The organism is Shinella zoogloeoides, from assembly GCF_033705735.1.
GTDB lineage: Bacteria > Pseudomonadota > Alphaproteobacteria > Rhizobiales > Rhizobiaceae > Shinella > Shinella zoogloeoides_A.
In genome coordinates, this window is the sequence record NZ_CP131132.1 from 1 (window position 1) to 111,284 (window position 111,284).

Here is a 111,284-nt window from a genome sequence, read left to right on the forward strand (position 1 = left end):
CAGGTTACAAAGATTTATAGTGACGGCAATATAAATTCGAACTCAGAATCGTAAGATCAGTCTTCGTGAAGATCGAATCCACGAATGAAATGACGAAAAGAAACGAAGGTGGCAAACATTGGATAATGAGATTCTGGCGCGCCCCTATCCGTTAAGACGGAACTATAACCTGTTCGTACTACCGATTTTCTTCCTGACGATTTCCGGCCTACTTATTGCCGTCTCAAACGCTCTGTCTGTTAGTGTCGAACGTGCCTATAGTGCACAAACGGCTTCGCTCCATGCCGCGCTGTTCGCGCCGATCTTGGGGAAAGCCAGACACTCGGAGATCGGAAGTGGAGGAAAAGTCAGCGACGCTGACCAGACAAGACAGGCTATCGAAACGGAAGCGAAGGAGCTTGACTTGCTCTGCGCAGTTGCTTTTACCGAAGACGGCAAGGTACTGGCGGCAACCAACGACACATCGTGCATGGCCTCAACGATAAGTCGCATCCCCGAAATATCTGACGGACAGACAGTCTTTCTCGAAGAAGATGGGCCCCCTGTGCATTGGACCGTGCTCAGCAGGGCGCCAGGTATGACAGGGTCTATGTCGGTCTACATCGCCACTTCCGAAAAGGCATCCGCCCGCGAAAAACTTCTCGACAACGATACGATTATTTGGATCGTTATCCTTGGCGTGCCTCTAATAGGAGCACTTTGCCTCTCCACGTATTTCGTCTCACGGGCACAAAATGAAATCGACACACGCACAAACGCCCTGAATGAGGCGCGAAAGTCGCTCGCACATTTTGTTTCCGACAGCACTGAGAAGCGCGTTAGTTCCGGGCGCTCGAGCGCCGAGCGCCTGGCTGCGTCCATCCTGGTCCTCGATATCAGAGACTTCTCCAGTTTTGTCGAACAGGCGAGCGCCGAAGAAGCCGCTGCCCTTGTGTCTGAGGTTGCAAGCCACAGCTTCGCGGCCATCCTCGAACACGGCGGCGATATTGATCGCCTCGTGGGTGACGGGCTTGTCGCCTGGTTCGAAGGATCAGAAAGAAAGACAAACGCCCTCAGGGCGTCGGAGGCAATTCTGACAAGTGTCTCACGGGCGAATTTGCCCAGAGGGATCGGCATAGGACTGCACGACGGCACTGTGATAGAGGCCGTGATCGGAACCGAAATTCGCAAGGATGCAACGATCCTCGGTTCGCCCGTCAACGTTACCGCGCGACTGTGTGCTGCGGCACTACCAGGTGAAATCGTGGCCTCCAGTGAATTTTTCGAGGTGGCGGCAGGGCACGAGTTCAACGTTTCGGCTAGAGGCTCACTTCTGCTGAAGGGTATCGCCAATCCTATCGAGACGATTCGGCTTTCGCTGATGAACCGACGCGTGCTTGTCTAACCCGGCAGTGGCTCAAGTTCGGTTCCGTCATCTTCAACGCCCAGTTTTTCCCGCAGTTCAGGCGTTTCATTCGGGCCTATTTGCTCCTCGCTATTCGAGTCGCTGACGAATGTTAGGGGGAGCATCGCATGCTTGCCTTGTCAACGGCGACCGTATTGACCACCAACGTCCTCAGACGCTCGCAATCGCCTGTTCAAGCAAAGACCGCACGTGCGCCGCGACCGTCTTCAGTTGCTGGTTTTCGATAGCCTGCATCGAGGCCACGGGGTCGATGGCGCTGACCATGATGGCGCCCCCCTCCAGCGATCGTACGATCACGTTGCAAGGCAGCATCGCGCCGACCTTCGGCTCGATCTTCATCGCCTCGAGGGCCATCTTCGGGTTGCACGCACCCAGGATGAGATAGTCCGGTATATCGACGTCGAGTTTCTTATTCATGGTCGCTCGTACGTCGATTTCAGTGAGGACACCGAACCCGTTGCTCGCGAGAGCCGCCTTCGTGGCTGCGACCACCTGATCAAATGGTATTCCGTTGGTCGTCTTATCGAGAGTGTAGGTCATGTTCTTCCTCCATATAAATCGGCTCCTGCCGATTAATCCGCCGGTGTGAGGACCACACAGTAACACTTGATCAATATTCCGCACACCTAGACGGCTGTTCCCACCAAGGCGCCTATGCCTGCTGTCAGCGCCATCGCAAAGGCGCCCCAGAAGGTTACGCGTACCGTGGCCCTCAGCACATTTGCACCGCCTGCCTTGGCACCAATCGCGCCGAGCAGGGCGAGGAACATAAGCGAGGCTACAGAGACCAGCATCACCAGTTGGTTCGGTGGCGCCACCCATACCATTGCGAGTGGCATTATCGCGCCAACCGCGAACGTCAGAGCCGACGTCAGCGCGGCAACGATCGGTCGGGCGGTAGTGATTTCGGAGATGCCAAGTTCTTCGCGGGCATGCGCCTCAAGCGCATCCTTCTGCATTAGTTGCACTGCTACCTGTCGGGCCAGATCAATCTCGACGCCGCGCCTGGTGTAAAGCTGTGCGAGTTCCTCGCGCTCAAGATCGGGCTGGCCGTCAAGCTCAAGCCGTTCGCGGGCGAGATCAGCCTGTTCGGTATCCGCCTGCGAGCTGACCGAGACATATTCTCCAGCCGCCATCGACATCGCACCAGCCACGAGGCCGGCGACGCCGGCGATCAAGATCTCCGAGCTGCCCGCCGCGGAGGCTGCAACGCCGACGATTAAGCTCGCAGTGGATACGATACCGTCATTTGCACCGAGAACGGCGGCTCGCAGCCACCCGATCCGGGAAACGAGATGCGTTTCGCGATGAAGGCCCCTCATGACTTCCTCCAGATTACACCATCTAAGCGGGCTGCAAGAGGGACGGTGTTGGAGATTGTGCCGTATTTGCGGACATTCTTGTGTAAAAGTTCAAGCCGTTGGTCAGTCTCATCGGTATCGACCACGAGTTGGTACTTGACCGAAACGATAAGCGGCGGATCATCCTGTCGAACGGCGTGAAGGACCACCTCGACACCATCAATAGAGAAAGCGAGGGGAGGAATGACGCGCTCAATGCCCTTGATCATACAGGCAGCGATGGACGCGAGCAGAAGTTCGGCCGGATTGAAGGCATCGGCAGCGCCGGACAGTCCCGTGGCAAGCCTGACCTCGGCAGTCTCGGTGCGTGCCACACTCTCCCTAGGATCTATCCGTTGAGCCGAGACCTTGTATCCGAGCATCACTCGTCCTCCATGGCGCAGCCATGTTTAGGAGACCACAAGCCCCACACTATGCTTTGATCACAAACAAAAATTGATCGACATCAATCGAAAAGATCAATGATGGACGTCCGCGTTCGGCTGGTTTGCGCAATAACCGGCCTTTGTTAGTTGTAAAATTCTACAAGCAAGCGGATGCGGTCGCAGCGCCGTCCTCGCCATCCTTTAATCGCTTCATGCGGCGTTTCAATTCAGTCGACAAATTTGTCCGGTGATAGGGCGACATTTTGCGCCACGCCTTGATTTCATCCGCCGTCCGGCCGCAGCCCAAGCACCATTTATTGCGCGGATCGAAGCGGCACAGATCGGTGCAAGGCGACTTATTATTCATCATGAACCTTATTTGAGATAAGCGCGAATGACATCGATCAGTTCGGCCGCGCCTTCTTCACGCTCTTTCTGACTCAGACTTTCGGCGGCCAAGTGCATGCGGATATGATCTTCGATGACTTCGCCCATTAGACCGTTGATGGCACCACGCGCACCCGCGATCGTTTGCATGACTTCGACGCAACCCTTTTCCTCCTCAAGCATCCGCTCGACACCTTCCATCTGCCCGCGAATACGACGTACGCGGTTGATCAGCTTTTGCTTTTCGCGGATGGTATGGCTCATAGGAATGCTCCTTCGGTATAGACGTTTTTGTCAAGCCGCGCGGGTTTCGACCTCCACCGTCACATGCGACAGATCGTGAATGGCCGCAAGCTTTGCGCGGTAGTAGGACGGCGCATGCGGATCATTGACGACGATAGAAACGATGGCTCCGTGGTGGCCGGGCCCGAGTTGCCAGATGTGGAGATCGACGATTTCCGCGCCTTCCTTGACGAGGATTTCCTGTATTTCCTCGGGGAGGTCTTCGCCTTCAGGAACGTAGTCGAGCAGGACGCCGCCCGTATCTCGGATTAATCCCCAGGACCAGCGAGCGATCACAATAGCGCCGACGATACCAATAGCTGGATCAAGCCAGAGCCAGTCATAGAGGCTTCCGAGAACCAGCGCGCCGATCGCCAGAACGGAGGTCAGCGCATCAGCCAGTACGTGGATGTAGGCGGCGCGAAGGTTCTGATCCTGGCCTGCATTGTGCCCGTGTCCGTGAGCATGGCCATGATCGTTTCCGTGATGGTGATCATCCTTGAGGAGCCATGCGCAGACAAGGTTTACGATCAATCCGACCACCGCCACGATGATGGCTTCCCTGAAATTGATCGCTACAGGCGACTGGAAGCGCAGAAAACTTTCCCAGCCGATAAGCACCGCGATTAGCGCCAGGATCACGGCGCTGGCGAATCCTGCAAGGTCGCCGAGCTTGCCAGTGCCGAATGAGAAGCGGCGGTTGCTGGCGTGCTTGCGAGCATAGAGATAGGCCAATGCCGCGATGAGCATGGCCGCAGCGTGCGTGGACATATGCCAGCCATCTGCCGTCAAAGCCATAGACCCGAACATGTTTCCGGCGACGATCTCCACCACCATCATGGTGGCGGTGATACCAATCACTAGCCACGTGCGGCGTTCGTTCCGCAGGTGGTTGTCGCCAAGGAAGAAATGTTCATGGGCGGCGTTGAGCGCACGACCATGGCTGTGATCGTGCGGATGGGGATGGTCGTGCGCATGCCCTTGAGATGAACTCATAGCCTAAACTCCATTTCATATATTATAGGGGGGTATACTATTTGTAAGACGAATACAAACGTTCTGAAATCGGCGGAGTGTTTGTTCTTACAAAGTAGATGACGTCATCAATGACTGCATGGGCGGAATCCAGACACCGCCGATTCGGCGTTGGGAAGACGCTTGACGCCAACACGCAATTTAGAGAACCGCCGGCAAAAATCCGGAAACCGCGACCGATAGCATCCAGCGCGCGAGTCCGCACTTAAACCATTGATCGCCACACTGCCGCCTTGGGCCGTTAGATTTAAACGCCTTGAAGGGATACGAACCATCGCCCCTATTATCACCAGAGCCTACCGACCATCTCGTCCAAACACTTGGACAAGTCTCGCACCAAATCGGAAGGAGTGCGGGCCTATTGTGGCCGGCCGCCAATTAATCAAAGGAATCCTACACCTGTGCGACGATCTCTGTCTTCAGAATCGTCTCGACCGCCGCATAAAGATCAACCGCGGCACCAGGCGCGCGAATGGTCACGATCAGCGAATAGCGCGCCTTCTCGTTGTATCGGTCCAGATACGGCTTTTCCTTCCACCAACCGCCAACTGGATAAATACCGATGGCGTCACGCTCGGCAAGATCAGCCGCCGTTCCCCGCCAGAAATCCGAATGCAGCGATCCGCTGTCGCGGAATGTACCCAATAACCAGCTTTCGCCGACGTTGACGGGTGTACCTTCTTCCTCGTTTCGGGCAGCCTGGTTGATGCGGGCACGGAACTCGTCGACGGATTCCGTGGCTGTTTTCATCTGGAAGCGCAATCCGTGAGAAGCGTATCTGTGACGCCTAGTCCAGCCTCGCTCGCCGGGGTTCGGCTCGATGAAATAGGACAGCGTGACCCGGACCTCGACAGGCTCAGCGCCCAAGGCCAGCAGATTGTCCTTCGGCCAAGGAAGCAGATGAAGCTTCATATCTCTCATTTTGACTGATCCGCTCCCTTCTCGCTGGAAGGGTCGAATGTCGTCCTCGATCATCAAAGTCAGATCGTTATTGGCGGAAAGCAGCGCTCTGCCGAGATTTGGCACGCCGTAACCGTAGCGGCGCAAAATCGATTGCAATTGCGTTTTGTTGCCGTGGCAGGCCGTGACGCGGGCGGCCATCGCAGGTGTCCATTCGGCAGAATGAACCAATAAAGCACGGACAGTCTCGGGCCAGAGCCCCGGCCGGCTGACCATGATCTCTGCCGCGAGCTTGGCAGCTTGCGCGGTTGCGGAACTGGTGTCGCCAATCGTAGAGAAGTAGCGGTTTTCGGGCCGGAAGTGCGTCGTCAGAATGCGCAGGTCATCAATCGGCTCACCAGGATTGACGCCGTCATGCGCCAGGTTCCCGCCCTCCATGACGATGTCCGGCTTGACCGGCCACTGACGATCCCAGGTGACGGAGGTCCTGCTCGCCGGAGACAGTTCTCCAGCGGGCGCGATCGGGGCGTAGCCGGCAAAAGGCGCATCGATAACGTCAACTTTGTTGGTGAAAGCCCCGACGGTGATTGCGTTCCAAGCTTGCGCTGGATCATCTAGCGGTTCGATATCGTTGCGAACCAGGTGATCCGCAGGGCTTAAGTCAACCCGTATGTTTCCAGCAGCTATCAGGATCAACCGCTGCGCATCCGTCTCGAAGCAGAGTTGGTCGATCGAAGCAGACCAGGATGAGGCTCGCCCCCGCGAAGGAGCCGTGCTTGTTATAGCAGTCGCTACGACCCGACTTCTGTGCGGCGCCTGAATCTCGGCTCGAGCAATCGCCTCACCGGTAATCGCGCCGTAGAGATCAGGTCGGTTTTCATCCGCGTCGCCAGGTGGCAGAATTCTAACACTTTCCAGCCGATATTGCAGTTCGACAGCGTCCTCAGAAGCAAGCGGATCAATCAGATCGTTATAAAGTGCTACTCCGGCCATTCGCGTGCCGTGACCCTGCCAAGCTGGCGTGTCGTCGGCGCCCCAAGCCGGATTGATCGTATGCCAATCATCGATCGACAACACCGGCTCGATCAAAGGATGAGTGCGGCGGACCCCGCTGTCCAAAAGGCATATAGCAACGTCACCGGCAGTCTGCGAGACCTGAACGCGACCAGCGAGATCGTCTGTCCAAGCTCTTTGTTCTGCACCTCCAAGACCTGTGAAAAACGCTGGCGTATCTTTTGCCCGGCGCAACTCAGCGATGGTATCGCTGCGAGCAACGACGCGATCCATGGTCACGGTGCTTGCCAACGCCAAGACGACTTCGCGCTCGGGGAACCGGATGGCGTGCTGGCGCAGCTCTATTTCCAAAGCGGCCGCTATGGCTTCAAACTTCTCACGCCTGCCTTCGCGCAACCAGATTTCCCACCACACCGCGAGTTGCTGGTCGGGTGGAAACAGCGCTGCGTCATCCGTGAAGAGAGAACGCGCGGATGCCAGCTGTGCGGTTTCGATCCTTGAAATTAGAGGCTCATTTCGAGGACGCCCTTTGTCGGTGTCCGTCGATCGATACTGCTCAATCTTGTTTAGGAAGTAGTTTTTTGCACGCTCGGGCACAAATACCGAGGCCTTGACGATACCGCCGTCGCCTTCCGGCTCGCGGACTGCGACAACCTCCATTTTTTGTTGTCTGTTCGCGAGCTGGTCGATTGCGGCCCCCTCGGAGGCAGGAAGATCGAACTCGAGATAGAAACCGCGCGTCTCAAAGGCTGTTACCCCGGTTTCGGCAAGCTGCTGCTCTGCCGCCGCGACAGCTCCTCCGACTGCCAACGCCAGCGCCTGGGCATGAGCCTGCCTATTGCGTTGAGGTAGCGCCGGTGGGTCAATTTTCCGGTTTGGGCGCCGGTATGGCTCTGCCGCGCCGTTATCTCTCAGCAGGAAATGCGGGCGATCGCGTGGTCCGGTTGCCATTATGGCCTGTTGCTCGCATCCATAGCTTGGGCAGCCAAGCGGCGCTCGGCAAGCGCGTCAAATATGCTTGCAGCAGTGACCGTGCCCGAATTATCCAGAATGACGGACTTGGCGGCGTCGTCAGCCACACGAGTAATATCTGCCGGCGAAAGGCCGTGTGCCGCGTTCGCGACATCTACCCACGACAGTTCGGGTGTTGCGAAGCGATCAAGCCTGTTACGAAGGATCGCTTCGATGAGTGACACATCCGGAAGCGTGTATTCGATAACGTCGTCGAAACGACGCAAAAGCGCCCGGTCCAGTAGTTCGGGATGGTTCGTCGCAGCGACGATTAAGGCCTGGCTTTCATCCTGTTCTACGAATTGAAGGAAGGAATTGAGCACACGCCGGATTTCTCCGACGTCCTGCCGGTCTCCCCTCTTCGCTCCGATCGCATCAAACTCATCAAAGAGATACACGCCGCGGGTCGCGGTCATGGCATCGAAAACCAAGCGCAACTTCGACGCGGTCTCGCCCATAAACTTTGTGATGAGGCCGTCCAAGAGAATGGTGAACAAGGGAAGATGCAGTTCTCCCGCCAAGGCGCTCGCCGTCATCGTCTTGCCGGCGCCCGGCGGACCGACGAGCAAGATCTTGCGGCGCGGCTGAAGTCCGTGGCTTTGGAGGCTCGCCTGCTGCCGCTGCTCGGCTAAAATACGATCGAGACGTTGGCGAAGGGGTTGTGCCAGAACCATGTCTGTTAGGCGGATGTCGGGGTAACGGGCACTCAGCAGACCGGCGAGTTCACCCTTCGGCTGCACAAGTACGATCGCCCCGCCCGCCCGGCGCATGCTCGGCTGGCGCGTCTTTGCTGTATCAACGAGATCTTTAACCTCCTGCGCCAGCTTACCATGCCCCTGCCGCGCCTCATGGGCGGCCAACTGGAGAGCCGTCGACAGGAAACGGTCCTCATCGCCGGCGATGTGGCTTTTCAGAAGAGTCACAATGTGGCGAGCGGTGGTCATCGTAATCTGCCGTTTCGTTCTGCTTTTGGACTATCAGCTGCAGCGCAATTTGCAACGCAATTCCCCCAAGGTTAACAACCAATCCCTTACTATACCGTTCCGCGGAACTAAGTGACGGTCTAGCGGCCCCGCCCCGAAGTTAGCATAACCTTTTTATGTCTGCCGGTCAGAACTCATAAAATCCCCCACGCCCGAAACCTTCCCCTGCCCGTCATCTCGCGAAGACCGAGCTCCTGCACGATGCGCCTCGCTCCTTGAGGCGTGACCTCAAGCGTCTTCGCCACCATCCCGGCCGAGATCAACGGCCGCGCCATGACCAACTCGACCAGCTCCGGCAGCCTGGACGACGTTCGCCGTCCCTCCAGCTTGCGCATCATCATCTGCCGCGCCAGCACCAACCGGTCATGCTCCTTGAGCCCCGTCTCGGCGGAGATTGTCAGCGCCCTTGCTATCGCCAGCAACCGCGTCTCACGGTCACGATGCCGGCGCCGCTCGACCGGAATGGCCTTGAGCCCGAGATTGATCGCTGCGTGATGACCGCCAGTGGTAACGCCGCCCTCGCGCAGGACCGAGGCGGCGAGCAAACGCCCGAGCCAAGGCGCATGCTGGAGGACAGCGATCTGGTTCCAGGCATCCAGCGCCACGATTGCCTGCAGGACCGGCGGCAAGTCCTGGGCACGCGCGAGCACGGCCCGCCACTCCTCCAGCCGCTCGTCCTCATCCCAGTCGAGGTCATAAACGAACGGATCCTTTTCCGGAGCGTTTTTGGCGCTCCCCGGCTTCTTCGCCTCTTCGATCGCGACCCCGGATCGGGCGAGTACTGCATCGATCGCTGCAAACGCATCACCCAGACCATCAATCTCGGGATCTTCCGCATCCCCTATCTCGGCCGGAGCGTCGCTCACCTCAACACTGCCATCCCGCACCCCCTCCCTGTCTCCACCCAATGATGCTCCGGCCCACGACCGGCCGCGGAGGGAGGCGAGGCCTTGATCAGAGAGGGCCCAGGCGGGGGGATGGGCGGCGATGCGACGGCGAGTTTTCAGGATGTCGCGGGCAATGGTGAGTTCATGGGTGGGAGCACGGATATCCCGGAGCGCGTCATGCAGGACGAGGTCTTCGAGATGAACGAGTTCACCGTCGACCCAGAGCGAGGCATGCGCGTCGAGGAAATGCGACCGCTCGAGAAAGCCCTCGCCGACGGGGGAGCGGGCAATGCGCTCGTCGAGACGGGCAAGAGCAACAGCGGCCTCGGAGATCGGCCGCAGCAGGCTGTGGATGGGCAATTTGGCGAGATCGTAAGACATTGAATTTATGGTAAATGATTTGTTAAGCGAAAGCTATATCCGCAATAGCGTTCTGTACTCCTCACAGCTATGCCGATGGTCTATGACCTCCGATAAGTAACCCTTATCGATGATAGATTGATCTGACGCCGCAAATCACCAAAAGTGGCCTCCGTCACGGGCCTGAAACACGCCAGAACCGCCCGTTTTTGGAGCCAAAATGCCGCCTGTGCAAAAATCCGCCATCGAACGCCGCACCGAGGAACTCGACACGATTGCAGCCGTCCTGCCGATCGAGCGCCGCGACGAGCTCGCCGAGCTGTTGAGCGATCAGGATGTCGAGACGCTGCGCCATCTCGTCAACCAGGGCATGGGCGACAATACCCTTCGGGCACTGACGTCTGATCTGGCTTATCTCCAAGCCTGGGCGCTGACGGCGACGGGAAAATCGCTGCCCTGGCCGGCGCCCGAAGCCCTCCTCCTGAAATTCGTTGCCCATCACCTGTGGGATCCGCAACGGCGCGAAACCGATCCCGATCACGGCATGCCGGCCGACATCGACGAGGCGTCACGACACGAAAGTGTTGGATCTGTCCGACTTTTGAGAACGTATGGTGATCACGCTGCGAGGATAGATGTTTCGCGCCGCAATGGCCTGAGATCAACGCCGTCTGTTGGGGTCCAGATGTAATCGCCGGTGAGACTGATGTGCTGCCAGCCGAGTGGGGTAATGTGTTTGATGATGTCAAGCGGCGTGGGAATGCCCTCGCGGTTGAGCTCGGCGAACGCCGGTTCGAGATAGAGTGTGTTCCAGTAGACGATGGCGTTGATTAGCAGGTTCAGTCCAGATGCTCGGTAGAACTGGCTCTCGAAAGTCCGGTCGCGCAATTCTCCGAGGCGATTGAAGAACAGTGCGCGGGCCAAGGTGTTCTGGGATTCGCTCTTGTTGAGGCCGGCCGTCGCGTTCCTGCGCATTTCGGGGTTCTGCCACCACTGGGGCAGAAAGATGGACCGATTGATGCGACCGAGATCGCGTAGCGCCAACGCCAGTCCGTTCTGGCGTGGGAATGCGGACAGCTTTGCCAACAGGGTCGAAGGCCGAACCTGCCCGGAACGGATCGTCGTGACCAGCCGCAGGATGTCGTTCCAGTTTGCCTTGATCCGCTCGACGTTGATGTGCTCGCCAACGAGCGGCGCCAGGTTTTCGGGAGGCGCGTCGCCCGGGAAGAGATAGAGCTTGCGATCCTTGAGACCGCGCAGCCGAGGCACAATCTGGAAACCAACGAGATGGCAAAGGGCGAAGCTCATATCGCTTACCCCGCCGGTATCGACATAGTGGGTTTCGATGGCGAGATCGCTGCCATGATAGAGCAGTCCATCGAGGACATAGATGGCTTCGCTCGCATTGGCATTCATGGCGATGATGTAGAAAGCGCCGTACTGGTCAGAGGTGAACCGGTAGAATTTGGCGCCGGGGTTGGGACCATAGCGGCCGTTGAGGTCGCCGATCGCCTCGGCGTGTCCGCCCGCCGGAAAATACTGGCCATCGGAGGATGACGTTGTTCCATCGCCCCACAAGCTTGCCAGAGGCAATTGCCTCTGGGCGTTGACGAGAATGGCGTGCGCGGCCGTGTAACCTTCCTCGCGAATATGCCAGTCGTGCGCCCAGGCGAGTTGGCGCATCGTAATGCCGGGGGAAACGTCCGCCATTCTCGTGAGACCGAGATTGATGCCGTCCGCCAGGATGGCGGTGAGGAGCGCAAGCTTGTTGTCGGCCGTCCGACCGCTGCGCAAATGGGTAAAGGCGTTCGAAAATTCCGTTCGGGCGTCAACCTCGAGCAAAAGGTCAGTGATGCGGATCGCAGGCAGACGGCTTTCCACCTTTAGCTTCAGCGACTTGGCGATATCCGGAAACATAGCCTTGTGCGGCGTGACGCTAAACCCCGCCCCGGTCAGTTCTACATCGTCGAGCTCGCCGGCTGCGGCCAGACGCGAGAGGTCAGCCAGTCCATCGTTCAGCAGCTGGCGCTGTTGGCGAAGATAAGTCTCGACATCGGTATCAACGGCGATTGGAAGCGCTCCTTCCTCACGCATCAGCTCGAATGTCGGCGTGGGAATGAGAAAGCTTTCGAAAGACTGGAAGCGTTTGGCTCCTTCCACCCAGATATCGCCCGCATCGAGCCGGCGCTTCAATTCGCTGAAAAGGCAAAGCTCATAAGCCCTGCGATCAATCTTTCCATCTTTGAGTATGAGAGGCATCCAGCCCTTCGGCGCAAAGGAGATCGGTGCCTTGTCGGGTATGGTCCTTTTGCCCGTACGATATAGACCCGCGACCACGGATAGCGCCCGCAAGAGGTTCGCCGCCACTGCGTGACCGCGGAACACGAGAGTGGAGAGAAACTGTGGCGCCAGTTTCCTGATCGTCGGATAGCGCTGGAGCATTTCGATTTTACCGTCGATAACATCCGGCGCGATCAGCGTATCAACCGCCTGGACACTGGTTGCAAAAGCTGGCCATTGGATGACCAGATCAAGCGCTTTGGCCATGTCCTCACCCTTCTCTCTGGCCTTGATGATCGCATGGCAGACTTTTGAAACGTCCTTCAACGGCGTCTGCACTTCCCGAACGGATCGGGTGACGCGAGCAGCCGCCTGGTTATTGGCTCGCCGCGTCAGGATGCCCATGAGTTTCTTGAACATGTCGATCGCGCAATCGGTGAGATGGCGGGAAAGGTGGAGCACTGTTGCAGCCAGGACAGCATGTCGGCGTTCGGTGTTAAGGTCGCGCAGATGCTGCGCGCTCATTCGCGTCCCCTCTGCAGCAAATTCGTCAAAGACCTTGGCCGGAATTCGATCCATCAACGTCGTCGGCAGGTTCAGAGACCGGAGAAAACGAATGCGCTCGGCAATTCTGTCGAGGTTGACGGCGGCTGGCGACAATGCCGGCGTTCTCGCCCAGGCAAGAATGGTCACGCTTGTCCCCTCACGCGGATCGAGAAGCTTGTCCAGATCGAGCTTTTGGCCTTCTGAGATCCCGCCGGCCAAGGCCCGATGAGCAATACGAATGCCGCGCCTGATTGCCACATGAATGATGGCTTCGAGCGCTGGCCGCGCTGGCAAAAGAATTCTCCTGCGTCGCAGTTCTTCCACGACCATATCCGCCAATACATCGGCCTGGCGCAGGGTTTGCGCGGCAGGTGTCAGCCAGCCTGTGAGTGCCCGCACGTCCGAAGGCACAAACGGACGCATCTGCATTCTGTAGAAAAGCAGGGCCAGATGCTCGCGCCGCGTCTGTGGGCGCTCGAAATAACGTTCGATCTCATGGTGATCGACGCCGATCTGCCGCGCCAGAAATCGTAAGACGCCAGCCGGCAGGACCTCGCCATCCGCAAGCGGTCGGCCAGGGTATCGTAGCGTGGCCAGAACACAGGCGAGGCCCAGTCTGTTCGCGGCCTTGTTCTGTCGCATGATCAGGTCGAGATCCGATCGATCCAGCGTATAATGTTTGGCGATCTCCCTTTCGTTATCCGGGATGATCGTCGCCTGTTGCCACCATGCCTCGCTCAGTAATGCTCTTCGCGCCATTCACTGATCTTCCCGTTTCGCCGCGGAGAGTGCAGCGAAACGGAAAATGCGTGTCCGACAAACGAACGTTTCGCGGCATCCACAGTTCTTGTCCGCAAACCTTGTCATGAAACGGCAAATCGGACAATGTCCGAATTCAACGGAAAAACGGACAAACCACGTCTCATGACCTCTATCGGCTATGCAAGGGTCTCCACCGGCGAGCAGGACACCGCCCTGCAACTCGACGCTTTGCGCAAAGCAGGTTGTGAAAGGCTGTTCGAGGATAAGGCATCCGGCGTGAAGACTGACCGCCCCGGATTGGCTGAGGCGATCCGCTACGTTCGCGACGGCGACACGCTCACAGTCTGGAAGCTCGACCGCCTCGGCCGGTCGATGAAGCACCTCATCGAGATCATCACCGAACTGGAGGCCAAAGGCGTCGGCTTCCGATCCATCACCGAAAACATCGACACCACGACATCCGGCGGTCGCCTGGTCTTCCACCTGTTCGGCGCGCTGGCACAGTTCGAGCGCGATCTGATCCGGGAACGAACACGTGCCGGTCTGCAAGCCGCAGAGGAACGCGGCCGACGCGGTGGCCGACAAGTCGTCGTAACCCCGGACAAACTTGCCAAAGCCCGCCAGCATCTGGCGGCCGGTTTGAACGTCCGGGAAGCCGCGGCCCGCGTGAAAATAGGGAAAACCGCCCTCTACGAAGCTCTCAAGGCCGAAAAAGCAACGACAACCACGGTCAAACCAACCTGAGTTCCGGATACGTTCTTAAAAGTCGGACAGATTCGCCACTTTCGTGTCGTGACGCCTCTTTGGAGGGATTAGCTCCCGCCTCCGAGAGCAACGGACTGCACCCAACCGACGAAGATGCCGACAATGCCGATCACGCCAGCGATACACGCTGCCATGAACGATCCGCCAGCACTGTGACGGCTCTGCTCGTTGTTGACGGCATCCCACCACTTGTAGAGCGAATAGAGCGCAAACATGATGGAGAGCGCACTGCCAGCGTACAGGAACGTCGAGCCAACATTGTTCAAGCCCGATTGGGCATCGTCCGGGTTCAGACGAGAACTGGCTGCGGCCGACTGCGCCTGTTTCTGGAAATCGAGCGGCGCTTTGGGGTCTGCCCCCTGTGCGAACGCCCATGTCGTCAACGCAAAGTAGGATACACTCGCAGTAGCAAGTGCCCCATAATATTTGTCCTTCACAGCCGTCATGGCCGAACTGACTCCGCTCATTCCCATCTCCTTTTCATCCCTGTTTCGGGGGCGAACAATCGATTTCGGTAATACTACAACCCACTGGCATTCACAACATATCAGATAACGTTTTCGTTGTGAAATGCAAAGCTGACATTCTTATTCCGCTGCTTGCTGGTACGAGTATTGTGCATCGTACTGCATGACCTCATCCGCCAGCACCTTTGCGAGTGAACCATTGTTCCGCTTTTTCGAACGTGCGATCTCATTCCATCGCGAAATTGCGGTTCCCTCTGGAAAGCGCCGGGCGAGGATATCGAGTGCCCGATCCAGCGGGACACGACGATAGATTTCATCACGAACGGCTCGATCCTCCGCTTTCGTGGAAAGTGCCCAAAGCATCCGCACTCCGAGAGCATTCTTGAAGATCACCCAACGCTTCTCGTCGTTTCGCAGCTTATACATCACCAGCACGTTCGCGCCCTTCGAAGGGTCCGAAGGATCAGGACCGTTCACATATGTCGTCAACGCCTTATCGATGGCTTCTGTACCGCCAAGCTCTTCAATGATCTTTCTGCGGGCTTCCTGCGAATCCGAGTTCAAAATCATGATTGTGGTGGCCTGCGACGTGAGGCCACGGAAATCGCCTAGCTCCTGACTGACCAAGCAAACTTCAAGATTCCACTTACGACCTGTACGGCAATCATGCCAGACCACCTCGTTAATGGTGTCGATAGTGCCGGTTAGATGGTATTCGTCCATCATCAGGCGCTTCGGGGTCTCGGCGATTGTCTGGAACTGCCGTGTCCAATAATCCTCATAGAGCGTCCGAATGGCCTCATCTTGTGGGAAGGTCATGGCGCGGATGTCATCTTTGTCGCCAGCGATCTTTGCCATGAACAACTGTCGCGTCATGAGGAACATCAGGGTGTTTTTCCGGCTCAACTCATCATTGAGCGAGCCGACCGTCAGAAGGTCTTGAAGATCGACGGCCATGACTCGAGCAGCGCCGGTTTCCATCGTGGTATGGCTGGCGAACATCGGATAGGCGGCTTCCAGCGCTTCCAGATAGCGTTGCAGCTTTTCGAGCATCGCATCGCCGAAGTCTTTCTTCATTTGCGGCTCTGCAATGATGGTCGCAATATCCTTGAAGCGGGGCGCTGCGTAGCGTTGCGCCCTCGAAGCCATCTCAGGCATTCCACGCCGCATAAACTCGTCCACGAGCGTCCAGTAGCGCGTTTTGTCGCTCAAAACGATACCAGCGGCAGTGGCGGCATCATTCAGAACCGGATCAAGGTTCGCCTGCCAACGGTTAGGACGTGAATCGATGCTGAGATCGCTCTTCACCTCGTAAACGCGGGAAATAATGCGCGTCATCAGCTCGGGAAGCAGATCCTCCTTCATCGGGATCGCTGTCAAAAGGAAGTTCTTCAGGTAAACCCTCTCGCGGTCGAGGGGGCTACGTGACCCAAGCGAAATGTCGAAGGGATTAACCGCCCACTCGGCCGTGTTTTTCGGCCGAACATACAAAACCTCATTCTGCCGCTCAGGCGGAAGCAGCTCCTTCAGCAAGTTCATGCAGCCGCTCGATGACACACCCACGTCTGCGATCATCATGAAAGGCAATTCACTGCCTGACCTATAGGCCATCAGATCAAAATTCATCCGGTTGAAAAGGACCGACTTACCCGAACCTGTACCGGCGCTGCCAAGCGTGAGCCATGCTGGCTGCTCAGGGGCGAAAGCCCTGTGAGGCAGAAGGGACCCATCCAAGCCCGTGAAAAGGCTATCCCCGGCTTGGAAAACCGGCGCTGTGCGGTGCAGAGGCATGATGACCGACAAGTCGGAAACCGGCGCAAGCACTCCGCGCCATCCTTTCGATGTGGCATTCATACCGGCGACAGTCTCGGCGAGCACCCGCACCGGATTTGCGGGACTGTCCGAAACCGAACAATCTCCCCAAGACTGGATATCCACCAGAAGACGCGAGGCGCGCGTGGGAAGCAGCTCTTGCCGCTCATGCGGCTCGATCCATGTCGCAGCTTCCAGATTGGCCTTCACAACGGCTTCTGTATCCGAACCTAGCGCCTGCGTTACGAGCTGAAGATTCTGGCCGAGAAGTTTTGTCGTGGAATTGAAGATGCCCAAGAGCTGCGCAGCAACCTGCCGCAGCCCGATAGAGCGCCGATCCGCGTGATTAAGCGATTCCAGATGCAGAGTGACCCGGTACGGCATTTTTTCCGACCGCAGGCGCGAAACAAGTATGTTGAACGGCCGGAGATTCTTCGGGAAGCGATGAACCTGACAAACCGAAAAGGTGCGCGGCCCCCACTTAATTTGACGCATATCTTGGGAAACGACAGGAGCTGACGAGAGAATCTGCTTTGCCAGCGGCTGCGCGAAGAAGTCTGACACATCGCTATCAAACGTTTTTTTGATCGGCGGATATTTCACAGCGCCGGGTTCGTGAGGCAACCAGTCATCTGGCGTCTCATGATAAAAGATGCCCTGCCTGATTGCCGCTATGTCCGGTCGCGATCCATCTTCCTTCGGTCGCATGATCTCGGCCATGACGCCACACCGTCTTAAGGCCGAAAGGACGCTCTGGACATAGGCCATGTGCGGGCCTTCCAGCCCTTTTAGCTCAATGAAGGGGTCCATTGCCGACCGCATCGCCGGCAGCTCGCTACGGGCCTCATCGTTGGCCTTTTTTTGCATCATCATTTCACGCTGCGGCCCTGCTACCGGCCGTGACGTGAGGGCCATTATAACCCGCTCATTGACCGCCCTTTTCAGGATAACATCGCGCGTTTCCCGCAGGATCGTATCGATCCGCAACTGTTTCAGCTCGGCATTATGTCGGGCGCGGTCAAGATGCTCATCAACCACCTTCTCGGCATTGTAGGAGCATTCATATGAAATCGACATGTTATGGCCGGGCGTCTTCATTACCTGCGCCAACTCGGCCGAAAAAATGTCGACCATACGATCCGCAAATTCGACTTCCGATGTGATCGAGCGAATCCCCTTGATCTCGATCAGAGTGATGTCGGAGCCATCATGTGCAAATATGACGGGACGCGGGGTGTCTGGATCGAAGCCGCTCAAATCACAAAACTGGTCAGCATTCCGGTTGAACATGCTCATGTGCGGTCCCTCGGGGTAAAGCGATACAGGAAGCCGCCTAAATCGGCGTCATCAGGTAAATTCTCAAAATCTGTGTTGAACGTGCTGGAAGCGAAACCTTCGGCGATCCGAACTCGATGTTCCAAAGATTCATCAATCGCACTGAGAGCATTAGGAAACTGGTTGCTTGCCGCCAGCCCGCGCACCCGGTCTATCAGTGCTGTCATAGCCTCACTGCCCTGCAACTCGGGCAGAAAGGCAATCTTGGACGGCTCTTTGTTCGTCGCCATGGTCCGTTACTCCATCGATGGCGTTGGCCTCTGGCCAAACGACTGGCGAACCGAATTCTGCTGTCCGAAATCGACCTGGCTACGGTTGGCGCGCTGTAGTTTCTCCTGTGCGTCTTCAATCTGGTTTGCCGCCTGCAGAACCTCTTTTGGAGGCGAGGCGAGGCGCGATCTAACAGCCGCCAGATGCCCTCCCGCGTGCGGTCCACACCGTTCAAGACGTTCAGATAACCCTTTGACAACTTGCGGGCCGGTCTCGTTCTGCAACTTGGCCCATGCGGTTTTCATTGCCTCGCCATAAGCGCCAGCATCGCCCATTGCCCGCATTCGGGCTTCCATGGGTCGAGACGGATCGGAGGCTGCGGCAGCAGCAGCAGACGCCTTATTTCCAAGCTGGATGATCTCATCCATCTGTTTCGTAAGGGCCGTATTGGCCTCACCAGCGGCACGGCGGGCTTCAACCATCGCCTCACCCGGAGCAAGTGCGCGACGGGAATTGGGTCCATGCTCTCGGAGCCGAATTTCATTGTCGATGATGCCATTCACCGCCAGATTACTCTTCATCCGGAGGGACGGCGAAAGCTCTTCCATGCGGCTATAGGCTTTAAGCGTGCGCTCCATCACATCTTTCGCGGCAGCGCGTTCCTCCAAGCCTTTGATTTTCAGGACCGTAGGCTCTGGCACCTTCCGATAAGGCTGGCCGTGCTGATCTACGATCCTCTGCGAGAGTGCTTGCCGCTCGATGAGCGTGAAATTGCGTTCGACCTTTTCGAGCGCTCGCGCATGAGCGGCGGCATAACCCGGCTGCACGATATCTTCCAGCGCTTCCTCTGCCGTCAGCTTGCCGCTCGAAACGGCATTTGCAGCGTTGACGAAGGCTGTCTTCATGCCACCGTCTTCCACCCACTGATCGGCGACGTTCGCAAGACGATGAATGCGGTCTGTGGGAGCAAAAATGTTTTTATCGACCCATATGCGATCAAGATCGACAGTCAGATGATCCGTCAGTCGGCGAAGAGAGCCATCAGAAGCTTGAATCGATAGATCGGCCGGGAGCCTGTGCGCGGCCGGATATGCCTTACTGGCGCGTTTGTCTTGCACCTTTGCGCCGGTCGCAACGAATTTCGAATTCTCTGGTATGATACCAGCAGCCCTTGCGTTCTCGATCAGCACCAGTGCGGCATAGGTCTGCTGCAATCGGCCCTCTGCATGGCGCTCAAGCGCTCCAATTGGAAAACTATCGCCCGTCCGAACCACATCCTGATAAAGCTCGCGGAACATCTCGACTGAATCGGGCTTGGCGTCGTGAATTACCCGGCGTTCCCGCGAAGGTTCGAGGCTTTTGCTGGCCGCATAGGTCTGCTGTAGCTCGATGCTATGGCCGATCTGGATCGGGTTTTCCCAACTGCCCGGAACGGGTTCTGGATTTTTCATGGCATCTCCTTCGACGGTAGATTGGGGTCGGGCCTCGCCGCTCGCCGCGTACCTCAGTTGCTGCTCGATGCTGTGGCCGATCTGGATCGGATTTTCCCAACTGCCGGGCACATTCTGCCGCGCATCTTCCATCGCAGCCTTCCGTTCAACCATGCGAGCGAAAAGCTCCGCATTGCTCTGAGCGGCCTGCTCGACATATCCGTTACCGTCATCGTGAAGTGCCATCAGCCGCTGCCAAGCCGCATCAACTCTACGCTCGATGTCAGCGCGAGCACTCTCCCGCCATCCCTGATCTTCCCCATCAGCATTGTACATGTACGAGCCTGTCTCAGCGTCGTAAGACGGTTCAGGACGCTCGATGTCGGTAGACGACTGATAAAGGGAATCGATTTCTTCCAGAATGCCGTTGACCACGGCTACATTCTGTTCGCCAAAAGCCTCAACGGCCCGCTCATACGCGCGAACCTCACTTTCCTCGTCAAATCCATCGTCAAGGAAACCGTATTCCGTGGGATATCGCTTCGCATGATCGAGCACATAGCGATTGCCGGATCTCGCCTCCGCCTTCGCGGCGACAACGGCGTCGTGAAGCTTAATGACCGCTTCATCCCTCGTGGTTGCGTTGAGCGCCGGTTCTGTGACATGCGACCTTGCCGATGCTAGTTCGGCAAGAACATGCTTTCCTCGTTCGACCTCTTCCCGGTTTTCTGGCTCTAACGCCATGGGCAGACCTCCAAAACGCACAAGTTACCGATAGCCGGAAAGGCTATCCCCACATGCTGGAAAGCGCGTAGGTGACGACAGCAGAAATCCCAAGCAGGGCACCAAAGACAAAGGCAATCACTTGGCCGTACACGGTTTGCTCACCGTGGCCGGTGAAACCGTCATTTTCGCTCTGAACCATCAGCCAGATATTGACGCCGGTTTTCAGGCAAATGACCAAGCTCAGAAGGGCAAAGATCACGGGGATCAAGTTTCCGGCTGATGCCAGAAACTCATAAAACGATTGCCCCATGGTCTCTAGGTTCTGGTTATTTGGGTTCATCTCGGCCCTCCCACGGGTTTATCGCACCCCTTGCGGGATCACCACTGGCGCCAAGAAGACGACGCCCAAGCCCATCCCGGCCGGAGCCGACATCGTAGGGGGGCGGCTGAAATTGCTGGCTGCGGCTTGTGAAAGGTTCTGGCCAAGCGGCTGCAATGCGGCGAGAGCTGCCTGTCCATAGTTCACAGGCTCCCGGCCAGATACGATGACACCATCGCTAACCGCAACGGTCCTGTTATTCTGGACGAGCTGCTGGCCGACCTGACCGACGCCTTGCAGGATAGAAGACAGAAACAGCCCGCTGTATCGCTGCAACGTGTGTTTATCTACGTCTGCTGCAATTCCGGTGCGGGCCTGCGTTTCCGACACGGCAATTGCCGTCACCGGAAATTGAGCACCTGTGTTGGTGACGATCTGATTGAAGGAGATCGCCGCCTGATTGTCGGAGTAGCTGATCTGGCCCACGAGGCGCATGCCCGTCAACGGCCCATTACGCGTGCCTCTAGCCGGGTCGTAGATCACGTCATCGAGCGACACGATAATCGGAGCGCCCGGATCGTCGGAATTGAAAGCCCGATCCAGACGCGCGAAAATAACATCGCCAGTGCGGGCCAGCATCACCATTTTGGGCTGCGGCTTTGCTACTGGCCCTGCCTGTTTCTCTTCCTTGACTTCCGGTGCTTTGTATTTTTGCGTTGCCATCTGAACGCGGGGCGCATTCCCCCCATTCCCGTTGCCACCACGAGCAAGCGCATCGATCTGTGCCTGAATGGCTGCTCTAGCGGCCTGATCCGATACGGGCTGCTGCACCGGAACCTGCGTCACATAGACGGTTCTTTCCGTGGTCTCCTTGATGACGCGCTCTTCCGGCTCGGCCTTCTTCTCTGGCGGAACAACAGGTTCTTCGCCCTTGTCAGCCGGGCCTACCCCGGTAATCACGGTAGGAGCTTGATAATCCCTTCCGCCTTGGCGAGCTTGCTGCGCGTCCTCATTGTTGACGGTAGCGCGCCTGTTGGCCTCGTTTGTATCAACCGGCGTCATTTGATCGTTTCGCGGCACATTTTGGCCATTCGGAAGATTGCTGGCTGTGCCAGCGCCACGGTCAGGTGCCGTTTGCCCCGAAAGCATGAAGGCCCCGGCTCCGATAGCAACGACCAATGCCCCTGCTGCGCCAATAACGAGCTTATTCATGGTCAACCCCTCTTAGTATCGAACCGTTGCGGGGCGCTCCACGCCCGATCTGTCGGAGAAAAGCACGCGATAAGGTAGCCCATTGAACCTATAGGCCGTCTCCCCATCCGGTGTGGGGACCTTTTGCGCGAACTGCGGAGTGAGCATTTCAACATGACCGACGACGACCAGATCACCGTTAGGCGTGGTATAGCCACGTAGATCAGGCGCACCCTCCAAGGCTACTGACCTTGCCCCGGCCGGTATCCTACCGATGATATAGGTTGCCAAGTCGCTCTGCGGCACCGGCCTTCTGGCGACATTCCTGCCGCTCGGCGCATTCCGCCCCTTCAGAGAAACCGGCCTCACTTTTTCAGCGAGCGGAGACCGCCCCTCGATCACGACAGTCAAAGGCATGTCGATACTCACCTTCTGACCGCCCTGCGGCCGGAAGCCGGATTGCGTCAACAACACGATGGGATATGGCCACTTATCAAGCGCCACGTTGATGTTGCCAAACACCTCGAAATAGCAGGGAGTAAGGTTGATCGTGGTAGGCCGCTCACCGGCTTCGCTCGCCTGAGCGCCTGTAGCGTTTCCGCATCCTGCCCCATCCTGCGCCAGCATCTGCGGGTTATACGTTACGTTCGCCACCGGCCACGGATAGCCATCGCTGTCAACGAAGGTGACAGGAGTCGTAAGACCAAAGGCCATCCGCACCGTGGGAGGCGTCTGCATTGGTGTCTTTGCGGCGTTCACAACCCGAGGCAATGCGCTCGGGTATGGATCGGTCGAGTAAGTCGGCCGGACAGCAGCACTCTGAGAACCTAGCGTGGCGTCCCTGATGCGGCCGACCTCGTTGGGCTTGAGGATCATGCCTTCGGTCCGATCCACCATCCCTTGCCTGATTTTGTCCAACTCTTCCCGCGTGAGTTCGCGGGCTGGAAGGTTCGGTTGCTGCGAATAGGTCTGCGTACCTGGCTGCTGCTGATACTGGCCGGGGTCCTGCCGAGGTATCCCTTGCTCACCAACCGGCGCATTGATGTCCTGCTGTTGCTGTTCTTGCGCGACAGCCGCGCCTCCCATCATGACGGAGAGTAGCAGCGCTACCGGAACCCCTTTGGTCTTCATCTTCATGCCCTGCTCCATCAAGACTCGTTCTTGTTGAAATTCTGTGTGGCGCTGATGCTGTCTATCCCGATCCCGTTCGGGTTGGCCTCGGAGGGCCGAAGCGCAACAATCAGCATCGTCAGCAATATGTCCGACCGCCTCGTGTCCACGTTTGACTGCTGAAATTGAACGATAGGGACTTCCACTCGCCAAAAACGGCGTCCCTGCAAAAAGCCGACCTCTTTGATGTTCGGAACGCCGGATCGGTAAGCTGTTTGCGTAACGAAGTTCTCTCTAAAGGCGATAGGGGAGCCGGTACGGTTCACTTCCTGAACATAGGAGTTTTGGCCAGAAGGCGTGAAATACTGCCTCAGAGCCGAACCGATGATCGTCGCCTGATTATAGTAGTCGTATGAATTGACCGCGACTGCGGCATCAGAAGCGAAATCAATAAGCCTCGCTTGACTGATCGCAGCTTCTTTCAGGACCGTCGCGTTGCACGAGCTGCCGGTGCCCTGCTCACGCCAGACAAATTGCGTGACAGGTTTCATCAGATAGGTGTCGGCCGTCATCGCGAAGCTCGCAACGACACCAAGGCCAAAGAGACCGCCAAGACCTATAATCGCAAAGCGGTAGATCTCGACACCTTTCATGGACGCCCCCCTTCTTCGACTGGCTGCGTCGAGACAAGGCGACCAATCGCAATACCCTTTGGATTAAGAGGGGATTTGTGAGTACGAACGATCGTTGCATAGAAATCACGGTTTTCCGACCGACGATCCTGCGAGTTCCGGTAGATCAGCGTCATTGGGACGACGATTTCCCACTCATAGCGAGACGTACCGTCCGGCTGTCGAGTTGGCCCTTGCCTCGATATCACTGCGGGACCGCGTTGGGTTGCGGTAGCGTTCTGATATTTCGCGACGACATCCTTGATGATGCCCCACTCGCTGACCGAAAGACGATAATTGTTGCGGCCTTCAAGCGTCATATAAAGCGACGTGCTGCTGTTGATCTGGTCGCGCCAAGAAGTCCAATCGTAGGTTTGGATCATGCGGATCGCGTTTACCGCAAAGTCGCGAGCGGTCGCGTCTGCCACCATCGGCTCATCAAGGCCGATAGGCGCACACACTGACTGAGCATCAGTCGTGCCCAAGAAGGCAGTTGCCGGGAATTTTACGAACCGCGCATAAAGAATTTGCGCCAGATGAACATAGATCAGAACAACGGCAACTGCCAAAAGCAGCGTGAAAACGCGCATGTTCCGCAAGATCGCGGCCATCGCTGCATTGTCTTCTAAAATAGCCTCTTTCGACTTCACCGCGCCGTATTCCCCTGCAAAATCGGCACCGGGCAACCAAAAACCCCGCCATCGGCGACGTAAGGTTCAGTCACCGCATTTGCCTGTAAAACATATCCGAATAACAGCACTGCGAGCGTCCCCACGATCAGCGCCGTCCATAAGATCGTAAGCTGTTGCTGCTTGGCGATAATCTGTTCACGCGCGATAGAAGGCGCGACCGGATCGGGAAGAGTAGCCAAAGCGAACTTTGGCACCCTTACCTCACTGAATTTCTTCTTCTTATCGAAAAGCCCCATTGGCGACCCTCATTCCTTCAGGAGAGCATCGACAACCGGCATCATGGAATTGTCCCACCCCTTGAGAACGGCGACTTTGCCAGAAGCTTTCGGCACCACGAAAAGCGGTACTGCTGGAGCACGATCAGGCAGATTTGCCGCCAGCGTCAGCCAAACCTCGAAGTTCTGGTTGACCTCTTTGTCGAGGTTGGCATCCGGCGACATGTCGAGACCTTGCGTCTGCTGTGCCATCAGATTGTGAAGCGCCTTGACCTTATCCTGTTGTTTCAGGACACCCCGAATGCCCGGCAACGCATCAAGCTGTGTGGCCTGATCGCCGAGCACGCTCACCGGCACAAAACGGATCGGGTACTTGCCTGACAACGCCTTATGAGCTGCTTGGCAATACGGGCACCGAGGATCGAAGAACATGACAATGGTGTTCTTCTCGCTCGCCTGCTGACCGGCAGGCGTGTCGGAAATGCTCGCCAGTGAGGCTAGGCCGGTCAGCAATTGGTTTGCTACATTCAGGTCGGCAATTTCATACCCGGAATCGACCCCTTGCCGGGTAATGGGTTGCGCCGATGCGATGGCGTTCGGCTGAGCCTGCTGCGTCTGCTGAGTTTGCTGCACCGGTTGCTGCTGTACCGGCTGCTGCTGGTATTGGACCTGCGGAGGCTGGTAAGGCTGCTGCAACGGGAATTGTTGCGCCTGATACTGAGGTTGCTGTGGATACTGACCCGGCTGCGGATAGAAGCCCGGCTGCTGCCCCGGAAACTGCGGATACTGGCCCTGCGATTGCTGCGGATATTGGCCCGGCTGAGGCTGGTAGCCGTTCATCATGGGCGGTGCGCTCTGCGGCGCAAACTGCTTCGGTAAAACAAAGACCCCCAAGCAGGCTACGCCAACGAATGCCGTAGCCCAAATTCCCTGAATGATAATCTTCTGCGTTCCCGAAACGCTTTCCTTCGATGACGTGGTCTCAGCCATGACAATCCCGTTGTTAGAACCCGATAAACCGGTTTTCGCCATCGAGCGAAAGCCATCTACAAATCAACCGTCGCCACCTTAAACGACAACGATTTTAGAATCAATTTTTCTATCAAACATTTCCGGGCAGTTGTAAATGTGTCTCGCTTCACGAGACCTCGCGCCGCTGTCCTACTGGCTGACGACGCGCCAAGCGCCCTCGATCATCCGCAGACTCAAGGCCCGAGTATCCTTCGCGCCCGTTTTGACGCGCTCTAGGGTCACATCGGCAAGATAGGTTGCGTCATCCTGAGACCGGATATTGTCGATTGAAACGATCTTCACAGCCTGAGGCGGGATAACATGCCACTCGGCGGCGGCGGCACCATACGCTTGTACGGCCTCCTGATACTGCTGTGCCATGCGGCTCATCACAGCTCCTTCAATTTCCGCGTGACTCGGCCCCTTATCTCCGCAGCCAGCAAGCAGTCCGCAAATAATCAAAATAGCTATTCGTTTCATTTGCATGTCCTCTCCTGTCCAATGATTCCACCCCAAATAAAAAAGGCACCGGCCTATATGGCAGGTGCCTTCCGTCTCTCGCAAGTTGCAGAATTATTTTATGCGGCGTTCCGAGAGTCATTCGCCAGTCGGGCGGCTCTCATCTCTTCCAGAAGCGCCTTTTGCGTCTCGTGAAGAGCACGGGTTTCCTCCAGCAGATCGACCAGAGTAAGCCTTGCGCATTCGCCTTGGATCAGGAGGTTCGTCAACGTACCTTCTGCCGTTGCATTTCCTTCTACAAGCGTCAGGCCATTAAAGAGGCTTGCATTATAGAGGTCGCGAACATCCGCAGCACGCATCTGGGGCTTTGGTTTTTTTCCGAAGAATTCCAACACCTTAACCTCCTGCAAAAAATTCGACATTAATTTCCGTTTCTAAATATATGTCAAATCCCCAATCATATCAAGGATTTTAGGTCGCTCACGAGTTAAAGTCCTCACTCAGCAGCAGCCAAAAGCGCCCCTGTATTCAAAGTCGCCGCTCGAATGGAATTGTTGCGAAGAGCTGTACGCCTTGCCACACGCAAAGGCTGGTCAATCAAGACACCAAACGCCGCCATTGCCAGCTCGCTATCCGTTGCCGACAACCCTGCGCTGGAAATGCTATCCGCGTAGCGCGCCTTCAGCGCATCCTCCAATTGGTCGATCTCGCGGTTTACCGAGATAGCGCCGCTGCTGCTGTCTAGCGCGGCGAGGCTTTCGACAATTGCAGCATCGAGCTGCCCCTGCGAAACGATGCCGCTTTCCAGCATATTTTTCAGGGTTTCAGCCACAACCTCGATAGGCGTATCAGCCTTTGGCTTGCTCCTTCTAAACCGCTCATCGCGGATCACACTTGAAAGCGTCGTAAGAATATCACGGAGCAGAACCGCAATGCCGTCACGATCCTTATGGTCGAGATATCGCCTCGTCGGATCAGCCTGCGTAAATGACCACTCTTTGATGCCTTCCGCGCTCAGCTCCTCAAGCATCTTCTCTTGGCGATCACGCTTGCGAATTGCTTCTATCGATTCAGGATCACGAGATTTTACCGGCACAAAATGGTTTAGCCGCCATTCTGTGACTTCAGGGACCCCACCGGTATAGAAAGCGGTATAGCGGATCGTCCGGCTCTCACCACGTCGAATCCGACCTTCCCGCGTCTGCGTGCCTACGATCAAATGGAATTGGCCGTCTTGCTGCCCTGCGATGTCGGCATATTTGATCACGTCCTCTTCTTCGTAACTGACCTCATCACTCAAACGGGTGGTCTTGAAGGCAGCGCGCTGATCAACCTTCATCCCTCTCGAAACAGGGGTCATCACTTTGGATCCCCACCCCCGGATCAGCTTAAATGTGTTGCTGTCTTCGCCCCCGACGAAACGGCCAATATGCCTCAACGTGGTATTCTGAAGCGTCTCTTGGGCTTCCTGCGGGGAGGCTTTTTCGAGAGAGTCGGGCGTCTGCATACCGAACGTGCATGAAACCCCAAAAGAGCGGGCTTGCGCAGCGGCGACAGAAAATCCCTCGACAACATAATATCCGTACTCATCGAAAATGAGCGGATAGGGCATGTTCGATTTGCTAGGTGATGCGTCCACAATACTGCGGCGGTCGCCCTCAAGCGGCTTATGGAGCAGGTTGCCGAGAACCTGTTTCACAGCCGCAACCGTGATCTTTCCAAGAGCCGCTGTGCTTGGTGGAGCTTTTTCGAGCGAGGGGATCATTACAAACACTATGCGACGGTTCAGGAAAACGTCGCTCATGTTGATTTCACCGACCTGCGCGTTAAACACATGCCCGAAGGAATAGGTCAGCATCGCAGCGGGTTCCGACAGGCTCATCGTCATGTAACCCCACTGTCGGTACACCTCGGCACGAGAAGTTTCGTTCGCTTGGTTCTGATCGCCGCCGCCCGTGCCTCCCGCGAGCTTTCGATAGCTTTCTATCATTTCTCGGGAGAGCGCTTCGACCTCGTTTTCGCCAGACAGGAGCGCCATCGCAATCTTCGTATCGTTGGCGTCGATCATGGGAGGCGGCTCTTTCGGCATGACCTGGCTATAGCCCGGCAGATCGAGAAGAACCTGCTCCAAGCTCTGGCAAGCCTGCTTCAACCGAAGAAAATCTTCATGCTTGCCTTCATCCGGCAGGCTGACTACGCGGCCGTGCTTGTCCCTGAAGCGGCCAAACCATACGAGGTTTTCAACGTTATTAAGCTGGAAAAACTCTGTCAGCAGTCGCGGATTGTAGTCAACATATCCCCGCTCTTGAAGGAAAGTCAGAGGCCGGGGAAGCGCCTTGTTGAGCTGCATAGCTCGCTGCGCGAACACGCTGTTCGATCCTTCTGCTGGCGGAATGAATGTTTCCATCAGCGTGCTTTTCTGGTCAGATGACCCCATCGAAAAGGGGTTGAAAGTGTTGGTCAACTTGACTTCGGAATGGCCGTAAAAATCCTTCGCGCCCATCATGAAGTTGAGGGTGAGAAAGTCCTCATCCCTACCGAAAAGGCGGGTGATTTTCTTCAGTGAGTTGAGGGTATCGGCCGATGCCTTACCGTCAACCATAATCGCACCGCTGTTCAGGCAAAGGGCATTGAACACAAGTCCAAATATCTCTTCGGACTTACCGGAACCGGTGCCGCCAAGAACCATTCTGTGGGTCTGGATGTCTTTCGCGGCAGACCACACCTCCTGACCAGAGTACGCCCCCCGGCCTACTCCGTGGTAAATGACGCCAGCGCCAACGTCGCCTGTAGACTTGTCTTTGAAGCCCTTTTTGCCGAGGTCCATCGGAACCCGGTAAGGGGCATCCCACAACTTACGGGCATAGCTCCCCTGTGACAGAGCGAGGAATACCGCGCCAATCGCCAGAAGTTCCGGCCAGAATGGTGCCCAAGACAAGAGCAGAGCTATGACAGCCAAGCCAAAATAGGGCTTGAGAACGTCAGCGGGATCGTTGTGGCAATCCTTCACCCATTCGGTGAGGCTTTTCCTCCTTTCGCGCCGGGAGGATAAGCGAACAACGTCTGTATGCTCGACGCCTTCAAACTCTCTCGTGCGCTTCGCCATTCAACTACTTCCCTGTGCCACCAAGGCGACGGGGCGGATTGCTCCCTCCGTTGCCAAGGCCCCCGCGAGGCTGGTTCCGCATCCGGGCAATCTGACTGCCAGTTCCGGCCAACGACCCACGCCCGCCGATGGCAATCTGCGATGCTGCCGCAGCAGCAGGATTTCCAAGCATCCCTTCGCCGCGCTGCGCTTGCGATCCGAGGAACCGGCTCATACCTGCCTCGACGCCATCCATCACGGCATCCCCAACGCCGTCGATCAGGCCGCAGCAGATGGAAACCAGCGCTACCGCCGCCGAGGCGTAGATCATGAACCCGCCGATTGCCAACGCGATATTGCCCAACTGCCCCCCGGCGCTGACCGGTCCAGCATAAGCCATGGCCGCATATGCGTTTCGTGTGAGGATGTTGAGGAAATCCAGCCCCACGCGCATGAGCATCATGCAGAAGATAAGTCCGATGATGATGAGAGCCGGGCGCACCAGCAATGCCAGCAGCACCATCAACGCTCGCGCGATGCTCGTCCCCTGCAAACCACCTTGCCGGTTTGGGTAGAACATTTGCATCAGCCAGAACGGCGCTGTGATGATCGTCTGTACCGCCAAGATCAACCACGAGAGTGCGGCGAGAAAGAAGTAGATCAGCGGCATGTACGGCACGACCACAGCCAGCAGAAAGCCGATGGCGACCAATAGCCAGCCGAGGGGACCCACCATTTCAAGCAGCTTTCCTCCGATATACGCCAGTGGGTTCACCATCCCCACCGCCGATTCCGACGCAATTTCACCAGCTTTGGCAGCAGCGACGAGAGCGCCGCCGGCACCGAGCATCGCACCGCCCGTCGTTTGCAGTTGCGGGATAGGATCGGCCCAACCTTCTCCGTTCAGAGAGTTGCCTTCATTGTTCTGGCCCATCATGCCGAGCACCCAATCGGTCAGACGGCCCCAACCCATACCCGCACCGCGAATAGCCGCGATATCAGACGAGTTCGTCCCCAATCCGCTATCTCGGTTTGCGTTGTTCAAGAATGTGCCCGACATCTGATCGAGGTTGGCCATGTCCGACGAATACTGCTTGAAGAAGACTTCCAGTTCATTTGAACACGTTGATTTCCAGAAGGCCCACGAGCTGGAGACCACGCAGCCCCAAGCTGCCGCCAGATCGCGCGAGGCAGGAGTAGCAGAAACGGATATCCCCTTGCGGATGCCGTCGCGGGCAGAGGTCGCATTCACGAGAATACGCTGGTAGAGGACCGCATAGAACCAGCCGTTTCGATTAGAAGCAGACATTGCCTGCGCAGTTGTCTGGCGCAGCTCCGGTTCAGATTGCTGAAACTGAGTGTTGATGGCTTGCTTAGCCGCCGCCACAACCGTCGAGATAGACTGCCCAATAGCGTCCACTTCTGCCGGGCCGCGCTTCCGCATGCCATCTGCAGGGTACAGTATGTCAGTCAACCTCTGCGCTTCGGTATCGAGCGACGAGAGGATTGCATCGGCACCGGCCTTACCTGTTCGGGCAGCATATTTGCTGATTGTGCTGGCGATCTGGTTCTGGATGGCCATGTTGGAAGGATCAGCGTTCGCGTTCGCCTGAGCGTTCGGCACCGATTTTTCAATGGAATAGGTAGCCGTAACGCCGCCGCAAAGCCCAATGCTGTCATTCAGCGAAGCAGGAGCTTTGAAGTAGATGCTCCGTTGCGCAAATCCTTCTTGGGTGTCTCGTACCTCTGCCCCCGAAACAGGAGTAATCTGGCCGTTCGTCGTTGCCATACTGGCAAGACTTTTATTCAGCGAACGTTTGCAAAGCTCGCCGCCCACCCGCGCCTGCAACGCTTGGGTTATAGCAGTCCGCAGATCAGATTCGGTGCCATCCCCCCCGTCACTCCACCAGCCGCTCTCATTCAGGTTCGTGAACGTCTTGTTGACGGCATTGGCACTTGCCATTTTATCGCCAGCGATGCGCCACATCGAGTCCCCGAGGCCAGACGACCATACGGCCACCTGCATCGTGCCTATTTGCAACGCGCTGTATCCGTTGAAGGCCGGGAAGCAGAGGATCGCGCCCAAACCGGCTAAAACAAGCGTCCAGCTTGGGTTCATTGAACGACCACCGGCCTCGCCATCATTTGCCGTATCTTTAAGGGCCGCGAATATGAGGTAGGTGGCAACGACAGCGATGACAGCCAGCATCGCCCAATTCAATGTTGTGACGAGCTGCGCCAGAATATCGTTGGTGTTATCGCAGCTACCGCCAGACGGAGCCGCTTGACCACCCGGCACCCATAGGTAATCGAACGTGCAGCCAAGAATTCGCCGAAGGAATACGAGGCCCGCACTATAATCTTCGGGAGTGAAAAGCTCTGTAATATCCGGCCGCTCAGCCATTGTGTCCCCCTAAGACGTTAAATACTCATACGTGGTGTGGCCGCATTTCTAGGCTCAGCCGGGCGCGCTCGTGTCTTGCTATCAAGGTCAGACCTACTTGCCTGCACCACGGCCCTCATATTCGACATGAAGGTAGCAAGCTCGTCGCCAGTAGGCGTCAAACTTGGGGAACCGACGCTTGAAAGCGATCCCCCCATCTGTTCCATTGATTGCGTAGCCGCCACGTGGGCCTCAAATGCCCGCGCAAATATCTCTGCTGGTTCGGTCAGGTACGCCGCATACTGCGGAGAGATAAGGCCCTTTTCTTCCAGCGCCGAGACAATCCTTCTGGTGGATTGCGCGAATTTATGGGAGCGAACCTTTTCCAAGATAAAGTCTTTATCGCCAACATTGTGTATCTGGTGACCGATCTCGTGAATCAGGGCACCGGGCCGCGTCGGCACAATGTGAATTGCGTGAAGCTGAATATCTTCGTTGGCTCGATAAAGCGTTGCCGATCCACGGTCCAAGCCACCGGCCCGGCCCATATCAGGGGCAAAGAAAAACTTCACGGTTTCATCGCCGAAAAGGCGATCTCTCGGCATTCCAAAGGCTTTCGCCGCTGCCGACAGCGCTTGAGTAATACGTGCCTTGGCGTCAGTGGCAAGATCGAGCGACAATCCCTGTTGGACGGTAAAGGTGTTCGGGCCGAGATCGGGCGCACCCTTCGGCTGGAATTTCGCTCCATCATAGGCACGATAACTAATCCGTTCGCCCGCAGCCTCCACGAGCCGCCCGCGCAGCGATGAGGCAAGATCAACCTCCGCAAGACCGGTGGCATTGATAACCGAAACCTCGCGCGCAATGGCTTCCACCATTGCCTTGATTGACGTGTCGGCCGCGATCTGCGCCTCGCGCCCACCCGCATCCCATTCCATCAGGCTATCGAGCTTCTCTTGCCATCCATGCCGACCGGTAGAGACAGCTAGCAGAACCGTTCCCCATGTCTCGGCCGCGCGTAAAGGACCAACCTTGGCTACTAAGCGGTCATAAACCCCGAACGCGTCCCCCTCAAATGGCAGTTGCTTGGCGGCAGCGGCTCTTGCACCCATCACCGCATATGCATGCTGGATTGAACGGTTTATATGCTGCAAGAGGGGAACCGGCGCGTCGGCCGCAAAAGCGTTCAGCACCGCATCTGTGACCTCGCGGGAGGATCGAGCGGGAGGCGCAATGTTCGTTGGCGCCCGTGCTGTAACGCTCAGTGCCCCCATAATGCGCCCCTTGTCAAAGAATGCTTCCAGCCGGGTCACGACATCATTTAGCGAGCGCACATCGTTCATATGCTCATAGATCGCTGGGCGGCCATCGTTACCGCTCTGGATCATCGCCCATCTGCCTTCGTATGCCTTCTCAACAGCCGCAGGGCTAGGCTTATGCGCTAGCTCCAATCGGAGAAGATAGCGGCCCCCGCTCTGCCTCAAGGAAAGCGAGATGCCGGGGCCGAAATCGAACCACTTTTTCGCGTTCTGGTCCATCTCTCCTCACCTTTCATCGAAGCTGAACGGGTTGATCCCAAATCCTATGTCGCTAACGCGCCCGACCAATTCCTGCTCGTTTATGACGCCTGCCGGGGCAAACTTCGTTCCATCGTGCTTGACGAGGCAACATTTATCGAACTTCAGCTTCTCGCCGTTCTTGTCCTGTGCCTGCAACAAGGCACACGCCTCCATCTGAATCTCACCGGCCTTTTCTTTGCCGAAGGCCAGAGTGACCCGATAACCTGGCTGCACTGCCCCCTTCGGTTTCGGGGCTATAACGAAAAGCCAGAGTCCCGAATCCGGCCCATCACCTTTGAACCAAAGGACGCTGCGGCCGGGAGGAATAGCGTCACAGCCAATTCGCGCAATATACTCGCCGATTGGCATGCCGCCCGGCTCACCATCGATGAACGCCTCTTTTTCCGCTGCATATGCAGCATTCTTGAGGGTGATGTTCAGTGAGGTAGATTCCTCAACTGACAGCCTTTTCACCTGCGGCGAAGCCTCTTGCTTCGGCGTGGCGGCAACAGAAGGCTGCTCGAACGACGTTTCGCGCTCCGATCGCTCGAATTCCCCGATCTCATCCTCATCCGAGAACCCGACCTGATCTTTCGCCTGCTTCTCGATCATTGCAGCGCTCGGAGCATCGTCGTCATCTTCCACACTCGAATACGCATCAACCGTCATAGTCGCTCTCCGCATGTTTCGATCCGCTCGATGCAAGTCGCTCGTCAGCCAGCCTCTCCACGGCTTCCTGAATCTGCTTGGCGGCATAGAGCATCTTCGGCATTCGGCTGATCCGACCTAACGCCTCATTGATCGCCGCCTTCATCCTGTCTGGATTGAGCTGCACATCAGATTTGCGTCGAGCCTCTTCGTGCTTCGCCGCCGTTGCCAGCTCTGAAACGTAGATGTCCCGTGCAGCCGAGGGGCGCGAGGGATCATCTACCTCATAGGTAATTTCGATGTCGCCATCGCCGACCTCGAAATCCTGATCATCGAAATAGCCGTCGCTATCCGGGACAGCCACATCAACGTCTACTGTCGCTATCTCGTGGCTATCGTTGTGATCTGCGCGTTCGGCTGGCTTATTTCCTGTCAATTCGATCCCTGTGCCTCTGCTGCGAGCATTCCTGCAACGACCGCGGCCTTGCGAGCCTCTGACTCCGAATGGTAGGTGCGGAGGCGCATCGAAAGTGCCCGCAAGCGGTTAAGTTCGATCATCAGGCCACGCTCTGACTGCATCTGAAGAGCATTGGTCCATTTTTGATAGGCGGGACCACCGCCATAGTTGTCTATCAAGGCATCCATGGCCTGAAGGACGCTCCCCGCCCCATCTCCGTCCCCGCTGGCCTTATTCGACATCGCCGCGACCGCAGCCAACGAAACTAGCGCAGGCGAGCGCCAAGCCTCTGCCTCGCGCGCACGCAGCATCGAGAATTCACCTCCAACAGTGCCTGTCTCATTACCCGTGGGCTTCTCCACCGCAAAACCAGCGAGCTGCTGGATTACTTTTCGCTTATCCTCTTCCGAGGCATTTACATCGAGCAACAACGAGGCGTCCGTCGAGCGCGGATCTCGCCGGTCAGCCGCCTGCTGCGCGACACTCGGAACAGATCCCGGCGATACGTCGATCTGCTTGTAAACACGCGAGGTTGAGCTACCGGTGCCATCAATAGCGCCCGTCACCTTCTGCAAAAACGCCACTTGGGCGCATGCATTGGGTCCTTGCCCTGTCTCATACGAGTAGTTTTCCTTGATCGCGACCAAACGCTCGCGCCGCATCTGCTCAGTTACGGTATTTGCGTAAGCCTCTTGGCTCTTCTTGGTGGCCTGCTGCAACCTTTGCCCTTCGCCGGAAGTTTGCCGGTTGAGCACCTTGAGCGCTGCGAGGACCTGTTCCAGCGTCTCGGAGCCAGCTTTGGCGACATCATTTTCCAAAATCTGCGTTTCTTGGATCAGATGCTTTTCGACTTGCTCGTGGGTGGCAATCCATCCAGTGCTAATCGCACACCATGCCGCAGCGGCCGAATTAGCGCCAAGCAGCATGCTACCGCCGAGAACAACTGAACCGAGAACAAAACGCTTATGCTTTTTCATCGGACAGCTCCTATTGAAGACCGGCGCGGCGCTGGCCAGCGCCTACAGAGACAACGCCCTCGTTGCCGTTGAACACAGCTCGGTTAACCCGAGACAGGGCATAGGAAGACAGCGCCAGTTCCGTTCTCGCATTGTCTTTGACCTGAAAAGCCATCAGAGCGATGTTTGCGGCTTCAATCCGAACAGCGTCGAGCAGCGTGGCTCTCAGCGGCTTGTCGGCGCTGGCCTGCGCCCACTTCACCCCACCATCGTCACCTGTCCAATGCTTCATCAGCTCGGCCAGCTTTTCTCTCGGGCCACCCGGCTCATTTTCGGCAGCGATGGACGACAAAACGTTCACCACGACCGAACGACGAACATCGTTCCTGTTCTTTTCGAAGGTCTGCAAATCGCCTGCCACACCGCCACCGGCTTGCTTCTCAATCGGGGGTCCGGCAACGAAATTGATATACTCTGCCGCCGCCGAGCTGTTGCCGCTGAATATAGCTTCGGCATCAAAGTTCGAGCCGCTTTGCGCCAATGACGCCCAATCCTTCGGGGACCCATATTGGCCCGGCTTGAAATAGGTGCCATTACGATAGGACGCGGCTTTCCCGGCCATTGCCATGTTTGCAGCATAGAAAGACTGGCTCTTTGTCTGCAAACCGCAACTGTCATAGCCCGTGACGCCATAGCGCTCTTTCGCATCGGCAATTTGATACGCCTGCCTCTGCGCAACATTTGCGCTTGCTGCCGCTTCAGCAGATTTCTTTACCACGGTAGAGGTTTGCTGACCCGATCCCGATTCCTGTTTCGTCAGGACCTTCAGCGCTGCCAACAGAAGCTGGCGTTGGCGCATCTCTTCCGTGATGAGCAACGTCTTCGATTTCACGATCTGCGTCGTCACAGCAGTATCGAGCTGTAGCGTCCGCTGGATTACATGCGCCTCAACAGCACATGTCACGGCAAACGCAGGGGACGAAATCCCCGCCATCGTAATCGCAGCGAGATAAAACGCCGCCTTTTTCTTCGAAATAACGGTCATTGCATATCGCCTCCCATACCCGACACCGCCACGCCCATCATTGTCGAACGGGACGCTGAAAGCGCCGCGCCGCGCATACGGGCATTCATCAATTCCAGACGATCCCCTACAACTTCAGCATTAGGCTTGATCGTCGGCAGTGGGGCGAGGACATCAATGTAGTCCGCAGCCGTCACGACTTCAGCGCCGCCATAATTTCTATTCACGAGAAACGGCGCTGCATTCGAATCCCCGGCGTTGCGCTCGCTTCGAACGGTCGATTGGCAGTATGTCGGGCCGAGGGCCGCACGCTCCTGATCGGTGCAGTAATGTCCGATCCTCTTAAGAAGCGAGTTCTTGATTGTCGCGGCCGCGTTTCCGCCGCTGCTCAGGTATTTCTGATCAGATGACCGGAAAGCGGTCAGCATCTTCTTTTCGGAATTATCGACACCTGAGAGACCCGACCTTGCATCCACAACAGCGCAGGATGTCTCACCTTGACCAGTTTCATACGAATATCGGTTTTTGATGTCGGCCATACGGAGCGCCTGCTCTTGCGCAAGTTCCGCATTCACCGCCGCCTCTTCCGATTTCTTGATCACGTGCTGTGTTTGGGATGCTGAGCTGGAGACTTGCCGGTCAACCGTTTTCAGGCCAGCCATGAAGCGCTCGAAACTAGTCGCCCATTCCATGATCGTTGCATTGGCAGCGCCCGGCATCGTCGTGCCAGCGAAAGCGATGCCAATCACCAGTGCGGTTGCTGCTTTTCGCATCGGATATCCCCTTTACTGCTGGAAGAGATTTCCGAACGGGTTGCTCGTGTTTCCGGTATTGCCGGTGGGCTGCGTTCCATTACCCACCGTGTTGTTTCCAGCCTGCACGGCAGGCGGGGTCATGATCGGCTGGTCGATGCCGTTGCCGGTGCTCATTGACGCCAGCGTGAAGTCATACTTTCCGATGCCAGGAATACTCGGAAGCTTCAGCTCTGTTACGCTATTCCCTGAACCGCCAAGCAGCTCATTCATCTGTCCTCCCATGACGGAATCGAACTGGTACATATTGTTGTTGATCTTCCCCACCACCTTCTGCAGTTGGTCATTGAGCACTTGGCAAACTTGCTGCTGAGCTTTCTGGATCAAACCATTGATCAACTGATCCGCCGCCCCGCCCAAGAAATCGAAGCTTGTGGGGATCAGGTTCGAGAGATCGAGGGAATCGAGCAGGTTTGAGCCAAGGCAGCTATTGGCCCCGTTAAAAAACTCGGAGCTATCCACTTTCGCTGCATCGAGAAGCGCTATCTGTCTCTGAACCGCTGCATCGGCCGCTTGAGTGATCCCGCATCCACCCGCACCTTGAGCGGAAGCCGGTGAGGCCGCAAAAATCGCCGCCGAAACTGCCAACCCTGCAAACGTCGCCTTCGTTGTGGCACGCATGTCCGTCTCTCTCCTGTTAGCCTCTTTCCCACGCGGCAAGAGCCGCCAAAGCAATTCTCAAATTTCTGACGGACAAAACCGCCGCGAGATGATCGGCACCATATGCCGCCGTCTTCTCGAAACCTTGGCCGGTGCGATCCTCGACCGCGAGCGGCTTGTACAGGTCAACGAGGACGGCACCTTTCAGCGGATTTACCGCCAGTTGAGTTCCGCTATCGGGGTTTGCGTTCTCTGGCACTCGCTCGACCTCTGAATTTCACTGTGAAATCAAAAAAAGATTTACTGCATAATGCGGCAATATCCAACCCCCCGCAGGCCGCATTGAGAGCAATCCCGCAGAGTTGAATAAGAACGGCCTGTCGGCAGGAAAAACGCTAAATACGGAACCTTTGGACGATTTTGATAAACCGCTCTTCGATTTTCGGAGCATCAAGGGGGATATTTTTCTCGGAGCAGAACTTTCGGAAGGCATTCGCCACAATATCTGCATCAGGGGTGACGCCTGTCGAATGCTCCCTAACCAGATCACGCCAATGGCTGAAATAAATCGATCCGCTTGCTGGAAATGCTACGGCTCCAATGGCCCGCCCACCTTCTCTGCGCGGCTCTGTTGTCTTCGATCTTTTATTTAAAAAATAAGATTCTGATTTCTGCCTAGTATTTTGTGTACCCCTTGCAGCGGAAACCGGGCGGTCAGACCGGTCCTTTTTTTGCATTCGCTCAAGTCGAGCGCGGCACCAGTTCACGACCTTGATCAAGCAAGCCTGAGCGGGCCGTATAATCGACGTTACACCCAACGTCTTCCCGCTCTCAACCACGATGAAACCGCTCGATTTCAGATGAGCCAAAGCCTGCTCGACTGATGATCGGCTGCACCCCGCCTTTTTAGCTATTGTCGCAATGGAAGCGTCACATCGCCCGCGCGCGAGGGCGCTAAGCTCGCAGATCGTGTGCAATACCGCTCGAAAACTGGCACGAGGAAGCTTCGCATAGATCTCGGCTACGTTTGCCCCGCTCTTTTCGAGCTTCGCTGAGAACCAACCCGCACTGATGTTACGAGTTCTCGCCTGCGCACGCCGTTCCTCCAAGGTAAGCCTCGAATGGATGGCCAAGGGTGTGCCCCATTTTACCGGTCGCGCTCTCCGGCCCGCCGAGAGTTCCGCCCGACGCTCATTCACCGCGCCGTAGACAGACTCCACAAACTCATCATCCAGTAGCCCGCGAGCGTGCGCACCGATGACAGCCTTGATGCAACTATCCAACGCCGAATGTGACCATGTATTTTTGACGTTAGATAGGATTGTTCGTTCGCTGAGTTGGCACGTCGCCAACGCTGAAGCACTCATCTTTCTCTCTTTCCGGTTAGCCGGAAACGCCGAGAAAAAAAGACAAAAAGACTTGCATTTCGCCCTGAAGGAATCTACCTTCTAGGGAGAACGGCGCTCGGCAAAAGCGTTCTTTTCTATCTTAGTTTTCGACCCCGGACGGGAGACCGTCTGGGGTTCGGCATTTCTGGGGTTAGCTTTCTAGTCCTTGACTGATTCCCTTTCCAAAATTTTTCACAATGAAACCCGACAGAAAAAGTATGTCAAACTTTTTAACGCCGGGTAACTCATTCTACACGGCTGCAACTGCTGGTGACGTGGCTCTCTCTGAGCGCACCGACATAGTAGCCTCCGTTTTTGCTCCCAAATGCTGACTGATCAGCTCACGGGAGAGATTCGCCACAACCTCATTGTACACGACCAGCGCGCCTTTGATGCCGATCATCCCATCAAGGGACTTATCGCTCGCCGCAGCGCATAGAATCGCGGCTACGTCCGACGCCGATGCGATCTCCTTCGCCACTGTCGAGTTGCGCACCACGGCCGTGCCAAGCTTGTTGCTCCAATCTGCGCAAAGCGCATCCTTGGATTTGTCGCAAACATCGTTCTTGGCTTTTACGATTACGCCGAAGGTCTTCCCACCGAAGGCAGCCAGCGCGCCTTTTTCGCTGAGTGACGCGGCGCACCTGGCTATCTCCTTTTGGTCCCAATAGACCCGGAAACCACTGGCCGCGTCAGACGCGCCCTCTCGAATTCGGATCGATGCGCCGGGAGTGAAAAGCTTTTGCGTCGAGTCCCCGAAAGGATCGGTGCCGACAAAAAGACCGGTATTGATCGCCCCTTGCTGCCGTACAGCTTTGACGATTTGCTCATGCATCTCTTGCAGCCGAGGCCGGATCAGATCGCGAACATGATCAATCGTAACCTTGCAGCCACCGTGGACCATCCTTGTGAGCATGTCACAGGCGATGTATTCCGCCCGCGCCTCGTCGTCTGCCTCGCTGATAATCCCCGTCATTCCTAAAAGGAGGCCGGAAACGGAAGCCACGTCAGCTTTCATGAAGCCGACACGGCTTGCCACGCTCGATGTCAATTGCTCGAGCACTTTCTTGTGCCCATCGCGCTTGAGCAAAAAGCAGTGCCGGATCGCGCCGCTTTCGTCCGTATACATTGCCTTTTCGCCCATTCGCTTCCCCGCGAGAGCCGAAACGGCGGCAAAAAGGTTGCCTTCAACAGCATATCGCGTCCGACTGACGCTCCCGCCCTGCACATTCTGGAACAGGGCCATCATCACGCTGTCTTCGGGACTGCCATCTCCCAAGAACGGCTTCCAGTGAAGACGTTCATAACCATTTCCGAAATCGGGGGATTTTCCCTTCGCTTCGGCTTCTTCCAGCGCCTGAGCGAGAGGTTGAGACCACATGGGCGCAATGGACCGGGCGAGGCCAATCCCGTCATCGTCCAGACGCGCACTCTTGAACGCCCATATCTTCGTGACGCCCTTAGCCTCAACTGTCGCTTGGTGTTCTTCGCGTAGGATCGCATAGACAGATGCCATCGGCATATCGATCAGGTGCTCCTCGCCGGGTACTGCGATCCGCACGCTCCACTCGCCAAGATTCAGGGGCTTCTCCTCGTTGAAGCGTACATCGGTGATCACGGCCGGGACACCGATCTCTCTATCGGTGTGATCTGTCCCGTCGATATAATCGACGGCGGCATTGAACAGCGTCGAATCTCGCAGCCTTGAGACCAGCTTGGGGTAAACCGTGACGATAGCGCCGGGTGCGAGTGTTGGTGCTATGTCGAGCAGGAAATCAAGCTTGTGCCCGGCATCGAGCACCATTTTCTCAAGCCCCTTGATTTCCTTTTCAGCATCGCGTGTCCATTGATTATCCCAAAACCCTTGGGCGACCTCCAATGGGTGTTCTGTCGCTCCAAGGCTGCGCAATTCGTCAGAGCGGTTCATCACACGGTCGAAAATCGGATCAGAGAAACGAATTTCCTGACCACTCGGCGCGAGGCTTTCCAGCCGCTCAACAACCGACATCTCGCGGCCAAGGGTTTGATCGATCATCCATCCCTTGCCCCGCGCTACCGCGTCCTCAACAGCCAGCACATCGATTGGCTTGATTGTCTCCTTGTAAGTCAGCTTGTTGAGCGCAAGGGGACGTTCGGACATGCGTGCTGATGCCGCGTTGCCACTTATCAGCGATGCCACTTCTTTCACCTGCGCCCGCCAGTCATATTCTCGCAGCCGCAGAGGATTTTCGCCGAGGGCGTCCAGCAAGGCCACGCGCATCTGAAAAGCGGTGTCCAGCTCGCCCATGATCGTGCGCTGCATGCCGGAAGGCAGCGCGATCATACGGCCCATCAGCTTCTCAGAATATTTCGTCTCGATATCGGATTCCGGGTCGATATCGAGCGTGACGGCAATATCCGGGTTATTCTTGAGATATTCGCGGCTGACAAATTGCCCCACCTCGTTGAGAAGGTCGAGCGTATCCTTAATGTTGGACTCGTTTTCACGGGTGGCCGTAGAAGCCGCTGTAAGCGAACGGTTCTTTCGGTTGAACAACTGCGCCAGACGATCCGAGCTGGCCAGCCCTTGCAGGGGCACCGTATAGAGCGGAGGATGAATTTGCCCGACACGATTGATGCGGCCGTCCATCTGGCGCTCCTGCGTCACATCGCCCTGCATCTGCGCCTTGATCATCTCCCGCTGCCGCACGTCGAAACCATTTGCGGGTGACGCCTGCGCCGACAGGCCCACAGCGGCCGACTGGTTCAGGATCAGAACATCCACACGACCGTTATTGAAGTCCGAAACAACATCGTGCTTAAGCGGCTTGGGCCGGGCGCTAATGACAAATCCGCCCCCATCTTCCGCTGGTCGCGACATAAAGGAACGGCCCGTGATTTCTCCCAATGATAACCCGTGCTTTTCGAGTGCCACGGCTAAGTCGTCGATCACGGTCATCGACAATAGGGAAAAGTCGGCCGCATCCACCCGCGCATTGAAATCAGCCAGCCAATCTTCGTATTCGTGAAGGCGAATTTCTGTGACCGCCCCGAATCCATTGCTTTCCTTAACGGTCAGCAACCGGTCAGCTACACGCTTGATCACATGCCCGAGGTGGGGCTTCTCAGGGAGGACATAGGCTGACCCCTTCATGATGCCCGCATTGTCGGCATCATCGAGGCCATCATTATCCCAATGGCTCGCGATCAGATCGCGCATCAACGTGTCGCCAGTATTGGCGACCGCCACCAGAGGCTTCCTGCCTTCGGCGATTGACTTCAGCACGAGGTCTTCCAAGAAAACCCCATTGATAGCCAGCGTCAGGTAGTTCGACAAATGATGGAACCGGGAGGCTGGTGATTGATAATGCACGCCGACCGAGCCTAGAGCACGGTCCCGTTCCGCACCCTCTGGCATCTGTTCGATGTCCTTTTTCAGCTCCTTTTGCCGATGCTGAGACCAATCTTTGACCTCGCGGCCGAGGGCCAGCAACTCGGACATCTTGTGCGCGAAAAGATCGACCTTTTCGAGTACCTGAGCAAAGCGAACCGGATCGACATCTTGCAGAGAAACAGTTTCGCGAGCGACTTCAGTGTTGTCGAGTTCACGCGCAATAAGCCCTCCCGACCGCGCCATCTCGTAAGAAAGCGCTTCCTGCAAAGCCAGCGGCTCTTTTTCGATCAGCTCCACCAGTCTGTCGGGCGGAATCCCGACATCCGGTAGCGCAGAGCCGTAGACGCGCAAATTCCGCGCACCCTTCAACGCCGTCCCTGACGCATATGCAACGGAACCACCTGCCGCTTTGACGCCCTCAACCAGTGCTGTCATCGAGAGACCGACGTTCGACCCCTCACCGGCTGCTCGATGAGCCTCGTCCATGATCAACAATGGTGGCTTGTCCTGCTTGCCAAGCCACTCCATGATCGCCGCAAGTTTCGCTTCCCTGCCCTGCGCGCCGAGCTGCGAATATGACGACAAGATCATGTTCATCGACGGATCAATCGTCTTTTCACGTTTGGCAGACGATGGCGATGCCCGGAAAACGAAACCCTCTCCACGTCGCCGCTCCCCCTGAAAATCGGGGTCAAGGATCGATGCATCCTTACTGCTGTTGACGATGTAGGGTTTGATAAACTGCGGCAGCTCATTGGCTGGCTTCCGCATTACCGTGGCCAGATCGCGCGCTACAAAATCCGTGAATAACGAGGCATTATCGGTGAAGAACAACACCGGCCGATCCTCTTTGAAGGCCGCACGGGCGAGCGCCGCGAGCTGACGGCCTTTCCCAACGCCCATCAGATCTCCGACAATAATGGATTCTGCCCGCAGCGCTTTATGAAGCGCAAGCCCTACACCATCGACCTGTCCAGCATGCAGCAAGCCTCCCAACTCGCTGACCTCAACGCCAAGGCTGTCTGCAACAAAATTATCTACCGGCCCGCGAACGCGCTCCAGCTCCGTGAGGGCAAGTGCGACCGGTTCTGCCAGCGCTTTTTGAATCTTGAGAACAGGGCCACCAACAAGGGAGGCGGACTCATACGTGACTTGGAACGGATCATTCTCAACAACCAAGTCATCGACCAGCACATCAGGCGAAACCACGAACTCGGCCTCGTCCTCCGACATCTCAAGTTCGTCTTCACTGACCGCCTCGAACACCGGTTCCTCGACACCTGGACCGACCGGGGGAACTGCCGGGACCAGAGCCGCCGGCACATCACCGTTGGGCGTCTCATCTGTCGTGATATCAGCGTCGTCAAAGTCGGGAGCTACGAACGTTCTAGCAACCCGGGTGTCTGGCGCCGAGCGCCGAGCCATAATCTCGTCCATGGCCAAACGTGCAGCATCGCCCCACGCGAATAGCTGATCAGTGGTATGGAGATATGGCAGCTCATCGGGGATTTTTTTCGCTCTCTCAGCGGAGAGCGGGTTTTCAAGCCGGGGGCCAAGGGCATAGACGATCACAGGGAACTCAGCGCCGGATTTCCGATAGAGCCTTCCGTCGAGCATGGCAGCGCCAGCAACCTCGAAGGTCGCATGGAGATAGTTGTTGAAGAAGCGTGTCGCTCCCTCAAGCTTGCCTTCGCCCATCATCTCACCCGGTAGAACTAGGAACGAGCGACCACTGTCCGCTCGCACCTGGTTCAACGCGTCATAGACGATCCGATGGTCAAGGCGTGAGATGGAGAGCGTGCGGCCCTCTCTATCAGCCACATTCTGTGCCTTGATCGCCTCAAAGGGTGGGTTTGCCAGAACGGCGTCAAACGCCATTCCTCCAAATCCACCTTCAGCGTTCACTTCGAAAGCTCGCGGCCTGATATTTACAAACGGTGCGCCCGCATCCTTCAGCACTCTTGTGCCACGTTCTGCGCGTGCCTTGTCCAGCTCAAAGCCTTCTATACGTGCTCCGGCCGCCGCAGCGCCGAGCGCCAGCGTTCCGTTTCCGGCCGTTGGCTCAAGCACCAATTCTCCCTCGCGGATGCGCAATATATCCTGTGCGACAGCCGAGATCGTAAGAGGCGTTGAATATTGCTGCAAACGCAGCCGTTGCGCATTTCGTTCGCCATGAGCGGCAGACCTATCAGTCAGCTCTCTGGCGACTTCACGGAAAGCCCCACCGCTGCGCACGAGGTTTGCAGCTTGGACCGCCAATGCGGCTTCAATTTCCTCCTGAAAGGCGAAAACGCTAAGGAAAGGAGACGCGTCATCGACAACTATATCCTTGTGCAACCGGGCTATCGATCCCCGGTCAAAGCTATCACCTTGCACGATAGCCAGTGCTACACCGGCCGCGCACCCTGCCAGCTCAGTTGTTCGAATCGCGCGTAGGAACCGATCACGATGCTCGCCTTTTTCACGACCGTTGCTGAAGCGGTCGTACTCGTAGTGGGCCTCATTCGCTTTGTTGACTGCTACTCGGCCCCCGATGGTTTCAAATACCTTTGAACCGGCGAGGTTAAGGCCGATCTGGCGCGGAGTGACCATATCACCCATGCCGGTGCCGCTCATGCACTCGTGAAAACGCTTGGACAAGAGCGCGCGGTCGGCAACATCGACGTTGAAATCATCGTCCCAAAGCCGCCTGATCGGAAGGCCGCAAGCAACCCACAAGTCGCTTGGATCGAGATCGCCGGGCGGTCTTACGACGAAAATCGTGGCTTCGCCCCTCGTAACCGTATTGAGAACGGGCACATTGCAATACTTCAGACCGCCCCGCACGCCGGTTGCCCGCACATCATCGGTCGTCGCAATCAAAAGATCGCCTGCATTGCCGTGCATGCGAGAAGCACGCGGTATATACGCGGCTCCGATGCCATCGACAGAAAGAATGGGGAGTGGAACGGAAGGCATACCTTAGCCCCGGCCCTAGAAGTCGCGACCCGGCGAGGCAAAACGCGCGGGCGGGCGACTTTGAAGCGAAGAGGAAGGCTTTTCTCCTCCAGCCGACAGCAACCTTTCATGCGCTCTAATCGCTTCCTTCGCAGGCGTCGGCGTGACCTCTGGCGCGGACTTTGGCAGTGCAGAATAGCTCGTAACTGCATACGCGGCCGGACGCTCTAAAGCCCCGCCGTCTGCACCGCGAATGGCTATTGCTATCGCCCCGGCGAAGGAACCCGAATGAAACAACTCTGGCCGCTTCAGCAGATTATCCATCGACTTCCGTACGATTGGCACCGTAAAGCCCGGTGTAAGGGCAACCGATGCCTCTCCGGACTTCACCACATCATAAATCCGTTGAACCGCTGCGCTGTCCTCGGGAGCGGCTTCGGACATCCGGTCGATGACGATCTGCGCCGAAACGCCAGTCGCCGCCGCAATTGCTGCCGCTGCCGCCGCTGAGTTGCTATCGAGCTGGCTACGTTTCAGCGTGTCACCAAAACCGTTCGACAATTGGAACTGCACGCCATTCCCGAGGTCAGCCTCAAAGCTTGCGCTCCGCATGTAGAACGCCTTGCTCTGCGCCTCGCCTTCTTCATTTTTCTCTGAAATCGTCACGATCACGGTTCGAGCCATAACGCCAGAACCAACCGGCGACCGAACGTCGAAAGCCTCTTTGACAGCGCGTTGAGCCTCATCCTTTGAGGAAGGTGACAGCAACACCGCCTTGTCTGGCTGGTAAACCTGTAGCCGCATCGAGCCATCGGAAAATTTCGAGAGTGACACCGTACCCGACATTGCTGCCTGAAACTCGGGATCGCTAACAAAGCCATATGCTGCTTGCGCGTAATACTGGCGATCACTGAAATCGAGCCGGGTATTGTTGAGCAAGATTACTCCGCCCGGCTTCACGCCTTGATCGTTTGTCCTATCGGCGAACTCGGATAGCTCTCTTCGATTGGCAAAGCGATCTTCCCATAGACGCACCCGCTCACGATCATCAACATCATTGCGGCCCTTCATCATGTTCGCCGCTCGCGCTGGTGACATGAGTTGGACGGTCAGCTCTTCGCCATTTTGAAGTTGAGTGCCCTTAACGGACGTTACACCGTCTTTTGAGGTGTATTCGCTCACACTGAGAGCGACGTTGCCGAGGGTGGCAGGCAATTTTGGACCAGCAAATTTCTTAGCACGTTCGGCCATGCTCTTCTCCAACCAACTAAATCACCGTCTGACAGACTCGCCAGCACTCACTGCGAAATAACAGACAGCAATCAAATTGATTGTCAAGCCGGACTCAAAAACACTGTCGAATCACCGACGAGGACGGACACGCCGAAACCCTACAGAGCAGCTAGTTTCCATGCATTGTCGAGGCCAATTGACAATGCATCTCTGTCGGAAAAAATCTCTCGTGTCGAATGGGCGACCACCTGACCGTAAGCTAAGGCAGTGGCCTTTCGCGCTTCTTCCGTCGCAAAGATCGTGGCTTTTGAAAAACGCACGTCGAACCAGCCACCTCGTTTTAAGTCCACGGAAAATAACGGTCTTTCGGTCGGCAGCATCCCGATTATTTTCCCGACATGTTCTGAGTGCCCCAAGACAATCGGCATTATGAAGCCGTCTTCCAGCCACAAGCCCGATGCAAAATCTGGAAATTCGGGTGCAGCCATCGCTTCACCAAGAAGCGCAGCGGCATCCGATCCGATCTTAGAGGCCGCGCGCTCGATGACGGCTTCATACAGCTCACGTTGCACATCGAACGGGTTGGGACATTTTGCTAATCGGGTAGCCACAACATCCGCAAACGCACCTTCGACAACGAATCGCGTTAGCTGCGAGACTGTGAACTCAGTACGTTGATCTGGTGCGCTCAAACCTTGTACCTACCTTGGAACAGTTTCATGATCACTTGCCGCTCGATCATGTCACGAGGCGTATAACCTTTACGGGACGCATAGGCCGCGAGCGCGATGTAGACGACCCAAAAAATGACGAATGGCCAAAGGAGGGGTAGCTTTGTGAACTGCCACACCATCCCCGTCGCGATCCCCGAGGGGATAAGCAGCATCACTGAACCATGAAGCCCTAAAACCCCATTGATCGGCTCGCCCGTCCAGCGCCACCCATCACCGGAAAAACTTACCCGCTCTTCATCAGCCATTCCGATCTCCTATGAACTGGTTGCATGAATAGGGCCAGCAGCGGATTTGCCCGACATCCAAATGTGTGAAGCGGGAATACACCCCTACACCGCCGCCTTTAAAAGTCATCGCCGCGATAGCCAGTGATCGAGGCGGATATCCCGGCACTTTCAGGTCAGCGGCAAGCCCACCCATATGAAGAGAGTTTCTAGCCGCAGTTTCTATGGCCGCATTATGCCGGGGCGTGCGATAACCGCTTGTGAGGATAAAAGGCAGCATCGAACCATGGATCATCGCCATCGTTGACTGAACCGACGACACGAAGTCGAACAGCGACGGCTCGATCCAGAGCGCCTTATCGTCATCCTTCACATCTCGCCAGAACCACGATAATTCCGCGACCGCGCGACGGTCCAGCTCGCCGTTGAACCGGTATCTAGCCGCGATGCTCTCACCCGTTGCCTCACGGTAGAGCTGTAGTGACCCAAAACCAGAAGTGCGAGGATCTGTTTCGGGCGCAGCCTTCTCGACTTCTTTTGTGAATGCCCGATCCTCGGCATCATCAGCCGACGGCGCGAACGGTATCCTGTCCTTCTTATCGACCGCACCCTCTTCGGCCGCAAAGGCTGTCGCCCCCACGGCCCACGCGCTCGAAAACGCCCCTACGAGGAATGAGCGACGATCCAGCATCTGTCAAAGTATCCGCTCTGAGCTGCTATAGCCGTAGCGCTTGAGCGCCAGTATTGCAGCCTCTTCCGAGATATTGCCGGATTTAAACTGTTCCGCGACAGTCGTCTTCATCGGCTTGCCTGATCCGCCGCGCGACATGAGGTCGTAGAGAAAGGCACGAGAGCCGAGAAAACCAACTTTCGTAAGTTCCTGCCGCGCGTCGTCATTGAGTACCACCCACTCCCGCAGGCAGACACGACCTCCTTTGGTATCTCTCACCAGTACCTGGCTGACGATCATATGAGTTGTCGCCACCGCCATCTCGAATGCTTGGCTCTGCATTTCACGCGGAAATTTGCCAACAATACGCTGGATCGCCAAAGCCGCAGTGTTTGAGTGAACCGTGGTATAGACCGCGTGCCCCGTGTTCGCCGCCTCTTGGGCTGCGGCCATTGTCTGATAGTCGCGCTGCTCGCCAACCACGATCAGTCGCGGCACGCGGCGCATCGCTTCTTCAATCCCCATTTCAAAACTGCTGAAATGCGTCGGGATTTCTGATTGCGCTATTACGCAGCGGTGAGACTGAATTGAATCAAACGTGAACTCAATAGGCTGCTCAAGCGTAACGATGTTGCCTTCAATGGGCGTTTCTTCTTCCATCACTCGCCGAAGAAGCCCTGCAAACGTTGTCGTCTTCCCCGATCCGGTCGGGCCAGACAAAATTACAGACCCCATCTCAGGCGTCGATTCCGCGATAATGTCTTCCTCAAGCTGGATGTCTCGAACGGTGGGCGGATGTTCGGGAATATAGCGCAGCACCATTTGCCCCCCGAGCGAGGCCCCGAAAGCGCAAGCGGTCACGTTCGCTCGAAAACGGTAGACTTTAGGCTCGCCATGCTCATCGCGATCCCCGAAATCACGAGCGTCGATCCGCTTATTGAATGACCGCGCCCCGGCAAGCCGCGTCTCGACATCACCACCCGAGCCGCTGATGTGTTTTGCAGCCCGCATGAAGTCCGTAGTGTCGTATGTCCACTCGGTCAGAGCGATCAGCGAGCCGAGCTTGTTCATCAAGATTGGGGAGCCAGTCTGGAAAATGACATCCTGACAGCCATTTCGCGCAGCGTAGCAGAGGATGCGCATAACATCCTCGCCAGTCTCAGTCATGCGAAAGCTTTGCGACAGATCGCGTTTACCCGACCATAGGCCAATCACCTGCGCATACTGCTGGTCCATCATTTGCCCTTCGCGATTGGCACCGGCACGTTGCGCATCGTCACATCAGCAGACCCCACAGGGAACGCATCCACACCGGCCTTGCCTCGGAATGTCGGCGAGACGACGATCTTGATCGTCTTACTTCCGCGAAGCGCTACGCGGCCGTCACGGCTGATCTGAAGAGCCTTGCTCTTTTGAGAAGCGATAGGCATCGAAATTGCGCCTCGGGATGCCAGATCATGGTAACGGGCCATTCCCTCGTAATCACGCCGCATGCGCCGTTCAGCTTCTTCAAAATAAGACCGAGCCTCGGCAATTCCAATTGACTGGCCTTCCTTGTACCCGCTTTGCCAAGCTGTGCTGTCCTCTTTAGAATGAGGACGCAGGTCGATGCCATTCTCAGGATCGGACTGCATGAACAGGTACGTGCGCCATGAAGGAGCCTGCGCTGTCACTCGCGCAGGAGTGACGATTTCAAACCTTCCAAGCGTTAACTCAAGAATCTGAGGACCATTCTTTTCAACGCGGCTGTTCGTGAGCACGACAACTGGCGGGACAATATGATCGTTGATCATAAGTGAGGGAAAAGGATAGGTGCGGTCCAACCAGCCCGCCATCTTATTGAGGGAGGCGTTAATCCGCTGAGCCTCCTGCGCATAACCGTCTCTGATACCGGCAGTGCGAGCAGTCTTCCTGACCATCTCTTTTCGGGCGGGACCCTGCCCCCCGAGACCGGAACCGGGCGGGACTTGTGGTCCACGTCTATCAGGCGTTTGACCACGCATATAAACTGAAGGATCGACAACCACATTCGACCCTGCTCCTGTAGGTGCTTGCAGCATCTGACCGGACGCAGGATCGCGGATGACGCTCTGGCCAGCCATCCCCGGCTGGTTCAGCATAACGCCCTGTTGCTGGCCCGGATATGCGCCGGGATAACCACCGGGATAAACGCCGGGATAAACGCCGGGATAACCAACTGCCGGATAACCGGGATAACCCATAGGATACATATTAGGATAAGCAACCGGGGGCTGATATCCGCCGGGATAGGCAGTCACCTGATTGGGATACACATTCTGTCGTACCGGCAGAGTGTCCTCTTGCGCATGCGCTAGGGAAACCCCTGTCATCAATATTGCCGCCGCAAAAGCGCCGTTCATGCGAACCATCTGATAGTGCCTCCTAGAAAATCAACCAAGGCAACATTCCCCGGTGGATCGCCCAAGCCTCGCTTGGCAGTTGCAATGCTCTTTTTCTCAAACCCGATTCGAGCAAACCGCGCTATCGCTGCCGCACGTTTCTCAACCGGTAGAGATAGAAGATGAGCGGATAGCTTCTCTTCCAATATCGTCAGGGGGAGCACGATCCCGGCTTCTCCTGATGTCTCATCATCCATTTGTAAATCACCCCTGCTCTCCCCAACGACGAGCGCTTTTGAGCAGCCCCCTTACTATACTAACTTCACATTGCTTCGCAATCTTGAAATCAATGTCCTTTATTCCCGATGAGGCTTCTTTCAGGACCGTTGCATTCCCGCCAGCCCCATAAATCGTTGATGCACCGTGGCGACCGATCTCAGCAATTAGAATTGGCCCAAACTCCCGCCACGCTTCGCGACGAGCTTGCGCAATATGCATAGTGATATCGCGCTTGCCTCGCTTGGCGTAGCAAACGCCGGTTTCGAATATCTCAGCGACCCCATTTACCGAGACGTTCAACCTCGTCTCAATGATCTCGCAGGTGCGCTTTTCAACGAACATGGCCGTCTCGATATCGACCTTACGAAACTCGACCTCATCGCCTTCAGCTCCATCAGAAACCAGTGCGATCCGCCACTCCTTTGAGCCAAAATCTACAACGGCAAAACGTCCCTTTTCCTCTTTGCCCCCACGAGGTGAAATCCCTGCAAATTGATCCAGCGAGAAATCAGCCAACACCGCTTCAGCCGAACCCATTACACCCAACTTTGAGACCAACAACGCGCTACCATTCGACAAGCGGCAGTTCGAAAGAGAAGAACGTAGATATGCCGCTTCATCGCTAGATGGGGCAACACCTGACCCGACCATTAGGACTGATGAGCCAGCTATCCCCAAGCGGTCATAAGCTGCGGCGATCATTACCGCCGATGAGTGAGTATCCGAGAGGGCCTTCGGCAACTCAGATTCAACGAAGCCTGTCCGATCTGAACGGTCCCCTACCCTGACAACCGCATCACCGTAAGTGACAACTTGGGGAGGCTTATCGCGAGGACCCGAGACGCGAGTCCCCAATCCTAGACGTGTTGGAAACTGAACCAGACGTGTCCCACCGGGAACCGTCGCCATAGCCTTGACCCAAACCGAACCAATATCGACGGCGCAATTTCGAGCGGTTACTGCCATGCTAATATTTATGAATTTGGAGCAGCCGCTGTGTTTACGTCAGCAGAGGCCGAGACCCGTGGAGCCATGGTGGTAGCGTTGTTCTCCAGCGTCCGCTTTACATAGGCGTCAGTTGGCTCATTTGATGTTGTCTGGCAACCGGCGAGAGTGGCGGCGACAACAATCACAGCAATTGACTTTCCAAGCATGTTCACAACCTTCTACAAATCAAATTCAATGTCCTTTTATGCCAGCTAGAGGATGAAATGAAAAGCACCAATTCGCTTGATGCCGAGGCCATCGGGAAGCCATCACCTGATAGCACGTGATATCACTTGATGGCAGGGATATGCTGCAATACATCTGATGATATCAGTGGTCCGTAAACGTAGGGGATGTTGTTTTGCCATCATTGAGAACGGAGAAGGCATATCGAAGGGCTGCGACCCGTTGGAATGCAGAACTGGCTCGTTGTGGTTTGGAGCCGACCCCCGAGAATTATGTGGTGGTCGCCACGGCAGATGATCCTTATCTAACTGATGCGAGTTGGCGCTTCATCAGAGCGGCGATAAAGTGGTGGATTACAAGCGAGATTGGTCATGAGGAAGCTGAGCGATTTACGCGCCTTTTTCGTGAGAAAAAGCCAGCCGTAAAGCCGAAGCTAAAGCTGCCAAAAGGCGTTGGGCCACAGTTAGAACAGGATTTGATCCATGTCCTTCGAAATGGAAATCGTGGACGCTTCCAGCTTCTTGCCGCAGATATGATTGAAGCCGGTATCGCAACAGGCTTGAGACCGGTTGAATGGAAGGATGCAAGCCTTGTTGATGATGTCTTGACAGTTCCGAACGCAAAGTATCGGCCGGGCGTTTCCGGTAATGGTGAGAAAAGAGAGCTATTCCTGCTAGATGACGTGATTACGTTCGAGCAGCGTTCGGCCATTGATAGGGTTATTACTGCCTTGAATGGCGTTGAGTGGGATGACATTGGAACGCATGTTCGCCGCGCCCTACGTGGAGCAAAGGCAGAACTAAGAAAGATGAAACTGATCACTCCCAAGGAGATGAAAACGCGAATTTACGACGCCAGACACCAGTTTGCAGCTAACGCGAAAAATACATTGGATTATCAAGGTGGTGAGGTTGCGGCAGCTATGGGACACCGTAGCGCAGTAACTGCACACACATCCTACGGAAACCGTAGGAAAGGGCGTGTTGGTCTCCCGGTTAAACCGTCCGCTGTAAGCGTTGAGAATGTCGATAAAAGGTCTCTTGCTAAGTTGGCCGGTTCAATTGCTAAAGCCGTTAATCAGTCCGTGAATATTGCTCAACCGAAAGCTTCTGATAATGGCGCTTCCAACCAGACTACGAATAATGAAATGAGCACGGCGAAAGTTCGCGCAACACCCTCACAGACATCGGGGTTCAAACCATAAATCAAGCCGTCTCGTATTGCATTATTTGCTGTCTTTGATAACTTCTAGGCTCTATTTTTGTGAGGCTTAGATGACGACAAAACGCGTTAGGTCGGAACGGGATGATAATCTCAGCTACGACGCGAAGAAGGCAAAAGAGATTTTTGCACGCAAGCTTGCTGACGATGCAGGTGGAAGGCGCAGCAATTCACAGATGAAGCGCGATGCTGATTTGATATTGACCCTCCTTCGTGATGGAGAGGTCAAAGGGGCCAGAATGTCTGTTTTCACAGCTACGTTCCAAGACCTCTTCAGCATCTCTCGTGAAAGTGCGGGTGCTCGATGCCGGGCTGCGATCAAATTTTTGAAGGATGAAGGCCGGGTTCATCCCAATGAAGACAAACATCCGGTATATTCTCTCAGCGAGTAGAATGAGGTGTGATGTGCGCGACCTGGCTGAAGTTTCGATGATTGATCATTTTCCGCGTGGCGGCATGGATCGCCGGGGCGCAGCCAACGCCAACGATGGCGCTGTTCATCGTGCGCCTAAGCGCGCCAGCTTCCCTGCCGACCGCCTTACGGTGCCCGCTAAGGGGGTTTTGATCCGTATTCCAGTTTCAATCGATATGTTCGATGACTGTGCTATTCGTGACAAGCATCTACCACAACCGGACCTTGAAGTTTCTATTGCTGTTGACGAGCAGGGCGCGTTCCTTACGGCGCGTCTGAATGGGGCGTCTTTCAGGCGAACAATGAGGCGTGTTCGCGATGATCAACGTGATCATAAGCCGCTTGGTAGACTGTTTATTGTCGGGAGAATTGTCACGCCGGGTGTCATCACCGATCCCGGTTTGCAATACGAGTACATTTGATCTGGTAAGGCTGTGATCCGATTTGGATCGCTCCCGTCACCTACGGCGCAATTTGGGAGCGCGGTTCCCGCTCGCGATCTGCTTCATGAGCGGTTCGGTAAGGTGATTATTTCTCAATTAGCGTCAAGGTTTCATAATCGATGAGCAGCCGAGTGTTTCCATCGGCGGCAATCTTGGCGTTGTCCATCATGAAGATCAGCATTTCGCCGACAGACAAGCGGTGATTTTTCTTGAAGTTTTTCATGCGGTCAGACTGGTCGCGTGGCAGACGCATGGAGGAATTATCTATCGTCGGCCTCACGTCATCGTCTGAATCGAAACGGGCGTAGTCAACGAGGACCCTGTTTGATCCATCTTCGTTGATGCCGGTGATGTTCATCAGGAACACGTAAAGGTCGCCTGTTGGAAGCCGGTGGAGTTTTTTAAAAGTCTCAACTCGTGCCGCCTCTTCTCGGGGAAGGCGCAACGTATGCATGTCAATGATGGGGCGTTCGGCTATCGCCTCGCCCGATCCAGCTTTCGATGCTCTTCGCGGAGCCATTATCTCCCCTTCCCCAACCTATGTCGCCGCATCTGGAGCGGACGCTTAATGTTACAATCAATACCGTGCAATGGAAAGTGATATCCTGCGAATGATTAAGATATGGGATGTCGAAATCTACGACGCATTTCATTAAATCAGATCATTGCGCGCTGTGCATCTATATAATGCTACCAACCGTTAGCACGCGCATGATAGCGATGTAAGGCGATATGAGGTGATAGCACGTGATATCATGCGGTGTACGCCGTGGTAATATGGCGGTCTTGATATCAGTTCACGATTCGATTACTCTGTCCTTGAGCGATAATAGGGAGCGTACACCCATGCCTGACGTTTCAGAAATGGCTTATAAGCCAACGAGCCTGCCCGTCGCTGCATGGGAAGCCTTGCCCTTCGCATTTTCAATGGATGTCGCAGAATCGCTGGCTCACCCTGCAATAAAAAGCCTCTTTAGGCTATGGGGTTCTTCAGACGGTGAAGTCGCTCGGGGCGGCTATACATTCACAGTAGATTCGGGTGATCTTTCTGTATCAACGGAATTCCTTAACGGAGACGGCGATTGGTGCTCTCTTTCCTTGTCCGGTGATGGTCTTGTGCTTGTAATTGGTAACAACGGCGAGCGGTTGAGGCTTACTGTCCCGGCAGATCAGTTGGATCGGGTCGAGTTATTCGAGGAATGGTTCCCGCACATCCAGCTTCAGTGAACCACAACAAGTAGCGAGCTGGTCTAACAATGAAAATCTTCCGACGCCGCAAGGTGGCTCAGACTACCGATGCTGATGATACGCCCCCGGTTGCAGATAAGAGGGGCTTTTTGCGTTGGCCCGGCAGGGTGATCCCCCGCCCTATTAAAGATTCTCACCGCAACGCGTTGAAGATGACGGTCTCGGCCTTCAGCGCTGATCGACCTGATTGTCCTGACTGCAAGCGTGAAGGCCGTAGCGGCGTTCTTGTGCCGATTTCGGGACGGCCCAACGCTAGACGATGCTCCGATCCAGATTGCGGACTGGAGATTACATTACGTGAGCTTGCGGACATCAATGGGCCTGTCGTCCATTATGCTCCCGAGGCTCGTAGAGCCTATTTTATTAGATCGGCGACCATTCTGTTTGTGATTGCTTGCGCGGTTTTGTCAGCCGCAGTGCTTTATAGCGGCTGGGTCGGATCGGGCCTAATGATGTTTGCGGCCTTTCTGCTTTCGATGCCGCTTTTCATGGGCTGCTTCGCTATGCGCTACCGCGCTTGGCAGGTCGCTGAGAACCGATTTTATGAGGAAAAAGCTCCACTTGGGGAGTTCATACAAGCAGAATTAGCAAATATATTTAAAAAACAATCCTAAATGGAACAATAATAAGGTGGGGGTAGAGAAATAATAAAATGCGAAAGGATAACGCTGTACACGAGGGCACCAGCCATTTTATTTAATTGTGACAATCTGACAAATCACTAAGCTTTGATTGTCACGGCATACCTACAGGAGTCTATCCCGACAATGAGAAATGAAGTTCTGCCGCGTGGGGAGGTGTACCAATGACGCGGAAGACGCAGAAGCGCGGTAGCCATCGTCCCACTGAGAGGCGATTGCGAACGCGTTTACGAGCAGTCATCGAGAAGCAGCGTGAGTACATCGGTGAGTTGTCGGAGCTTATGCGTCAGGAGCAGTCATTGATTGCCGAGCTGGACCATACCCCGCCTCGTGCAGATGAACTCCAAAATTTCGATACCGCCGCCCGGCGCAAAGCGCACGACACGCTCACTCAGTACATCGTCAAGCTCACTCAGCTCCGAGATTACACCAAAGATTTTCTCACCGTGATCGATGAACTGGATGACCTCGACAGCCGCCCTCGCCTTCTGCCCGTGAGAGATGTCGATACCGCGACTACCAGCGATCACATCACCAGCTTGCTTGATGGCTCCCAGTTTCAGATCCTGACGCGCAGTCTCGTCGGCTATGAGATTACGGCCGACGATTATCGCAGGCTGTTTGGCCTGCCAGATGAATATTTGCTTTGGACCAAGAAGGTCCAAGACACGCGGCGTGGCGTCGTCCTGAAACATCGGGTGTGGGATAAGAGGCGCGTTAGCAAAGGCCACGACGATGATGAAGGCTGAAAACGGCCACAGAGCTTCGTAGGGAGGCGTTTCGCCCCTCTGACGTTAGTTTCCCCATTGAACCTCGCATTTCGCTCTGTACGGGCAAATGCGGGGTTTGTTTTTTCCTGGCTGTTGGTAGTTTCGCAGCCTTGATAGATCGCTCCCGTCACCTACGGCGCAATGTGGGAGCGCGGTTCCCGCTCGCGATCAGGCTGCGTGCATTAGAACGCAAGTAAACGCAAATGCGTTCATGCACGTGCAAGCAAAAGAACGCGCAAGAACGCAACAGCAAGCGAAAGAACGAGACCGCACGCGAACGCTTGCAAAAGCTGTTTACAGAACGTTAAAGATTGATAATGTATATGAAAGATACCGAACGCATTTGAATGAGTTTGCGTGCGTGCTCACGCTACAATCCAAAAGGAGCGCTTATATGCCCGTTATTGCAGCATTTAATTCGAAAGGTGGATCAACCAAAAGCACGGCCCTGCTCGTGCTGGCGGATTCGTTGGCACGACAGAATGCCTCAGTGACGGTTATCGATACTGACCCTCAGCGATCGATCGCTAACTGGCGTGAGCAGGCGACGACATCGACCATTGAAGTCATTGAGCAGACATCGAGCACCGGCATTCACAAAGCTATCAAAGATGCCTCAGCCAAGAGCGCGTTTGTGTTCGTTGATATGGCGGGTTTCACGTCCGATATGAGAACCCCTGTCGTGAGCAGGGCCGATCTCATGATTATCCCGATGCAGCCTAGTCCAGAAGACGCACGAAAAGCCGCAGACTCCTTCGCATTGATTACGAGCGACGAAGAGACGCTAGGTCGGACGGTCGATAAGCGAATTCTCTGGTCGAGGACCGTACCGAATATGATTTCGCGCGTGGAGCGCAAAATCATGGCTGAAATTCAAGGGAACGATGTGCCTTCCTTCACAACCCACCTCCACGAGCGGTCTGCTTACAAGGCCATGATGCTGGAAGGCGTTCCACTCGCAGAGCTAAATCGCGACGAGTACAACGGTGTCGATAAGGCGATAACAAATGCCGACCTTCTCGCGGCCGAGCTGGTCGAATACATCATCAACAAGCAGGAGAAAGCCGCATGAGCAGCAAACCTCTCGGATTTGGGAACCGTCATATCGATCCAAACCCGGCCGATGTGAGAAACAAGCTTAGCCTTGCTGCCAGCATGAAGCCGACCCCTGTAAGCGACGATCTGCCGACCGCCAAGGAAGTCGAGCGAATTGTAGAAACGCAGGAAGGTACGATCCGACAGCAGCCGCTCAAGATCGCCAGCAAGCGCAAAAGCAAAGGGATCGTTCAGCCTCTGAACATGCGGGTGCGTCTGGCAACCCACAACCGGTTCGTGGAACTTTCCAAGACATTGCGCATGCCCTACGACGAGACGCTTGAATGGGTTCTGGAAAGGGCAGGGGTGGATGAAGATGGGAATCCGCCAGCTCTCTAGTGGCGGATCGACGCGAGGACCGCAGCCTTGCTTGCGGTCCTCGCAACAGACGATTAAGCCCCGGCCATACCGAAAGCCTTGCACATGTTGTCGAGTCCGACTTCAAGGCCGATAGTGTTCGCGATCATTGCAGTGATGCCGTTGACGAAATAGCACATAATTCCCCCGATCAGATAGTAGACCGGTGTGCTCCATGGCACCATCTCGCCATTGGATTTGCGATATGCCGAACGGGCGGCGTTGAAAAGCGCCACCGTGCCGATGATCATCCAGATCAGAGTTACGGAGTATTGGAACTGCTGGCAGTACGTGCCCGTGATCGAGCCAGATTGCGCATAATCGAGAACATTGCTCGTGGTCGCATCTTCGGCGAGTGAAAAGGTGCCAGCCAAGCGGTAGAAAATAACTGCGCCCATCGCCGCTGCGCTGCCGAGGGCTAGCTTCATGATCGCGCCGGTAAACGTCGCCTGACGCGTCGAGAAACGGCTATTGCCGCTGGTGTACTGGTAGCCTTCTAAAAGTCCCATGCCGCCCACGATGACCCCAAAGATCGTGATCGACAGGATCATAATGGAGAGAAGGATTGAGTTGGCTTTGAAGAGATTGATTATGATTTCGGTGAGATCGGTCATCTTTTAATCCGCTTTCCCCAATTCCTTCAGAAGTGTTTCGTTGTACGCTTTTAGCTTCCGGTTCTCCGCCCGAACCTCCATCAATGCGTTCTCCAGCTCGCGGACCTGATCGCGAAGAATATCGACCTCGTTGCCGAACAGATCGGTGTCAGCTCCCGCAGGCGGTGCTTTGTATTGAAGCGTCGGCTGGTCTTCTGGCGCAAATTCATAGCGAGACACGTTGCCTTCGCCGCCCGGCCTAGTAATCACAGGGTCTGGTGCGCGCGCGTCCTGAGCTGCGGCCATCTGCGGTAGCGCTCCGCACAGGATCGGTAGCGTTATCGTGAAGAGAATTCGTGAAAACATACCTTGTCCGTGACCTGTTTCGAGTTTCATTCGACAATGTATCTCGATACGGAAACATTGTCATGTCGCCTTTCTTCTGGCAAAACAGTTTCCAGTCAAGGGCGCTGGAATCTTCGTCTGCGCCTTGTGCGAGTAGGAGTAGCACTCGCGCGCTTGAGCAAGGAGAGGAAAACTCATGCAGTTGAAGCGAACGGCCATAATTACTGCTGTTTCGGTCGCCACGGCGCTCTCGTCTACCGCCACCATGGCGGCACCGTTGACGTTCACAGAGCTTTTTAACCCGGCCGAGATCAACGATCCGAAGAATGTCGTTGCTTCGATTATGAACCGCTTGTGGAAGAACGATATCCAAGAGGTTATGGGCGCGAATTACGAGTTCATGTATGCCTCTTTTGAGGCGAAGGGTAACACTTACCTTGTCTCGATGATGGGATCGCCTCTGTGCGGCGCCAATTCTTGCTCATGGTACGTCCAGCGTGTTTCGCCTGACTTCAAGGTGCTGGCGACAAGTGAGCGCATCAACGCTTGCCAAGACCGGAATACGGTCGATGTGACTGACGACAAGCTTTCGATTTGCGGCAAACAGGTGGAGCTTCCATGATCAGATCCTCGCGCATCCTGTTCACGGCCGCGACGATCTTTCTCGCGGGCACCATGTTTGCCCATGCGGCCAGAAACCCGCAGCCCACCGCAACAAATTGCGGCTCGATGCTCAACAACATACGGCAGAGCGAGGGCAGCGGGAACTATAGCACCAACACCGGGAACGGTTACTATGGTGCTTATCAGATGGGCCGATCCGCTTTGATCGATGTCGGGTATATGCGCGGCGACGGCACTTGGACCGGTAAGAATGGCATCAACTCGCTAGAGGACTATCTGAATACGCCGTCGGCGCAGGACGCCGCATTTCTGGAATACGGAAACCGGAACCTCACCTATCTCGGGAATTACCAGCAGTACATTGGTCAGACGATAAACGGGGTCACTGTCACCCGTGGCGGCTTGATCGCCGGCAGTCACCTTGTCGGAGCGGGGGGCCTCAAAGATTGGCTCACAAGCGGCGGTTCCTGCACTGGCAGAGCAGTGGACGGCAATGGAACGTGCGCGGGCACCTATGTTGCTGAAAATCAGGTCAATGAGACGTGCAGCGGGGATGAGGTCGCGGCAGGTGGGGGCGGCTCCTGCTTGTCAGCCCATCCCGTTCAGAGTCCTGTTGTCTTCAGTGAGTACGGTGCCTGGAATCGCCCCGGCGCGGGTTCTGGTAACGGCTGGCATCGCGGATCGGACATCTATCCGCAGGGAGCGCAGGGCCAAGCTTCCACTAATCAGCCTCTATTTGCTGCCCATGACGGCAAACTGAGCGTCGGTTCGATGGGCGTCAAAGTGACAGGCAGTCAGTTCCGAACGCTCTATCTGCACTCATATTCGCGGCCTGACCCGAAAGACGTGAGCGCCGGGGAAGAAATCGCCAAGATCGGCGACAATCAGTCGGCAGGAAAACCGCACCTCCATTTCGAGGTGCAAGTTCCAGCAAGTGCCGTCAAAGCGAGCAAATGCGTGCCGGGATCGAGCACTGACGATTGCGTGTTTCCCGTAGGCGGCGGCAAACGCGATCCGAACGGCTATGCCACCTCGGATGCATTGTCGTCGGCATCCCCGAATACGTGGTATTATGTGAATCCAGAGCGCTACTTGAAAGAGCGCGTGCCTGTCGTCGGCATGGCTGCTGTTCGCGCCGGTCGCAGCCAGTCGCTCCCCAATACCTGCACGCCGGGCCAAGATGTTGCCGAGACACCGACCAGTTCTGGCGACAGCGACAATTCTGCCGCGATGGCAGGAGGCGAGGGGACTTACATGACCAGCGGAGGCAGCGCGGCGGCAAACGCCGACAAGGATTTGCGCTCGCTGGCGATAAATATGACCCGGCAGAATGCCCTTGAGCTTCGCGCAGCAGCTTCGCTGGCGCAGAACCTTGAAGGTCGAACCGATAGTGCTCTCGCACATATGCTCCTGTTGATGTCGCGAACAGAGATCGGGCAGCAGTGATGATCCGCGGTTTCGTGATCGCGTTAGTTTTCTCGGGGGGCGCGTTGGTCGCGTCTCCCGAAATTGCTTTTGCGGATGGATACGTTGGGCACTGGCTGCGGGTGATAACCGCCGAGGGGGAAGAGCCTGATCCAAAGAACAATGAAGGCTGTGAGGCTTTCTTGCGGTCAGACGAGTACGATCCCGACGAGAGTGCAGCGGCAAATCTGACCATCACGCCCCATCGCATGGAGACAGATGAAGAAGGCTCAGATGTTACCGGGGTCGTTGAATTCGGCCGGACTGAGGGAGGGCGCACGCCTTTTTCGATCAAGGCAGAACACGAGTACAGCGTGGTTGGCCGTAAAGGTTTCATCGAGCAGCACGACAGCAACTACATCTCGATCACCATCCATGATGTCCAGCTTGACGAGCAGGGCAGCGTCGGTGATGTGGTAATGCGTTATTGCCGCCAGCGCTGACGCCCGGCGCTAACGCCGCTCATAGATCGGTCGCAGCATCAGATAGACGGGATGAGCGACAATCGCGATCCTTCCCACCAGCTCATAATCTGAGGTCGAATCCGCAAGCCTCTCCATCTGCGCTGCCGTACCGAAGAGGCCAGCGAGAGCGAGCATGATTCCACCTAGCAGGAAAGTGGAGAGTAGCAGGGTGATTTGCCACGGAAGCACGAGAGATTCCGTGTAGTGCGCGACAAGGAACACGCTCGCGCCGCCACCCAATAGACCGCCGAGTGTTACGAGGTAGCTACGGCAATATGTGCCCCATGAGGCTTGTGATTTATCCGATCTCGTCATCGTAATCCCTACCGATCCGGCACCAGCTCTGGCACTTGTGCGTTGTCGTCGTTCCACATTTCGGACGACTTGATAATCATCTCATCGACCGTGTTGGTCTGGTTTCGTACCTTCGCTACCAGCTCATCAAAATCGCGCATTGTAAGCGCGTCAGGCGACTGTTTTCTGGCTTCTTGGACGATGGCCGTTATCGTGCTTTCCGCAATCTCAGGCCGTGTGCGGCCGGTCTTCAGAACAAGCTCTGTCTGCCAGTGATCGTACATTCCAGCCGCTTCCGGGCAGGGGGTTTGCATGCCGACATAGTTTAGAAAACGCCACATGCTTCTGTCGGCAAACCGCAGCCAGAGGAACGTGTTTGGTGCCATGACCCCGGCAGATCGAGCGGCTTTAAGTGTACCATCCTTGCCGTCAGTAAGCGACGATGCCAAGACGCCAAATACGTATCCGTGCCGCTGCACGATCCTGTCTATCACATCGACCGGGCGCTTCGGATCGATCCCGGTGGCGGGCTTCACGATGATCTTTGCCAGCTCTTCTTTCGCCCGCTTCGTTGTTTTGAAATTGGGGCCGACCTTTGCCAGATGTTCCGACAGGATTATCATGTTGGATGGCTGCTCGATGCCGGTGCCGATATCAGCACCCTTTGCTTTCTTTTTCTTAGGCTTCCCGGCCTTTTTATCGGGATCAGGGTAGTCGTATGGCCCGATCACAAGACTGTCGCCAAGCTTGGTCTTTTCACGGTTGATGTCGCGCCAGACATCTCGAAGGAACTCTTCGCTCGCATCCAAGACACTTGAGAGCTTGATGTCGCTGTCGTGAAGCGCATTCACGCGCACAAGGGCCGAGTACAGGATCACGGTCGCGTACCATGGCAATTCATCTATCGCAGCCCTTACAGCGGCGTCATTACGAAGGTTCACATTTAGAAACGGGTTGTGCGGCCCAAAGGGCTTCTCTAGGGCCTTTCGCAGAGCGCTGCGATTGATTGCCCGTTCACCTGCCTTTCGGTCCTCGTCGGCTTCTTCCGGCTTGGGGGAGGTCTGTTCTTCGTCGTTCTCAGGAACCTTGAATTTATCAGCGACGATAGCGCCGCTGTCGATCAGCAGCTCAAGTGCTGACATCGGCTGAGACGCAGGGCCGGAGCTGGCCGAATATCTGTGCATGGGGAATTTCAGGAAGAACTCGCAATGAGGATAGAACGGCGCGAAGCGCTGCATCAGCTCCTTGTGGCTCATTGCATACTCTGCATCCTTCTTCGGCCGCAGATAGGTAATGATGTGCTTGCTCTCGACCTTCGCTCTCATAAAGAGGCCGACCAGAACTATGATCCCGGCGCACACCACGCCGAAGGGAAGGGACGACAGAAAGATCGACTGGATACTCAGGTCCTTGCCCGGCGTGTAGGCGAAATAGTCGCCCCACGCGGTCAGTTTCCAAAGCGTGCCGGTTTCAGCAGTGCGAGCCGCGCGATAGAGCATTCCTACTGGCGCGCGGAAAATCACCCATACTACAGTTAGGATCGCCAGACAGAAAAACAGCGCCGTGCCGATTTCCAGCCATCCGACGCTCTTCTGATCCCTTGGTGCCATTTTCCCTTTTCCCACTCGATCATTGACAATGATTTCATTAGCGGAAACGTTATCAAATGTTTCAGCGATTTGCTATCAGGAGGGTGCAGTGAAACTCATGATTGTCGAAAGCCCTACCAAGGCTAAGAAAATTGGATCGCTGCTTGGTTCCGATTGGCGAGTAGAGGCCAGCATGGGCCATATTGTAGATCTTCCAACGGACCAGATGGCCGTTGAACCGCAAACATACCAGCTCACCTATGTAGCATCCGAGCGCGGCCGATCTGTCATCAGCCGGTTGAAGCCATTGGTCGCCGAGGCCGATGCCATTTATCTTGCAACGGACCCGGATCGTGAGGGGGAGGCGATTTCCGAGCATCTGAAGCGTTACTTGCGCATCGAGCGGTATCAGCGGGTCACATTCAACGAGATAACCGAGACCGGTATAAAGGCGGCACTCGCCGCGCCTCGCCCGATTGATCGGCGGCTTGTCGCGGCACAGGAGGCACGCAGAGCAGCGGATCGGTTGATCGGCTACCGAGTGTCCTTTCCGATATCGACGGCAGCGGGGCAGTCCCTGACAGCCGGTCGTTGCCAGTCGCCCGCAGTCCGCCTCGTTGTCGAACGGCAGAATGAGATAGACCGCTTCAAGGTGACAGACCATTTTTCGGCGTTAGCGGAGTTTGAGAACGGCTCGTGGACCGCCGAGTGGCAGACCAAATCCTTTCTGCAGGGCGATGACGAATACATCCTCGATCAGAGTTTGGCCGAGCGAGCTGCGGCTTGCCGCCGCTTCACGGTGACGGCAGCGGCCGAGAAGCCCGTTGCCAAGGGACCACCCGCACCGTTTACGACCTCCGCGCTCTTGCAGGCGGCGGGAGCCACCCTTGGATACCCTCCAGCCCTGACACAGAAGCTTGCACAGAGCCTTTTCGAAGCCGGTTTGATTACCTACCACCGGACAGACAATCCGAACCTCTCAGATGACGGGATTGCGGCTATCGGTGCCTATGCTGAGGGGCAGGGATGGCAGCTTTCGGAAAAAAAACGACGCTGGCCGCTGCCTGAAGGAGCACAGGAGGCTCATGAGGCTATTCGACCAACTCATGTTGAGGATCGTGAGGCGGGGGAGGATGACAAGCAAAAAGCGCTATACAAGCTGATTTGGCAGCGCGCCGTTGCCTCGCAGCTCGCAGATGCCGTCTACAAAACAGTGACGCTCGATCTCACGGCCGATGCCGGTGGCGAGCGCTTCCATTTCCGTGCTCGCAGCGCCGAGCTGGTTAAGCAAGGGTGGAGGATCGTTGCTGCGGATGAAAAGAGCGATGACGAAGATGAGGACGAGTCGACCAACGGGCGCGTCCCGATGCTACAGCCAGGTACTTCCGTGACAGCGACGGGAGGCAAGATTTTGCGCAAGGCGACAAAGCCGCCCCGGCGCTACACCGAAACCAGCTTGATCCGCAAACTTGAGCAGATGGGCATCGGTAGGCCATCGACCTTTGCGGCTATCGTATCGAATATCTGCAACAAGAAATATGTTGTGGTGGAAAAACGGTATCTCGTCCCGACACAGAGCGGCCGGGCCATCGTCGGAAACCTCGTCGGCCGTTTTGACTTCGCCGAATACGACTTCACCAAAGACCTCGAAAAACGCCTCGATCTCATAGCGGAAGGCAGAGAACGCTATGTCGATGTGATCGCTGATCTTGATCAGCGCCTCGATGTTGAGCTTGGGAAGCTCGCGAGCGTGAAGCCTGCCCACCCATGTCCTAAGTGCGGCAAGGCGCTGCGACTTGTGACGGGTAAGTCGCGGAGCTTTTTCGGTTGTTCGGGCTATCGCGATGGATGCCCTGTCATTTGTGAAAACGACAACGGCAAGCCGGGAGCAGTCATCGAGCGGTCGGATACGCCTTCTGAGAAGCAGGCAGCGTTTGCAAAGCGGATCGCGGAAGAGAATGGCTTATCTCTGCCGGAAGAGGTTATGGCGTCTGCAAAAGCTCTCTCGGTGTGGATTGATGAGGCCCTTGCCGCCGCGCCGCCTCGACTTGCCAGCGACAAGCAGCGTGAGTTCATCGCGACCTTGATCGAGCAAAATGGGCTACAGCCCCCTGCCGGATGGCCGGATAATGTCACAAGCGATGTGGCGAGCGCCTTCATTTCCAAGAACGGGAAGGCTAAGGGAAAATCGAAGCCCGCGCGCAGGCGTAAAGCTTCATGACATCAGCAGGGGAAACAGATGGGCGTTCATCCTAAACAGCCGAACCAGATTGACATCGATGTGGGCAATAAAATCCGGCTGCGCAGGCGACTTACTGGCATGAGCCAGACGGCTCTAGGAACAGCGCTTGGGATCACATTTCAACAGGTCCAGAAGTACGAGAAGGGCACAAACCGGGTCGGCGCAAGCCGACTGTCGGATATGGCCCGCATTCTAGGGGTGCCGGTTTCGTATTTCTTTGAAGATGGGCAAAGCCATGATGTGGCTGAAAGCTCCGGGGAGTCTGAACTTCTTACTCAGTTCGTTGGCACTTCCGAAGGTCTAGCCTTGAATCGTGCGTTCGCGCAAATACCCGATGGGGGTATCAGACGAAAGGTTCTCTCACTGGTGAAGGCTCTAGCCGACGAAGAGCAATGACCGGATGGCCGTCCTATTCGGCGTTGTTCTTGAGTGCCATAATCGTTCGTGATGCCTGCGGCGCTCCGCTGATCAGGTCAGCTACGATCTGATCGTCCCCTCGCGTACTGATCGATATCGAGCCGAAGCCGAGTATCCGGCCGAGAACGGATTGCGTAAGCTGAACGCCTATGATCTCTCGAACAGAGGTCGTGAACATATCTCGGCTGATGAAACCGGTTCGCCAGAGCACGCGGTTACTGAAAACTCTAAGCTCTGTTGTCATGTACCTGATGAGGCACACGAGCACTTGTGTTGCAAAGCCCATGGCAATGATGGCGGTCGCAATTCGGCAGACAAGGAAGATCGTGGGGTAAAAGCTCTCGTAAAGAGATAACCCGAGCACCATCGGGCCAAGATTGTGCATAAGGTAGAGGTCAGAGGTCCAGACGTACCAGAGAGCCGCTGTTCCGAGGCCAGCAATCAGCACCGGCCCGACGAATATGATTTTCGAGAGACGGTAGATCGTCAGTGGTTCTTGTTCGCCGTCTTCCATCCATCACTTCCGTTGTTTGTTTCACAACGAAGTCATATCATTTTTTGTTGTCGAAGGAAAAGCGGGAAAGGGGCGCATGAGCGCCCCTTCTGGTTTCAAGGTAGCCAGCGTTCGCGCGAGCACCAGTCGTCCAGCCAGTCGGCGGCAACCTTGTAAACGATCCACATGACGAATGCACCGCCGAGACCGATTGATGGAAATCCGGCCATAAAAGCGACAGTGAGGACGATAAGGGCGTGAAAGCTTGCTTCGATAGATGTGCTCATTTTGTATCTCCAAGGTTTGAGCCGCAGGGAGATAACCCCTGCACCTTGATTCTCTCCCGCTTCCTTGCAAGGCACAAAAAGGCCCTCGAATCCGCCGATAGCCGATCAGACAGGGTTGGGTCGGAACCGCTCAGGTTTCCTTGTTTCGGGTTTTGACGAGCCGATACTCCTTGGAGACGACGCCGCTCTCACTGGCTGCACCAACCATGGCAGCTCTTACCCACACGGTCTTTTCAGGTAGACGACGAAGGTGGCCCCGGCGAAGATGAAGACGGGGGCTGGCGTGTGTTCCACTTGCGCTGCCGGTATTACCGGGGGACGGACGATCAGCGGCCAGCGCCAGAACCTTATAAGAAAAGAAAGGCTGCTTCCCCTTGGCAATCCGCGCCTTGTTCAGTTTGGCAGGGGCTTCAATATCCGCCGTCGCTACGTTTTCGCAGTTGAGGACTGCACACGCTTGAACCACGGCCATACCTTCATCCCTCGTGTCGTTCATTATGTTCGAATCCGGTTTCACGGTCGCTTCTCGCAATGACCGCTTCGAAATGCTCCGGCTGAAGAATGAACGGCTCTGCTGCAAACTGCTGCGGCTTTTTGGGCAGCAAACCGGCGCTGTTAAGGGCTTCCATCGCGCGGGCGCTCAAAGGGCTGACTTGAGCCTGATCGACTGCTGCCAAGCTGTTCTCGTAGGGAACGAAAGCCCCGCCGATACCTACATTCCACGTCTCGATGACATCCAGCCATGAAATAGGAAGGATAAAGACGCCTCCCTGCGGAAAGCGATCTAGGATGACGTTGAGATGCGCCAGTTGCGGCGGCGTTGCACCTGGCTCCCAACAAAGGGCAATGCGACGGGTTGACTTGTAGTGATCGAGATAACCCGCGTCCTTTGCATCGGTTTTCTGCCAAGGAGCTTCGAAAGCAACGAGCGGGAAGGGGAGCTTCAGGAGGTCTATGTGCGCTTGCGATACGTGCAGCGGATCAAGCAGCTCTGCGCAGTTGGGCAGGATAAATTTCACTGATCTGCGAAGCATATCGCTGACGATGCGGATCGCGTTGATGGACTGAACAAAATGCGGGGGGAGACGCTGTACGACCTCTTTCATGCTCTCAATCGCATGGGCGCTATAGTTCAGCGCCGTAAAGTTCTCGCCTGTCTCCATTTCTAGTCTCCTTGCCCGTAGATCACTTCCAGAAGACCACGGGCATCCGCGTCTTCAATTGCTTTCAAAGCCGCCGCATGTCCGGCGACATTTTCACGTTCTCGTGCGAAGCGCGCTTCAACATCGCGCTTGAGAGTTTGGATCAGCTCGTGCTTCTCGGCGGTAGGAAAGACGGCATAGTGCTCAGCGGCCGCGAAGGCGACGTGCGGGATCGTAAACTCGTCAAGCGTCGGTTCATCTACATGATCCGAAGGCATGGGATCAGACCTTCACAACATATTCGGGCTTGATGGGAATGCCTGTTTCCATATTGACGCAGCAAGGCGGGATGGGGATCATGCGGCCATCAGCCAGATGGCGAATATGACCTCTTCGCCAGTGTGGTTTGACGGTCCAGCCGCCCTCTCCCTTCCGGTTTTGTGATGCCTGTTGGCTGGCGCGAACATCGATCACGATCATTGGGCCAATAGGCGGCTTTTTCTTCTGCAAGCGCTGCTTGTTCAAGCGCGCCGGGGCAGGCTCTTCCCGGCGGATGGCTTGCGGAGTGGCAAGGGCGCCGATCAGCGCCGCTGACACACCAAAGCCCGTGTCCACGAGCAGTTGCGTCGAATCGTTGTCGGCGTGGCTGACAAGGACGTGCTTGTGATCGCCGCAAACTCTCTGTCCGACTTGATTCAGGAAGACCAAGCCATTGCGGCGATGATTTTCGAACATGACGCGCACGGAAAGCGAGACGAGCTTTCCATCGATAGGGCTCATATTTTTCTCACAGAGAGCCGCCATATGGACGTGCTCATCGAGCACCTTCTGCACCCACGAGACCCAAAAAACATCGTGAGGGATAGGAGCAACTTCCGCGTCCCATAGCTCGTTGGCAAAGTCTATGAATGTTTGGAGGGTATCGTCTTTGGGGTCTGCATCGAGAAAGCTGAAGGTAAATTCGGCGGCGCTGGCGGCGCACGCCTCAACATGCCGGGCCATCTCATCGATCTCATTGGCCTTCCATGGCTCCATTGAGCGGTAGTGGCCGGATTTCAGGTGTTCGAGGGCTGTGTGCAATCGCATTGATGGATCTCCGGTTTACGACTGACACCATTGGTTTCGATCACGGTATCCTCCGCGATAGGCATGGCCGAGGCCGAGCTTGATCATCTGGTCTGCAATGTCTCCATGCTGCGTCATCACCTGCGTCAACACGCGGCCATAGCGATCTTCGCCTTGATCTCGGTATTGGATGCCGGGCGTGCTCATGAGACGCTGAAGCTGTTGGGTAGCGCGATCCGCAAGCGCTCGCTCCTGACCGCAACGAGCGCCTTCGCCAGCTTCTGGTGCGTCATAACCGACGATCCGGTACTTAATGCCGTCCCGCCAGAACGTGTCTCCATCGACGATGCAGGTTATCCGCTTGCCCGTAGTGCAGATCGGCCATTGATCCTGTGCTGTTGCGGGTAATGAGGTGGTGAGTGCTGCGAGAGCAGCGATTCCAGCTCTGATATGCAATTCTTGCTCCCTTCAATTGTCCTCAGCTTCGCGCTCTTCGGCTGCTGCCTCGATCTTTTTCGCCAACTGTTTTTTTACCCGGCGTGTCGCGCCGGCATCTTTTTGATCGGGGAGGTAGTATTTCATGTAGGAAGAGGCCGTTTCGATATCCTTCTCAGTGTGGCCGAGCGCTTCTGCGAAGAATGCGGCTTTCGTCTTCGACTTAGGCCGGAAAAACTGGTCCGCGATTTCCGCGTACAGTGCGCGAACGTTATGCGCCTTGATTTTCTTGGCTTCGATCACGTTCGGCGTGTCTTCGAGCGAGACTTTTGGCCAGAGTTTTTCGAGGATTTCGTCACGGACGGCGGGAAGGATGCACTTGGGGTTCGGAGCGCGCAGCAAGTCTGCTTTGAATTCGTCGCTCGTCATCTCGCGCCATATCTGGCCACTTTCACTGTAGCGGAGCACCATCCAAGCAAAAATGACATCTCGCGCTTTTGTCAGCACGGGGATCGAAACGACTGGTCGAATTGCGTCCCCTCGTTTCCACGAGTCTTTGCCTGTCCGGAGAATAGGACGCGCCACGTCTCGTAGCCACGGCCACGGGTATGTTCTGTGTTCGTGGTCGGGTCTGCCATAATCGGCAGGGGCGAGAAGACGCCTTGGCAGAAGATTTCGAAAGGGCGACGGCCGGTCAGGATACCGAGAGCCACGCCGATCTCGACGGCGCGTGTTCTCGATATATCAGAGGCCGTTTCACGAGCTGCTTGTTCCAAGGCGCTCCAAGAGGCGTCTGTGGCCGGAATAAGCTCCTTTGCGCGATCTAGGATATCCTGCCAGTGTGGCATAGGCACCAAGTCGCGGTGTTGCTCAACAATTGCATCTCGATATTGGATGGATCGGGCCTTTTGGGCATCTTCGGGTGGTCTGACGATGGAAAGCGTTAGTTCATCATCCAGTCCGCGTCTGCGAAGCTCGTTGCGATAGGCGGCGGTTGTCGTCAGAACGGTGTTGCTCTTGAGGGTTTGCAGCATTTCGTCCAGCTCCGACTTCCAGAGCTTCCCGAGGCCGCGCTTATAGACGGCGCTGGCCTGCTTTTCGGTCTTGCCCTCTGCGAGCGAACGATCGTGCTCTTCTTTGAGCGTTTGAGCTGCTGTGCCAAACAGATCAATACTATCGGCGCGGGTCGCCTTGCGCCCGCCAGCGCCGCGAGATTCAACCGTGCGGAGTGGATCGTCAGAGCGGTCGAGGACCTTAACGAAGTGCAGCGCCGGGTGATTGTCACCGTAGGCTTCACGAATTGCATTGCGGTAGCGCGAGGCATAGATGTTGCGCGTCGATACGGACTTGTCCGCAAACGTCTCCCATTCCTTTTCCCAAAGGTCGGCGTAATCATCGGCGTCGGCTGTCAGGTTTGCAACAAATGTTGCAATGGCATCCTTGACCACCGGGCGACGGCCGGTCTTTGCACGCTGCTGTTCGTCGGCGTCGGTCTTCTTCGCGTTCATTGAACTTTCTCATTTCCTTGATGTGCGGTGATCATTGGCGAAGGCTTCATGAAGCCGCTCACTGCGGTTCGCTTTCATCGCTGACTGTGAAAACCACCGTTTCACCTTCGATAGTGTACGGCACCTTTTTGCTAAGGAGCTGATCGGCCGCGATTTCCGGCAGATTGTAGGTTTCCACGATGACCTTGCGCAGTTGGGGCCTGTCGTCTTCGAAATGATATCCATTAATCGCCCATGCGACGATTCCGGGCGTGTGAACGGCGGGGCTTGATCCGAGACGGTAGGTTGCCATTTGCGATCTCCTTGGATGACTATGGAGGCAGAATAAAATAAAAATATATGGTCGGCAACATAAAAAGTAAAAATAACGACTGTTTATTTTATTAAATTGAGGGAGCAAAGCCCGATTATGCCCTTGTAGCGCGTAGCGTCACATGCTACATAGGAGTATGATAATCGGCTTTCGACACAAGGGGCTTGAGACCCTTTACAAAACCGGCTCTGCCCGTGGGGTTCAAGCTGCTCATGCGCCGAAGCTGTCCCGTATCCTTGCTGCCTTAAATGCAGCGGCATCGCCTGCCGAACTGAACCAACCAGCCTACAAGCTACACCCCTTGAAAGGGACGCTGAAGGGGCATTGGTCGATATGGGTAAATGGCAACTGGAGGGTTACTTTCCGGTTTGTCGGAGCTGACGTGGAGTTGGTCGATTACGTGGATTATCATTGAAGGAGACATACAGTGATGAAGAACCATCCCCATCCGGGCGAGCTGCTTCGCGAGGATGTTTTGGTGCCTCTCGGCATTGAGGTGACTGACGCGGCGCAGCGCCTTGGAATTGCCCGGTCTACGCTCTCTCGGATCATCAACGGGAAGGCTGGCATTAGTCCTGATCTGGCGATCCGGCTTGAACGTGCTGGCGTCAGCACCGCACGGTTTTGGATGAATTTGCAGTTGAACTACGAACTGTCCAAGGCCGAAGCGCGGGATCAGCCGGAAGTGAGGCCATTGCAGTCGGCAGCGGCTTGAAAATCGGAATCGTTCGTTCATTGGATTTGGCACGCCCAAACGTTACCAGTCTTTGCAGGATATCGAGGGAACCAAGATGAACGTCGTTTTTGCAGCAATAAGCGCCAGCCTCTTTTTGGCAATGCCTGCGATGGCTCAAAAGAGCGAAGTGAAACGCTCTCAACCATTTCAGGCGCAGGAGCGTTGCGAGACCAGATTGCAGGGACCGGAGCAGGAGCTATGCGAGGTGGCACAAAAGGCGACCCATGCGCCTAGCGGAAACCAAGAGAGCAGCGGAAGACAATAAGGGCACAGCCAGGTCATCGGGGCCTAGCTGCCAAGCGTACCAGCGTCCCGCGCCATCTCTTCTGCTGTACCCCATGCGTCTTCCCGGTCTTGAGTGTAGTATGCGATTGCCTCTGCCCTTTCACGCGAAAGGTTGGGGCGAGAGATGCGATATTCGCCCTCCCGCTTACTGATTGTCAGGCCGAGGGCGCGCACCGCGCCAAACAGGGCCTTGTCGTTTCGTGTGGGAACGTTGAGAGCATCGGCGATAATTTTGGCTACAGTCACCATGTGCATTCGATCTCCGGTTAGAATTCGTATGTTCGAGTGCCGTCCGGCAGCTCGCAGGCGATTTCCACGTGCAAGCTTTCGATCTCGTCCGTCTCGTAGTATTCGTCACGCCACTTGATCGCCGCTCCGTAGCTCTCAGCCGTGTGCACGTCGCATTCGCGCTCGTAGCCTGCGTTTTCCACCACAGTGTATCGCTTCTTCATATCAGCGTCCTTTCGGTGATGCTGCGGGCATCGAGGGGATCGTGCCGTAGGTGTACGTATCCAGCTTCTGGTTGGCGTGCTCGCGCTCGGCCTTGCGGATATCGCGACCATATCTGAGCGGATCAAAGTAGAACTCGATCTCAAGGCCAAGATCGCCATATGTGGCGACGTAGAACCGGGGCATTTCTACCCCGGCGCTGTTTAGGCATTTTGTCATCTCATCGTTTCCTTGTGGCTGATTTGAAGGTGTGTTCGACGGTGATTTTGAGGAAGAGGGGGATGGAGATTTCGAGGGCGATTTTGGTAGAGCCGTTGGGTTTGAGCTTTGCGAGGATACGGGCGAAGGAAGCCTTGAGGCGTCGGCCGGTTGCGCGGCAGAACTGGAACGTCTGGAACATTTGCGGACCTTTCGTTAGGCATCAGCGCCATGTGAAGACTATAGGCTTGAGGCCGCAGGCGGTCAACATAAAAAGTAAAAATAACTGAAAATAATTTTACGAAATAGGCGATTAAGGGGCTTGCGTTTAGTAAAAATATCAGGCATATTGAGACCATGAAGAGCGGGAAAGCGGGTTCCACCATGACGACGACGAGAAAAGTAAAAAAAGCGAGAAAAGTAAAAATAATTGTTGACCTGAGCGCAGAAAACGGCCATAGTAGGATTGGAAAAGGCTCCGATATTGGCTGAACGCGCAAGAAAAGTAAAAAAATCGCGATATGGGCGATAAAAAGTAAAAATAATGCTTGCGATTAGTAAAAATAGCTGGTAATATAGTAAAATTATGCGGGTGAAAGGGACACAGGCGGCGCGTTTAATATAAAACTACACCGGTGTAGTTTTATATTAAACGCGCCGCCGTCCCTTTCACCCGCATAATTTTACTATATTACCAGCTATTTTACTAATCGCAAGCATTATTTTACTTTTTATCGCCCATATCGATTTTTACTTTTTTCTTGCGCGTTCAGCCAATATCGGAGCCTTTTCAATCTACTATGGCCGTTTTCTGCGCTCAATCAACAATTATTTTTACTTTTCTCGCTTTTTTTACTTTTCTCGTCGTCGTGGTGGAACCCGCTTTCCCGCTCTTCATGGTCTCAATATGCCTGATATTTTACTAAACGCAAGCCCTAATCGCCTATTTCGTAAAATTATTTTCAGTTATTTTACTTTTTATGTTGACCGCCTGCGGCCTCAAGCCTATAGTCTTTGGCATGGCGCTGAGGTCCGCAAATGTTCGACGTTCTGCCGCGCGTTCTGCCGCGCGGCCGGCTCCTTCGCCCGTATCCTCGCAAAGCTCAAACGGCAACGGCTCAAAATCGCCCTCGAAATCTCCATCCCCCTCTTCCTCAAAATCACCGTCGAACACACCTTCAAATCAGCCACAAGGAAACGATGAGATGACAAAATGCCTAAACAGCGCCGGGTAGAAATGCCCCGGTTGTCGCCACATATGGCGATCTTGGCCTTGAGATCGAGTTCTACTTTGATCCGCTCAGATATGGTCGCGACCATCCAAGGCCGAGCGCGAGCACGCCAACCAGAAGCTGGATACGTACACCTACGGCACGATCCCCTCGATGCCCGCAGCATCACCGAAAGGACGCTGATATGAAGAAGCGATACACTGTGGTGGAAAACGCAGGCTACGAGCGCGAATGCGACGATGCACACGGCTGAAGCCTACGGAGCGGCGATCAAAGTGGCGTGACGAATACTACGAGACGGACGAGATCGAAAGCTTGCACGTGGAAATCGCCTGCAAGCTGCCGGACGCACTCGAACATACGAATTCTAACCGGAGATCGAATGCGCATGGTGACTGTGGCCAAAATTATCGCCGATGCTCTCAACGTTCCCACACGAAACGACAAGGCCCTGTTTGGCGCGGTGCGCGCCCTCGGCCTGACAATCAGTAAGCGGGAGGGCGAATATCGCATCTCTCGCCCCAACCTTTCGCGTGAAAGGGCAGAGGCAATCGCATACTACACTCCAAGACCGGGAAGACGCATGAAGAGCAGAAGAGATGGCGCGGGACACTGGTACGCTTGGCGGCTAGGCCCCGATGACCTGGCTGTGCCCTTATTGTCTTCCGCTGCTCTCTTGGTTTCCGCTAGGCGCATGGGTCGCCTTTTGTGCCACCTCAAGCTCCTGCTCCGGTCCCTGCAATCTGGTCTCGCAACGCTCCTGCGCCTGAAATGGTTGAGAGCGTTTCACTTCGCTCTTTGAGCCATCGCAGGCATTGCCAAAGAGGCTGGCGCTTATTGCTGCAAAAACGACGTTCATCTTGGTTCCCTCGCAGGCTGGTAACGTTTGGGCGTGCCAAATCAATGAACGAACGATTCCGATTTTCAAGCCGCTGCCGACTGCAATGGCCTCACTTCCGGCTGATCCCGCGCTTCGGCCTTGGACAGTTCGTAGTTCAACTGCAAATTCATCAAAACCGTGCGGTGCTGACGCCAGCACGTTCAACCGGATCGCCAGATCGACTAATGCCAGCCTTCCGTTGATGATCCGAGCCAGACCGGGCAATTCCAGGCGCTGCGCCGCGTCAGTCACCTCAATGCCGAGGGCAAAGACGATCTCGCCCGGATGAGGATGGTTCTTCATCGCTGTGTGTCTCCTTCAATGATAATCCGTAATCGACCAACCCGCGACTCCGACAAACCAGTAACCCTCCAGTTACCCATGTCGACAGTGCCCGTCCCTTTCAGGGTGTTGGTTCAGTTCGGCGGCGCCGCTGCGCAGCAGGGACGCTTCGGCGCGCGCATGACCCCGCTTGGGCAGAGCCGGTTTTGTCGAGGCCGATTATCACTCTATGTGGCATGTGACACGAAGACGTACGCTCCCTCGACAATAGAATGGGCGGTCGTTATTTTACTTTTGCCGACCATATATTTTTATTTTCCTGTCAGGAGAGATCGCAAGCTACCATCTCAGGATCAAGCTGCCGTTCCTGCCGCGTCATCGCATATGTGGATATGCGACATTTCGCGGACAGGCTAACTGATCTGCCGGAAATCTCGGCTCCTTGTAAAGGAACGTACACTATCGAAGGCAGTGGTTTTCACATATCGCAGGTGATGCGGTGTCATGCAGGTCGGCCTTCGCCGTCGCCCGTGTAACCGCCGGCACATCGCCAATGAAGTTCAATGGTACGCGCGACCGACGCCGACGACAGCCGACGCCGATGATTCGCCCGTCGTCAGGATGCCGAAAATTTGTTGGAGACCTTGCGCGACGCCGTATCGACGCGCGTTTGCGGACATCTGACGCGCGCTACGCGCAATGCAATTCGCAAGCAATTGACAATCACCCGGCGCTGCACTTCGTTAAGGTCTCGACCCTCTGACGATCCGCACGGCAAATCACGCGGCGTGACGCGACCCGCGCCTGATCTGTTTTGGCCTCGACCGATAACGACTTCCATCGTCGACCCGAGAGGCCAGCGCTATCGCAAAGGCCCGATCCATCCAATATCGAGATGCAATTGTTGAGCAACACCGCGACTTGGTGCCTATGCCACACTGGCAGGATATCCTAGATCGCGCAAAGGAGCTTATTCCGGCCACAGACGCCTCTTGGGATGGCCTTGGAACAAGCGCTCGTGAAACGGCCTCTGATATATCGAGAACACGCGCCGTCGAGATCGGCGTGGCTCTCGGTATCCTGACCGGCCGTCGCCCTTTCGAAATCTTCTGCCAAGGCGTCTTCTCGCCCTGCCGATTATGGCAGACCCGACCACGAACACAGAACATACCCGTGGCCGTGGCTACGAGACGTGGCGCGTCTATTCTCGGACAGGCAAAGACTCGTGGAAACGAGGGGACATTCGACCAGTCGTTTCCGATCCCCGTGCTGACAAAAGCGCGAGATGTCATTTTTGCTTGGATGGTGCTCCGCTACAGTGAAAGTGGCCAGATATGGCGCGAGATGACGAGCGACGAATTCAAAGCAGACTTGCTGCGCGCTCGAACCCCAAGTGCATCCTTCCCGCCGTCCGTGACGAAATCCTCGAAAAACTCTGGCCAAAAGTCTCGCTCGAAGACACGCCGAACGTGATCGAAGCCAAGAAAATCAAGGCGCATAACGTTCGCGCACTGTACGCGGAAATCGCGGACCAGTTTTTCCGGCCTAAGTCGGGAAGAAGCCGCATTCTTCAAAGCGCTCGGCCACACTGAAGGATATCGAAACGGCCTCTTCCTACATGAAATACTACCTCCCCGATCAAAAAGATGCCGGCGCGACACGCCGGGTAAAAAAACAGTTGGCGAAAAAGATCGAGGCAGCAACCGAAGGCGCGAAGCTGAGGACAATTGAAGGGGAGCAAGAATTGCATATCAGAGCTGGAATCGCTGCTCTCGCAGCACTCACCACCTCATTACCCGCAACAGCACAGGATCAATGGCCGATCTGCACTACGGGCAAGCGGATAACCTGCATCGTCGATGGAGACACGTTCTGGCGGGACGGCATTAAGTACCGGATCGTCGGTTATGACGCAGAAGCTGGCGAAGGCGCTCGTTGCGGTCAGGAGCGAGCGCTTGCGGATCGCGCTACCCAACAGCTTCAGCGTCTCGGAGCACGCCCGGCATCAATACCGAGATCAAGGCGAAGATCGCTATGGCCGCGTGTTGACGCAGGTGATGACGCAGCATGGAGACATTGCAGACCAGATGATCAAAGCTCGGCCTCGGCCATGCCTATCGCGGAGGATACCGTGATCGAAACCAATGGTGTCAGTCCAACCGGAGATCCATCAATGCGATTGCACACAGCCCTCGAACACCTGAAATCCGGCCACTACCGCTCAATGGAGCCATGGAAGGCCAATGAGATCGATGAGATGGCCCGGCATGTTGAGGCGTGCGCCGCCAGCGCCGCCGAATTTACCTTTCTCGCAGACCCCAAGACGATACCCTCCAAACATTCATAGACTTTGCCAACGAGCTATGGGACGCGGAAGTTGCTCTATCCCTCACGATGTTTTTTGGGTCTCGTGGGTGCAGAAGGTGCTCGATGAGCACGTCCATATGGCGGCTCTCTGTGAGAAAAATATGAGCCCTATCGATGGAAAGCTCGTCTCGCTTTCCGTGCGCGTCATGTTCGAAAATCATCGCCGCAATGGCTTGGTCTTCCTGAATCAAGTCGGAAAGTTTTGCGGCGATCACAAGCACGTCCTTGTCAGCCACGCCGACAACGATTCGACGCAACTGCTCGTGGACACGGGCTTTGGTGTGTCAGCGGCGCTGATCGGCGCCCTTGCCACTCCGCAAGCCATCCGCCGGGAAGAGCCTGCCCCGGCGCGCTTGAACAAGCAGCGCTTGCAGAAGAAAAGCCGCCTATTGGCCCAATGATCGTGATCGATGTTCGCGCCAGCCAACAGGCATCACAAAACCGGAAGAGGGCGGCTGGACCGTCAAACCACACTGGCGAAGAGGTCATATTCGCCATCTGGCTGATGGCCGCATGATCCCCATCCCGCCTTGCTGCGTCAATATGGAAACAGGCATTCCCATCAAGCCCGAATATGTTGTGAAGGTCTGATCCCATGCCTTCGGATCATGTAGATGAACCGACGCTTGACGAGTTTACGATCCCGCACGTCGCCTTCGCGGCCGCTGAGCACTATGCCGTCTTTCCTACCGCCGAGAAGCACGAGCTGATCCAAACTCTCAAGCGCGATGTTGAAGCGCGCTTCGCACGAGAACGTGAAAATGTCGCCGGACATGCGGCGGCTTTGAAAGCAATTGAAGACGCGGATGCCCGTGGTCTTCTGGAAGTGATCTACGGGCAAGGAGACTAGAAATGGAGACAGGCGAGAACTTTACGGCGCTGAACTATAGCCCATGCGATTGAGAGCATGAAAGAGGTCGTACAGCGTCTCCCCCCGCATTTTGTTCAGTCCATCAACGCGATCCGCATCGTCAGCGATATGCTTCGCAGATCAGTGAAATTTATCCTGCCCAACTGCGCAGAGCTGCTTGATCCGCTGCACGTATCGCAAGCGCATGAAGCTCCCCTTCCCGCTCGTTGCTTTCGAAGCTCCTTGGCAGAAAACCGATGCAAAGGACGCGGGTTATCTCGATCACTACAAGTCAACCCGTCGCATTGCCCTTTGTTGGGAGCCAGGTGCAACGCCGCCGCAACTGGCGCATCTCAACGTCATCTAGATCGCTTTCCGCAGGGAGGCGTCTTTATCCTTCCTATTTCATGGCTGGATGTCATCGAGACGTGGAATGTAGGTATCGGCGGGGCTTTCGTTCCCTACGAGAACAGCTTGGCAGCAGTCGATCAGGCTCAAGTCAGCCCTTTGAGCGCCCGCGCGATGGAAGCCCTTAACAGCGCCGGTTTGCTGCCCAAAAAGCCCGCATAGTTTGCAGCAGAGCCGTTCATTCTTCAGCCGGAGCATTTCGAAGCGGTCATTGCGAGAAGCGACCGTGAAACCGGATTCGCGAACATAATGAACGACACGAGGGATGAAGAGTATGGCCGTGGTTCAAGCGTGTGCAGTCCTCAACTGCGAAAACGTAGCGACGGCGGATATTGAAGCCCCTGCCAAACTGAACAAGGCGCGGATTGCCAGGAAGCAGCCTTTCTTTTCTTATAGGTTCTGGCGCTGGCCGCTGATCGTCCGTCCCCGGTAATACCGGCAGCGCAAGTGGACACGCCAGCCCCCGTCTTCATCTTCGCCGGGCCACCTTCGTCGTCTACCTGAAAAGACCGTGTGGAAGAGCTGCCATGGTTGGTGCGGCCAGTGAGAGCGGCGTCGTCTCAGGAGTATCGGCTCGTCAAAACCCGAAACAAAACCTGAGCGGTTCCGACCCAACCCTGTCTGATCGGCTATCGGCGGATTCGAGGGCCTTTTTGTGCCCGCAGGAAGCGGGAAGGAATCAAGGTGCGGGGTTATCTCCTGCGGCTCAAACCTTGGAGATACAAAATGAGCACATCTATCGAAGCAAGCTTTCACGCCCTTATCGTCCTCACTGTCGCTTTTATGGCCGGATTTCCATCAATCGGTCTCGGCGGTGCATTCGTCATGTGGATCGTTTACAAGGTTGCCGCCGACTGGCTGGACGACTGGTGCTCTGGCTGCGAAACCAGAAGGGGCGCTCATGCGCCCCTTTCCCACTTTCCTTCGACAACAAAAAATGATATGACTTCGTTGTGAAACAAACAACGGAAGTGATGGATGGAAGACGGCGAACAAGAACCACTGACGATCTACCGTCTCTCGAAAATCATATTCGTCGGGCCGGTGCTGATTGCTGGCCTCGGAACAGCGGCTCTCTGGTACGTCTGGACCTCTGACCTCTACCTTATGCACAATCTTGGCCCGATGGTGCTCGGGTTATCTCTTTACAGGCTTTTTACCCCACGATCTTCCTTGTCTGCCGAATTGCGACCGCCATCATTGCCATGGGCTTTGCAACACAAGTGCTCATTGTGCCTCATCAGGTACATGACAACAGAGCAGAGTTTTCAGTAACCGCGTGCTCTGGCGAACCGGTTTCATCAGCCGAGATATGTTCACGACCTCTGTTCGAGAGATCATAGGCGTTCAGCTTACGCAATCCGTTCTCGGCCGGATACTCGGCTCGGCTCGATATCGATCAGTACGCGAAGGACGATCAGATCGTAGCTGACCTGATCAGCGGAGCGCCGCAGGCATCACGAACGATTATGGCACTCAAGAACAACGCCGAATAGGACGGCCATCCGGTCATTGCTCTTCGTCGGCTAGAGCCTTCACCAGTGAGAGAACCTTTCGTCTGATACCCCCATCGGGTATTTGCGCGAACGCACGATTCAGGCTAGACCTTCGGAAGTGCCAAGAACTGAGTAAAGAGTTCGAACTCCCCGGAGCTTTCAGCCACATCTGGCTTTGCCCATCTTCAAAGAAATACGAAACCGGCACCCCTAGAATGCGGGCCATATCCGACAGTCGGCTTGCGCCGACCCGGTTTGTGCCCTTCTCTACTTCTGGACCTGTTGAAATGTGATCCCAAGCGCTGTTCCTAGAGCCGTCTGGCTCATGCCAGTAAGTCGCCTGCGCGGCCGGGTTTATTGCCCGCATCGATGTCAATCTGGTTCGGCTGTTTAGGATGAACGCCCATCTGTTTCCCCTGCTGATGTCATGAAGCTTTTACGCCTGCGCGCGGCTTCGATTTTCCCTTAGCCTTCCCGTTCTTGGGAAATGAAGGCGCTCGCCACATCGCTTGTGACATTATCCGGCCATCCGGCGGGGCTGTAGCCCATTTTGCTCGATCAAGGTCGCGATGAACTCACGCTGCTTGTCGCTGGCAAGTCGAGGCGGCGGCGGCAAGGCCTCATCAATCCACACCGAGCTTTGCAGACGCCATAACCTCTTCCGGCAGAGATAAGCCATTCTCTTCCGCGATCCGCTTTGCAAACGCTGCCTGCTTCTCAGAAGGCGTATCCGACCGCTCGACTGCTCCCGGCTTGCGTTGTCGTTTTCACAAATGACAGGGCATCCATCGCGAGCCCGAACAACCGAAAAAGCTCCGCGACTTACCCGTCTCGCAGCGCCTTGCCGCACTTAGGACATGGGTGGGCAGGCTTCACGCTCGCGAGCTTCCCAAGCTCAACATCGAGGCGCTGATCAAGATCAGCGATCACATCGACATAGCGTTCTCTGCCTTCCGCTATGAGATCGAGGCGTTTTCGGGTCTTTGGTGAAGTCGTATTCGGCGAAGTCAAAACGGCCGACGAGGTTTCCGACGATGGCCCGGCCGCTCTGTGTCGGGACGAGATACCGTTTTTCCACCACAACATATTTCTTGTTGCAGATATTCGATGCGATAGCCGCAAAGGTCGATGGCCTACCGATGCCCATCTGCTCAAGTTTGCGGATCAAGCTGGTTTCGGTGTAGCGCCGGGGCGGCTTTGTCGCCTTGCGCAAAATCTTGCCTCCCGTCGCTGTCACGGAAGTACCTGGCTGTAGCATCGGGACGCGCCCGTTGGTTCGTCCTCATCTTCGTCATCGCTCTTTTCATCCGCAGCAACGATCCTCCACCGCTTGTAACCAGCTCGGCGCTGCGAGCACGGAAATGGAAGCGCTCGCCACCGGCATCGGCCGTGAGATCGAGCGTCACTGTTTTGTAGACGGCATCTGCGAGCTGCGAGGCAACGGCGCGCTGCCAAATCAGCTTAGCGCTTTTTGCTTGTCATCCTCCCCGCCTCACGATCCTCAACATGAGTTGGTCGAATAGCCTCATGAGCCTCCTGTGCTCCTTCAGGCAGCGGCCAGCGTCGTTTTTTCCAGCTGCCATCCCTGCCCCTCAGCATAGGCGCCGATGGCCGCAATCCCGTCATCTGAGAGGTTCGGATTGTCTGTCCGGTGGTAGGTAATCAAACCGGCTTCGAAAGGCTCTGTGCAAGCTTCTGTGTCGGGGCTGGAGGGTATCAAAGTGGCTCCCGCCGCCTGCAAGAGCGCGGAGGTCGTAAACGGTGCGGGTGGTCCCTTGGCAACGGGCTTCTCGGCCGCTGCCGTCACCGTGAAGCGGCGGCAAGCCTGGCAGCTCGCTCGGCTCTGATCGAGGATGTATTCGTCATCGCCCTGCAGAAAGGATTTGGTCTGCCACTCGGCGGTCCACGAGCCGTTCTCAAACTCCGCTAACGCCGAAAAATGGTCTGTCACCTTGAAGCGGTCTATCTCATTCTGCCGTTCGACAACGGACGGACTGCGGGCGACTGGACGACCGGCTGTCAGGGACTGCCCGCTGCCGTCGATATCGGAAAGGACACTCGGTAGCCGATCAACCGATCCGCTGCTCTGCGTGCCTCCTGTGCCGCGACAAGCCGCCGATCAATCGGGCGAGGCGCGGCAGTGCCGCCTTATACCGGTCTCGGTTATCTCGTTGAATGTGACCCGCTGATACCGCTCGATGCGCAAGTAACGCTTCAGATGCTCGGAAATCGCCTCCCCCTCACGATCCGGGTCCGTTGCAAGATAAATGGCATCGGCCTCGGCGACCATGGCTTCAACCGGCTGATGACAGATCGGCCGCGCTCCTACGCCGGTGAGCTGGTATGTTTGCGGTTCAACGGCCATCTGGTCCGTTGGAAGATCTACAATATGGCCCATGCTGGCCTCTACTCGCCAATCGGAACCAAGCAGCGATCCAATTTTCTTAGCCTTGGTAGGGCTTTCGACAATCATGAGTTTCACTGCACCCTCCTGATAGCAAATCGCTGAAACATTTGATAACGTTTCCGCTAATGAAATCATTGTCAATGATCGAGTGGGAAAAGGGAAAATGGCACCAAGGGATCAGAAGAGCGTCGGATGGCTGGAAATCGGCACGGCGCTGTTTTTCTGTCTGGCGATCCTAACTGTAGTATGGGTGATTTTCCGCGCGCCGATAAAGATGCTCTATCGCGCGGCTCGCGCGCTGCTGAAACCGGCACGCTTTGGAAACTGACCGCGTGGGGCGACTATTTCGCCTACACGCCGCAGAGACACTGGTATCAGTCGATCTTTCTGTCGTCCTTCCCTTCGGCGTGGTGTGCCGGGATCATAGTTCTGGTCGGCCTCTTTATGAGAGCGAAGGTCGAGCAAGCACATCATTACCTATCTGCGGCCGAAGAAGGATGCAGAGTATGCAATGAGCCACAAGGAGCTGATGCAGCGCTTCGCGCCGTTCTATCCTCATTGCAGTTCTTCCTGAAATTCCCCATGCACAGATATTCGGCCAGCTCCGGCCCTGCGTCTCAGCCGATGTCAGCACTTGAGCTGCTGATCGACAGCGGCGCTATCGTCGCTGATAAATTCAAGGTTCCTGAGAACGACGAAGAACAGACCTCCCCAAGCCGGAAGAAGCCGACGAGGACCGAAAGGCAGGTGAACGGGCAATCAATCGCAGCGCTCTGCGAAAGGCCCTAGAGAAGCCCTTTGGGCCGCACAACCCGTTTCTAAATGTGAACCTTCGTAATGACGCCGCTGTAAGGGCTGCGATAGATGCCATGGTACGCGACCGTGATCCTGTACTCGGCCCTTGTGCGCGTGAATGCGCTTCACGACAGCGACATCAAGCTCTCAAGTGTCTTGGATGCGAGCGAAGAGTTCCTTCGAGATGTCTGGCGCGACATCAACCGTGAAAAGACCAAGCTTGGCGACAGTCTTGTGATCGGGCCATACGACTACCCTGATCCCGATAAAGGCCGGGAAGCCTAAGAAAAAGAAAGCAAAGGGTGCTGATATCGGCACCGGCATCGAGCAGCCATCCAACATGATAATCCTGTCGGAACATCTGGCAAAGGTCGGCCCCAATTTCAAAACAACGAAGCGGGCGAAAGAAGAGCTGGCAAAGATCATCGTGAAGCCCGCCACCGGGATCGATCCGAAGCGCCCGGTCGATGTGATAGACAGGATCGTGCAGCGGCACGGATACGTATTTGGCGTCTTGGCATCGTCGCTTACTGACGGCAAGGATGGTACACTTAAAGCCGCTCGATCTGCCGGGGTCATGGCACCAAACACGTTCCTCTGGCTGCGGTTTGCCGACAGAAGCATGTGGCGTTTTCTAAACTATGTCGGCATGCAAACCCCCTGCCCGGAAGCGGCTGGAATGTACGATCACTGGCAGACAGAGCTTGTTCTGAAGACCGGCCGCACGGCCTGAAGTTGCGGAAAGCACGATAACGGCCATCGTCAAGAAGCCAGAAAACAGTCGCCTGACGCTTACAATGCGCGATTTTGATGAGCTGGTAGCGAAGGTACGAAACCAGACCAACACGGTCGATGAGATGATTATCAAGTCGTCCGAAATGTGGAACGACGACAACGCACAAGTGCCAAAGCTGGTGCCGGATCGGTAGGGATTACGATGACGAGATCGGATAAATCACAAGCCTCATGGGGCACATATTGCCGTAGCTACCTCGTAACACTCGGCGGTCTATTGGGTGGCGGCGCGAGCGTGTTCCTTGTCGCGCACTACACGGAATCTCTCGTGCTTCCGTGGCAAATCACCCTGCTACTCTCCACTTTCCTGCTAGGTGGAATCATGCTCGCTCTCGCTGGCCTCTTCGGTACGGCAGCGCAGATGGAAGGCTTGCGGATTCGACCTCAGATTATGAGCTGGTGGGAAGGATCGCGATTGTCGCTCATCCCGTCTATCTGATGCTGCGACCGATCTATGAGCGGCGTTAGCGCCGGGCGTCAGCGCTGGCGGCAATAACGCATTACCACATCACCGACGCTGCCCTGCTCGTCAAGCTGGACATCATGGATGGTGATCGAGATGTAGTTGCTGTCGTGCTGCTCGATGAAACCTTTACGGCCAACCACGCTGTACTCGTGTTCTGCCTTGATCGAAAAAGGCGTGCGCCCTCCCTCAGTCCGGCCGAATTCAACGACCCCGGTAACATCTGAGCCTTCTTCATCTGTCTCCATGCGATGGGGCGTGATGGTCAAGATTTTGCCGCTGCACTCTCGTCGGGATCGTACTCGTCTGACCGCAAAGAAAGCCTCACAGCCTTCATTGTTCTTTGGATCAGGCTCTTCCCCCTCGGCGGTTATCACCCGCAGCCAGTGCCCAACGTATCCATCCGCAAAAGCAATTTCGGGAGACGCGACCAACGCGCCCCCCGAGAAAACTAACGCGATCACGAAACCGCGGATCATCACTGCTGCCCGATCTCTGTTCGCGACATCAACAGGAGCATATGTGCGAGAGCACTATCGGTTCGACCTTCAAGGTTCTGCGCCAGCGAAGCTGCTGCGCGAGCTCAGGGCATTCTGCCGGGTCATATTTATCGCCAGCGAGCGCAAATCCTTGTCGGCGTTTGCCGCCGCGCTGCCTCCGCTGGTCATGTAAGTCCCCTCGCCTCCTGCCATCGCGGCAGAATTGTCGCTGTCGCCAGAACTGGTCGGTGTCTCGGCAACATCTTGGCCCGGCGTGCAGGTATTGGGGAGCGACTGGCTGCGACCGGCGCGAACAGCAGCCATGCCGACGACAGGCACGCGCTCTTTCAAGTAGCGCTCTGGATTCACATAATACCACGTATTCGGGGATGCCGACGACAATGCATCCGAGGTGGCATAGCCGTTCGGATCGCGTTTGCCGCCGCCTACGGAAACACGCAATCGTCAGTGCTCGATCCCGGCACGCATTTGCTCGCTTTGACGGCGCTTGCTGGAACTTGCACCTCGAAATGGAGGTGCGGTTTTTCCTGCCGACTGATTGTCGCCGATCTTGGCGATTTCTTCCCCGCGCTCACGTCTTTCGGGTCAGGCCGCGAATATGAGTGCAGATAGAGCGTTCGGAACTGACTGCCTGTCACTTTGACGCCCATCGAACCGACGCTCAGTTTGCCGTCATGGGCAGCAAATAGAGGCTGATTAGTGGAAGCTTGGCCCTGCGCTCCCTGCGGATAGATGTCCGATCCGCGATGCCAGCCGTTACCAGAACCCGCGCCGGGGCGATTCAGGCACCGTACTCACTGAAGACAACAGGACTCTGAACGGGATGGGCTGACAAGCAGGAGCCGCCCCACCTGCCGCGACCTCATCCCGCTGCACGTCTCATTGACCTGATTTTCAGCACATAGGTGCCCGCGCGCATTGCCGTCCACTGCTCTGCCAGTGCAGGAACCGCCGCTTGTGAGCCAATCTTTGAGGCCCCCGCTCCGACAAGGTGACTGCCGGCGATCCAAGCCGCCACGGGTGACAGTGACCGTTTATCGTCTGACCAATGTACTGCTGGTAATTCCCGAGATAGGTGAGGTTCCGGTTTCCGTATTCCAGAAATGCGGCGTCCTGCGCCGACGGCGTATTCAGATAGTCCTCTAGCGAGTTGATGCCATTCTTACCGGTCAAGTGCCGTCGCCGCGCATATACCCGACATCGATCAAAGCGGATCGGCCCATCTGATAAGCACCATAGTAACCGTTCCCGGTGTTGGTGCTATAGTTCCCCTGCCCTCGCTCTGCCGTATGTTGTTGAGCATCGGCCGCAATTTGTTGCGGTGGGCTGCGGGTTTCTGGCCGCATGGGCAAACATGGTGCCCGCGAGAAAGATCGTCGCGGCCGTGAACAGGATGCGCGAGGATCTGATCATGGAAGCTCCACCTGTTTGCCGCAAATCGAAAGCTTGTCGTCAGTCACATCGACCGTATTCCGGTCTTGGCAAGCGTTGATGCGCTCACTTGTCGCCAGCACCTTGAAGTCAGGCGAAACACGCTGGACGTACCATGAGCAAGAATTGGCGCCGCACAGAGGCGATCCCATCATCGAGACAAGGTAAGTGTTACCCTTCGCCTCAAAAGAGGCATACATGAACTCGTAATTCGCGCCCATAACCTCTTGGATATCGTTCTTCCACAAGCGGTTCATAATCGAAGCAACGACATTCTTCGGATCGTTGATCTCGGCCGGGTTAAAAGCTCTGTGAACGTCAACGGTGCCGCCATGGTGGCGGTAGACGGAAGCGCCGTGGCGACCGAAACAGCAGTAATTATGGCCGTTCGCTTCAACTGCATGAGTTTTCCTCTCCTTGCTCAGCGCGCGAGTGCTACTCCTACTCGCACAAGGCGCAGACGAAGATTCCAGCGCCTTGACTGGAAACTGTTTTGCCAGAAGAAAGGCGACATGACAATGTTTCCGTATCGAGATACATTGTCGAATGAAACTCGAAACAGGTCACGGACAAGGTATGTTTTCACGAATTCTCTTCACGATAACGCTACCGATCCTGTGCGGAGCGCTACCGCAGATGGCCGCAGCTCAGGACGCGCGCGCAGACCCTGTGATTACTAGGCCGGGCGGCGAGGCAACGTGTCTCGCTATGAATTTGCGCCAGAAGACCAGCCGACGCTTCAATACAAAGCACCGCCTGCGGGAGCTGACACCGATCTGTTCGGCAACGAGTCGATATTCTTCGCGATCAGGTCCGCGAGCTGGAGAACGCATTGATGGAGGTTCAGGCGGAGAACCGGAAGCTAAAAGCGTACAACGAAACACTTCTGAAGGAATTGGGGAAAGCGGATTAAAAGATGACCGATCTCACCGAAATCATAATCAATCTCTTCAAAGCCAACTCAATCCTTCTCTCCATTATGATCCTGTCGATCACGATCTTTGGGGTCATCGTGGGCGGCATGGGACTTTAGAAGGCTACCAGTACACCAGCGGCAATAGCCGTTTCTCGACGCGTCAGGCGACGTTTACCGGCGCGATCGAAGCTAGCCCTCGGCAGCGCAGCGGCGATGGGCGCAGTTATTTTCTACCGCTTGGCTGGCACCTTTTCACTCGCCGAAGATGCGACCACGAGCAATGTTCTCGATTATGCGCAATCTGGCTCGATCACGGGCACGTACTGCCAGCAGTTCCAATACTCCGTAACTCTGATCTGGATGATCATCGGCACGGTGGCGCTTTTCAACGCCGCCCGTTCGGCATATCGCAAATCAATGGCGAGATGGTGCCATGGAGCACACCGGTCTACTATCTGATCGGGGGAATTATGTGCTATTTCGTCAACGGCATCACTGCAATGATCGCGAACACTATCGGCCTTGAAGTCGGACTCGACAACATGTGCAAGGCTTTCGGTATGGCCGGGGCTTAATCGTCTGTTGCGAGGACCGCAAGCAAGGCTGCGGTCTCGCGTCGATCCGCCACTAGAGAGCTGGCGGATCCCATCTTCATCCACCCCTGCCCTTTCCAGAACCCATTCAAGCGTCTCGTCGTAGGGCATGCGCAATGTCTTGGAAAGTTCCACGAACCGGTTGTGGGTTGCCAGACGCACCCGCATGTTCAGAGGCTGAACGATCCCTTTGCTTTTGCGCTTGCTGGCGATCTTGAGCGGCTGCTGTCGGATCGTACCTTCCTGCGTTTCTACAATTCGCTCGACTTCCTTGGCGGTCGGCAGATCGTCGCTTACAGGGTCGGCTTCATGCTGGCAGCAAGGCTAAGCTTGTTTCACATCGGCCGGGTTTGGATCGATATGACGGTTCCCAAATCCGGAAGGTTTTGCTGCTCATGCGGCTTTCTCCTGCTTGTTGATGATGTATTCGATAGCTCGGCCGCGAGAAAGGTCGGCATTTGTTATCGCCTTATCGACACCGTTGTACTCGTCGCGATTTAGCTCTGCGAGTGGAACGCCTTCCAGCATCATGGCCTTGTAAGCAGACCGCTCGTGGAGGTGGGTTGTGAAGGAAGGCACATCGTTCCCTTGAATTTCAGCCATGATTTTGCGCTCCACGCGCGAAATCATATTCGTACAGTCCTCGACCAGAGAATTCGCTTATCGACCGTCCGACCTAGCGTCTCTTCGTCGCTCGTAATCAATGCGAAGGTCTGCGGCTTTTCGTGCGTCTTCTGGACTAGGCTGCATCGGGATAATCATGAGATCGGCCCTGCTCACGACAGGGGTTCTCATATCGGACGTGAAACCCGCCATATCAACGAACACAAACGCGCTCTTGGCTGAGGCATCTTTGATAGCTTTGTGAATGCCGGTGCTCGATGTCTGCTCAATGACTTCAATGGTCGATGTCGTCGCCTGCTCACGCCAGTTAGCGATCGATCGCTGAGGGTCAGTATCGATAACCGTCACTGAGGCATTCTGTCGTGCCAACAGATCCGCCAGCACGAGCAGGGCCGTGCTTTTGGTTGATCCACCTTTCGAATTAAATGCTGCAATAACGGGCATATAAGCGCTCCTTTTGGATTGTAGCGTGAGCACGCACGCAAACTCATTCAAATGCGTTCGGTATCTTTCATATACATTATCAATCTTTAACGTTCTGTAAACAGCTTTTGCAAGCGTTCGCGTGCGGTCTCGTTCTTTCGCTTGCTGTTGCGTTCTTGCGCGTTCTTTTGCTTGCACGTGCATGAACGCATTGCGTTCTGCGTTCTAATGCACGCAGCCTGATCGCGAGCGGGAACCGCGCTCCCACATTGCGCCGTAGGTGACGGGGCGATCTATCAAGGCTGCGAAACTACTAACAGCCAGGAAAAAACAAACCCCGCATTTGCCCGTACAGAGCGAAATGCGAGGTTCAATGGAAACTAACGTCAGAGGGGCGAAACGCCTCCTACGAAGCTCTGTGGCCGTTTTCAGCCTTCATCATCGTCGTGGCCTTTGCTAACGCGCCTCTTATCCCACACCCGATGTTTCAGGACGACGCCACGCCGCGTGTCTTGGACCTTCTTGGTCCAAAGCAAATATTCATCTGGCGGCCAAACAGCCTGCGATAATCGTCGGCCGTAATCTCATAGCCGACGAGACTGCGCGATCTGAAACTGGGAGCCATCAAGCAAGCTGGTGATGTGATCGCTGGTAGTCGCGGTATCGACATCTCTCACGGGCAGAAGGCGAGGGCGGCTGTCGAGGTCATCCAGTTCATCGATCACGGTGAGAAAATCTTTGGTGTAATCTCGAAGAGCTGAGTGAGCTTGACGATGTACTGAGTGAGCGTGTCGTGCGCTTGCGCCGGGCGGCGGTATCGAAATTTTGGAGTTCATCTGCACGAGGCGGGTATGGTCCAGCTCGGCAATCAATGACTGCTCCTGACGCATAAGCTCCGACAACTCACCGATGTACTCACGCTGCTTCTCGATGACTGCTCGTAAACGCGTTCGCAATCGCCTCTCAGTGGGACGATGGCTACCGCGCTTCTGCGTCTTCCGCGTCATTGGTACACCTCCCCACGCGGCAGAACTTCATTTCTCATTGTCGGGACTAGACTCCTGTAGGTATGCCGTGACAATCAAAGCTTAGTGATTTGTCAGATTGTCACAATTAAATAAAATGGCTGGTGCCCTCGTGTACAGCGTTATCCTTTCGCATTTTATTATTTCTCTACCCCCACCTTATTATTGTTCCATTTAGGATTGTTTTTTAAATATATTTGCTAATTCTGCTTGTATGAACTCCCCAAGTGGAGCTTTTCCTCATAAAATCGGTTCTCAGCGACCTGCCAAGCGCGGTAGCGCATAGCGAAAGCAGCCCATGAAAAGCGGCATCGAAAGCGAAAGGCCGCAAACATCATTAGGCCCGATCCGACAGCCGCTATAAAGCACTGCGGCTGACAAAACCGCGCAAGCAATCACAAACAGAATGGTCGCCGATCTAATAAAATAGGCTCTACGAGCCTCGGGAGCATAATGGACGACAGGCCCATTGATGTCCGCAAGCTCACGTAATGTAATCTCCCAGTCCGCAATCTGGATCGGAGCATCGTCTAGCGGGCCGTCCGAAATCGGCACAGAACGCCGCTACGGCCTTCACGCTTGCAGTCAGGACAATCAGGTCGATCAGCGCTGAAGGCCGAGACCGTCATCTTCAACGCGTTGCGGTGAATCTTTAATAGGGCGGGGGATCACCCTGCCGGGCCAACGCAAAAAGCCCCTCTTATCTGCAACCGGGGGCGTATCATCAGCATCGGTAGTCTGAGCCACCTTGCGGCGTCGGAAGATTTTCATTGTTAGACCAGCTCGCTACTTGTTGTGGTTCACTGAAGCTGGATGTGCGGGAACCATTCCTCGAATAACTCGACCCGATCCAACTGATCTGCCGGGACAGTAAGCCTCAACCGCTCGCCGTTGTTACCAATTACAAGCACAAGACATCACCGGACAAGGAAAAGAGCACCAATCGCCGTCTCCGTTAGGAATTCCGTTGATACAGAAAGATCACCCAGATACTGTGAATGTATAGCCGCCCCGAGCGCCGTCTGAAGAACCCATAGCCTAAAGGGCTTTTTATTGCAGGGTGAGCCAGCGATTCTGCGACATCCATTGAAAATGCGAAGGGCAAGGCTTCCCATGCAGCGACGGGCAGGCTCGTTGGCTTATAAGCCATTTCTGAAACGTCAGGCATGGGTGTACGCTCCCTATTATCGCTCAGGACAGAGTAATCAGATCGTGAACGCTGATATCAAGACCGCCATATTACCACGGCGTACACCGCATGATATCGTGCTATCACCTCATATCGCCTTACATCGCTATCATGCGCGTGCTAACGGTTGGTAGCATTATAGATGCACAGCGCGCAATGATCTGATTTAATGAAATGCGTCGTAGATTTCGACATCCCATATCTTAATCATTCGCAGGATATCACTTTCCATTGCGCGGTATTGATTGTAACATTAAGCGTCCGCTCCAGATGCGGCGACATAGGTTGGGGAAGGGGAGATAATGGCTCCGCGAAGAGCATCGAAAGCTGGATCGGGCGGGGCGATAGCCGAACGCCCCATCATTGACATGCATACGTTGCGCCTTCCCCGAGAAGAGGCGGCTTTGAGACGAGACTTTAAAAAACTCCACCGGCTTCCAACAGGCGACCTTTACCTGATGAACATCACCGGCATCAGATGGATCAAACAGGGTCCTCGTTGACTACGCCCGTTTCATTCAGACGATGACGTGACCGACGATAGATAATTCCTCCATGCGTCTGCCACGCGACCGCATCACGAAAACTTCAGAAAAAATCTTGTCTGTCGGCGAAATGCTGATCTTCATGATGGACAACGCCAAGATTGCCGCCGATGGAAGCACTCGGCTGCTCATCGATTATGAAACCTTGACGCTAATTGAGAAATAATCACCTTACCGAACCGCTCATGAAGCAGATCGCGAGCGGGAACCGCGCTCCCAAATTGCGCCGTAGGTGACGGGAGCGATCAAATCGGATCACAGCCTTACCAGATCAAATGTACTCGTATTGCAAACCGGGATCGATGACACCCGGTTAATTCTCCCGACAATAAACAGTCTACCAAGCGGCTTATGATCACGTTGATCATCGCGAACACGCCTCATTGTTCGCCTGAAAGACGCCCCATTCAGACGCGCCGCGCGCCCTGCTCGTCAACAGCAATAGAAACTTCAGGTCAGTTGTGGTAGATGCTTGTCACGAATAGCACAGTCATCGAACATATCGATTGAAACTGGAATACGGATCAAAACCCCCTTAGCGGGCACCGTAAGGCGGTCGGCAGGAAGCTGGCGCGCTTAGGCGCACGATGAACAGCGCCATCGTTGGCGTTGGCTGCGCCCCGGCGATCCATGCCGCCACGCGGAAAATGATCAATCATCGAAACTTCAGCCAGGTCGCGCATCACACCTCATTCTACTCGCTGAGAGAATATACCGGATGTTTGTCTTCATTGGGATGAACCTTCATCCTTCAAAAATTTGATCGCAGCCCGGCATCGAGCACCCGCACTTCACGAGAGATGCTGAGGTCTTGGAACGTAGCTGTGAAAACAGACATTCTGGCCCCTTTGACCTCTCCATCACGAAGGAGGGTCAATATCAAATCAGCATCGCGCTTCATCTGTGATTGCTGCGCCCACCTGCATCGTCAGCAAGCTTGCGTGCAAAAATCTCTTTTGCCTTCTTCGCGTCGTAGCTGAGATTATCATCCCGTTCCGACCTAACGCGTTTTGTCGTCATCTAAGCCTCACAAAAATAGAGCCAGAAGTTATCAAAGACAGCAAATAATGCAATACGAGACGGCTTGATTTATGGTTTGAACCCCGATGTCTGTGAGGGTGTTGCGCGCCGTGCTCATTTCATTATTCGTAGTCTGGTTGGAAGCGCCATTATCAGAAGCTTTCGGTTGAGCAATATTCACGGACTGATTAACGGCTTTAGCAATTGAACCGGCCAACAGCAAGAGACCTTTTATCGACATTCTCAACGCTTACAGCGGACGGTTTAACCGGGAGACAACACGCCCTTTCCTACGGTTTCCGTAGGATGTGTGTGCAGGTGCGCTGTCCCATAGCTGCCGCAACCTCGCCACCTTGATAATCCAATGTATTTTCGCGTTAGCTGCAAACTGGTGTCTGGCGTAAATTCGCGTTTTCATCTCCTTGGGAGTGATCAGTTTCATCTTTCTTAGTTCTGCCTTTGCTCACGTAGGGCGCGGCGGCTATGCGTTCCAATGTCATCCCACTCAACGCCATTCAAGGCAGTAATAACCCTATCAATGGCCGAACGCTGCTCGAACGTAATCACGTCATCTAGCAGGAATAACTCTCTTTTCTCACCATTACCGAAACGCCCGGCCGATACTTTGCGTTCGGAACTGTCAAGACATCATCAACAAGGCTTGCATCCTTCCATTCAACCGGTCTCAAGCCTGTTGCGATACCAAACTTCAATCATATCTGCGGCAAGAAGCTGGAAGCGTCCACGATTTCCATTTCGAAGGACATGGATCAAATCCTGTTCTAACTGTGGCCCAACGCCTTTTGGCAGCTTTAGCTTCGGCTTTACGGCAGCTTTTTCTCACGAAAAAGGCGCGTAAATCGCTCAGCTTCCTCATGACCAATCTCGCTTGTAATCCACCACTTTATCGCCGCTCTGATGAAGCGCGCAACTCGCATCAGTTAGATAAGGATCATCTGCCGTGGCGACCACCACATAATTCTCGGGGTCGGCTCCAAACCACAACGAGCCAGTTCTGCATTCCAACAGGTCGCAGCCCTTCGATATGCCTTCTCCGTTCTCAATGATGGCAAAACAACATCCCCTACGTTTACGGACCACTGATATCATCAGATGTATTGCAGCATATCCCTGCCATCAAGTGATATCACGTGCTATCAGGTGATGGCTTCCCGATGGCCTCGGCATCAAGCGAATTGGTGCTTTTCATTTCATCCTCTAGCTGGCATAAAAGGACATTGAATTTGATTTGTAGAAGGTTGTGAACATGCTTGGAAAGTCAATTGCTGTGATTGTTGTCGCCGCCACTCTCGCCGATTGCCAGACAACATCAAATGAGCCAACTGACGCCTATGTAAAGCGGACGCTGGAGAACAACGCTACCACCATGGCTCACGGGTCTCGGCCTCTGCTGACGTAAACACAGCGGCTGCTCCAAATTCATAAATATTAGCATGGCAGTAACCGCTCGAAATTGCGCCGTCGGTTCGGTTCCGGTCAAGGCTATGGCGACGGTTCCCGGTGGGACACGTCTGGTTCAGTTTCCACACGTCTAGGATTGGGGACTCGCGTCTCGGGTCCTCGCGATAAGCCTCCCCAAGTTGTCACTTACGGTGATGCGGTTGTCAGGGTAGGGGACCGTTCAGATCGGACAGGCTTCGTTGAATCTGAGTTGCCGAAGGCCCTCTCGAATACTCACTCATCGGCGGTGATCGCCGCAGCTTATGACCGCTTGGAAGCTGGCTCATCAGTCCTAATGGTCGGGTCAGGTGTTGCCCCATCTAGCGATGAAGCGGCATATCTACGTTCTTCTCTTTCGAACTGCCGCTTGTCGAATGGTAGCGCGTTGTTGGTCTCAAAGTTGGGTGTAATGGGTTCGGCTGAAGCGGTGTTGGCTGATTTCTCGCTGGATCAATTTGCAGGGATTTCACCTCGTGGGGGCAAAGAGGAAAAGGGACGTTTTGCCGTTGTAGATTTTGGCTCAAAGGAGTGGCGGATCGCACTGGTTTCTGATGGAGCTGAAGGCGATGAGGTCGAGTTTCGTAAGGTCGATATCGAGACGGCCATGTTCGTTGAAAAGCGCACCTGCGAGATCATTGAGACGAGGTTGAACGTCTCGGTAAATGGGGTCGCTGAGATATTCGAAACCGGCGTTTGCTACGCCAAGCGAGGCAAGCGCGATATCACTATGCATATTGCGCAAGCTCGTCGCGAAGCGTGGCGGGAGTTTGGGCCAATTCTAATTGCTGAGATCGGTCGCCACGGTGCATCAACGATTTATGGGGCTGGCGGTCCTGAAAGAAACCTCATCGAGATAAAAGGACGTGTTTCAAGGTGCGGGCAATTAGTATAGTATGGGGGCTGCTCAAAAAGCGCTCGTCGTTGGGAGAAGAGCAGAGTGGTCCAAATGGATGATTTGTTGTATTGAAGAGAAGCTATCATCTCTACCGGTTGAAAACGTGCGGCAGCGATAGCGGTCGGATCGAGTTTGAAAGAGCATTTGAAGACTGGGCGATCACCGAGTGTTGCCTTGATTGATTTTCTAGGAGATGGTTTAGCATGAACTGGCACCGGCAATATTGATGACGAAATTTCCCCTAGCGCATGCCAAGCTCTGCCAGTACGGTACAGATGTGTATCCAATCAGGTGACTGCCTGTCCGGCCTTACGATTTGCTTGTCTGGCAATCACTATGGGTTATCCCGGTTATCCGGCAGTTGTCCGGCGTTTGTCGGCGTTTGTCGGTGTCGGCATATCAGGCCTATGGCCATGTGACCGGCGGGGATGTGGCCGAAATGCGTCTGTCCTGCGTCCGGTCAGATGCTGCGAAGCACCCAAGGGGCGGGGTCGAGATGTGGTTGTCGATCGCTCGGTTGCGTGGTCAACGCCTGACCTGATGGACCTGAGATCCCCGCCAGTCTCGGTCCCGCCCGAAAGAGATGGTCGGCCCTGCTCGCGCTGCCGGCACCATGCGCGGGCTCTCAGCGGATTAACGCCTCCCTCAAGATGATGGCGAATGGTGGACGCACCTATCCTTTTCCTCGCTATGATCAACGATCGCGCTCTGCAGCCGCGTTAGTCCTCGAATTCTTGAGTTAACGCTGGAAGGTTTGAAATCGTCACTCCTGCGCGAGTGACAGCGCAGTGGCACTGCATGCAGTCCGATCCTGAAGAATGTCGACTAACGTCCTCATTCAAGAGGACAGCGCAGCAAAGCAGCAGGGGCCGGTCAGTAGTGCCGAACCGATGGCTATTTTGAAGATGCGAACGGCGCATGCGGCGTGAAAAATCCCCCCCCCCCCCCCCCCCCCCCCCCGGGCGTATATCGCTTTCTCAGAAGTAAAGGCTCTCAGGTCAGCCCGTGACGGCCGCGCGTAGCGCTTCGCGGGTAAAACGTCAGATCGTCGCCGAAGACAGGCGGTCCCTGTGAAGTCTGCTGATGTGACGATGCGCAACGTGCCGGTGCCAATCGCGAAGGGCAAATGATGGATTGGCGGCGTATGCGCAGGTTATGTCAGGTAGGCGCGATCACCGTCGCTGACGAACTGGCGAGATGTTGCGCATCCTCTCGCACGCTGCGTGTCATTTTCCAGACGCTCCCAATGTGATGGCTCGGCTCGCTGTTCACGACCCAGGCCTTGACCTTACGAACTTCATGCGGTGCCATCAGCGGCTCGAAAATGAACGCGGCCGGGGCGCGGTCAATGCCGTGATTTTCGGGGATCGCGTGGTATGGGCGAGCCGTTTCGAGCGGGCTGTGACCGCTGCGCTTCAGGCCTCGCTGGGGGCAAATGTTCAACGCGCTCATTCCCCGCCCGCCGTTCGAGACGATCAGAGACATTATCGCGCAGGATCGTTTTACGAGATGGGGTCTGTAATTTTGTCTGGCCCGACCGGGTCGGGAAGGCACCCTGCAGGGCTTCTTCGACGATGATGGAAGAGGCGCCCATTGAAACGGTATCGTTACGCTTGAGCAACTGTGGATTCACGTTGATTCAATTCGGTCTCACCACTGCGTAATGCGCAATCAGAAATCCCGGCGCATTCAGTTTTTGAAGATGGGGATTGAAGAGCTTGATGCGCCGCGTGCCGTTATCGCGGTTGGCGAGCAGCGACTATCAATGGCCGCCCAAAGAGACCAGCACGCGGTACGGTTCACTCAAACGCACGACGCAACGTCAACGGTGGCGGAATTTCCGCGTGAGCCAAGCATTCAGCGGTGGCGGCAACTCTATGATCATCGGCCAGACACTGGTGAGGAATGCAAAGTCGCCGAGATGGTACTCAATGACGACGCGCGTGGGGACTACGAAAGTGGCTCTCGTGCCTTTCTACGACCTCGTAATCGCGGATCAGCTGGCCGATGAACGACTGTCGCGGAACAGTTTAAAAAAATCAGTATCCTCGGAAGAACTGCAATACGGCGCTCAAGCGCTACGGTATGGCGGCGCCGGTAGATGCTGGCCGGGTGCTGGGTCGTCGCTCATTCCTCGTAGGGCGTTTTCAGCGCGTGGGCGGGAACGTTGCGGCCGAAAGGTGCGGTGAGACGGGATGCGTTCGCGCCGTCGTGATGATGCCGGGGATCGAGACAAAGAGTCGGAAGGCTGCGCCCGAACAGGTCCTCGCACTTCTGGTTTTGGGTCACTACAGCTCTACCGTGAACTTGGCGGGCGGTATACCCGGCGGCGATGAGACGGGTCGCGCGGTCGCAGATGCATCGCAGTTTCTGGCGAGACAACGAGGACGCAGGTAAGGCCGCGCTCTGGATCAGGCCCGTGCTGTTCCGGCATTTTCGTGTCGTCCATTCCGTGCTGCCTTTTTATCCTCGCAGGCGCCAATACGGCATAAAGCTTGCGGCTGCTTCTTCATATGGTGGGCTTGCCGCTGACTGAAGTGCCGGGATGCCCGCCTCGATCACTGTACTCGCGGCGATGACGGCGGGGCAACATTCCCGCTTCTATATCGGTAAAATCCGCTGCAATTTCATGCAACCAGTTCGCCAGGAGATCGGAATGGCTGATGAAGAGCGGGTAAGTGCCCGCTCGGTGATGGATGACACAGACAGGCGAGCCGATCAATGGGGTTTTAAGGCTTCATGGTTCAGTGACAACTCCAGGGATCGCGACGAGATGGTGTGGCAGTTCACAAACTACCCCTCCGCTGGCCGTTCATCGTCATTTTGGGTCGTCCCCATCTGCACGTCCCGTAAGGCCATACGCTCGTGACATCGGCGGTAAATTCATTGAGAACTGTTCCAGGTGGAGCGCAAGGTTTGAGCGCCGGATCAACGTACTGGTTCACGATCTCGCAGTAACGCGTTGTCAGTGCGATTTGCGATGGCTACCCGATTAATGTCCCAACCCGTTCGATGTCTGGCATGTGATCGTCAGGCGCGCGGCCTCAAAGATCGGATCGGATGCCGCCTTGCGCTTCTTGGTGGCGATGGCGCACGCAGAATTCCAGATTTTTGTCGAAGCGCTGTGGCTGGAAGGCCGCTCTGCATTAACGGGGCACTCAGGTTGGCATCGGGAAAATAGTAATCGGGATGCTGGCGGTTCGTGCGTTTTTCAAAAGCCGCGATAGGCGCGAGGCTACTGCCTTACGGTCAGGTGGTCGCCACATTCGGTACGAGGCCACCGACGAGATGCATTATCGAATTGTCGATAACACGCTGCTGAACTCGGCATGTCCGTCTCGTCGGTGATTTCGGCGGTGACGCTGAGTCAGCTTGACAATCGAACTGATTGCTGTCTGTTGACTTTCGCAGTGGTGGCGGGGTCTGTCAGACAGTGACTGTGGTTGGAAGAGCATGGCCAGGCGTGCTTTAAGAAATTTGTAAAATGCCTGCCACCCTCGGCAACGGTCGCTCTCGGGTAATGACGAAACCGTTTGTGCTTGGCGTCCGTTAGGGCACTCAACTTCAAAATGGCGAAGAGCTGACCCCGTCCAACTCATATGCCAGCGCAGCGAGCAGGCCGCCAATGAGGCCGCAATGTGTTGATGATCGTGGTAGTGGAGAGATCGCTTTTGCCGAATCGAAAATTATCGGATTCGCCGATAGGACGATCCCAGGCGAGCCGGGCGAAATGTCTTGCTCAACAATACCCGGCTCATTTCAGTGATCGCCAGTTGCGCAGGCAACGTAACTGGCGATCAGTTCAGGCAATGGCTCGGTACAGTATCGCTCTCGAATTTTCCGATGTCAATGCGGCAAACCGAACAAACGTGTTACTGTCACTTCCTCAAGGATGAGCTCAACGCGCTGTCAGAAGACTTTCGACGTTCGGTCACCGGTTATTCTGGCGTTATGTCGAACCATGATCGACAGAAAATGAAGAGGAGCAGGCCTCAAACAACGTTCTACGCCAGGCGCAAACTGGTGACCTCGAAGATAACGTGCGGTTCCAGTTGTCGAACTGGTGACGCACTGAAAACGTAGCCAGCTCGATAGCAACTCAGCGGCGACACTTTATTGCTGCGGCCGCGTTCGAAACGCAGATCGTCATCGACCGGGTGTCCAGAAGCGAAGGACAGCGCGGCGCTGGTTCGCTGGACCTGTTCCCTGTGGTGAAGTCGAGAACGTCGGTTGCTGACGGTGCCAATCCTGGAAGTCGATGGATAATTCGCGGTAACGGGCTTAGAACGTCCGGCCGCGACCAACGTCAATTACAGCTTATTCTGCCAAATCCACGCCAGCGTCACACCGACGCCTGCAGGCATGAAGGACGCTGTCGACGGAGAAAAGCCTTCTCTTCGCTCAAAGTCGCCCGCCGCGCACGTTACCTCGCCGGTCACGCGACCCGGCTAAGAGTATGCCTTCCGTTCCTCCCCGGTCATTGGCATCCGGAGCCGCATCAGCCGCGTGCATGCGCGATCTTTGTTGCGACGACCGATGATGTGCGGGCAACCGGGGCGGCTGCGATCATGTGCAATGTGCCCGTTCTCAATACGGTACGAGGGGCGAAGCCGTCGTAGACCGCCCGGCGTCCCGATCGGCGCTGCGACGCTCCCTCGACTTTTCAACGTCGATGTTGCCGACCGCGCGCTCTTGTCAAGCGTGCATGAGCGCCGGCGTAGGTGATATGGTCGCCCGCGCCGGATCGCCGGTTCAAGGTATTTGAAACCATCGGGGGCGGTCAACAAGCGAATGGGCCCACTGCAATACGACCGCTTCAGCAACGGTCGTGAAAAAGGAGCATCGTGATCGCGCGGTCGCAACTGGCGCGGCTGTGGCGCGGCTATCGTGCGGAGTGATATCGATCGATAGCCCGATTTACTGGGTGCTGGTTGTCGATAAGATATACCTCGCCCGGCGTTTTCGCCGCGAAGTGAAGCCGCGATGGTCAACTGCAAACCTCGTGCGGCCGGAGATGGCTCCGTGGTCGCCGGAGGCCCGGTAATGGGTCTACATGAACAATGCGCGAGCAGCCGTTCCTGCGGCAACAATAACGCCTCTTGCGATCTCGGCGCAATCGCAGATTCTGTTGCGCGTCCGCGAGAAGAGTTGACGGAAACGAACAGCGGCGCTCGGCACTGCGGCGGCGCCGACACATATGGGAAGCCAGGCTGGACAGGCACGCGCAGAAGGCGTGACAGAGCGAAGGGCGGGCGCTTCGATTTGTAAATATCGGGCCGCAAACTTTTCGAAGTGGTGAGGTGAAGTTTGAATGGCGTTTGACACCGTTCTGTGAGCCCGACGGATCAGGCAGAATGTGGCTGATGAGAGGCCGCACGCTCTCCATCTCGCGCCTTGACCATCAGTGTTATGGCGGGCCGTTGGTGACGGATCGCTCGTTCTGGTTGCACGGGTGGTGATGGGCGAGCAGCGAGGCGGCACGCTGCTCAGCTATCTGTCGCCTTCGAGGTGCTGGCGCTGCCATGCTCACCGACGAGAAGTATCGAGATCCGCTGGTTCCTGTGATCGTCGCGCCCTTGGCCCCCGGCGAAGCCCTTTCTCCGCTGAGCGAAAAATCCCGATGAGCGCCATACCACTGATCAGCCGATGGCGTGGAACGTGCCGCGTTGTGGACGAGACCATGGCTCGGCGCTCGACACCCGGGTTGCTGGGACGTTCGTAGCTCCCCGGCGACGACGCTCGAGATGAAACGCCCAACGGTGTGTGCCGGCGCTCTGGTCCCCGGTCGGTATCCGGGTGTCGAGGAACCGAGTGTTCGAGGCGGTCAGTGGCTGAACTTGGAGGACGGCGCTGATGTGCTGGTCATGACGGTTGACGGTGATCCCGTTCCAGATCGCATTGTGAAGTCCGCACTCCTTGTTGGTGGCCTGATCCAGATTCAGCGCTGGCGAACGGTCGCGCTGCCCTCGCGGAGCTGGGCACGTTCGCCGTTGTGGAATGGCCTGTTGCAGACGTATGGCGACTTGGTGGAAGACTGCATGTAGCAGGTCGATGATGTGGAGCTTGCGCTTCATGGCGCTGGCGACAGAATCCATTGTCGGAGATCGGGCGGCCGGCAATCTTTCAAAGGGATCGACCCGTGTTGTTCTTCGCCGATGTCACCTCGTTATTTTGTAGCGCGCGATCTGGCCGCGGTAGCTCAACCAGTAAGCTGCCGCGGTTGTCAGGCCCATCGATCGGCAATGAAAGGTGCATCGATCCTTGGCCGGTGGGGAGCGGCGACATGGAGGTTTTCGGCATCATCGTCTGCCAAACGTGGACGATTGATCCCGTCGATGAACATGATCTTGTCGGTCGTATTCTGGCTCGGCGCGCGAACTGCGGCGATCATGGAGTGGCTTGGCCGGGACGAAGCAGGGCGCGTCATGGACAGCGCCATCGAGTCGCTCTCGATGACGAGGGCGTCAAAGCGGCAGGTATTCCGTTGCACATATGCCGGGGACGTGCGCGGTTGAATTTGCGCGGGATTCTGCGCTATGCGCTGTCGGGATGCCCGCAACTGGTGAGCTGATCGAAGAGCCGCTGGCGGAGCGCTTTCTGAGATGGCGCGGTCGGGAGGGCTTGACGCGCGTGGTACTAGTCGCTCGCCGTAAAGATAGATGATCCGAGTTCGCGAAAGGTCGAAGATCGATCTTTCGCGCACAAGATGTCCGAGTTGCCCTCATACCAGGTCAGGTGGTCTCAGCATCGACAGCGAACTGGCATGCCGACGAGATGCCGGAATTAATACAGTGCTCTATCAATCACCAGCCTCCCGATTTCCATCTGTCCGGGCTACCCTGACGCTGGGTTTTCTGGGTCTTGGAGACCTCGTCGCCGGGCAAAGGCCTCTGGTGGCGGTCGCCAACCTGGCGACACGTGTGCGCGTTTCATTCGCGAGCCATTGAGGATGATGGCCTCTGGGTGATGCCGACTGTGCAGGCATCGCTCGAAGGGGTCGATATGTCCTCCTGAAGCCCACCTCACCGATTGCTGACCGTTGAAGCTTATTCGGGGCGGTCTGGTCGCCTTCACAGGCCTCACGAAGATTGGCTGGCTATTCGTCGCGATGGATGCGGCCGACTTTCGCCTTTGTCGATGACCGTGATCGACGACCGCCGTGGCGCTCGAAAAGCACGGGTTATCATGGGAGAAATCACGGGCCGTTCCTTATGACGTTAGCCGAGACAAGGGGCGGATTTATTAGCGCCCGGCCCGAAGCCGCTTTAAGCGCGATGTTGTTTCGGATTCCAGTAGCGTCGTGTCGTCCTGAACCAGTCGGCCGCTGGCGCAGGCGATCGCACCAAGTGGTCTGGGCGTGCGGCAGCAGGTGATCAGGCGCAGGCAGGGCGATGTGACAGGGCGATGGACGGCCGCATATCAGGCATCGTGTCGACCTGCGGTGCCCCTGGGGCTGGCCAGCTCAGCGCAGACGGTTAAACACGCTCTACGGCCACCAGTCAACGACCGACCTCTCAACAGTGGGGAGCAATTGTCGGCCGCAATCTCAAAGATTAACCCGGATATTGCCGTCACGCTCGATGGCGGAATCCGATATCCAGACGAAGTATTCTGAAGCTGGGCCGATCGCATGCAGCACGTGGGCGGCTGGACACCTTTCAGATGCGCGTGAAGCCTTGCTGGACGCCTCGGCGAAAATCCTCTGCGGCTGCGGATATGACTGGCGGGCGCAGGTGAAGAGTAATCGCTGATGAAGTGACGGCGCGGTATCGGCGTATCCAGACGTCCCCTTGCGCTCAACAAACGACTACAGGGAACAATCAAACAATCGATGTGGCGCAACTGTTGAGACGCGGTAGCGGGGCTGGATGATCGATCAAACCCTTGGCCGCGAGGATTGAGCGGCTGTTGAAATTCGCGCCAGTGTCGAAATTCGTTTCTCTGATCGATTTTCGACCGTGTGATGAACCGCTCTGACGAAATTGCGCAGCCTTGGGCGACAGAACACCGATTGACAGAATTTTGGAGATAATCAATGGACGCGATGCTGAAAGGGAAGCGGAAAAGCTCGATGCCCTGCTCATTTCCTGCTCATTCGACCCGGCGTATCATCGGCGGTTACCCCGAAATGCTCAGGCTGCAAGCTTCGACGTGTTCAATGCCGCCGTCGATGCTCGACGGGACAGGTCACACCGATAGAGATCGGTACCGTCCGGCCCCTGAATGCTTGGCGAATGGAGAGCATTGCGGATCGGTACCCGGCGAGAGCCTGATCGATATGCCGATAATCTGTCTATGCGTTGCGCGAAGAACACCGAAGCGACGGTTAAGGGGCGTCACGAAGATATGGGCGTTCAAGTGCGCGTCTGGACGATGACGGGATTGGCCTCGCCTTCGCCCATGTGGTCTATTTCGCTCGAATGGCGAAACTCCCCCGATGGTGGGGCGGAAGCCGTTCTTGGAGATGGCGGTCAGAGACGATGATGGCCCTGTTCAGAATGTGCGGGGCGGGCGATATGCGGGCGGCCTTTTTGCCCGCCAGAATACTCGCGATGGGCGATACGGACGAAGCGGCGCCACCTTCAGGCGCGATGAACAGGGTGCTCGAGCAATTGACATCGAGCGTGGCAAGCCGTGTCGGCTTCATGAAAGCATTACAGGAATGACGGGATATCAGCAGACGACGACAGCAGGCCCGAAACCACATCGCCTGTGACATGCTCCTGAGATGGTCCACGGTGGCTGCAGGTTACGATTGATCATGTTCGCGATCTGACCTCGGCTGCAGGATGCATGGTAAATCGAAGCCTGCGGCAGCAAGGGGGCGATCAATACCGATGGCTGTCGGCGCCTTTCGAGAACTCACGACACTTCACTCCAGCGCATCGATCCGAAGGTCGGGCTTTCGGACCCAGAATAGCGGAGTGCCGCGTCACTCAGCGAAAGGGACGAAGATTTCGGCGTAATCGTAAAGCCAGAACGTCGGCGCGACAAGGTATCCAGGATGCGCACAACAGGTGGGTCTGGCACGTTGCGTGATGCGCGGCTCGACAGTGGCAGCTCCTCGGCGTCGGACGTAGCCACCGCGATATGCGCTGCGGCGGGCGGTAAGTCCCTTGATGGGATGATCGGCTCAAAAATATGAGGTTGGTCTCCCGTGAAACGTCAGTCGGCATTTGGGGCAAAAAACGGAAATTGCGCTCAGAAGGCCACGTCGGTGCAGCCGTGTAGAATGAGTTACCCGGCGTTATACTGTGTCGGGGTTTCGGTAATTTTGGGCGTCAGTCAGGGATAAGTAACCCCAGAATACCGGGCAGACGGTCTCCCGTCGGGTCGAAACTAAGATGAAAAGGGCTTGCTGCCGAGCGCCGTTCTCCTAGAGGTGGGTCGCTTCGGGGCGAAGTCTGAAGTCTTTTGTCTTTTTTCGGCGTTTTCGGCCCCGGCAAGAGGAGAGATGAGTGCTGACGACGTGCCAACCTCGGCGGCAATTATCTGGCGCGTCAGGGAGAAATACGTGGTCCCTAAACCGTTTGTTGCATCCAGCGCAATGTCGGTGCGCACGCGCGGCGGATGATGAGTTTGGTGGGTCTGTCTACTGGCGCGGTGAGCCGAGCGGAACTCTCGGCGGGCTTAGCTTGTGCCAGCGTCAGAACACCTGGCCATCCGGTGAGCTTACCTTGGAGGAACGGCGTGCGCGAAGAATACGTCAGTGCGGGTTGGTTCTCAGCGAAGCTCGAAGAGCGGGGCAAACGTAGCCGAGATACATGCAGCTCCTCGTGCCGTATAAAACGTATACGATCGTACCCTGCGCGCGGGCGCGGCGTGATTTCCATTGCGACAATAGCTAAAAAGGCGGTGCAACCGATGTCAGTCGAGCAGCTCATCTGAAATTTTTTGGTTGAAACGTTAGATCGAGTATACGGCGCTCAACAACCCGGTAAGGTCGTGAATAGGTGGGCATGCCATGCAGGACCGTCTGACCGCCCGGTTTCCCGCTGCGGGGAACAAACCAACGGAAATCAGATCTTATTTTTTTAAAGATCGCATGATCTGGTTAACCGCGCAGAAGCATTCGACAGCCGGTGGCATTCCGGCAAACCTCATTATTTTTGGCGTCAGAGCGTCGACGGGCGTCACCCCCTGACCTTCTGCCTCCGAAGTTCTGCTCGAAAAATATCTGATGCTCAACCCAATCGTCAAAATCGTATTTAGCGTTTTTTCCGCCGACAGGCGTTCTTATTCAACTCTGCCGGATTGCCTGCCTGCGAAGAAGGGTTAATATTGCCGTGTCGTAAATCTTTTTTTTTCACAGTGAAAATTCAGAGGTCGAGCGAGTGCCAGAACGCAAACCCCGATGCGGTAGCTGGCGGTAAATCCGCTGAAAATTGCCGTCCTCGACCGAACCTTCGCGGTCAGCCACTTACCGGCGTACCGATCATCTCGCGGCGGCCGTCGAAATTTGAGTACTGGCCTGGCGCATAAACGGAAGAACTGGCGGGGGACGGACATGCGTGGCAGGCGACGTTGGTTCGGCGACATTGCGGCTCACCAGCGCTCCGCTCAAGTGCGGGTGGTTCTTTGGATCTCAAGCGGCCGATGCGGTTCAGAGACGAATGGCGCTTCTCCGTCCGGCGAAAGTGGATGGCTCGAGTTTTTTTAACGGGGCCAACCAGCGGGCCCTCGATCTCTCAGGCCTGACCTTCAGGCGGGAACGGCGGATGATTGATCAATGGTTTGATCAAGCTCAGCGGCAAGTTTGCCCTGGCTGCGGATGAGAAGATCAACAACAATATGTACCAGTTCGATGGGAGGACAGATGAATGAGCTGCCCCGGCGGTTCGAAGATGCTGTGCAGAGCTGAAACTCCGGTATTCCTGACGTCGGAAGTATGACTTCGCTGGCGTCAATGAGCACCGGCCTGACGACGCCAGCCGGTCATGACCTACCCTGCCGTGCGGGCTGCGTGGCGCAATTAATGGAACACCGGCAATACCGGAAACGCAACGGCACCGTTCGGAAGCTCAGCGGTAAAGGGGATATCCTGCGAAAACGCTTATTACACTGGTGATTGCGCTTCGCTGGCACGGCGGTAGGCGCTGCCAGCTCGATCATGGAATGGGCGACTAATTTCCGGCGCTCATGGCTGGCCTGAAGGCGGTTGACCGGCAAGTCTCAACCAGCATCCAAACGCAACGCGTGATCAGAATCGAACGGCAGTGAAGCGAGGACTGCGCAAGGGCGACATCAAATAAGCGGAACTGGTCAGGTGGACGTCCTGCGCTGTTGTGGATGCAGGTCGGTGTCGATATTCCGAAACCGGTCGTCTGATCGAAATACCTGAGCAGCGGCAGAAGAAGCTGCGGCCGCGACATAAGAGGACTCGGCGAGGATCGGACGATCAGGAGGCGTGCGGCCAGCCCGACACTGCGCCAATCGACCGTTCAACTGAAATTCGAGAATGCAGCGCCGTTTCTCGTGAATAGAAATTATGGCGGCGCTGGCAGTGACGGACTTGATGATGTCCTCGCCCCACGAACGCCCACAATGCTGAAGTCGTCTGGGATCGTGGAATGCCCGTAGCGCGGCGCGTCCCGTTCTGTGACGTGGGTCGTGGCAGCCGATATGCAATGACCATTTCGAAAGGCGTCGCTGCGTCTCGCTGCCCCTGGCGTTTGCCGTGACAGCTGTTGACATGTAATCCAGCGGGCGCTACAGCCAGCCTGCTGTGACGGCACAGATACGAATCGAAGACGTTGCTCATCTGGAAGAAGATGCGCCAACGCCAGCTTCTGTTGGCAGCGCTGAATCTGACGAAAATCCTCAGCAAACCTCTACCGTGAAATCTGCTGAAGCGCGCAAATGTTGCAGGTAGGCGTTATCAAGGCCGATGCGAAAGGCGCATGGCGTCGCGGCTGCCGTTTGCAGACAAAGCCAGTCTTTCTATGCTGCAAACGCGCAATGGCCGCCGCGTCTATCGTACCGGGCCTATTTAATATGGTCCCCCGAAACCGGGCGTCATTGGCGCGTCGCGGCTGATGCCGAATTCAGCGGCAACAGCTCGGCGGCGGCTGCAATTCGGCGTTGCGGCGATTGAAACAAGCCGGCTTGTGTGGCGGCGATTTGCAGGACCTTCGAAAAGGAGCAGGAACGATGTTCGTCGTTCGGTGGTGGTTTGTCGTCCATCGCTGCCGAAAATGAGCCGGGTGGCGAAGCTGGCCTTGGACGGGTGGACGATGGGAATGGGGCAGGCCAGCGCCGACAAGCCGCTGGAGGCCACGCTGCTCGACGCTGTTCGGATTGAAGCCGCAAACATCGCTCTGATGGCTTTTCAGGTCAAAGACAATGCGAGAACGGAACTGGCGCTGTCTTCCTATGCCCTGTCTCGGGTTAACCGAGCTGTGTTCAACGGCAACGAGGGCGTTGTCTCTGTAGGCGCTGGCCAGCGCCGCGCCGGTCTTCAATAGGAGCTGTCCGATGAAAAAGCATAAGCGTTTTGTTCTCGGTTCAGTTGTTCTCGGCGGTAGCATGCTGCTTGGCGCTAATTCGGCCGCTGCGGCATGGTGTGCGATTAGCACTGGATGGATTGCCACCCACGAGCAAGTCGAAAAGCATCTGATCCAAGAAACGCAGATTTTGGAAAATGATGTCGCCAAAGCTGGCTCCGAGACGCTGGAACAGGTCCTCGCAGCGCTCAAGGTGCTCAACCGGCAAACTTCCGGCGAAGGGCAAAGGTTGCAGCAGGCCACCAAGAAGAGCCAAGAGGCTTACGCAAATACCGTAACTGAGCAGATGCGGCGCGAGCGTTTGGTCGCGATCAAGGAAAACTACTCGTATGAGACAGGGCAAGGACCCAATGCATGCGCCCAAGTGGCGTTTTTGCAGAAGGTGACGGGCGCTATTGATGGCACCGGTAGCTCAACCTCGCGTGTTTACAAGCAGATCGACGTATCGCCGGGATCTGTTCCGAGTGTCGCGCAGCAGGCGGCTGACCGGCGAGATCCGCGCTCGACGGACGCCTCGTTGTTGCTCGATGTAAATGCCTCGGAAGAGGATAAGCGAAAAGTAATCCAGCAGCTCGCTGGTTTTGCGGTGGAGAAGCCCACGGGTAATGAGACAGGCACTGTTGGAGGTGAATTCTCGATGCTGCGTGCGCGCGGGCAGAGGCTTGGCGCTCGCCTGCGCTAGTTTCGTTGGCTGCGGTCGCGGCGATGTCGAATAAGGCCAGCGGGGACGGAGATGGGGCGGGGAGCGTCCTTCAGGCCATGGATGCCTTGATAGACAACTATGGCGGTGGTCCCGCCTATCAAAAATGGACCAATGCTCTTCAGATGCAGTCAGAGCGTGGCCTGATGATCGAACTTAACCGCTTGCGGGCACTTTCGATGCGCCTCCGCACCTACCATTCAGGTCAGAGGCTCGCAAGGCCGCGGTCGTTGCAGGAATGCTCGCAGCTAGAGGCACAGGGATCGAATTGACAGGAAATAAGCCAGCCGAACGCGCAGATCACAACGATAGCCACGAGATAGCGACAGTAGACGTTGATGTGGCTGTCCCGGATAACGGCGGCTATTTCGATGATCAGGATTTCGAGGTCGGCGATGGCGACATCGAAATTACCTATGAGGTGATGATCCCTCGCGCCCCTCGGCTGCACGGGACATCTACGTTTCAGAGCTGGCAACGGCGGCGAAGCACGAAGAGGCTGACGCAAATCTGATGTGCGCTCAATCCAGACAGGATGAAGGCGGCGATCAATGAGGCGTTAGGTCGGATCAGCCGAATGCCGAAGATGCTCTATGCCGCCAAGCGAATTCAGGAAGCCGTGGAGAGGCTGGCTGACGAGCGACTTGCATCGAGCGGATCAATGCGGAGAGCGACTATGACGGTTGATGCGTATTCGAGTGTGGAAGATGACGACGATGCTCCGAGCGCTGCAATGATCGAGAAGCAGGCGAAGATCAGGTCGGGTTCTCGGATGAGGATGAGATCGGGAATTCGAGCGATCGGAGCGCGAAACGTCGTTCGAGCAGCCTTCTGTTGCCGCCACGCCGAAGCAAGAGGCTTCGCCGCAGGTGAAAAAGGCTGTCCAGTTGAGTCCCTCACTGAACATCACCCTCAAGAATGCTGCATATGCAGCGGAAAAAGAGGCGTTCATCGATGGTGAGCCGGGCGGCATGCCAATCGGCGAGTATTGCGCGAATTGGCTGTGACGCTATTCCTCCCGGCCGCAGCGTCCTTTGGTTCAAAGGTGATGGGCCGGATTCGGGACTCTGGCTTTTCGTTATAGCCCCGAAACCGAAGGGGCAGTGCAGCCAGGTTATCGGGTCACTCTGGCCTTCGGCAAAAGGCCGGTGAGATTCAGATGGAGGCGTGTGCCTTGTTGCAGGCACAGGACAAGAACGGCGAGAAGCTGAAGTTCGATAAATGTTGCCTCGTCAAGCACGATGGAACGAAGTTTGCCCCGGCAGGCGTCATAAACGAGCAGGGAATTGGTCGGGCGCGTTAGCGACATAGGATTTGGGATCAACCCGTTCAGCTTCGATGAAAGGTGAGGAGAGATGGACCAGAACGCGAAAAAGTGGTTCGATTTCGGCCCCGGCATCTCGCTTTCCTTGAGGCAGAGCGGGGGCCGCTATCTTCTCCGATTGGAGCTAGCGCATAAGCCTAGCCCTGCGGCTGTTGAGAAGGCATACGAGATGGGCGATGATCAGAGCGGTAACGATGGCCGCTTAACCGATCTATGAGCATATGAACGATGTGCGCTCGCTAAATGATGTCGTGACCCGGCTGGGCATTCTTTGACAAGGGGCGCATTATGGGGGCACTGAGCGTTACAGCACGGGCGCCAACGAACGCGCGCTCGATCCTCCCGCGAGGTCTGATGCGGTGCTGAACGCTTTTGCGGCCGACGCGCCGGTTCCCCTCTTGCAGCATATAAACCGTTCAATCCAGCATGCATATGCGGTGATGGGTGCAAGAGCCGCTGCCAAGCAACTGCCATTTGAGGGGGACGCGTTCGGGGTTTATGACCGCTTAGTAGCCAGGTTGGTCCTTTACGCGCGGCCGAGACATGGGGAACGGTTCTGCTAGCTGTCTCTACCGGTCGGCATGGATGGCAAGAGAAGCTCGATAGCCTGATGGAATGGGATGCGGGTGGGCGCGAGGCGCAGATCGCGGCCGACACGTCAATCAAGGCAATGGTGGAAGCCATTGCGCGCGAGGTTTCGGTTATCAATGCCACCGGTCTTGCGGAGGTTGATCTTGCCTCATCGCTGCGCGGGCGGCTCGTGGAGCTGCGGGCGAACGGATTGGTTATCGTGCCTATGATGGAGCGGGAATTCCAGCCGAAGGGTGCGCCCGATCTCGGCCCGACCTTTACCGTCCAACAGGGATTGTCGCTCGATCTTGCCACTGACGCCAAGGCACGTACTCAAGCGCTGTCGGCAGCGGCGGGAAACCTTTGGAATGCCGAGAGATCGCCTTTTCGGCGATGAAACCGTGAAGTTTTCTTTGCCCCTGATATGGGCCGGGCCGGTGGCTTGGACCGTGGATCGGCAACGCTTTATCGAGCCAACGAAGATATTCAACTTCACGCAATTCACATTGTGCCGACGCGGCCCGGTGCCTGATTCACGAGATCGGTCACCAGATACACAATGTTGGCGATAAA

Annotated in this window: 114 protein-coding genes and 5 pseudogenes; 41 read left to right on the forward strand and 78 right to left on the reverse strand. The window is 56.0% G+C overall.

The annotated features are described in order from the left end of the window. The first annotated feature begins 118 nt into the window (after positions 1–118). Positions 119–1,384: an adenylate/guanylate cyclase domain-containing protein gene (locus ShzoTeo12_RS26465; protein ID WP_130519695.1), complete on the forward strand. Its 1,266-nt coding sequence runs from the start codon at positions 119–121 to the stop codon at positions 1,382–1,384. A 171-nt stretch (positions 1,385–1,555) separates the two neighbouring features. Here the strand turns inward: ShzoTeo12_RS26465 and ShzoTeo12_RS26470 are convergent, their stop codons facing one another. From ShzoTeo12_RS26470 to ShzoTeo12_RS26510, 9 genes are all read right to left on the reverse strand, one after another. After that, positions 1,556–1,945 carry a DUF302 domain-containing protein gene (locus tag ShzoTeo12_RS26470; RefSeq protein WP_130519697.1) on the reverse strand — a complete coding sequence of 130 codons (390 nt, stop codon included), beginning with the start codon at positions 1,943–1,945 and terminating at the stop codon, positions 1,556–1,558. An 86-nt stretch (positions 1,946–2,031) separates the two neighbouring features. Further along, complete coding sequence (locus tag ShzoTeo12_RS26475) at positions 2,032–2,727, reverse strand: VIT family protein (RefSeq protein WP_130519699.1); 696 nt, start codon at positions 2,725–2,727, stop codon at positions 2,032–2,034. Beyond that, positions 2,724–3,128 carry an OsmC family protein gene (locus ShzoTeo12_RS26480; RefSeq protein WP_130519701.1) on the reverse strand — a complete coding sequence of 135 codons (405 nt, stop codon included), beginning with the start codon at positions 3,126–3,128 and terminating at the stop codon, positions 2,724–2,726. Before ShzoTeo12_RS26480 ends, ShzoTeo12_RS26475 begins: the two co-directional genes overlap by 4 nt. 160 nt (positions 3,129–3,288) lie before the next feature. After that, positions 3,289–3,501, reverse strand: a complete 213-nt coding sequence (locus ShzoTeo12_RS26485; protein WP_165909439.1) for a DUF1289 domain-containing protein — start codon at positions 3,499–3,501, stop codon at positions 3,289–3,291. Between the two features lie 5 nt (positions 3,502–3,506). Further along, entirely contained in the window at positions 3,507–3,782 is a 276-nt protein-coding gene (locus ShzoTeo12_RS26490) for a metal/formaldehyde-sensitive transcriptional repressor (RefSeq protein WP_052820499.1), read from the reverse strand. A gap of 30 nt (positions 3,783–3,812) precedes the next feature. After that, positions 3,813–4,796, reverse strand: a complete 984-nt coding sequence (gene dmeF / locus ShzoTeo12_RS26495) for a CDF family Co(II)/Ni(II) efflux transporter DmeF (RefSeq protein WP_130519703.1) — start codon at positions 4,794–4,796, stop codon at positions 3,813–3,815. 432 nt (positions 4,797–5,228) lie between these two features. Then, positions 5,229–7,700, reverse strand: a complete 2,472-nt coding sequence (locus ShzoTeo12_RS26500; RefSeq protein WP_130519705.1) for a S8 family peptidase — start codon at positions 7,698–7,700, stop codon at positions 5,229–5,231. Further along, positions 7,700–8,704 (reverse strand): AAA family ATPase, encoded by a 1,005-nt coding sequence (locus tag ShzoTeo12_RS26505; RefSeq protein ID WP_097143403.1) that lies wholly within the window; start codon positions 8,702–8,704, stop codon positions 7,700–7,702. Before ShzoTeo12_RS26505 ends, ShzoTeo12_RS26500 begins: the two co-directional genes overlap by 1 nt. 173 nt (positions 8,705–8,877) lie before the next feature. Then, entirely contained in the window at positions 8,878–10,020 is a 1,143-nt protein-coding gene (locus ShzoTeo12_RS26510) for an RHE_PE00001 family protein (protein WP_165909441.1), read from the reverse strand. A gap of 190 nt (positions 10,021–10,210) precedes the next feature. On the opposite strand from ShzoTeo12_RS26510, the pseudogene ShzoTeo12_RS26515 reads away from it, so the two are divergent. After that, positions 10,211–10,615 (forward strand): annotated as a pseudogene (locus tag ShzoTeo12_RS26515) (integrase); the annotation flags it as partial. Here ShzoTeo12_RS26515 and ShzoTeo12_RS26520 read toward each other — a convergent pair. Further along, on the reverse strand, positions 10,609–13,575 hold the full coding sequence (locus tag ShzoTeo12_RS26520) for a Tn3 family transposase (RefSeq protein ID WP_130519709.1): 2,967 nt from the start codon (positions 13,573–13,575) through the stop codon (positions 10,609–10,611). The pseudogene ShzoTeo12_RS26515 and the gene ShzoTeo12_RS26520 sit on opposite strands and share 7 nt — an antisense overlap. A 165-nt stretch (positions 13,576–13,740) precedes the next feature. Here ShzoTeo12_RS26520 and ShzoTeo12_RS26525 point away from each other — a divergent pair, with 165 nt between their 5' ends. Then, on the forward strand, positions 13,741–14,322 hold the full coding sequence (locus tag ShzoTeo12_RS26525) for a recombinase family protein (RefSeq protein ID WP_109614887.1): 582 nt from the start codon (positions 13,741–13,743) through the stop codon (positions 14,320–14,322). A gap of 68 nt (positions 14,323–14,390) precedes the next feature. Here the strand turns inward: ShzoTeo12_RS26525 and ShzoTeo12_RS26530 are convergent, their stop codons facing one another. From ShzoTeo12_RS26530 to ShzoTeo12_RS26635, 22 genes are all read right to left on the reverse strand, one after another. After that, positions 14,391–14,810, reverse strand: coding sequence for a hypothetical protein (locus tag ShzoTeo12_RS26530; protein WP_130519711.1), 420 nt, complete (start codon positions 14,808–14,810; stop codon positions 14,391–14,393). A gap of 120 nt (positions 14,811–14,930) precedes the next feature. Continuing rightward, positions 14,931–17,918 (reverse strand): hypothetical protein, encoded by a 2,988-nt coding sequence (locus ShzoTeo12_RS26535; protein ID WP_130519713.1) that lies wholly within the window; start codon positions 17,916–17,918, stop codon positions 14,931–14,933. Next, entirely contained in the window at positions 17,915–18,187 is a 273-nt protein-coding gene (locus tag ShzoTeo12_RS26540) for a hypothetical protein (protein ID WP_130519715.1), read from the reverse strand. The genes ShzoTeo12_RS26535 and ShzoTeo12_RS26540 overlap by 4 nt, the downstream gene beginning before the upstream one ends. Positions 18,188–18,193: 6 nt before the next feature. Continuing rightward, positions 18,194–20,341, reverse strand: coding sequence for a hypothetical protein (locus ShzoTeo12_RS26545; RefSeq protein ID WP_130519718.1), 2,148 nt, complete (start codon positions 20,339–20,341; stop codon positions 18,194–18,196). Between the two features lie 43 nt (positions 20,342–20,384). Then, the gene (locus ShzoTeo12_RS26550; RefSeq protein WP_130519720.1) at positions 20,385–20,663 is read right to left on the reverse strand and encodes a hypothetical protein; all 279 of its coding nucleotides are present in this window, start codon (positions 20,661–20,663) and stop codon (positions 20,385–20,387) included. Positions 20,664–20,681: 18 nt separating this feature from the next. Continuing rightward, entirely contained in the window at positions 20,682–21,854 is a 1,173-nt protein-coding gene (locus ShzoTeo12_RS26555) for a DotG/IcmE/VirB10 family protein (protein ID WP_130519722.1), read from the reverse strand. 12 nt (positions 21,855–21,866) lie between these two features. After that, positions 21,867–22,970: a DotH/IcmK family type IV secretion protein gene (locus ShzoTeo12_RS26560; RefSeq protein ID WP_164057010.1), complete on the reverse strand. Its 1,104-nt coding sequence runs from the start codon at positions 22,968–22,970 to the stop codon at positions 21,867–21,869. Between the two features lie 11 nt (positions 22,971–22,981). Next, on the reverse strand, positions 22,982–23,596 hold the full coding sequence (locus tag ShzoTeo12_RS26565; protein ID WP_130519725.1) for a DotI/IcmL family type IV secretion protein: 615 nt from the start codon (positions 23,594–23,596) through the stop codon (positions 22,982–22,984). After that, positions 23,593–24,300: a DotI/IcmL/TraM family protein gene (locus ShzoTeo12_RS26570; RefSeq protein ID WP_164057009.1), complete on the reverse strand. Its 708-nt coding sequence runs from the start codon at positions 24,298–24,300 to the stop codon at positions 23,593–23,595. Before ShzoTeo12_RS26570 ends, ShzoTeo12_RS26565 begins: the two co-directional genes overlap by 4 nt. Beyond that, a complete protein-coding gene (locus tag ShzoTeo12_RS26575) occupies positions 24,261–24,542 on the reverse strand; it encodes a hypothetical protein (RefSeq protein WP_130519729.1) in 282 nt (93 codons plus the stop codon). Before ShzoTeo12_RS26575 ends, ShzoTeo12_RS26570 begins: the two co-directional genes overlap by 40 nt. Before the next feature lie 9 nt (positions 24,543–24,551). Beyond that, complete coding sequence (locus ShzoTeo12_RS26580) at positions 24,552–25,511, reverse strand: hypothetical protein (protein ID WP_207900515.1); 960 nt, start codon at positions 25,509–25,511, stop codon at positions 24,552–24,554. Between the two features lie 171 nt (positions 25,512–25,682). Then, positions 25,683–26,018, reverse strand: a complete 336-nt coding sequence (locus ShzoTeo12_RS26585) for a hypothetical protein (RefSeq protein ID WP_130519731.1) — start codon at positions 26,016–26,018, stop codon at positions 25,683–25,685. A 92-nt stretch (positions 26,019–26,110) separates the two neighbouring features. Next, complete coding sequence (locus tag ShzoTeo12_RS26590) at positions 26,111–26,386, reverse strand: hypothetical protein (protein ID WP_130519733.1); 276 nt, start codon at positions 26,384–26,386, stop codon at positions 26,111–26,113. Between the two features lie 101 nt (positions 26,387–26,487). Then, entirely contained in the window at positions 26,488–29,097 is a 2,610-nt protein-coding gene (locus ShzoTeo12_RS26595) for a hypothetical protein (protein ID WP_130519735.1), read from the reverse strand. Between the two features lie 4 nt (positions 29,098–29,101). After that, a complete protein-coding gene (locus ShzoTeo12_RS26600) occupies positions 29,102–31,480 on the reverse strand; it encodes a DotA/TraY family protein (protein ID WP_130519737.1) in 2,379 nt (792 codons plus the stop codon). 17 nt (positions 31,481–31,497) lie between these two features. After that, positions 31,498–32,997, reverse strand: a complete 1,500-nt coding sequence (locus ShzoTeo12_RS26605; protein ID WP_130519739.1) for a hypothetical protein — start codon at positions 32,995–32,997, stop codon at positions 31,498–31,500. 6 nt (positions 32,998–33,003) lie between these two features. Continuing rightward, the gene (locus ShzoTeo12_RS26610; protein WP_130519741.1) at positions 33,004–33,687 is read right to left on the reverse strand and encodes a hypothetical protein; all 684 of its coding nucleotides are present in this window, start codon (positions 33,685–33,687) and stop codon (positions 33,004–33,006) included. Beyond that, positions 33,677–34,102 carry a hypothetical protein gene (locus ShzoTeo12_RS26615; protein WP_130519743.1) on the reverse strand — a complete coding sequence of 142 codons (426 nt, stop codon included), beginning with the start codon at positions 34,100–34,102 and terminating at the stop codon, positions 33,677–33,679. The genes ShzoTeo12_RS26610 and ShzoTeo12_RS26615 overlap by 11 nt, the downstream gene beginning before the upstream one ends. Then, positions 34,099–35,100 (reverse strand): hypothetical protein, encoded by a 1,002-nt coding sequence (locus tag ShzoTeo12_RS26620; protein WP_130519745.1) that lies wholly within the window; start codon positions 35,098–35,100, stop codon positions 34,099–34,101. The genes ShzoTeo12_RS26615 and ShzoTeo12_RS26620 overlap by 4 nt, the downstream gene beginning before the upstream one ends. 10 nt (positions 35,101–35,110) lie before the next feature. Then, positions 35,111–36,124, reverse strand: a complete 1,014-nt coding sequence (locus tag ShzoTeo12_RS26625; RefSeq protein WP_130519748.1) for a hypothetical protein — start codon at positions 36,122–36,124, stop codon at positions 35,111–35,113. After that, complete coding sequence (locus ShzoTeo12_RS26630; RefSeq protein WP_130519750.1) at positions 36,121–36,876, reverse strand: hypothetical protein; 756 nt, start codon at positions 36,874–36,876, stop codon at positions 36,121–36,123. Before ShzoTeo12_RS26630 ends, ShzoTeo12_RS26625 begins: the two co-directional genes overlap by 4 nt. A 12-nt stretch (positions 36,877–36,888) precedes the next feature. Continuing rightward, entirely contained in the window at positions 36,889–37,536 is a 648-nt protein-coding gene (locus ShzoTeo12_RS26635) for a hypothetical protein (RefSeq protein WP_130519752.1), read from the reverse strand. Here ShzoTeo12_RS26635 and ShzoTeo12_RS26640 point away from each other — a divergent pair. Next, complete coding sequence (locus tag ShzoTeo12_RS26640; RefSeq protein ID WP_130519754.1) at positions 37,535–37,789, forward strand: hypothetical protein; 255 nt, start codon at positions 37,535–37,537, stop codon at positions 37,787–37,789. The genes ShzoTeo12_RS26635 and ShzoTeo12_RS26640 overlap by 2 nt on opposite strands. 121 nt (positions 37,790–37,910) lie before the next feature. On the opposite strand, the gene ShzoTeo12_RS26645 is transcribed toward ShzoTeo12_RS26640, so the two are convergent. The 10 genes from ShzoTeo12_RS26645 to ShzoTeo12_RS26690 form a co-directional block, all read right to left on the reverse strand. Continuing rightward, the gene (locus tag ShzoTeo12_RS26645) at positions 37,911–38,882 is read right to left on the reverse strand and encodes a helix-turn-helix domain-containing protein (protein ID WP_130519756.1); all 972 of its coding nucleotides are present in this window, start codon (positions 38,880–38,882) and stop codon (positions 37,911–37,913) included. Between the two features lie 271 nt (positions 38,883–39,153). After that, positions 39,154–45,162, reverse strand: a complete 6,009-nt coding sequence (locus tag ShzoTeo12_RS26650; protein ID WP_165909440.1) for a strawberry notch-like NTP hydrolase domain-containing protein — start codon at positions 45,160–45,162, stop codon at positions 39,154–39,156. A gap of 87 nt (positions 45,163–45,249) precedes the next feature. Further along, a complete protein-coding gene (locus tag ShzoTeo12_RS26655) occupies positions 45,250–46,464 on the reverse strand; it encodes a hypothetical protein (protein WP_130519760.1) in 1,215 nt (404 codons plus the stop codon). 140 nt (positions 46,465–46,604) lie between these two features. Beyond that, positions 46,605–47,138 (reverse strand): hypothetical protein, encoded by a 534-nt coding sequence (locus ShzoTeo12_RS26660; protein ID WP_130519762.1) that lies wholly within the window; start codon positions 47,136–47,138, stop codon positions 46,605–46,607. Continuing rightward, a complete protein-coding gene (locus tag ShzoTeo12_RS26665) occupies positions 47,135–47,425 on the reverse strand; it encodes a hypothetical protein (protein WP_130519764.1) in 291 nt (96 codons plus the stop codon). Before ShzoTeo12_RS26665 ends, ShzoTeo12_RS26660 begins: the two co-directional genes overlap by 4 nt. Beyond that, positions 47,418–48,095 (reverse strand): YcbK family protein, encoded by a 678-nt coding sequence (locus tag ShzoTeo12_RS26670; protein WP_130519766.1) that lies wholly within the window; start codon positions 48,093–48,095, stop codon positions 47,418–47,420. Before ShzoTeo12_RS26670 ends, ShzoTeo12_RS26665 begins: the two co-directional genes overlap by 8 nt. A 3-nt stretch (positions 48,096–48,098) precedes the next feature. Then, entirely contained in the window at positions 48,099–49,313 is a 1,215-nt protein-coding gene (locus tag ShzoTeo12_RS26675) for a type IV pilus twitching motility protein PilT (protein WP_130519768.1), read from the reverse strand. Beyond that, positions 49,310–50,464 carry a type IV secretory system conjugative DNA transfer family protein gene (locus ShzoTeo12_RS26680; protein ID WP_130519770.1) on the reverse strand — a complete coding sequence of 385 codons (1,155 nt, stop codon included), beginning with the start codon at positions 50,462–50,464 and terminating at the stop codon, positions 49,310–49,312. The genes ShzoTeo12_RS26675 and ShzoTeo12_RS26680 overlap by 4 nt, the downstream gene beginning before the upstream one ends. Beyond that, complete coding sequence (locus ShzoTeo12_RS26685) at positions 50,452–50,691, reverse strand: hypothetical protein (protein WP_130519772.1); 240 nt, start codon at positions 50,689–50,691, stop codon at positions 50,452–50,454. Before ShzoTeo12_RS26685 ends, ShzoTeo12_RS26680 begins: the two co-directional genes overlap by 13 nt. A 7-nt stretch (positions 50,692–50,698) precedes the next feature. Then, positions 50,699–51,415, reverse strand: coding sequence for a hypothetical protein (locus ShzoTeo12_RS26690; protein WP_210255087.1), 717 nt, complete (start codon positions 51,413–51,415; stop codon positions 50,699–50,701). A gap of 745 nt (positions 51,416–52,160) precedes the next feature. Between ShzoTeo12_RS26690 and ShzoTeo12_RS26695 the strand changes: the two genes are divergently transcribed. The 3 genes from ShzoTeo12_RS26695 to ShzoTeo12_RS26705 all read left to right on the forward strand — a co-directional run bounded on the left by ShzoTeo12_RS26695 (position 52,161) and on the right by ShzoTeo12_RS26705 (position 53,941). Then, positions 52,161–53,090 (forward strand): hypothetical protein, encoded by a 930-nt coding sequence (locus tag ShzoTeo12_RS26695; RefSeq protein ID WP_130519776.1) that lies wholly within the window; start codon positions 52,161–52,163, stop codon positions 53,088–53,090. A gap of 70 nt (positions 53,091–53,160) precedes the next feature. Continuing rightward, on the forward strand, positions 53,161–53,499 hold the full coding sequence (locus tag ShzoTeo12_RS26700) for a hypothetical protein (RefSeq protein WP_130519778.1): 339 nt from the start codon (positions 53,161–53,163) through the stop codon (positions 53,497–53,499). A gap of 13 nt (positions 53,500–53,512) precedes the next feature. Next, complete coding sequence (locus ShzoTeo12_RS26705; protein ID WP_130519780.1) at positions 53,513–53,941, forward strand: hypothetical protein; 429 nt, start codon at positions 53,513–53,515, stop codon at positions 53,939–53,941. Positions 53,942–54,047: 106 nt separating this feature from the next. Here the strand turns inward: ShzoTeo12_RS26705 and ShzoTeo12_RS26710 are convergent, their stop codons facing one another. Continuing rightward, the gene (locus ShzoTeo12_RS26710; protein ID WP_130519783.1) at positions 54,048–54,482 is read right to left on the reverse strand and encodes a hypothetical protein; all 435 of its coding nucleotides are present in this window, start codon (positions 54,480–54,482) and stop codon (positions 54,048–54,050) included. Between the two features lie 326 nt (positions 54,483–54,808). Here ShzoTeo12_RS26710 and ShzoTeo12_RS26715 point away from each other — a divergent pair, with 326 nt between their 5' ends. The 5 genes from ShzoTeo12_RS26715 to ShzoTeo12_RS26735 all read left to right on the forward strand — a co-directional run bounded on the left by ShzoTeo12_RS26715 (position 54,809) and on the right by ShzoTeo12_RS26735 (position 58,055). After that, on the forward strand, positions 54,809–55,189 hold the full coding sequence (locus ShzoTeo12_RS26715) for a hypothetical protein (RefSeq protein WP_130519785.1): 381 nt from the start codon (positions 54,809–54,811) through the stop codon (positions 55,187–55,189). 29 nt (positions 55,190–55,218) lie between these two features. After that, entirely contained in the window at positions 55,219–55,824 is a 606-nt protein-coding gene (locus ShzoTeo12_RS26720) for a hypothetical protein (RefSeq protein ID WP_130519787.1), read from the forward strand. A 191-nt stretch (positions 55,825–56,015) separates the two neighbouring features. Continuing rightward, positions 56,016–56,600, forward strand: coding sequence for a MucR family transcriptional regulator (locus ShzoTeo12_RS26725; RefSeq protein ID WP_130519790.1), 585 nt, complete (start codon positions 56,016–56,018; stop codon positions 56,598–56,600). 415 nt (positions 56,601–57,015) lie between these two features. Continuing rightward, on the forward strand, positions 57,016–57,693 hold the full coding sequence (locus tag ShzoTeo12_RS26730) for an AAA family ATPase (RefSeq protein WP_164056987.1): 678 nt from the start codon (positions 57,016–57,018) through the stop codon (positions 57,691–57,693). Next, entirely contained in the window at positions 57,690–58,055 is a 366-nt protein-coding gene (locus tag ShzoTeo12_RS26735) for a hypothetical protein (protein ID WP_130519794.1), read from the forward strand. Before ShzoTeo12_RS26730 ends, ShzoTeo12_RS26735 begins: the two co-directional genes overlap by 4 nt. A gap of 53 nt (positions 58,056–58,108) precedes the next feature. Here ShzoTeo12_RS26735 and ShzoTeo12_RS26740 read toward each other — a convergent pair whose 3' ends face one another. Further along, on the reverse strand, positions 58,109–58,687 hold the full coding sequence (locus tag ShzoTeo12_RS26740; protein WP_130519796.1) for a hypothetical protein: 579 nt from the start codon (positions 58,685–58,687) through the stop codon (positions 58,109–58,111). Between the two features lie 3 nt (positions 58,688–58,690). Further along, positions 58,691–59,062: a hypothetical protein gene (locus tag ShzoTeo12_RS26745; protein WP_130519798.1), complete on the reverse strand. Its 372-nt coding sequence runs from the start codon at positions 59,060–59,062 to the stop codon at positions 58,691–58,693. A gap of 145 nt (positions 59,063–59,207) precedes the next feature. Here ShzoTeo12_RS26745 and ShzoTeo12_RS26750 point away from each other — a divergent pair, with 145 nt between their 5' ends. From ShzoTeo12_RS26750 to ShzoTeo12_RS26760, 3 genes are read left to right on the forward strand one after another with little or no spacing between them, the layout of a single operon-like run. Next, positions 59,208–59,633: a hypothetical protein gene (locus ShzoTeo12_RS26750; protein WP_130519800.1), complete on the forward strand. Its 426-nt coding sequence runs from the start codon at positions 59,208–59,210 to the stop codon at positions 59,631–59,633. After that, positions 59,630–61,081 carry a M23 family metallopeptidase gene (locus ShzoTeo12_RS26755; RefSeq protein WP_130519802.1) on the forward strand — a complete coding sequence of 484 codons (1,452 nt, stop codon included), beginning with the start codon at positions 59,630–59,632 and terminating at the stop codon, positions 61,079–61,081. Before ShzoTeo12_RS26750 ends, ShzoTeo12_RS26755 begins: the two co-directional genes overlap by 4 nt. Then, positions 61,081–61,542, forward strand: a complete 462-nt coding sequence (locus ShzoTeo12_RS26760; RefSeq protein WP_130519805.1) for a hypothetical protein — start codon at positions 61,081–61,083, stop codon at positions 61,540–61,542. The genes ShzoTeo12_RS26755 and ShzoTeo12_RS26760 overlap by 1 nt, the downstream gene beginning before the upstream one ends. A gap of 9 nt (positions 61,543–61,551) precedes the next feature. Here ShzoTeo12_RS26760 and ShzoTeo12_RS26765 read toward each other — a convergent pair whose 3' ends face one another. Together ShzoTeo12_RS26765 and ShzoTeo12_RS26770 are read right to left on the reverse strand one after the other, a co-directional pair. After that, positions 61,552–61,698 carry a hypothetical protein gene (locus ShzoTeo12_RS26765; protein ID WP_164056985.1) on the reverse strand — a complete coding sequence of 49 codons (147 nt, stop codon included), beginning with the start codon at positions 61,696–61,698 and terminating at the stop codon, positions 61,552–61,554. Between the two features lie 188 nt (positions 61,699–61,886). After that, positions 61,887–63,467 carry a hypothetical protein gene (locus ShzoTeo12_RS26770; RefSeq protein WP_130519806.1) on the reverse strand — a complete coding sequence of 527 codons (1,581 nt, stop codon included), beginning with the start codon at positions 63,465–63,467 and terminating at the stop codon, positions 61,887–61,889. A 97-nt stretch (positions 63,468–63,564) separates the two neighbouring features. Here ShzoTeo12_RS26770 and topA point away from each other — a divergent pair, with 97 nt between their 5' ends. Together topA and ShzoTeo12_RS26780 are read left to right on the forward strand one after the other, a co-directional pair. Continuing rightward, positions 63,565–65,667 (forward strand): type I DNA topoisomerase, encoded by a 2,103-nt coding sequence (gene topA / locus ShzoTeo12_RS26775; RefSeq protein ID WP_245462372.1) that lies wholly within the window; start codon positions 63,565–63,567, stop codon positions 65,665–65,667. A gap of 18 nt (positions 65,668–65,685) precedes the next feature. After that, on the forward strand, positions 65,686–66,084 hold the full coding sequence (locus ShzoTeo12_RS26780; RefSeq protein WP_130519809.1) for a helix-turn-helix domain-containing protein: 399 nt from the start codon (positions 65,686–65,688) through the stop codon (positions 66,082–66,084). A 13-nt stretch (positions 66,085–66,097) separates the two neighbouring features. Here the strand turns inward: ShzoTeo12_RS26780 and ShzoTeo12_RS26785 are convergent, their stop codons facing one another. The 9 genes and pseudogenes from ShzoTeo12_RS26785 to ShzoTeo12_RS26830 form a co-directional block, all read right to left on the reverse strand. After that, the gene (locus tag ShzoTeo12_RS26785; protein WP_130519811.1) at positions 66,098–66,619 is read right to left on the reverse strand and encodes a PH domain-containing protein; all 522 of its coding nucleotides are present in this window, start codon (positions 66,617–66,619) and stop codon (positions 66,098–66,100) included. A 95-nt stretch (positions 66,620–66,714) separates the two neighbouring features. Continuing rightward, positions 66,715–66,885, reverse strand: coding sequence for a hypothetical protein (locus tag ShzoTeo12_RS26790; protein ID WP_164056983.1), 171 nt, complete (start codon positions 66,883–66,885; stop codon positions 66,715–66,717). Between the two features lie 130 nt (positions 66,886–67,015). Continuing rightward, positions 67,016–67,381, reverse strand: coding sequence for a hypothetical protein (locus ShzoTeo12_RS26795; RefSeq protein WP_318914428.1), 366 nt, complete (start codon positions 67,379–67,381; stop codon positions 67,016–67,018). Then, complete coding sequence (locus ShzoTeo12_RS26800) at positions 67,362–68,048, reverse strand: hypothetical protein (protein ID WP_318914429.1); 687 nt, start codon at positions 68,046–68,048, stop codon at positions 67,362–67,364. Before ShzoTeo12_RS26800 ends, ShzoTeo12_RS26795 begins: the two co-directional genes overlap by 20 nt. A gap of 2 nt (positions 68,049–68,050) precedes the next feature. Beyond that, on the reverse strand, positions 68,051–68,305 hold the full coding sequence (locus ShzoTeo12_RS26805; protein WP_130519815.1) for a hypothetical protein: 255 nt from the start codon (positions 68,303–68,305) through the stop codon (positions 68,051–68,053). A 4-nt stretch (positions 68,306–68,309) separates the two neighbouring features. Then, complete coding sequence (locus ShzoTeo12_RS26810; RefSeq protein WP_130519817.1) at positions 68,310–69,113, reverse strand: hypothetical protein; 804 nt, start codon at positions 69,111–69,113, stop codon at positions 68,310–68,312. Between the two features lie 15 nt (positions 69,114–69,128). Further along, positions 69,129–69,548 (reverse strand): thermonuclease family protein, encoded by a 420-nt coding sequence (locus ShzoTeo12_RS28320; RefSeq protein WP_130519819.1) that lies wholly within the window; start codon positions 69,546–69,548, stop codon positions 69,129–69,131. Between the two features lie 12 nt (positions 69,549–69,560). Continuing rightward, positions 69,561–71,035 (reverse strand): annotated as a pseudogene (locus tag ShzoTeo12_RS26825) (protelomerase family protein). Between the two features lie 58 nt (positions 71,036–71,093). Then, a complete protein-coding gene (locus ShzoTeo12_RS26830) occupies positions 71,094–71,327 on the reverse strand; it encodes a hypothetical protein (protein WP_130521491.1) in 234 nt (77 codons plus the stop codon). Positions 71,328–71,484: 157 nt separating this feature from the next. Between ShzoTeo12_RS26830 and ShzoTeo12_RS26835 the strand changes: the two genes are divergently transcribed. From ShzoTeo12_RS26835 to ShzoTeo12_RS26845, 3 genes are all read left to right on the forward strand, one after another. Then, positions 71,485–71,763, forward strand: coding sequence for a type II toxin-antitoxin system RelE/ParE family toxin (locus tag ShzoTeo12_RS26835; RefSeq protein WP_130521493.1), 279 nt, complete (start codon positions 71,485–71,487; stop codon positions 71,761–71,763). A gap of 12 nt (positions 71,764–71,775) precedes the next feature. Next, on the forward strand, positions 71,776–72,063 hold the full coding sequence (locus ShzoTeo12_RS26840) for a HigA family addiction module antitoxin (protein WP_130521495.1): 288 nt from the start codon (positions 71,776–71,778) through the stop codon (positions 72,061–72,063). Positions 72,064–72,139: 76 nt separating this feature from the next. After that, on the forward strand, positions 72,140–72,349 hold the full coding sequence (locus ShzoTeo12_RS26845) for a hypothetical protein (protein ID WP_164056900.1): 210 nt from the start codon (positions 72,140–72,142) through the stop codon (positions 72,347–72,349). A 23-nt stretch (positions 72,350–72,372) separates the two neighbouring features. Here the strand turns inward: ShzoTeo12_RS26845 and ShzoTeo12_RS26850 are convergent, their stop codons facing one another. The 6 genes from ShzoTeo12_RS26850 to ShzoTeo12_RS26875 form a co-directional block, all read right to left on the reverse strand. After that, the gene (locus tag ShzoTeo12_RS26850) at positions 72,373–72,624 is read right to left on the reverse strand and encodes a hypothetical protein (RefSeq protein ID WP_318914419.1); all 252 of its coding nucleotides are present in this window, start codon (positions 72,622–72,624) and stop codon (positions 72,373–72,375) included. A gap of 11 nt (positions 72,625–72,635) precedes the next feature. Beyond that, positions 72,636–72,821: a hypothetical protein gene (locus tag ShzoTeo12_RS26855; RefSeq protein ID WP_130521499.1), complete on the reverse strand. Its 186-nt coding sequence runs from the start codon at positions 72,819–72,821 to the stop codon at positions 72,636–72,638. A 1-nt stretch (position 72,822) separates the two neighbouring features. Then, a complete protein-coding gene (locus ShzoTeo12_RS26860) occupies positions 72,823–73,038 on the reverse strand; it encodes a hypothetical protein (RefSeq protein WP_164056977.1) in 216 nt (71 codons plus the stop codon). Position 73,039: 1 nt separating this feature from the next. Then, positions 73,040–73,219 carry a hypothetical protein gene (locus ShzoTeo12_RS26865; protein ID WP_271082349.1) on the reverse strand — a complete coding sequence of 60 codons (180 nt, stop codon included), beginning with the start codon at positions 73,217–73,219 and terminating at the stop codon, positions 73,040–73,042. Positions 73,220–73,960: 741 nt separating this feature from the next. Beyond that, complete coding sequence (locus tag ShzoTeo12_RS26870; RefSeq protein ID WP_318914432.1) at positions 73,961–74,191, reverse strand: hypothetical protein; 231 nt, start codon at positions 74,189–74,191, stop codon at positions 73,961–73,963. Between the two features lie 713 nt (positions 74,192–74,904). After that, positions 74,905–75,432: a hypothetical protein gene (locus tag ShzoTeo12_RS26875; RefSeq protein ID WP_318914433.1), complete on the reverse strand. Its 528-nt coding sequence runs from the start codon at positions 75,430–75,432 to the stop codon at positions 74,905–74,907. A gap of 909 nt (positions 75,433–76,341) precedes the next feature. Between ShzoTeo12_RS26875 and ShzoTeo12_RS28325 the strand changes: the two are divergent. The 8 genes and pseudogenes from ShzoTeo12_RS28325 to ShzoTeo12_RS28330 all read left to right on the forward strand — a co-directional run. After that, positions 76,342–76,740 (forward strand): annotated as a pseudogene (locus ShzoTeo12_RS28325) (protelomerase family protein); the annotation flags it as partial. Between the two features lie 5 nt (positions 76,741–76,745). Further along, a complete protein-coding gene (locus ShzoTeo12_RS26880) occupies positions 76,746–77,003 on the forward strand; it encodes a hypothetical protein (RefSeq protein ID WP_318914434.1) in 258 nt (85 codons plus the stop codon). 26 nt (positions 77,004–77,029) lie between these two features. Then, positions 77,030–77,758: a hypothetical protein gene (locus tag ShzoTeo12_RS26885; protein WP_318914435.1), complete on the forward strand. Its 729-nt coding sequence runs from the start codon at positions 77,030–77,032 to the stop codon at positions 77,756–77,758. A gap of 67 nt (positions 77,759–77,825) precedes the next feature. Next, positions 77,826–78,179, forward strand: coding sequence for a hypothetical protein (locus ShzoTeo12_RS26890; protein WP_318914436.1), 354 nt, complete (start codon positions 77,826–77,828; stop codon positions 78,177–78,179). A 194-nt stretch (positions 78,180–78,373) separates the two neighbouring features. Continuing rightward, entirely contained in the window at positions 78,374–78,628 is a 255-nt protein-coding gene (locus tag ShzoTeo12_RS26895; protein WP_130519815.1) for a hypothetical protein, read from the forward strand. Between the two features lie 57 nt (positions 78,629–78,685). After that, positions 78,686–79,198: a hypothetical protein gene (locus ShzoTeo12_RS26900; RefSeq protein WP_318914437.1), complete on the forward strand. Its 513-nt coding sequence runs from the start codon at positions 78,686–78,688 to the stop codon at positions 79,196–79,198. Between the two features lie 564 nt (positions 79,199–79,762). Continuing rightward, on the forward strand, positions 79,763–79,993 hold the full coding sequence (locus ShzoTeo12_RS26905; RefSeq protein ID WP_318914438.1) for a hypothetical protein: 231 nt from the start codon (positions 79,763–79,765) through the stop codon (positions 79,991–79,993). A 316-nt stretch (positions 79,994–80,309) separates the two neighbouring features. Next, a pseudogene (locus ShzoTeo12_RS28330) lies at positions 80,310–80,468 on the forward strand (PH domain-containing protein); the annotation flags it as partial. 77 nt (positions 80,469–80,545) lie between these two features. On the opposite strand, the pseudogene ShzoTeo12_RS26910 reads toward ShzoTeo12_RS28330, so the two are convergent. From ShzoTeo12_RS26910 to ShzoTeo12_RS26925, 4 genes and pseudogenes are all read right to left on the reverse strand, one after another. After that, positions 80,546–80,939 (reverse strand): annotated as a pseudogene (locus ShzoTeo12_RS26910) (helix-turn-helix domain-containing protein). A gap of 512 nt (positions 80,940–81,451) precedes the next feature. Beyond that, positions 81,452–81,790 carry a DNA topoisomerase gene (locus tag ShzoTeo12_RS26915; protein WP_318914439.1) on the reverse strand — a complete coding sequence of 113 codons (339 nt, stop codon included), beginning with the start codon at positions 81,788–81,790 and terminating at the stop codon, positions 81,452–81,454. A gap of 288 nt (positions 81,791–82,078) precedes the next feature. Further along, entirely contained in the window at positions 82,079–82,576 is a 498-nt protein-coding gene (locus ShzoTeo12_RS26920) for a DNA topoisomerase (protein WP_318914465.1), read from the reverse strand. A gap of 75 nt (positions 82,577–82,651) precedes the next feature. Beyond that, complete coding sequence (locus tag ShzoTeo12_RS26925) at positions 82,652–83,005, reverse strand: toprim domain-containing protein (protein ID WP_318914466.1); 354 nt, start codon at positions 83,003–83,005, stop codon at positions 82,652–82,654. Positions 83,006–83,131: 126 nt separating this feature from the next. Between ShzoTeo12_RS26925 and ShzoTeo12_RS26930 the strand changes: the two genes are divergently transcribed. The 3 genes from ShzoTeo12_RS26930 (at position 83,132) to ShzoTeo12_RS26940 (ending at position 84,467) form a co-directional block, all read left to right on the forward strand. Further along, positions 83,132–83,728, forward strand: coding sequence for a hypothetical protein (locus ShzoTeo12_RS26930; RefSeq protein WP_318914440.1), 597 nt, complete (start codon positions 83,132–83,134; stop codon positions 83,726–83,728). Positions 83,729–83,803: 75 nt separating this feature from the next. Then, positions 83,804–84,019 carry a hypothetical protein gene (locus ShzoTeo12_RS26935; RefSeq protein WP_318914441.1) on the forward strand — a complete coding sequence of 72 codons (216 nt, stop codon included), beginning with the start codon at positions 83,804–83,806 and terminating at the stop codon, positions 84,017–84,019. A 55-nt stretch (positions 84,020–84,074) separates the two neighbouring features. Next, a complete protein-coding gene (locus tag ShzoTeo12_RS26940) occupies positions 84,075–84,467 on the forward strand; it encodes a hypothetical protein (RefSeq protein WP_318914442.1) in 393 nt (130 codons plus the stop codon). A 539-nt stretch (positions 84,468–85,006) separates the two neighbouring features. Here the strand turns inward: ShzoTeo12_RS26940 and ShzoTeo12_RS26945 are convergent. From ShzoTeo12_RS26945 to ShzoTeo12_RS26955, 3 genes are all read right to left on the reverse strand, one after another. Next, complete coding sequence (locus ShzoTeo12_RS26945; protein WP_318914443.1) at positions 85,007–85,471, reverse strand: hypothetical protein; 465 nt, start codon at positions 85,469–85,471, stop codon at positions 85,007–85,009. 69 nt (positions 85,472–85,540) lie between these two features. Next, positions 85,541–85,933, reverse strand: a complete 393-nt coding sequence (locus ShzoTeo12_RS26950) for a hypothetical protein (protein WP_318914444.1) — start codon at positions 85,931–85,933, stop codon at positions 85,541–85,543. Positions 85,934–86,901: 968 nt separating this feature from the next. Further along, on the reverse strand, positions 86,902–87,171 hold the full coding sequence (locus ShzoTeo12_RS26955) for a hypothetical protein (protein WP_318914445.1): 270 nt from the start codon (positions 87,169–87,171) through the stop codon (positions 86,902–86,904). Between the two features lie 298 nt (positions 87,172–87,469). Here ShzoTeo12_RS26955 and ShzoTeo12_RS26960 point away from each other — a divergent pair, with 298 nt between their 5' ends. Next, a complete protein-coding gene (locus tag ShzoTeo12_RS26960) occupies positions 87,470–88,414 on the forward strand; it encodes a hypothetical protein (protein WP_318914446.1) in 945 nt (314 codons plus the stop codon). A 411-nt stretch (positions 88,415–88,825) separates the two neighbouring features. On the opposite strand, the gene ShzoTeo12_RS26965 is transcribed toward ShzoTeo12_RS26960, so the two are convergent. From ShzoTeo12_RS26965 to ShzoTeo12_RS26975, 3 genes are all read right to left on the reverse strand, one after another. Next, on the reverse strand, positions 88,826–89,035 hold the full coding sequence (locus ShzoTeo12_RS26965) for a hypothetical protein (protein ID WP_318914447.1): 210 nt from the start codon (positions 89,033–89,035) through the stop codon (positions 88,826–88,828). A gap of 57 nt (positions 89,036–89,092) precedes the next feature. After that, a complete protein-coding gene (locus ShzoTeo12_RS26970) occupies positions 89,093–89,500 on the reverse strand; it encodes an AAA family ATPase (protein ID WP_318914448.1) in 408 nt (135 codons plus the stop codon). A 563-nt stretch (positions 89,501–90,063) separates the two neighbouring features. After that, the gene (locus ShzoTeo12_RS26975; protein WP_318914449.1) at positions 90,064–90,486 is read right to left on the reverse strand and encodes a hypothetical protein; all 423 of its coding nucleotides are present in this window, start codon (positions 90,484–90,486) and stop codon (positions 90,064–90,066) included. A gap of 1,762 nt (positions 90,487–92,248) precedes the next feature. Here ShzoTeo12_RS26975 and ShzoTeo12_RS26980 point away from each other — a divergent pair. Then, positions 92,249–92,404, forward strand: coding sequence for a hypothetical protein (locus tag ShzoTeo12_RS26980; protein WP_318914450.1), 156 nt, complete (start codon positions 92,249–92,251; stop codon positions 92,402–92,404). Between the two features lie 2,724 nt (positions 92,405–95,128). Further along, entirely contained in the window at positions 95,129–95,611 is a 483-nt protein-coding gene (locus tag ShzoTeo12_RS26985; protein WP_318914451.1) for a hypothetical protein, read from the forward strand. 1,161 nt (positions 95,612–96,772) lie between these two features. Here the strand turns inward: ShzoTeo12_RS26985 and ShzoTeo12_RS26990 are convergent. Further along, complete coding sequence (locus ShzoTeo12_RS26990) at positions 96,773–97,099, reverse strand: hypothetical protein (protein WP_318914452.1); 327 nt, start codon at positions 97,097–97,099, stop codon at positions 96,773–96,775. Between the two features lie 1,060 nt (positions 97,100–98,159). Here ShzoTeo12_RS26990 and ShzoTeo12_RS26995 point away from each other — a divergent pair. Further along, positions 98,160–98,483: a hypothetical protein gene (locus tag ShzoTeo12_RS26995; protein WP_318914453.1), complete on the forward strand. Its 324-nt coding sequence runs from the start codon at positions 98,160–98,162 to the stop codon at positions 98,481–98,483. Between the two features lie 2,770 nt (positions 98,484–101,253). Here the strand turns inward: ShzoTeo12_RS26995 and ShzoTeo12_RS27000 are convergent. The 3 genes from ShzoTeo12_RS27000 to ShzoTeo12_RS27010 form a co-directional block, all read right to left on the reverse strand. After that, positions 101,254–101,688 carry a hypothetical protein gene (locus ShzoTeo12_RS27000; RefSeq protein WP_318914454.1) on the reverse strand — a complete coding sequence of 145 codons (435 nt, stop codon included), beginning with the start codon at positions 101,686–101,688 and terminating at the stop codon, positions 101,254–101,256. 149 nt (positions 101,689–101,837) lie between these two features. After that, a complete protein-coding gene (locus ShzoTeo12_RS27005) occupies positions 101,838–102,053 on the reverse strand; it encodes a hypothetical protein (RefSeq protein ID WP_318914455.1) in 216 nt (71 codons plus the stop codon). A 1,381-nt stretch (positions 102,054–103,434) separates the two neighbouring features. Next, entirely contained in the window at positions 103,435–103,698 is a 264-nt protein-coding gene (locus tag ShzoTeo12_RS27010; RefSeq protein ID WP_318914456.1) for a hypothetical protein, read from the reverse strand. Positions 103,699–104,094: 396 nt separating this feature from the next. On the opposite strand from ShzoTeo12_RS27010, the gene ShzoTeo12_RS27015 reads away from it, so the two are divergent. From ShzoTeo12_RS27015 to ShzoTeo12_RS27030, 4 genes are all read left to right on the forward strand, one after another. Further along, positions 104,095–104,280, forward strand: coding sequence for a hypothetical protein (locus ShzoTeo12_RS27015; RefSeq protein WP_318914457.1), 186 nt, complete (start codon positions 104,095–104,097; stop codon positions 104,278–104,280). 1,298 nt (positions 104,281–105,578) lie between these two features. Then, positions 105,579–105,758: a hypothetical protein gene (locus ShzoTeo12_RS27020; protein WP_318914458.1), complete on the forward strand. Its 180-nt coding sequence runs from the start codon at positions 105,579–105,581 to the stop codon at positions 105,756–105,758. A gap of 2,059 nt (positions 105,759–107,817) precedes the next feature. Continuing rightward, entirely contained in the window at positions 107,818–108,078 is a 261-nt protein-coding gene (locus tag ShzoTeo12_RS27025; protein ID WP_318914459.1) for a hypothetical protein, read from the forward strand. Between the two features lie 10 nt (positions 108,079–108,088). Continuing rightward, a complete protein-coding gene (locus ShzoTeo12_RS27030; protein WP_318914460.1) occupies positions 108,089–108,799 on the forward strand; it encodes a hypothetical protein in 711 nt (236 codons plus the stop codon). Between the two features lie 223 nt (positions 108,800–109,022). Here the strand turns inward: ShzoTeo12_RS27030 and ShzoTeo12_RS27035 are convergent, their stop codons facing one another. Further along, on the reverse strand, positions 109,023–109,268 hold the full coding sequence (locus ShzoTeo12_RS27035; RefSeq protein WP_318914461.1) for a hypothetical protein: 246 nt from the start codon (positions 109,266–109,268) through the stop codon (positions 109,023–109,025). Positions 109,269–109,686: 418 nt separating this feature from the next. Here ShzoTeo12_RS27035 and ShzoTeo12_RS27040 point away from each other — a divergent pair, with 418 nt between their 5' ends. After that, positions 109,687–109,824, forward strand: coding sequence for a hypothetical protein (locus ShzoTeo12_RS27040; RefSeq protein ID WP_318914462.1), 138 nt, complete (start codon positions 109,687–109,689; stop codon positions 109,822–109,824). Between the two features lie 107 nt (positions 109,825–109,931). Here ShzoTeo12_RS27040 and ShzoTeo12_RS27045 read toward each other — a convergent pair whose 3' ends face one another. Next, positions 109,932–110,216, reverse strand: a complete 285-nt coding sequence (locus ShzoTeo12_RS27045; RefSeq protein WP_318914463.1) for a hypothetical protein — start codon at positions 110,214–110,216, stop codon at positions 109,932–109,934. A gap of 535 nt (positions 110,217–110,751) precedes the next feature. Here ShzoTeo12_RS27045 and ShzoTeo12_RS27050 point away from each other — a divergent pair. Then, on the forward strand, positions 110,752–111,108 hold the full coding sequence (locus tag ShzoTeo12_RS27050; protein WP_318914464.1) for a hypothetical protein: 357 nt from the start codon (positions 110,752–110,754) through the stop codon (positions 111,106–111,108). The last annotated feature ends 176 nt before the right edge of the window (positions 111,109–111,284 follow it).

Coding starts and splice junctions, on each gene's coding strand:
- ShzoTeo12_RS26470 (WP_130519697.1), bottom strand. CDS start 1,945: ATGACCTACACTCTCGATAAGACGACCAACGGAATACCATTTGATCAG.
- ShzoTeo12_RS26475 (WP_130519699.1), bottom strand. CDS start 2,727: ATGAGGGGCCTTCATCGCGAAACGCATCTCGTTTCCCGGATCGGGTGG.
- ShzoTeo12_RS26480 (WP_130519701.1), bottom strand. CDS start 3,128: ATGCTCGGATACAAGGTCTCGGCTCAACGGATAGATCCTAGGGAGAGT.
- ShzoTeo12_RS26485 (WP_165909439.1), bottom strand. CDS start 3,501: ATGATGAATAATAAGTCGCCTTGCACCGATCTGTGCCGCTTCGATCCG.
- ShzoTeo12_RS26490 (WP_052820499.1), bottom strand. CDS start 3,782: ATGAGCCATACCATCCGCGAAAAGCAAAAGCTGATCAACCGCGTACGT.
- dmeF (WP_130519703.1), bottom strand. CDS start 4,796: ATGAGTTCATCTCAAGGGCATGCGCACGACCATCCCCATCCGCACGAT.
- ShzoTeo12_RS26500 (WP_130519705.1), bottom strand. CDS start 7,700: ATGGCAACCGGACCACGCGATCGCCCGCATTTCCTGCTGAGAGATAAC.
- ShzoTeo12_RS26505 (WP_097143403.1), bottom strand. CDS start 8,704: ATGACCACCGCTCGCCACATTGTGACTCTTCTGAAAAGCCACATCGCC.
- ShzoTeo12_RS26520 (WP_130519709.1), bottom strand. CDS start 13,575: ATGGCGCGAAGAGCATTACTGAGCGAGGCATGGTGGCAACAGGCGACG.
- ShzoTeo12_RS26525 (WP_109614887.1), top strand. CDS start 13,741: ATGACCTCTATCGGCTATGCAAGGGTCTCCACCGGCGAGCAGGACACC.
- ShzoTeo12_RS26530 (WP_130519711.1), bottom strand. CDS start 14,810: ATGAGCGGAGTCAGTTCGGCCATGACGGCTGTGAAGGACAAATATTAT.
- ShzoTeo12_RS26535 (WP_130519713.1), bottom strand. CDS start 17,918: ATGAGCATGTTCAACCGGAATGCTGACCAGTTTTGTGATTTGAGCGGC.
- ShzoTeo12_RS26540 (WP_130519715.1), bottom strand. CDS start 18,187: ATGGCGACGAACAAAGAGCCGTCCAAGATTGCCTTTCTGCCCGAGTTG.
- ShzoTeo12_RS26545 (WP_130519718.1), bottom strand. CDS start 20,341: ATGGCGTTAGAGCCAGAAAACCGGGAAGAGGTCGAACGAGGAAAGCAT.
- ShzoTeo12_RS26550 (WP_130519720.1), bottom strand. CDS start 20,663: ATGAACCCAAATAACCAGAACCTAGAGACCATGGGGCAATCGTTTTAT.
- ShzoTeo12_RS26555 (WP_130519722.1), bottom strand. CDS start 21,854: ATGAATAAGCTCGTTATTGGCGCAGCAGGGGCATTGGTCGTTGCTATC.
- ShzoTeo12_RS26560 (WP_164057010.1), bottom strand. CDS start 22,970: ATGAAGATGAAGACCAAAGGGGTTCCGGTAGCGCTGCTACTCTCCGTC.
- ShzoTeo12_RS26565 (WP_130519725.1), bottom strand. CDS start 23,596: ATGAAAGGTGTCGAGATCTACCGCTTTGCGATTATAGGTCTTGGCGGT.
- ShzoTeo12_RS26575 (WP_130519729.1), bottom strand. CDS start 24,542: ATGGGGCTTTTCGATAAGAAGAAGAAATTCAGTGAGGTAAGGGTGCCA.
- ShzoTeo12_RS26580 (WP_207900515.1), bottom strand. CDS start 25,511: ATGGCTGAGACCACGTCATCGAAGGAAAGCGTTTCGGGAACGCAGAAG.
- ShzoTeo12_RS26585 (WP_130519731.1), bottom strand. CDS start 26,018: ATGCAAATGAAACGAATAGCTATTTTGATTATTTGCGGACTGCTTGCT.
- ShzoTeo12_RS26595 (WP_130519735.1), bottom strand. CDS start 29,097: ATGGCGAAGCGCACGAGAGAGTTTGAAGGCGTCGAGCATACAGACGTT.
- ShzoTeo12_RS26600 (WP_130519737.1), bottom strand. CDS start 31,480: ATGGCTGAGCGGCCGGATATTACAGAGCTTTTCACTCCCGAAGATTAT.
- ShzoTeo12_RS26605 (WP_130519739.1), bottom strand. CDS start 32,997: ATGGACCAGAACGCGAAAAAGTGGTTCGATTTCGGCCCCGGCATCTCG.
- ShzoTeo12_RS26610 (WP_130519741.1), bottom strand. CDS start 33,687: ATGACGGTTGATGCGTATTCGAGTGTGGAAGATGACGACGATGCTCCG.
- ShzoTeo12_RS26620 (WP_130519745.1), bottom strand. CDS start 35,100: ATGAAAAAGCATAAGCGTTTTGTTCTCGGTTCAGTTGTTCTCGGCGGT.
- ShzoTeo12_RS26625 (WP_130519748.1), bottom strand. CDS start 36,124: ATGACCGTTATTTCGAAGAAAAAGGCGGCGTTTTATCTCGCTGCGATT.
- ShzoTeo12_RS26630 (WP_130519750.1), bottom strand. CDS start 36,876: ATGCGAAAAGCAGCAACCGCACTGGTGATTGGCATCGCTTTCGCTGGC.
- ShzoTeo12_RS26640 (WP_130519754.1), top strand. CDS start 37,535: ATGTCCGTCTCTCTCCTGTTAGCCTCTTTCCCACGCGGCAAGAGCCGC.
- ShzoTeo12_RS26635 (WP_130519752.1), bottom strand. CDS start 37,536: ATGCGTGCCACAACGAAGGCGACGTTTGCAGGGTTGGCAGTTTCGGCG.
- ShzoTeo12_RS26645 (WP_130519756.1), bottom strand. CDS start 38,882: ATGAGTGCTTCAGCGTTGGCGACGTGCCAACTCAGCGAACGAACAATC.
- ShzoTeo12_RS26650 (WP_165909440.1), bottom strand. CDS start 45,162: ATGCACGGCAATGCAGGCGATCTTTTGATTGCGACGACCGATGATGTG.
- ShzoTeo12_RS26655 (WP_130519760.1), bottom strand. CDS start 46,464: ATGGCCGAACGTGCTAAGAAATTTGCTGGTCCAAAATTGCCTGCCACC.
- ShzoTeo12_RS26665 (WP_130519764.1), bottom strand. CDS start 47,425: ATGGCTGATGAAGAGCGGGTAAGTTTTTCCGGTGATGGGTGGCGCTGG.
- ShzoTeo12_RS26670 (WP_130519766.1), bottom strand. CDS start 48,095: ATGCTGGATCGTCGCTCATTCCTCGTAGGGGCGTTTTCGAGCGCGTGG.
- ShzoTeo12_RS26675 (WP_130519768.1), bottom strand. CDS start 49,313: ATGATGGACCAGCAGTATGCGCAGGTGATTGGCCTATGGTCGGGTAAA.
- ShzoTeo12_RS26680 (WP_130519770.1), bottom strand. CDS start 50,464: ATGGTTCGCATGAACGGCGCTTTTGCGGCGGCAATATTGATGACAGGG.
- ShzoTeo12_RS26685 (WP_130519772.1), bottom strand. CDS start 50,691: ATGGATGATGAGACATCAGGAGAAGCCGGGATCGTGCTCCCCCTGACG.
- ShzoTeo12_RS26690 (WP_210255087.1), bottom strand. CDS start 51,415: ATGATCGCCGCAGCTTATGACCGCTTGGGGATAGCTGGCTCATCAGTC.
- ShzoTeo12_RS26700 (WP_130519778.1), top strand. CDS start 53,161: ATGACGACAAAACGCGTTAGGTCGGAACGGGATGATAATCTCAGCTAC.
- ShzoTeo12_RS26710 (WP_130519783.1), bottom strand. CDS start 54,482: ATGGCTCCGCGAAGAGCATCGAAAGCTGGATCGGGCGAGGCGATAGCC.
- ShzoTeo12_RS26715 (WP_130519785.1), top strand. CDS start 54,809: ATGCCTGACGTTTCAGAAATGGCTTATAAGCCAACGAGCCTGCCCGTC.
- ShzoTeo12_RS26720 (WP_130519787.1), top strand. CDS start 55,219: ATGAAAATCTTCCGACGCCGCAAGGTGGCTCAGACTACCGATGCTGAT.
- ShzoTeo12_RS26725 (WP_130519790.1), top strand. CDS start 56,016: ATGACGCGGAAGACGCAGAAGCGCGGTAGCCATCGTCCCACTGAGAGG.
- ShzoTeo12_RS26730 (WP_164056987.1), top strand. CDS start 57,016: ATGCCCGTTATTGCAGCATTTAATTCGAAAGGTGGATCAACCAAAAGC.
- ShzoTeo12_RS26735 (WP_130519794.1), top strand. CDS start 57,690: ATGAGCAGCAAACCTCTCGGATTTGGGAACCGTCATATCGATCCAAAC.
- ShzoTeo12_RS26740 (WP_130519796.1), bottom strand. CDS start 58,687: ATGACCGATCTCACCGAAATCATAATCAATCTCTTCAAAGCCAACTCA.
- ShzoTeo12_RS26745 (WP_130519798.1), bottom strand. CDS start 59,062: ATGAAACTCGAAACAGGTCACGGACAAGGTATGTTTTCACGAATTCTC.
- ShzoTeo12_RS26750 (WP_130519800.1), top strand. CDS start 59,208: ATGCAGTTGAAGCGAACGGCCATAATTACTGCTGTTTCGGTCGCCACG.
- ShzoTeo12_RS26755 (WP_130519802.1), top strand. CDS start 59,630: ATGATCAGATCCTCGCGCATCCTGTTCACGGCCGCGACGATCTTTCTC.
- ShzoTeo12_RS26760 (WP_130519805.1), top strand. CDS start 61,081: ATGATCCGCGGTTTCGTGATCGCGTTAGTTTTCTCGGGGGGCGCGTTG.
- ShzoTeo12_RS26765 (WP_164056985.1), bottom strand. CDS start 61,698: ATGCTCGCTCTCGCTGGCCTCTTCGGTACGGCAGCGCAGATGGAGAGG.
- ShzoTeo12_RS26770 (WP_130519806.1), bottom strand. CDS start 63,467: ATGGCACCAAGGGATCAGAAGAGCGTCGGATGGCTGGAAATCGGCACG.
- topA (WP_245462372.1), top strand. CDS start 63,565: ATGATTGTCGAAAGCCCTACCAAGGCTAAGAAAATTGGATCGCTGCTT.
- ShzoTeo12_RS26780 (WP_130519809.1), top strand. CDS start 65,686: ATGGGCGTTCATCCTAAACAGCCGAACCAGATTGACATCGATGTGGGC.
- ShzoTeo12_RS26785 (WP_130519811.1), bottom strand. CDS start 66,619: ATGGAAGACGGCGAACAAGAACCACTGACGATCTACCGTCTCTCGAAA.
- ShzoTeo12_RS26790 (WP_164056983.1), bottom strand. CDS start 66,885: ATGAGCACATCTATCGAAGCAAGCTTTCACGCCCTTATCGTCCTCACT.
- ShzoTeo12_RS26795 (WP_318914428.1), bottom strand. CDS start 67,381: ATGAACGACACGAGGGATGAAGGTATGGCCGTGGTTCAAGCGTGTGCA.
- ShzoTeo12_RS26800 (WP_318914429.1), bottom strand. CDS start 68,048: ATGGAGACAGGCGAGAACTTTACGGCGCTGAACTATAGCGCCCATGCG.
- ShzoTeo12_RS26805 (WP_130519815.1), bottom strand. CDS start 68,305: ATGCCTTCGGATCATGTAGATGAACCGACGCTTGACGAGTTTACGATC.
- ShzoTeo12_RS26810 (WP_130519817.1), bottom strand. CDS start 69,113: ATGCGATTGCACACAGCCCTCGAACACCTGAAATCCGGCCACTACCGC.
- ShzoTeo12_RS26830 (WP_130521491.1), bottom strand. CDS start 71,327: ATGGCAACCTACCGTCTCGGATCAAGCCCCGCCGTTCACACGCCCGGA.
- ShzoTeo12_RS26835 (WP_130521493.1), top strand. CDS start 71,485: ATGATAATCGGCTTTCGACACAAGGGGCTTGAGACCCTTTACAAAACC.
- ShzoTeo12_RS26845 (WP_164056900.1), top strand. CDS start 72,140: ATGAACGTCGTTTTTGCAGCAATAAGCGCCAGCCTCTTTTTGGCAATG.
- ShzoTeo12_RS26850 (WP_318914419.1), bottom strand. CDS start 72,624: ATGCACATGGTGACTGTAGCCAAAATTATCGCCGATGCTCTCAACGTT.
- ShzoTeo12_RS26855 (WP_130521499.1), bottom strand. CDS start 72,821: ATGAAGAAGCGATACACTGTGGTGGAAAACGCAGGCTACGAGCGCGAA.
- ShzoTeo12_RS26860 (WP_164056977.1), bottom strand. CDS start 73,038: ATGACAAAATGCCTAAACAGCGCCGGGGTAGAAATGCCCCGGTTCTAC.
- ShzoTeo12_RS26865 (WP_271082349.1), bottom strand. CDS start 73,219: ATGTTCCAGACGTTCCAGTTCTGCCGCGCAACCGGCCGACGCCTCAAG.
- ShzoTeo12_RS26875 (WP_318914433.1), bottom strand. CDS start 75,432: ATGAAGAACCATCCTCATCCGGGCGAGATCGTCTTTGCCCTCGGCATT.
- ShzoTeo12_RS26880 (WP_318914434.1), top strand. CDS start 76,746: ATGGCGCGAGATGACGAGCGACGAATTCAAAGCAGACTTGCTGCGCGC.
- ShzoTeo12_RS26885 (WP_318914435.1), top strand. CDS start 77,030: ATGAAATACTACCTCCCCGATCAAAAAGATGCCGGCGCGACACGCCGG.
- ShzoTeo12_RS26895 (WP_130519815.1), top strand. CDS start 78,374: ATGCCTTCGGATCATGTAGATGAACCGACGCTTGACGAGTTTACGATC.
- ShzoTeo12_RS26900 (WP_318914437.1), top strand. CDS start 78,686: ATGAAAGAGGTCGTACAGCGTCTCCCCCCGCATTTTGTTCAGTCCATC.
- ShzoTeo12_RS26905 (WP_318914438.1), top strand. CDS start 79,763: ATGAGCACATCTATCGAAGCAAGCTTTCACGCCCTTATCGTCCTCACT.
- ShzoTeo12_RS26915 (WP_318914439.1), bottom strand. CDS start 81,790: ATGCTACAGCCAGGTACTTCCGTGACAGCGACGGGAGGCAAGATTTTG.
- ShzoTeo12_RS26925 (WP_318914466.1), bottom strand. CDS start 83,005: ATGATTGTCGAAAGCCCTACCAAGGCTAAGAAAATTGGATCGCTGCTT.
- ShzoTeo12_RS26930 (WP_318914440.1), top strand. CDS start 83,132: ATGGCTGGAAATCGGCACGGCGCTGTTTTTCTGTCTGGCGATCCTAAC.
- ShzoTeo12_RS26935 (WP_318914441.1), top strand. CDS start 83,804: ATGCCATGGTACGCGACCGTGATCCTGTACTCGGCCCTTGTGCGCGTG.
- ShzoTeo12_RS26940 (WP_318914442.1), top strand. CDS start 84,075: ATGATAATCCTGTCGGAACATCTGGCAAAGGTCGGCCCCAATTTCAAA.
- ShzoTeo12_RS26945 (WP_318914443.1), bottom strand. CDS start 85,471: ATGATCCGCGGTTTCGTGATCGCGTTAGTTTTCTCGGGGGGCGCGTTG.
- ShzoTeo12_RS26960 (WP_318914446.1), top strand. CDS start 87,470: ATGAAACTCGAAACAGGTCACGGACAAGGTATGTTTTCACGAATTCTC.
- ShzoTeo12_RS26965 (WP_318914447.1), bottom strand. CDS start 89,035: ATGGCTGAAATTCAAGGGAACGATGTGCCTTCCTTCACAACCCACCTC.
- ShzoTeo12_RS26970 (WP_318914448.1), bottom strand. CDS start 89,500: ATGCCCGTTATTGCAGCATTTAATTCGAAAGGTGGATCAACCAAAAGC.
- ShzoTeo12_RS26975 (WP_318914449.1), bottom strand. CDS start 90,486: ATGACGCGGAAGACGCAGAAGCGCGGTAGCCATCGTCCCACTGAGAGG.
- ShzoTeo12_RS26980 (WP_318914450.1), top strand. CDS start 92,249: ATGCGTCTGCCACGCGACCGCATCACGAAAACTTCAGAAAAAATCTTG.
- ShzoTeo12_RS26985 (WP_318914451.1), top strand. CDS start 95,129: ATGGGTTCGGCTGAAGCGGTGTTGGCTGATTTCTCGCTGGATCAATTT.
- ShzoTeo12_RS26990 (WP_318914452.1), bottom strand. CDS start 97,099: ATGTCTCTGATCGTCTCGAACGGCGGGCGGGGAATGAGCGCGTTGAAC.
- ShzoTeo12_RS26995 (WP_318914453.1), top strand. CDS start 98,160: ATGCCCGCCTCGATCACTGTACTCGCGGCGATGACGGCGGGGCAACAT.
- ShzoTeo12_RS27000 (WP_318914454.1), bottom strand. CDS start 101,688: ATGAAGCGCAAGCTCCACATCATCGACCTGCTACATGCAGTCTTCCAC.
- ShzoTeo12_RS27005 (WP_318914455.1), bottom strand. CDS start 102,053: ATGGCGCTGTCCATGACGCGCCCTGCTTCGTCCCGGCCAAGCCACTCC.
- ShzoTeo12_RS27010 (WP_318914456.1), bottom strand. CDS start 103,698: ATGAGCAGGGCATCGAGCTTTTCCGCTTCCCTTTCAGCATCGCGTCCA.
- ShzoTeo12_RS27015 (WP_318914457.1), top strand. CDS start 104,095: ATGATGGCCCTGTTCAGAATGTGCGGGGCGGGCGATATGCGGGCGGCC.
- ShzoTeo12_RS27020 (WP_318914458.1), top strand. CDS start 105,579: ATGCAGGACCGTCTGACCGCCCGGTTTCCCGCTGCGGGGAACAAACCA.
- ShzoTeo12_RS27030 (WP_318914460.1), top strand. CDS start 108,089: ATGAAAAAGCATAAGCGTTTTGTTCTCGGTTCAGTTGTTCTCGGCGGT.
- ShzoTeo12_RS27045 (WP_318914463.1), bottom strand. CDS start 110,216: ATGCCGGGGCCGAAATCGAACCACTTTTTCGCGTTCTGGTCCATCTCT.
- ShzoTeo12_RS27050 (WP_318914464.1), top strand. CDS start 110,752: ATGGAATGGGATGCGGGTGGGCGCGAGGCGCAGATCGCGGCCGACACG.